Source organism: Gordonia shandongensis DSM 45094, assembly GCF_000423025.1.
In the GTDB taxonomy this organism is placed as follows: Bacteria; Actinomycetota; Actinomycetes; order Mycobacteriales; family Mycobacteriaceae; genus Gordonia; species Gordonia shandongensis.
The window spans coordinates 172,007-287,349 of the sequence record NZ_AUHE01000002.1; the positions used below are offsets into that span (position 1 = coordinate 172,007).

At 69.2% G+C, this 115,343-nt stretch carries 107 protein-coding genes, 7 tRNA genes, 1 pseudogene and 1 riboswitch (2 of these 116 running past the window's edge); of the genes and pseudogenes, 83 read left to right on the plus strand and 32 right to left on the minus strand.

Translation table 11 applies throughout. The features are described from left to right. A protein-coding gene (dxs, locus tag G528_RS16290; RefSeq protein ID WP_035718822.1) for a 1-deoxy-D-xylulose-5-phosphate synthase crosses the window boundary here: on the plus strand, nucleotides 1–862 show its 3' end. The gene continues 1,004 nt to the left of window position 1, outside the view; the window shows 862 of its 1,866 coding nt (coding positions 1,005–1,866); its start codon lies off the left edge, out of view; its stop codon occupies nucleotides 860–862. 21 nt (nucleotides 863–883) lie between these two features. On the opposite strand, the gene G528_RS0103615 is transcribed toward dxs, so the two are convergent. Continuing rightward, nucleotides 884–2,125, minus strand: coding sequence for a ribonuclease D (locus tag G528_RS0103615; RefSeq protein ID WP_026917785.1), 1,242 nt, complete (start codon nucleotides 2,123–2,125; stop codon nucleotides 884–886). Further along, the gene (locus G528_RS0103620; RefSeq protein WP_084638013.1) at nucleotides 2,122–2,763 is read right to left on the minus strand and encodes a DUF3000 domain-containing protein; all 642 of its coding nucleotides are present in this window, start codon (nucleotides 2,761–2,763) and stop codon (nucleotides 2,122–2,124) included. The genes G528_RS0103615 and G528_RS0103620 overlap by 4 nt, the downstream gene beginning before the upstream one ends. A 112-nt stretch (nucleotides 2,764–2,875) precedes the next feature. Between G528_RS0103620 and hemE the strand changes: the two genes are divergently transcribed. The 3 genes from hemE to hemQ are packed head-to-tail and all read left to right on the plus strand — an operon-like array spanning nucleotide 2,876 to nucleotide 6,059. Continuing rightward, nucleotides 2,876–3,937 carry a uroporphyrinogen decarboxylase gene (gene hemE, locus G528_RS0103625; protein ID WP_026917787.1) on the plus strand — a complete coding sequence of 354 codons (1,062 nt, stop codon included), beginning with the start codon at nucleotides 2,876–2,878 and terminating at the stop codon, nucleotides 3,935–3,937. Beyond that, complete coding sequence (hemG, locus tag G528_RS0103630; RefSeq protein ID WP_026917788.1) at nucleotides 3,934–5,325, plus strand: protoporphyrinogen oxidase; 1,392 nt, start codon at nucleotides 3,934–3,936, stop codon at nucleotides 5,323–5,325. The genes hemE and hemG overlap by 4 nt, the downstream gene beginning before the upstream one ends. A 38-nt stretch (nucleotides 5,326–5,363) precedes the next feature. Next, a complete protein-coding gene (gene hemQ, locus G528_RS0103635; protein WP_026917789.1) occupies nucleotides 5,364–6,059 on the plus strand; it encodes a hydrogen peroxide-dependent heme synthase in 696 nt (231 codons plus the stop codon). A gap of 27 nt (nucleotides 6,060–6,086) precedes the next feature. Here the strand turns inward: hemQ and msrB are convergent, their stop codons facing one another. The 4 genes from msrB to G528_RS0103655 are packed head-to-tail and all read right to left on the minus strand — an operon-like array spanning nucleotide 6,087 to nucleotide 10,104. Continuing rightward, nucleotides 6,087–6,506: a peptide-methionine (R)-S-oxide reductase MsrB gene (msrB, locus tag G528_RS0103640; protein ID WP_026917790.1), complete on the minus strand. Its 420-nt coding sequence runs from the start codon at nucleotides 6,504–6,506 to the stop codon at nucleotides 6,087–6,089. Between the two features lie 28 nt (nucleotides 6,507–6,534). Further along, complete coding sequence (locus G528_RS0103645; protein WP_026917791.1) at nucleotides 6,535–7,746, minus strand: glycosyltransferase family 87 protein; 1,212 nt, start codon at nucleotides 7,744–7,746, stop codon at nucleotides 6,535–6,537. A 38-nt stretch (nucleotides 7,747–7,784) separates the two neighbouring features. Continuing rightward, nucleotides 7,785–9,350 (minus strand): alpha/beta fold hydrolase, encoded by a 1,566-nt coding sequence (locus G528_RS0103650; protein ID WP_051198244.1) that lies wholly within the window; start codon nucleotides 9,348–9,350, stop codon nucleotides 7,785–7,787. 10 nt (nucleotides 9,351–9,360) lie between these two features. Continuing rightward, nucleotides 9,361–10,104 (minus strand): dihydrofolate reductase family protein, encoded by a 744-nt coding sequence (locus G528_RS0103655; protein ID WP_245569659.1) that lies wholly within the window; start codon nucleotides 10,102–10,104, stop codon nucleotides 9,361–9,363. 44 nt (nucleotides 10,105–10,148) lie between these two features. Here G528_RS0103655 and zapE point away from each other — a divergent pair, with 44 nt between their 5' ends. Continuing rightward, nucleotides 10,149–11,165 carry a cell division protein ZapE gene (gene zapE / locus G528_RS0103660; RefSeq protein WP_026917794.1) on the plus strand — a complete coding sequence of 339 codons (1,017 nt, stop codon included), beginning with the start codon at nucleotides 10,149–10,151 and terminating at the stop codon, nucleotides 11,163–11,165. Between the two features lie 73 nt (nucleotides 11,166–11,238). Continuing rightward, entirely contained in the window at nucleotides 11,239–11,904 is a 666-nt protein-coding gene (locus G528_RS0103665) for a Type 1 glutamine amidotransferase-like domain-containing protein (protein WP_051198245.1), read from the plus strand. A 3-nt stretch (nucleotides 11,905–11,907) separates the two neighbouring features. On the opposite strand, the gene G528_RS0103670 is transcribed toward G528_RS0103665, so the two are convergent. The 9 genes from G528_RS0103670 to G528_RS0103710 all read right to left on the minus strand — a co-directional run bounded on the left by G528_RS0103670 (nucleotide 11,908) and on the right by G528_RS0103710 (nucleotide 14,620). Continuing rightward, on the minus strand, nucleotides 11,908–12,504 hold the full coding sequence (locus tag G528_RS0103670; protein WP_156890339.1) for a GNAT family N-acetyltransferase: 597 nt from the start codon (nucleotides 12,502–12,504) through the stop codon (nucleotides 11,908–11,910). A gap of 18 nt (nucleotides 12,505–12,522) precedes the next feature. Beyond that, complete coding sequence (locus tag G528_RS0103675; RefSeq protein WP_026917797.1) at nucleotides 12,523–13,389, minus strand: DUF4261 domain-containing protein; 867 nt, start codon at nucleotides 13,387–13,389, stop codon at nucleotides 12,523–12,525. A 13-nt stretch (nucleotides 13,390–13,402) separates the two neighbouring features. After that, the gene (locus G528_RS0103680; protein ID WP_026917798.1) at nucleotides 13,403–13,837 is read right to left on the minus strand and encodes a hypothetical protein; all 435 of its coding nucleotides are present in this window, start codon (nucleotides 13,835–13,837) and stop codon (nucleotides 13,403–13,405) included. Between the two features lie 59 nt (nucleotides 13,838–13,896). Beyond that, nucleotides 13,897–13,968 (minus strand) — tRNA-Val (locus tag G528_RS0103685). Between the two features lie 20 nt (nucleotides 13,969–13,988). Beyond that, nucleotides 13,989–14,062 (minus strand) — tRNA-Cys (locus G528_RS0103690). Nucleotides 14,063–14,083: 21 nt separating this feature from the next. Beyond that, nucleotides 14,084–14,156: transfer RNA gene (locus G528_RS0103695), tRNA-Gly, on the minus strand. 185 nt (nucleotides 14,157–14,341) lie between these two features. Further along, nucleotides 14,342–14,416 (minus strand) — tRNA-Val (locus tag G528_RS0103700). A 16-nt stretch (nucleotides 14,417–14,432) separates the two neighbouring features. Continuing rightward, nucleotides 14,433–14,506, minus strand: a tRNA-Cys gene (locus tag G528_RS0103705). A gap of 41 nt (nucleotides 14,507–14,547) precedes the next feature. Continuing rightward, a tRNA-Gly gene (locus tag G528_RS0103710) sits at nucleotides 14,548–14,620 on the minus strand. A gap of 220 nt (nucleotides 14,621–14,840) precedes the next feature. Between G528_RS0103710 and G528_RS0103715 the strand changes: the two genes are divergently transcribed. Then, a tRNA-Val gene (locus G528_RS0103715) sits at nucleotides 14,841–14,912 on the plus strand. Nucleotides 14,913–14,981: 69 nt separating this feature from the next. On the opposite strand, the gene G528_RS18860 is transcribed toward G528_RS0103715, so the two are convergent. Next, nucleotides 14,982–15,116 (minus strand): hypothetical protein, encoded by a 135-nt coding sequence (locus G528_RS18860; protein ID WP_281170329.1) that lies wholly within the window; start codon nucleotides 15,114–15,116, stop codon nucleotides 14,982–14,984. 159 nt (nucleotides 15,117–15,275) lie between these two features. Here G528_RS18860 and G528_RS0103725 point away from each other — a divergent pair, with 159 nt between their 5' ends. From G528_RS0103725 to G528_RS0103780, 13 genes are all read left to right on the plus strand, one after another. Then, nucleotides 15,276–15,716 (plus strand): SRPBCC family protein, encoded by a 441-nt coding sequence (locus G528_RS0103725; RefSeq protein WP_035718826.1) that lies wholly within the window; start codon nucleotides 15,276–15,278, stop codon nucleotides 15,714–15,716. Nucleotides 15,717–16,301: 585 nt separating this feature from the next. After that, nucleotides 16,302–16,718 (plus strand): hypothetical protein, encoded by a 417-nt coding sequence (locus G528_RS18380; protein ID WP_156890340.1) that lies wholly within the window; start codon nucleotides 16,302–16,304, stop codon nucleotides 16,716–16,718. Nucleotides 16,719–16,858: 140 nt separating this feature from the next. After that, complete coding sequence (locus G528_RS0103730) at nucleotides 16,859–18,187, plus strand: glycosyltransferase 87 family protein (protein ID WP_245569660.1); 1,329 nt, start codon at nucleotides 16,859–16,861, stop codon at nucleotides 18,185–18,187. Nucleotides 18,188–18,217: 30 nt separating this feature from the next. Then, nucleotides 18,218–20,320, plus strand: a complete 2,103-nt coding sequence (gene thrS / locus G528_RS0103735; protein WP_026917801.1) for a threonine--tRNA ligase — start codon at nucleotides 18,218–18,220, stop codon at nucleotides 20,318–20,320. A 17-nt stretch (nucleotides 20,321–20,337) separates the two neighbouring features. Next, a complete protein-coding gene (locus tag G528_RS0103740) occupies nucleotides 20,338–20,865 on the plus strand; it encodes an ATP adenylyltransferase (RefSeq protein WP_026917802.1) in 528 nt (175 codons plus the stop codon). A gap of 10 nt (nucleotides 20,866–20,875) precedes the next feature. Next, nucleotides 20,876–21,598 carry a phosphatidylinositol phosphate synthase gene (gene pgsA, locus G528_RS16295; protein WP_035718828.1) on the plus strand — a complete coding sequence of 241 codons (723 nt, stop codon included), beginning with the start codon at nucleotides 20,876–20,878 and terminating at the stop codon, nucleotides 21,596–21,598. A gap of 4 nt (nucleotides 21,599–21,602) precedes the next feature. Beyond that, nucleotides 21,603–22,547, plus strand: a complete 945-nt coding sequence (locus G528_RS0103750) for a phosphatidylinositol mannoside acyltransferase (RefSeq protein WP_035718949.1) — start codon at nucleotides 21,603–21,605, stop codon at nucleotides 22,545–22,547. Then, complete coding sequence (locus G528_RS0103755; RefSeq protein ID WP_026917804.1) at nucleotides 22,544–23,668, plus strand: glycosyltransferase family 4 protein; 1,125 nt, start codon at nucleotides 22,544–22,546, stop codon at nucleotides 23,666–23,668. Before G528_RS0103750 ends, G528_RS0103755 begins: the two co-directional genes overlap by 4 nt. Before the next feature lie 10 nt (nucleotides 23,669–23,678). After that, on the plus strand, nucleotides 23,679–24,197 hold the full coding sequence (locus G528_RS0103760) for a LemA family protein (protein ID WP_035718829.1): 519 nt from the start codon (nucleotides 23,679–23,681) through the stop codon (nucleotides 24,195–24,197). A gap of 100 nt (nucleotides 24,198–24,297) precedes the next feature. Then, nucleotides 24,298–25,203 (plus strand): pyridoxal 5'-phosphate synthase lyase subunit PdxS, encoded by a 906-nt coding sequence (pdxS, locus tag G528_RS0103765; RefSeq protein ID WP_026917806.1) that lies wholly within the window; start codon nucleotides 24,298–24,300, stop codon nucleotides 25,201–25,203. A 68-nt stretch (nucleotides 25,204–25,271) separates the two neighbouring features. Further along, nucleotides 25,272–26,081 carry a PP2C family protein-serine/threonine phosphatase gene (locus G528_RS0103770; RefSeq protein ID WP_026917807.1) on the plus strand — a complete coding sequence of 270 codons (810 nt, stop codon included), beginning with the start codon at nucleotides 25,272–25,274 and terminating at the stop codon, nucleotides 26,079–26,081. Beyond that, nucleotides 26,081–26,845: a hypothetical protein gene (locus G528_RS0103775; RefSeq protein WP_026917808.1), complete on the plus strand. Its 765-nt coding sequence runs from the start codon at nucleotides 26,081–26,083 to the stop codon at nucleotides 26,843–26,845. Before G528_RS0103770 ends, G528_RS0103775 begins: the two co-directional genes overlap by 1 nt. Nucleotides 26,846–26,949: 104 nt before the next feature. Continuing rightward, a complete protein-coding gene (locus G528_RS0103780) occupies nucleotides 26,950–27,405 on the plus strand; it encodes a helix-turn-helix transcriptional regulator (RefSeq protein WP_026917809.1) in 456 nt (151 codons plus the stop codon). 36 nt (nucleotides 27,406–27,441) lie between these two features. Here the strand turns inward: G528_RS0103780 and G528_RS0103785 are convergent, their stop codons facing one another. Continuing rightward, nucleotides 27,442–29,388 carry an acyl-CoA dehydrogenase family protein gene (locus tag G528_RS0103785; RefSeq protein WP_026917810.1) on the minus strand — a complete coding sequence of 649 codons (1,947 nt, stop codon included), beginning with the start codon at nucleotides 29,386–29,388 and terminating at the stop codon, nucleotides 27,442–27,444. Between the two features lie 55 nt (nucleotides 29,389–29,443). Between G528_RS0103785 and G528_RS16300 the strand changes: the two genes are divergently transcribed. The 12 genes from G528_RS16300 (at nucleotide 29,444) to G528_RS0103845 (ending at nucleotide 41,866) form a co-directional block, all read left to right on the plus strand. Further along, entirely contained in the window at nucleotides 29,444–30,298 is an 855-nt protein-coding gene (locus tag G528_RS16300) for an acyl-CoA thioesterase (protein ID WP_035718831.1), read from the plus strand. Then, the gene (gene pdxT, locus G528_RS0103795) at nucleotides 30,295–30,933 is read left to right on the plus strand and encodes a pyridoxal 5'-phosphate synthase glutaminase subunit PdxT (protein ID WP_026917811.1); all 639 of its coding nucleotides are present in this window, start codon (nucleotides 30,295–30,297) and stop codon (nucleotides 30,931–30,933) included. Before G528_RS16300 ends, pdxT begins: the two co-directional genes overlap by 4 nt. A gap of 102 nt (nucleotides 30,934–31,035) precedes the next feature. Then, entirely contained in the window at nucleotides 31,036–31,791 is a 756-nt protein-coding gene (locus tag G528_RS0103800; RefSeq protein WP_026917812.1) for a YebC/PmpR family DNA-binding transcriptional regulator, read from the plus strand. A gap of 84 nt (nucleotides 31,792–31,875) precedes the next feature. Then, entirely contained in the window at nucleotides 31,876–32,469 is a 594-nt protein-coding gene (gene ruvC / locus G528_RS0103805; RefSeq protein ID WP_026917813.1) for a crossover junction endodeoxyribonuclease RuvC, read from the plus strand. Then, nucleotides 32,466–33,065: a Holliday junction branch migration protein RuvA gene (gene ruvA, locus G528_RS0103810; protein WP_026917814.1), complete on the plus strand. Its 600-nt coding sequence runs from the start codon at nucleotides 32,466–32,468 to the stop codon at nucleotides 33,063–33,065. The genes ruvC and ruvA overlap by 4 nt, the downstream gene beginning before the upstream one ends. Beyond that, the gene (ruvB, locus tag G528_RS0103815) at nucleotides 33,062–34,147 is read left to right on the plus strand and encodes a Holliday junction branch migration DNA helicase RuvB (protein WP_026917815.1); all 1,086 of its coding nucleotides are present in this window, start codon (nucleotides 33,062–33,064) and stop codon (nucleotides 34,145–34,147) included. The genes ruvA and ruvB overlap by 4 nt, the downstream gene beginning before the upstream one ends. Nucleotides 34,148–34,206: 59 nt before the next feature. Beyond that, on the plus strand, nucleotides 34,207–34,575 hold the full coding sequence (gene yajC / locus G528_RS0103820; protein WP_026917816.1) for a preprotein translocase subunit YajC: 369 nt from the start codon (nucleotides 34,207–34,209) through the stop codon (nucleotides 34,573–34,575). A gap of 9 nt (nucleotides 34,576–34,584) precedes the next feature. Then, the gene (gene secD, locus G528_RS0103825; protein ID WP_026917817.1) at nucleotides 34,585–36,210 is read left to right on the plus strand and encodes a protein translocase subunit SecD; all 1,626 of its coding nucleotides are present in this window, start codon (nucleotides 34,585–34,587) and stop codon (nucleotides 36,208–36,210) included. Beyond that, nucleotides 36,207–37,307, plus strand: a complete 1,101-nt coding sequence (secF, locus tag G528_RS0103830; RefSeq protein WP_026917818.1) for a protein translocase subunit SecF — start codon at nucleotides 36,207–36,209, stop codon at nucleotides 37,305–37,307. The genes secD and secF overlap by 4 nt, the downstream gene beginning before the upstream one ends. Then, nucleotides 37,304–38,995 (plus strand): ABC transporter substrate-binding protein, encoded by a 1,692-nt coding sequence (locus G528_RS0103835; protein ID WP_026917819.1) that lies wholly within the window; start codon nucleotides 37,304–37,306, stop codon nucleotides 38,993–38,995. The genes secF and G528_RS0103835 overlap by 4 nt, the downstream gene beginning before the upstream one ends. Further along, nucleotides 38,962–39,555, plus strand: a complete 594-nt coding sequence (locus G528_RS0103840; protein ID WP_035718836.1) for an adenine phosphoribosyltransferase — start codon at nucleotides 38,962–38,964, stop codon at nucleotides 39,553–39,555. Before G528_RS0103835 ends, G528_RS0103840 begins: the two co-directional genes overlap by 34 nt. Nucleotides 39,556–39,568: 13 nt before the next feature. Next, nucleotides 39,569–41,866 carry a RelA/SpoT family protein gene (locus G528_RS0103845; protein WP_026917821.1) on the plus strand — a complete coding sequence of 766 codons (2,298 nt, stop codon included), beginning with the start codon at nucleotides 39,569–39,571 and terminating at the stop codon, nucleotides 41,864–41,866. A gap of 77 nt (nucleotides 41,867–41,943) precedes the next feature. Here G528_RS0103845 and G528_RS0103850 read toward each other — a convergent pair whose 3' ends face one another. Continuing rightward, on the minus strand, nucleotides 41,944–42,882 hold the full coding sequence (locus tag G528_RS0103850; protein WP_026917822.1) for a peptidylprolyl isomerase: 939 nt from the start codon (nucleotides 42,880–42,882) through the stop codon (nucleotides 41,944–41,946). A gap of 150 nt (nucleotides 42,883–43,032) precedes the next feature. Between G528_RS0103850 and G528_RS0103855 the strand changes: the two genes are divergently transcribed. Together G528_RS0103855 and hisS are read left to right on the plus strand one after the other, a co-directional pair. Continuing rightward, nucleotides 43,033–43,716 (plus strand): MBL fold metallo-hydrolase, encoded by a 684-nt coding sequence (locus tag G528_RS0103855; RefSeq protein ID WP_026917823.1) that lies wholly within the window; start codon nucleotides 43,033–43,035, stop codon nucleotides 43,714–43,716. Next, complete coding sequence (gene hisS / locus G528_RS0103860) at nucleotides 43,713–44,981, plus strand: histidine--tRNA ligase (RefSeq protein WP_026917824.1); 1,269 nt, start codon at nucleotides 43,713–43,715, stop codon at nucleotides 44,979–44,981. The genes G528_RS0103855 and hisS overlap by 4 nt, the downstream gene beginning before the upstream one ends. A gap of 13 nt (nucleotides 44,982–44,994) precedes the next feature. Here the strand turns inward: hisS and ypfJ are convergent, their stop codons facing one another. Beyond that, nucleotides 44,995–45,837, minus strand: a complete 843-nt coding sequence (gene ypfJ / locus G528_RS0103865) for a KPN_02809 family neutral zinc metallopeptidase (RefSeq protein ID WP_026917825.1) — start codon at nucleotides 45,835–45,837, stop codon at nucleotides 44,995–44,997. Between the two features lie 151 nt (nucleotides 45,838–45,988). Here ypfJ and aspS point away from each other — a divergent pair, with 151 nt between their 5' ends. The 11 genes from aspS to aroB all read left to right on the plus strand — a co-directional run bounded on the left by aspS (nucleotide 45,989) and on the right by aroB (nucleotide 59,677). Then, nucleotides 45,989–47,773, plus strand: coding sequence for an aspartate--tRNA ligase (aspS, locus tag G528_RS0103870; protein WP_026917826.1), 1,785 nt, complete (start codon nucleotides 45,989–45,991; stop codon nucleotides 47,771–47,773). Nucleotides 47,774–47,780: 7 nt separating this feature from the next. Continuing rightward, a complete protein-coding gene (locus G528_RS0103875; RefSeq protein ID WP_026917827.1) occupies nucleotides 47,781–48,926 on the plus strand; it encodes a hypothetical protein in 1,146 nt (381 codons plus the stop codon). Between the two features lie 3 nt (nucleotides 48,927–48,929). Then, nucleotides 48,930–50,312, plus strand: coding sequence for a replication-associated recombination protein A (locus tag G528_RS0103880; RefSeq protein ID WP_026917828.1), 1,383 nt, complete (start codon nucleotides 48,930–48,932; stop codon nucleotides 50,310–50,312). Nucleotides 50,313–50,404: 92 nt separating this feature from the next. Further along, nucleotides 50,405–53,089, plus strand: a complete 2,685-nt coding sequence (gene alaS / locus G528_RS0103885) for an alanine--tRNA ligase (RefSeq protein ID WP_026917829.1) — start codon at nucleotides 50,405–50,407, stop codon at nucleotides 53,087–53,089. Beyond that, nucleotides 53,086–53,514, plus strand: a complete 429-nt coding sequence (gene ruvX, locus G528_RS0103890) for a Holliday junction resolvase RuvX (protein WP_026917830.1) — start codon at nucleotides 53,086–53,088, stop codon at nucleotides 53,512–53,514. The genes alaS and ruvX overlap by 4 nt, the downstream gene beginning before the upstream one ends. A gap of 98 nt (nucleotides 53,515–53,612) precedes the next feature. Next, complete coding sequence (locus tag G528_RS18865) at nucleotides 53,613–55,430, plus strand: endolytic transglycosylase MltG (protein ID WP_051198307.1); 1,818 nt, start codon at nucleotides 53,613–53,615, stop codon at nucleotides 55,428–55,430. 36 nt (nucleotides 55,431–55,466) lie between these two features. Next, nucleotides 55,467–56,288 (plus strand): shikimate dehydrogenase, encoded by an 822-nt coding sequence (locus G528_RS16315; RefSeq protein WP_035718963.1) that lies wholly within the window; start codon nucleotides 55,467–55,469, stop codon nucleotides 56,286–56,288. Nucleotides 56,289–56,321: 33 nt separating this feature from the next. Continuing rightward, nucleotides 56,322–56,720, plus strand: coding sequence for a prepilin peptidase (locus G528_RS0103905; protein ID WP_156890341.1), 399 nt, complete (start codon nucleotides 56,322–56,324; stop codon nucleotides 56,718–56,720). Nucleotides 56,721–56,755: 35 nt separating this feature from the next. Continuing rightward, nucleotides 56,756–57,970 carry a chorismate synthase gene (gene aroC, locus G528_RS0103910; RefSeq protein WP_026917832.1) on the plus strand — a complete coding sequence of 405 codons (1,215 nt, stop codon included), beginning with the start codon at nucleotides 56,756–56,758 and terminating at the stop codon, nucleotides 57,968–57,970. Continuing rightward, nucleotides 57,970–58,551: a shikimate kinase gene (locus tag G528_RS16320; RefSeq protein WP_084638015.1), complete on the plus strand. Its 582-nt coding sequence runs from the start codon at nucleotides 57,970–57,972 to the stop codon at nucleotides 58,549–58,551. The genes aroC and G528_RS16320 overlap by 1 nt, the downstream gene beginning before the upstream one ends. Before the next feature lie 13 nt (nucleotides 58,552–58,564). Continuing rightward, nucleotides 58,565–59,677: a 3-dehydroquinate synthase gene (gene aroB, locus G528_RS0103920; RefSeq protein ID WP_026917833.1), complete on the plus strand. Its 1,113-nt coding sequence runs from the start codon at nucleotides 58,565–58,567 to the stop codon at nucleotides 59,675–59,677. Nucleotides 59,678–59,794: 117 nt separating this feature from the next. On the opposite strand, the gene G528_RS0103925 is transcribed toward aroB, so the two are convergent. Continuing rightward, complete coding sequence (locus G528_RS0103925; RefSeq protein ID WP_026917834.1) at nucleotides 59,795–60,292, minus strand: B-4DMT family transporter; 498 nt, start codon at nucleotides 60,290–60,292, stop codon at nucleotides 59,795–59,797. A 63-nt stretch (nucleotides 60,293–60,355) separates the two neighbouring features. On the opposite strand from G528_RS0103925, the gene G528_RS0103930 reads away from it, so the two are divergent. From G528_RS0103930 to pyrF, 10 genes are all read left to right on the plus strand, one after another. Continuing rightward, on the plus strand, nucleotides 60,356–61,489 hold the full coding sequence (locus G528_RS0103930) for an aminopeptidase P family protein (RefSeq protein WP_035718837.1): 1,134 nt from the start codon (nucleotides 60,356–60,358) through the stop codon (nucleotides 61,487–61,489). A 39-nt stretch (nucleotides 61,490–61,528) separates the two neighbouring features. Then, on the plus strand, nucleotides 61,529–62,092 hold the full coding sequence (gene efp / locus G528_RS0103935) for an elongation factor P (RefSeq protein ID WP_026917836.1): 564 nt from the start codon (nucleotides 61,529–61,531) through the stop codon (nucleotides 62,090–62,092). 22 nt (nucleotides 62,093–62,114) lie between these two features. Next, complete coding sequence (gene nusB, locus G528_RS0103940; protein WP_026917837.1) at nucleotides 62,115–62,564, plus strand: transcription antitermination factor NusB; 450 nt, start codon at nucleotides 62,115–62,117, stop codon at nucleotides 62,562–62,564. Nucleotides 62,565–62,655: 91 nt separating this feature from the next. Then, nucleotides 62,656–63,219 carry a bifunctional pyr operon transcriptional regulator/uracil phosphoribosyltransferase PyrR gene (gene pyrR / locus G528_RS0103945; protein ID WP_026917838.1) on the plus strand — a complete coding sequence of 188 codons (564 nt, stop codon included), beginning with the start codon at nucleotides 62,656–62,658 and terminating at the stop codon, nucleotides 63,217–63,219. Beyond that, complete coding sequence (locus G528_RS0103950; protein WP_026917839.1) at nucleotides 63,216–64,175, plus strand: aspartate carbamoyltransferase catalytic subunit; 960 nt, start codon at nucleotides 63,216–63,218, stop codon at nucleotides 64,173–64,175. The genes pyrR and G528_RS0103950 overlap by 4 nt, the downstream gene beginning before the upstream one ends. Beyond that, on the plus strand, nucleotides 64,172–65,485 hold the full coding sequence (locus G528_RS0103955) for a dihydroorotase (protein ID WP_026917840.1): 1,314 nt from the start codon (nucleotides 64,172–64,174) through the stop codon (nucleotides 65,483–65,485). The genes G528_RS0103950 and G528_RS0103955 overlap by 4 nt, the downstream gene beginning before the upstream one ends. Next, complete coding sequence (locus G528_RS0103960) at nucleotides 65,482–66,057, plus strand: PH-like domain-containing protein (RefSeq protein WP_035718840.1); 576 nt, start codon at nucleotides 65,482–65,484, stop codon at nucleotides 66,055–66,057. Before G528_RS0103955 ends, G528_RS0103960 begins: the two co-directional genes overlap by 4 nt. Then, entirely contained in the window at nucleotides 66,054–67,232 is a 1,179-nt protein-coding gene (gene carA, locus G528_RS0103965) for a glutamine-hydrolyzing carbamoyl-phosphate synthase small subunit (protein ID WP_026917841.1), read from the plus strand. Before G528_RS0103960 ends, carA begins: the two co-directional genes overlap by 4 nt. Next, nucleotides 67,232–70,561 (plus strand): carbamoyl-phosphate synthase large subunit, encoded by a 3,330-nt coding sequence (carB, locus tag G528_RS0103970; RefSeq protein ID WP_026917842.1) that lies wholly within the window; start codon nucleotides 67,232–67,234, stop codon nucleotides 70,559–70,561. Before carA ends, carB begins: the two co-directional genes overlap by 1 nt. After that, nucleotides 70,558–71,382 carry an orotidine-5'-phosphate decarboxylase gene (gene pyrF, locus G528_RS0103975; RefSeq protein ID WP_026917843.1) on the plus strand — a complete coding sequence of 275 codons (825 nt, stop codon included), beginning with the start codon at nucleotides 70,558–70,560 and terminating at the stop codon, nucleotides 71,380–71,382. The genes carB and pyrF overlap by 4 nt, the downstream gene beginning before the upstream one ends. Here the strand turns inward: pyrF and G528_RS18145 are convergent. Both G528_RS18145 and G528_RS0103985 read right to left on the minus strand, forming a co-directional pair. Continuing rightward, nucleotides 71,379–72,381 (minus strand): annotated as a pseudogene (locus G528_RS18145) (IS481 family transposase). The gene pyrF and the pseudogene G528_RS18145 sit on opposite strands and share 4 nt — an antisense overlap. 124 nt (nucleotides 72,382–72,505) lie before the next feature. Continuing rightward, nucleotides 72,506–73,573 (minus strand): alpha/beta fold hydrolase, encoded by a 1,068-nt coding sequence (locus G528_RS0103985; RefSeq protein ID WP_026917845.1) that lies wholly within the window; start codon nucleotides 73,571–73,573, stop codon nucleotides 72,506–72,508. Between the two features lie 232 nt (nucleotides 73,574–73,805). On the opposite strand from G528_RS0103985, the gene mihF reads away from it, so the two are divergent. The 24 genes from mihF (at nucleotide 73,806) to ppc (ending at nucleotide 100,301) form a co-directional block, all read left to right on the plus strand. Further along, a complete protein-coding gene (gene mihF / locus G528_RS0103990; RefSeq protein WP_006894812.1) occupies nucleotides 73,806–74,120 on the plus strand; it encodes an integration host factor, actinobacterial type in 315 nt (104 codons plus the stop codon). Between the two features lie 2 nt (nucleotides 74,121–74,122). Beyond that, nucleotides 74,123–74,743, plus strand: a complete 621-nt coding sequence (gmk, locus tag G528_RS0103995) for a guanylate kinase (protein WP_026917846.1) — start codon at nucleotides 74,123–74,125, stop codon at nucleotides 74,741–74,743. After that, complete coding sequence (rpoZ, locus tag G528_RS0104000) at nucleotides 74,744–75,040, plus strand: DNA-directed RNA polymerase subunit omega (protein WP_026917847.1); 297 nt, start codon at nucleotides 74,744–74,746, stop codon at nucleotides 75,038–75,040. It begins immediately after the preceding gene. Nucleotides 75,041–75,049: 9 nt separating this feature from the next. After that, nucleotides 75,050–76,306: a bifunctional phosphopantothenoylcysteine decarboxylase/phosphopantothenate--cysteine ligase CoaBC gene (gene coaBC, locus G528_RS0104005; RefSeq protein WP_026917848.1), complete on the plus strand. Its 1,257-nt coding sequence runs from the start codon at nucleotides 75,050–75,052 to the stop codon at nucleotides 76,304–76,306. 90 nt (nucleotides 76,307–76,396) lie between these two features. Beyond that, nucleotides 76,397–77,611 carry a methionine adenosyltransferase gene (metK, locus tag G528_RS0104010; RefSeq protein ID WP_026917849.1) on the plus strand — a complete coding sequence of 405 codons (1,215 nt, stop codon included), beginning with the start codon at nucleotides 76,397–76,399 and terminating at the stop codon, nucleotides 77,609–77,611. Nucleotides 77,612–77,707: 96 nt separating this feature from the next. After that, nucleotides 77,708–79,657: a primosomal protein N' gene (locus G528_RS0104015; RefSeq protein WP_026917850.1), complete on the plus strand. Its 1,950-nt coding sequence runs from the start codon at nucleotides 77,708–77,710 to the stop codon at nucleotides 79,655–79,657. A gap of 1 nt (nucleotide 79,658) precedes the next feature. Beyond that, nucleotides 79,659–80,600 carry a methionyl-tRNA formyltransferase gene (gene fmt / locus G528_RS0104020; protein WP_026917851.1) on the plus strand — a complete coding sequence of 314 codons (942 nt, stop codon included), beginning with the start codon at nucleotides 79,659–79,661 and terminating at the stop codon, nucleotides 80,598–80,600. Then, nucleotides 80,597–82,015, plus strand: coding sequence for an RsmB/NOP family class I SAM-dependent RNA methyltransferase (locus G528_RS0104025; RefSeq protein WP_026917852.1), 1,419 nt, complete (start codon nucleotides 80,597–80,599; stop codon nucleotides 82,013–82,015). Before fmt ends, G528_RS0104025 begins: the two co-directional genes overlap by 4 nt. Before the next feature lie 213 nt (nucleotides 82,016–82,228). Continuing rightward, complete coding sequence (locus G528_RS0104030) at nucleotides 82,229–83,698, plus strand: alanine/glycine:cation symporter family protein (protein ID WP_211220599.1); 1,470 nt, start codon at nucleotides 82,229–82,231, stop codon at nucleotides 83,696–83,698. Between the two features lie 48 nt (nucleotides 83,699–83,746). Next, a complete protein-coding gene (gene rpe, locus G528_RS0104035) occupies nucleotides 83,747–84,451 on the plus strand; it encodes a ribulose-phosphate 3-epimerase (protein WP_026917854.1) in 705 nt (234 codons plus the stop codon). A 17-nt stretch (nucleotides 84,452–84,468) separates the two neighbouring features. Then, nucleotides 84,469–85,470 carry a bifunctional diaminohydroxyphosphoribosylaminopyrimidine deaminase/5-amino-6-(5-phosphoribosylamino)uracil reductase RibD gene (gene ribD, locus G528_RS0104040; RefSeq protein WP_051198251.1) on the plus strand — a complete coding sequence of 334 codons (1,002 nt, stop codon included), beginning with the start codon at nucleotides 84,469–84,471 and terminating at the stop codon, nucleotides 85,468–85,470. Between the two features lie 7 nt (nucleotides 85,471–85,477). Then, nucleotides 85,478–85,630: riboswitch (FMN riboswitch) on the plus strand. Between the two features lie 54 nt (nucleotides 85,631–85,684). After that, nucleotides 85,685–86,317: a riboflavin synthase gene (locus G528_RS0104045; RefSeq protein WP_026917855.1), complete on the plus strand. Its 633-nt coding sequence runs from the start codon at nucleotides 85,685–85,687 to the stop codon at nucleotides 86,315–86,317. 92 nt (nucleotides 86,318–86,409) lie between these two features. Continuing rightward, nucleotides 86,410–87,705 (plus strand): bifunctional 3,4-dihydroxy-2-butanone-4-phosphate synthase/GTP cyclohydrolase II, encoded by a 1,296-nt coding sequence (locus G528_RS0104050; protein ID WP_156890354.1) that lies wholly within the window; start codon nucleotides 86,410–86,412, stop codon nucleotides 87,703–87,705. Further along, entirely contained in the window at nucleotides 87,702–88,169 is a 468-nt protein-coding gene (gene ribH, locus G528_RS0104055; protein WP_026917857.1) for a 6,7-dimethyl-8-ribityllumazine synthase, read from the plus strand. Before G528_RS0104050 ends, ribH begins: the two co-directional genes overlap by 4 nt. Then, complete coding sequence (locus G528_RS0104060; RefSeq protein WP_084638017.1) at nucleotides 88,169–88,690, plus strand: PH domain-containing protein; 522 nt, start codon at nucleotides 88,169–88,171, stop codon at nucleotides 88,688–88,690. Before ribH ends, G528_RS0104060 begins: the two co-directional genes overlap by 1 nt. Nucleotides 88,691–88,700: 10 nt before the next feature. Next, nucleotides 88,701–90,692 (plus strand): excinuclease ABC subunit UvrC, encoded by a 1,992-nt coding sequence (gene uvrC, locus G528_RS16325; RefSeq protein WP_051198253.1) that lies wholly within the window; start codon nucleotides 88,701–88,703, stop codon nucleotides 90,690–90,692. Further along, the gene (gene rapZ / locus G528_RS0104070; protein WP_026917859.1) at nucleotides 90,692–91,594 is read left to right on the plus strand and encodes an RNase adapter RapZ; all 903 of its coding nucleotides are present in this window, start codon (nucleotides 90,692–90,694) and stop codon (nucleotides 91,592–91,594) included. The genes uvrC and rapZ overlap by 1 nt, the downstream gene beginning before the upstream one ends. Further along, a complete protein-coding gene (locus G528_RS0104075; RefSeq protein ID WP_051198255.1) occupies nucleotides 91,591–92,610 on the plus strand; it encodes a gluconeogenesis factor YvcK family protein in 1,020 nt (339 codons plus the stop codon). Before rapZ ends, G528_RS0104075 begins: the two co-directional genes overlap by 4 nt. A gap of 212 nt (nucleotides 92,611–92,822) precedes the next feature. Continuing rightward, on the plus strand, nucleotides 92,823–93,800 hold the full coding sequence (whiA, locus tag G528_RS0104085; protein WP_035718844.1) for a DNA-binding protein WhiA: 978 nt from the start codon (nucleotides 92,823–92,825) through the stop codon (nucleotides 93,798–93,800). 113 nt (nucleotides 93,801–93,913) lie between these two features. Continuing rightward, a complete protein-coding gene (gene gap / locus G528_RS0104090) occupies nucleotides 93,914–94,933 on the plus strand; it encodes a type I glyceraldehyde-3-phosphate dehydrogenase (protein ID WP_026917862.1) in 1,020 nt (339 codons plus the stop codon). Nucleotides 94,934–94,937: 4 nt separating this feature from the next. Beyond that, entirely contained in the window at nucleotides 94,938–96,155 is a 1,218-nt protein-coding gene (locus G528_RS0104095; protein WP_026917863.1) for a phosphoglycerate kinase, read from the plus strand. Next, on the plus strand, nucleotides 96,152–96,955 hold the full coding sequence (gene tpiA, locus G528_RS0104100) for a triose-phosphate isomerase (RefSeq protein ID WP_026917864.1): 804 nt from the start codon (nucleotides 96,152–96,154) through the stop codon (nucleotides 96,953–96,955). Before G528_RS0104095 ends, tpiA begins: the two co-directional genes overlap by 4 nt. Nucleotides 96,956–97,074: 119 nt before the next feature. Then, a complete protein-coding gene (gene secG / locus G528_RS0104105; protein WP_026917865.1) occupies nucleotides 97,075–97,308 on the plus strand; it encodes a preprotein translocase subunit SecG in 234 nt (77 codons plus the stop codon). Between the two features lie 158 nt (nucleotides 97,309–97,466). Beyond that, nucleotides 97,467–100,301: a phosphoenolpyruvate carboxylase gene (ppc, locus tag G528_RS0104110; protein WP_026917866.1), complete on the plus strand. Its 2,835-nt coding sequence runs from the start codon at nucleotides 97,467–97,469 to the stop codon at nucleotides 100,299–100,301. A 66-nt stretch (nucleotides 100,302–100,367) separates the two neighbouring features. Here ppc and pgl read toward each other — a convergent pair whose 3' ends face one another. From pgl to tkt, 5 genes are all read right to left on the minus strand, one after another. Then, nucleotides 100,368–101,093 (minus strand): 6-phosphogluconolactonase, encoded by a 726-nt coding sequence (gene pgl / locus G528_RS0104115; protein WP_026917867.1) that lies wholly within the window; start codon nucleotides 101,091–101,093, stop codon nucleotides 100,368–100,370. 97 nt (nucleotides 101,094–101,190) lie between these two features. Further along, nucleotides 101,191–102,105: a glucose-6-phosphate dehydrogenase assembly protein OpcA gene (locus G528_RS0104120; RefSeq protein ID WP_211220593.1), complete on the minus strand. Its 915-nt coding sequence runs from the start codon at nucleotides 102,103–102,105 to the stop codon at nucleotides 101,191–101,193. Next, entirely contained in the window at nucleotides 102,102–103,643 is a 1,542-nt protein-coding gene (gene zwf, locus G528_RS0104125) for a glucose-6-phosphate dehydrogenase (RefSeq protein ID WP_026917869.1), read from the minus strand. The genes G528_RS0104120 and zwf overlap by 4 nt, the downstream gene beginning before the upstream one ends. Before the next feature lie 16 nt (nucleotides 103,644–103,659). Then, a complete protein-coding gene (tal, locus tag G528_RS0104130) occupies nucleotides 103,660–104,778 on the minus strand; it encodes a transaldolase (protein WP_026917870.1) in 1,119 nt (372 codons plus the stop codon). A gap of 74 nt (nucleotides 104,779–104,852) precedes the next feature. After that, nucleotides 104,853–106,928 carry a transketolase gene (gene tkt / locus G528_RS0104135; protein ID WP_026917871.1) on the minus strand — a complete coding sequence of 692 codons (2,076 nt, stop codon included), beginning with the start codon at nucleotides 106,926–106,928 and terminating at the stop codon, nucleotides 104,853–104,855. A 269-nt stretch (nucleotides 106,929–107,197) separates the two neighbouring features. Here tkt and G528_RS0104140 point away from each other — a divergent pair, with 269 nt between their 5' ends. Then, entirely contained in the window at nucleotides 107,198–108,151 is a 954-nt protein-coding gene (locus G528_RS0104140) for a heme o synthase (RefSeq protein WP_051198256.1), read from the plus strand. Between the two features lie 4 nt (nucleotides 108,152–108,155). Here G528_RS0104140 and G528_RS0104145 read toward each other — a convergent pair whose 3' ends face one another. Beyond that, nucleotides 108,156–109,133: a quinone oxidoreductase family protein gene (locus G528_RS0104145; RefSeq protein ID WP_026917873.1), complete on the minus strand. Its 978-nt coding sequence runs from the start codon at nucleotides 109,131–109,133 to the stop codon at nucleotides 108,156–108,158. A 35-nt stretch (nucleotides 109,134–109,168) separates the two neighbouring features. On the opposite strand from G528_RS0104145, the gene G528_RS0104150 reads away from it, so the two are divergent. Further along, nucleotides 109,169–109,531, plus strand: coding sequence for a hypothetical protein (locus tag G528_RS0104150; protein ID WP_026917874.1), 363 nt, complete (start codon nucleotides 109,169–109,171; stop codon nucleotides 109,529–109,531). 73 nt (nucleotides 109,532–109,604) lie between these two features. On the opposite strand, the gene G528_RS16330 is transcribed toward G528_RS0104150, so the two are convergent. From G528_RS16330 to mptB, 4 genes are all read right to left on the minus strand, one after another. After that, the gene (locus G528_RS16330; RefSeq protein ID WP_035718845.1) at nucleotides 109,605–110,546 is read right to left on the minus strand and encodes a COX15/CtaA family protein; all 942 of its coding nucleotides are present in this window, start codon (nucleotides 110,544–110,546) and stop codon (nucleotides 109,605–109,607) included. Next, nucleotides 110,543–111,343: an ABC transporter permease gene (locus G528_RS0104160; protein WP_026917875.1), complete on the minus strand. Its 801-nt coding sequence runs from the start codon at nucleotides 111,341–111,343 to the stop codon at nucleotides 110,543–110,545. Before G528_RS0104160 ends, G528_RS16330 begins: the two co-directional genes overlap by 4 nt. Further along, nucleotides 111,340–112,308: an ABC transporter ATP-binding protein gene (locus G528_RS16335; protein ID WP_035718847.1), complete on the minus strand. Its 969-nt coding sequence runs from the start codon at nucleotides 112,306–112,308 to the stop codon at nucleotides 111,340–111,342. The genes G528_RS0104160 and G528_RS16335 overlap by 4 nt, the downstream gene beginning before the upstream one ends. Before the next feature lie 85 nt (nucleotides 112,309–112,393). After that, entirely contained in the window at nucleotides 112,394–114,169 is a 1,776-nt protein-coding gene (gene mptB, locus G528_RS0104170; protein ID WP_026917876.1) for a polyprenol phosphomannose-dependent alpha 1,6 mannosyltransferase MptB, read from the minus strand. 127 nt (nucleotides 114,170–114,296) lie between these two features. On the opposite strand from mptB, the gene G528_RS0104175 reads away from it, so the two are divergent. Next, nucleotides 114,297–115,052: a helix-turn-helix transcriptional regulator gene (locus G528_RS0104175; protein WP_026917877.1), complete on the plus strand. Its 756-nt coding sequence runs from the start codon at nucleotides 114,297–114,299 to the stop codon at nucleotides 115,050–115,052. Further along, nucleotides 115,049–115,343, plus strand: partial view of a Fe-S cluster assembly protein SufB gene (sufB, locus tag G528_RS0104180; RefSeq protein ID WP_026917878.1) — the start only. It continues 1,142 nt past the right edge of the window; 295 of the gene's 1,437 nt are visible here — the first part of the coding sequence; its start codon is at nucleotides 115,049–115,051; its stop codon lies off the right edge, out of view. The genes G528_RS0104175 and sufB overlap by 4 nt, the downstream gene beginning before the upstream one ends.

Consider the following 115,343-nt stretch of genomic DNA (forward strand, 5'->3'; position numbering starts at 1 on the left):
CGTGGCGATCACCGCCGCGATGCCGGGACCGACCGGCCTGAGTGCGTTCGGTGAGCAGTTTCCGGCGCGGATGTTCGATGTCGGCATCGCCGAGCAGCACGGCATGGCCTCGTCCGCCGGACTGGCCCTCGGCGGCCTGCATCCGGTGCTCGCCATCTACTCCACATTCCTCAACCGTGCGTTCGACCAGCTGCTCATGGACGTCGCACTGTTGAAGATGCCCGTCACCCTGGTGCTCGATCGGTCGGGCATCACGGGACCGGATGGCCCGAGCCACCACGGGATGTGGGATCTGTCGCTGATGAGCATCGTGCCCGGCCTTCGCGTCGCCGCTCCGCGCGACGCGGTCCGAGTCCGCGAGGAGCTCGCCGAAGCGCTCGACGTCTCGGACGGCCCCACCGCGCTGCGGTTCTCGAAGGGCGCGGTTCCCGATGACATCCCCGCCGTCACCCGGTACGACGACGGGGTCGACGTGCTGGCGGCCCCGACCGAGGACGCGGACGTCCTCCTCGTGGGCATCGGGGCCTTCGCCGCGCTCGCGCTCGAGGTCGCCGATCGGTTGGCTCAGGAGGGGTTCCACGCCACGGTGATCGATCCCCGCTGGGTCCTTCCCGTTCCGGCGTCGGTGACGACGACGGCCGCCGATCATCGGTTGGTCATGACCCTCGAGGACGGTGGAGTGCAGGGCGGCGTCGGGGCCGCCGTGGCGCGAGCGATCGCCGATGACGACATCGGGGTTCCGGTCTTGCAGCGCGGCATTCCGCAGCGTTTCGTGGAGCACGCCTCGCGCGAGTCGCTCCTGGCGCAGTTCGGTCTGACCGCACCCGAACTCGCGGGGGAGATCGTCAAGCGACTGTCGTGACGCCGACCGCGGCGCGCCGGGTCAGCCCAGCGCGTCGGCGACGGGGCCCGCGACGAGTGCTCGCTGCCAGGGACGGACGCCCCGCTCGGCGAGCCACGCGTCGACCGTCGTGTCGGCGGGGAGGCCCTCCCAGCACAGCGTGCGCACGACGTCGGGGGCCAGAAGGTTCTCCTGCGGCAGACCGATCTCGTCGGCGATGCCGGTCACCACGGGGCGTACGGCGGCGGCGCGCGCAGCGGCTTCCGGGTCGCGCTGCTCCCAGCGGTTGTACGGCGGCGGACCCGTTGACGGCGTCTTCTTCGGGGGCAGGTCCTCGTCCGGGAGTTCGCGAGCGGTCAGTACGGCTCGCATCCACCGGTCCGCGCGGCGCCGCTGGCGCGGTCCGCCGAATACGGGGAGTGCGGTGAGGTCTTTCACGGTGGCGGGGTCGGCGGTTGCGGCCGTGATGATCGCGCTGTCCGGCAGGACGCGCCCCGGCGCGACGTCCCGCTCGGCGGCGATCGCCTCGCGGGCCGTCCAGAGCTCACGCACCGTCGCCAACTGCCTGCGGCTGCGGAGCGAGTGGATGTTGGAGGTCCGCCGCCACCGGTCGGGTCGCGGCGGGGCCGGAGGTCGGGCGAGCACGTGCGCGAACTCCTGGCGGGCCCAGTCGAGGCGGCCGGCCTCCTCGAGTCGGTCGGCGACCGCGTCACGCAATTCGATGAGGACTTCGACGTCGAGTGCGGCATAGGTGAGCCAGTCGTCGGGAAGCGGGCGGCGCGACCAGTCCGCCGCACCGTGCCCCTTCGCCAGACCGAGGCCGAGGAATTCGGCGACCATCGCCGCGAGATTGACTTTGGGGAAGTCGAGCAGACGGCCCGCGAGTTCGGTGTCGAAGAGTGATTCCGCGCGGAACCCGAGCTCGCGAAGGCATGGCAGGTCCTGGTCGGCTGCGTGCAGGATCCACTCGGGTCCGTCGAGAGCGTCGACGACGGGGCCGAGCGCATCGGGGTGGGCGATCGGGTCGATGAGGAAGCTCCCGGAACCCTGTCGCCGGATCTGGACGAGGTATGCGCGCTGCGAATAGCGGAACCCGCTCGCTCGTTCGGTGTCGAGGGCGACGGGGCCCTCGCCGCCGTGCAGCGCCGTCGCGATCCGGGCGAACTCGTCGGGGGTCGTCGCGACGGGAGGGACGCCGTCGCGGGGCTCGGTGAGCGGGGTGACCGGCCGTTCGTCGTCGTTCACGCGGGGTTCGTCGTTCACGCGGGGGCGGTCGTCGCTCACGCGGGGTCGACCGGTCCCAGTGCCGTGACGCCGGCGGGCGGGAGCCCGGCCGCCGAGGCGAGGACCTCGCAGAATCCCTCGAGATGGGAGGAGAGGTCTTCGCTGGTCGCCGTCCACGAGGCGCGCAGTTCCAGTTGGTGCGCCTGCGGCGGACCGGCGATGTCGCCGTATCGGACGGAGGTCGTCGAGGTGACGGTCCCGCCGAGGGCACGGACCGCGGGGACGTCCGAGCCGAGGGGCGGTGCGGACTCGGTGGCGTTCTCGGGTACGCCGAGTGCTTCTGCCAGCCAGGTCCACGCCACGTGGGGGAGTAGCGGGTCGGCGGCCAGCGCCGCCTCGACCTCCGCCTGAATGTAGGCGACCAGGCGGAAGGTGCCGTTCCAGGCGTCCTGCCCCGCCGGGTCGTACAGCAGGACGAGACGGCCGAACGCGCTGCCCGCCGAGTCGGCGGGAACCAGCGCGGGGTCGGCGATCTCCGGGGGACTGACCTCCACGCCGAGGGCGTAGCTGTACGGCGCGAGACGCTGCGGTGGACGGATGGACCCGACCTCGATCTCCCGGCGCACGGAGGCGTCGTGGAGCGACGCCACCGCGCTGCGGAATTCGGCGGGCTCGCTCGGGGCTCCAGATGTGGTCACGGCGCCAGGTTAGGCCCCGCGACGCCACGGCCGTCGGAGGCGCGCCGCGTGACCGACGAGACGACCGGCAGCGGAATGGCCGAACACCGGTCGGGGTGGCACAGTTGACGGCATGACTTCAGTTCGAGGCCGACGTGTGCCGACTCGGATGCCGCTGATCGCCGCCGCGACCGGCCAGACCCCGTCCCGCCGACCCGTGTGGTTCATGCGTCAGGCCGGACGGTCCCTACCCGAATACCGTGAGATCAGAGCAGGTCGCGGGATGCTCGAATCCTGCTTCGACGCCGAGCTGGTCTGTGAGATCACCATGCAGCCGGTGCGGCGCCACGACACCGACGCCGCGATCCTGTTCTCGGACATCGTGGTGCCGCTGCGCGCCGCGGGTATCGATCTGGACATCGTCGGCGGGACGGGACCGGTCATCGCGTCGCGGATCCGGACCGACGCGGATGTCGCCCGAGTGCCGCGCCTGGATCCGGCATCGGTCGGTGCCGTGACGACCGCGATCGGGATGCTGCTCGACGAGCTGCCCGAGACGACGGCGCTGATCGGTTTCGCCGGTGCGCCGTTCACGCTGGCGTCGTATCTCATCGAAGGCGGACCGAGTCGCACCTACGAACACACGAAGGCCATGATGCTCGGTGAGCCCGAGCTCTGGCACCGCCTCATGGGAAACATCACCGACATCACGGTGGCGTTCCTCAAGGCGCAGCTCGACGCCGGCGTGGATGCGGTGCAGCTCTTCGACTCCTGGGCCGGGACCCTGTCGAAGGCCTCGTACGACGAGTTCGTGGCCCCGCACTCCGCCCGCGTGATGGCCGAGATCGCCGGCTACGGGGTACCGCGCATCCACTTCGGCGTCGCGACGGGTGAACTGCTCGGTTCGATGACGGACGTCGGCGCCGACGTGATCGGTGTGGACTGGCGGATTCCGCTCGACGACGCCGCGGCGCGGGTGGACCACCGAGTCGCCGTGCAGGGAAATCTCGATCCGACGGTCCTGCTCGCGGGCAACGACGTGATCGACCGCGAGATGGCGGCGGTGGTGGCTGCCGGCGAGCGTGCGGTCCGCGCGGGGGCACCCGGCCACATCGTCAACCTCGGGCACGGCGTGCTTCCCAACACCGACGCCGACGCGATCACTCGCGCCGTGGAACTCGCCCACACGCTGTGAATCGGGCGCCGCGCATCGCCGTCGTCGGCGCCGGCATTACCGGCCTCACGGCGGCGTACCGGCTGCGCTCGACGCTCGGCCCGGCAGCGGAGATCACCGTGCTCGACGCCGCCGACCGTGCAGGCGGGACGCTGCGGACCCGGACGGTCGGCGGCACGTCGGTCGACGTCGGCGCCGAGGCGTTCATCGTTCGGCGCCCCGAAGCCGTCGGGCTGATCGCCGACCTCGGGCTCGCCGCGCAGGTGGTCTCGCCGGGAGAGATGCGGCCGGCCATCTGGTCGGCCGGTCGGCTGCACCGGTTGCCGAGCCCCGCGCTGATGGGGATACCGACGACCCCGGACGCGGCGGCGGCCCTCGTCTCGGCCGCCGATCGTGAACGGATGTCGACCGAGGCGCGCAGGCCGCTGCGATGGGCCGTGGGCGCGGATCCGTCCGTCGGTGACCTGGTCGGCGAGAGGTTCGGCCCGAGCGTCGTCGCGAGGAGTGTCGACCCGATGCTCGGCGGCGTCTATTCGGCGGCGGCCCGCGATCTCGGCGTCCGCGAGGCGATCCCGGCGCTCGCCGCGCGCCTCGATGCCGGCGCCGACTCCCTGACGGCGGCGGCCGCCGCCGTCCTCGATGCCGGCGCGGGCACGACCGGACCGGTCTTCGGCGCGCTGCGTGGCGGCTACCGGGAGCTGGTGGAAGCCCTTGTGGGGGCCGGTGCCGCGGAGCTCCGGCTCGGTTGCGGGGTCACCGGGATCGACCGGCGGGTGACGTCCGGCGGAGACGTGACATTCGACGTCGAGGCCGCCGGGGGCGGGATACGGGTGGATGCGGTGATCGTGGCGGTTCCGCCGTGGGCGGCGGCGCCCCTCGTGGCCGATGCGGCGCCACCCGCGGCGGCGCGACTCGCAGCCGTCGACGCCGCGGGATCGGCGGTCGTGGCGCTCGCGGTCCCCGCGGACGCCCGCCTCCCGGAGCACTCCGGCGTCCTGGTCGCCACAGACGCCGGACTGTCACTCAAAGCCATCACGCTGAGCAGCCAGAAGTGGCCTCATCTGCGCGCCGGTCCGGTCCGGACGCTGCGCACCTCGTTCGGCAGGCTCGGGGCCCCCGTCACGGACACCGATGAGGAACTGGTGGCGCACGCCGCCGACGACCTGGCGACCGTCGCCGACGGCGCCGGGCTGCCGGCCCCCGAGATCGTCGACGCCGTGGTGCAGCGGTGGCCCAACGGGCTGCCGCACTACGCCCCCGGACATCTGTCGCGCATCGGCGAGGTCCGCCGCTCACTGCCGCGCGGACTCGCCGTCGCCGGAGCGGCGTACGGCGGAGTCGGTGTGCCGGCGTGCATCGCGAGCGCCGAGGCCGCAGTGGGTGACATCACCCGCGCCCTCGCCTCCTGACCTACCCCGCGGCGGACTCCGGTGGCACGATGGAGGTCATGAGCCGCCTCGATTACGCCGCATTGAATGCCACGCTTCGCTATCTGATGTTCTCGGTCTTCACCGTCCGCGCCGGGGAGCTCCCCGCGGATCGTGACGAGGTGGCCGCCGATCTGCAGACCTTCCTCGACGAGGTGGAGGCCGACGGCGTCGTGGTGCGCGGTCTCTACGACGTCGCCGGGCTGCGCGGCGACGCCGACTTCATGTTCTGGTGGCATGCCGACACCATCGAGGCGCTGCAGAAGGCGTACTCGACATTCCGTCGGACGACGGTCCTCGGTCGGGCCAGCGACCCGTTCTGGAGTTCGGCGGCACTGCACCGACCCGCGGAGTTCAACAAGAGCCACATTCCGGCATTCCTCGCCGGGGAGGAGCCCGGCGCGTACATCTGCGTGTACCCGTTCGTCCGCTCGTACGACTGGTATCTGCTCGACGACAATGAGCGTCGCACGATGCTCGCCGACCACGGCAAGGCGGCACGATCGTACAAGGACGTGCGCGCCAACACCGTTCCGGCGTTCGCTCTCGGCGACTACGAATGGATTCTCGCCTTCGAGGCGCCGGAACTGGATCGCATCGTCGACCTGATGCGCGACCTGCGCGCCACGGAGGCGCGCCGTCACGTGCGCGTCGAGATCCCGTTCTTCACCGGTCCGCGGGTGACGCCGTCCGCACTGGTCGCCGCACTGCCGTGACCGCGGCGGACCGGTGGTCCGTCGACGTCAGGCGTCGCCGGCGTCGAACGTCATGCTGATCGAGTTGATGCAGTATCGCTGGTCGGTGGGCGTCGGATAGCCCTCACCGGCGAAGACGTGGCCGAGGTGGCTGTCGCACGCCGCGCACAGCACTTCGGTGCGCCGCATGCCGAGCGAATCGTCGGGCCGCTCGATGACGGCGTCTCCGGCCAGGGGAGAGAAGAACGACGGCCAGCCGCAGTGCGACTCGAACTTGGTGGTACTGCGGAACAGCTCGGCACCGCACGCCCGGCAGCGGTACACGCCGACATCCGTCGTGTCGGTGTACTCCCCGGTGAAGGGCGCCTCGGTACCCGCCTTCCGCAGCACGCGGTACTCGTCGGGCGTGAGACGTTCGCGCCACTGGTCGTCGGTGAGGGTGCGGGGGTCGGCGGGCTGATCACTCATGGGTCCAGCGTAGCGCCGGACCACCGGGTCATGCCGCGGCGAGCGTCTCGGTGTCGGTGTCGTCGTTCGTCGAGCGGATGTCCAGATACCGGAACAGCAGGACGCAGAACACCGTGATCATCAGCAGCGACCAGCCGAGCGGGACCTTGTTGTACTCCAGATATCGTCCGAACGGCTCCCACCGGACCGAGCCGAAGACGTCGAAGGTCATACACCCGTACACACCGAGCCACGCCGGCCAGTTCCTGACCGTCGACCCCGGCCGGAACACCGTCATCAACAGCGGGAACAGCAGCATCGAATAGTAGCCCTGGCCGAGCGAACCGACGAGGAAGGTGGTGCCCAGCAGCACACCCGACGACGTGGCCAGCCACAGGAGTTCGTCGGTGGTGCGGTAGTAGCGGTAGAGGAACCACAGCGAGAAGATCGCCATCAGGACGAACGCGATGCGCAGCGTCCAGGTGAGCCAGTCCGCGACGCCGAAGTACGCCGCATTACCGCTGATCGAACTGTTGTAGTAGTCGCGCGTCTCGCCCAGATACGGCACGGTGCGGCGAATGAAGTCCATCGGGTCGCGGACGAGGGGCCAGGCGAGCGCGTTGGCCACGACCGGGATCCCGACCGCCGTGATGAGGGTCCGCCACCGCCGATTGAGCAGCACCAACAGCAGCAGCGGGGCCAGCACCGGCTTCACGCACAGCGTCAGACCGATCGCGACGCCGGCCCACAGGTCGCGACGAGCCAGCATCAGCATCATGAACGCGAGCATGCCGAGGAGGACGAAGGCGTTGAAGTTCGTGAAGATCAGCGTGTGCGCCACGGTCTCGGTGCTGAAGAAGAAGAACAGCACGACGGGGAACACCCACGACCCGCGGTCGAATCCGAACAGTCGGGTGAGCAGGTACGCGCAGAGCACGAGGACCGCGACGCTCACCGCGATGAACGTCCAGCGGGAGTTCTCCGGGTCGAGGATCGCCAGGGGCGCCATCAGCATCGTGCCCGACGGCGGATACAGGTAGTGCGGGTCGACGGTGTTGTAGTTCTCGTTGTAGACCGGCAGGCGGTTCATGAAGTTGAACGCAGCCTGGTACACGGGTGTGAAATCGTCGGTACGGTGCCCGTTCACGCCCAGGATCAACGACCGCTGGACCACCATCATCAGGGTGATCGGCCAGAGGATCATCGGGACGATCCGGGTCCAGTCGACCCGCGGATACAGGTATCGGTCTCGAACGTTCACTCGCGAACCGTACTACACGCGGACACGGGAATGCCCGGTCACGCCGGGCACGATCGTTCGGCGGGACCCGACAGCGGGGTGTCGCCGAGGTAATCGGCGATGGTGTCGGCCGCACAGTCGCTGCGGGCGGCGACGGAGAAGCCGAGTCCGTCCCACCGGACGGTCGTCGGCGCCGTGTCGGCGGCCAGCATCAGTGGAATCACACTCTCGGCGGCCGCGGCCCCGTTGATCGGGTCGTTCTGGCCGATGAGCAGCAGCGGCGTGACCGGGAACGAGTCGGGGGACTCGGGGGCGTCGGTGACACCCCAACCGTCGCACCGCAGCAGATCCAGGGCGGTCGTCGTCGCGGTCAGGGGACTGGCCGCACTCCACTGCTTCGCCAGCGCCGGCACCTCCTGCGATCCGGGTCGACCGCGAAGGTCGTTGCAGGTGGCGAGGATCTGTCCGTCCGACAGCCGCAGCCGGGCGGCGCGGGCCGCGAGATCCCGGAGTGCGGCGACGTCGCCGCGGTCGGCCGACGTCAGGGCCGAGGCGAGTCGTTTGAGACCGGGGCCGTCCAGGTCGCCGGCGGCCAGTTCGGTGGTCACCGCGGAGAGGACCTCGGTGTCCGACAGACCGTCGTCGTCGATTCCGGTCAGCAGTCGGCCCAGGACGGCGGCGCCGTCGGCGCCGAGACCGCAGTTCGCCGCGGCGCAGCGCTCCGCGAAGGTCGTCAGTGCGTTCTGCACTCCGCGGGCGCGCGCCTCGGCGGCCTTCTTGGCGTCCGCGGTGTAGGCGGCGGGGGAGTCCACGATCAACCGGCCGACGTTGTCGGGGTGTTCGGCGGCGTATGCGAAGGTCACCGAGGCGCCGTCGCCGATGCCGAGGAGCGCCAACCGGTCGACGTCCCAACGATCGCGCAACTGCTCGAGATCGGCCGCGGCGTCGGCGGTCGAATAGTTGAGCTGATCGGGGTTGAGGGTGTCGTTGCACTGGTCGGCGGCTTTGCCGGCATCCGCCGAGAGAGCCGCGGCGCGGGCCGCGGTGTCCCGGCCTCGGCCTGCGGCGTTGGTCGTCATGGCGTGGCGCTGGGCGCGGGTCATGCAGTCGATGAGTCCCGATGTTCCGATTCCGCGGTGGTCGACGGCGACGATCGGACGCCGGTCGAGCAGCGCCCGGCCGTCGGAGCCGGCCAGGGTGAGCAGGGTCCGCGAGCTCGGCAGGTCGACCCCGCTGGTGAGGACGATCGGCGCCACGTCCTTCGGCGTCGCCTCGGTCCGGGCCCGGACCACGCCGACGGCGATGGTCGCGCTCGTGGACGACTCCGAGACCGGGACGTCCATGCGGGCGCAGTCGAGCCGGACGCCCGAGGGAACAGTGGTGTCGTACGTGTCGGAGAGCGTCTCGCCGCACGGTTTCCAGTTGAGGTCTCGCTTCGGCGCCGACAGGGCGGGCTGCGAATTGTCAGCGGTGTCGGCGTCGTCGCCGCGGTCTCCGCGGACCACGCCGGGCCCGGTGTCGGGACCCACCGCGCATCCGGCGAGCAGACTCACCGTGACTGCGATGACCCCCGCGGCGGTCGGCCCGGAGCGGACGACCGAACGGTGGCGTCGGGTGAAGCGCATGCCCGCGAGCCTAGCCTGTCCGCCTTTCCCAGAGCTCGTAGCGGAAGTCGGCGGCGTCGCCCAACTCGTGACGCCGAACCATCGGCAACCCGGGATCGCCGTCGATCCGTGGACCGTGGGCGATGCGTGGTGCGTCGCCGCCGACCAGGTGCGGACTGACGGTCAGGGCGAGTTCGTCGAGCCTGCCCGCCGCCGCCAATGCGGTGAGGAACCGGGGGCCGCCTTCGCAGAGCACGCGGTGGAGCCCGCGGCGTGCCAGCTCGTCGACGACGAGCACCGGATCGACGGTCTGGTCGCCGCAGTCGATGATCGTCGCGCCGACCGCGGCGAGGCGGGCACGAGCGTCGGCCGGAGCCGACCGGCACGTCGCGATCACCACGCCCGGTGCGCCGAGCGGGGGATAGTCCGTCGGGATGTCGAGGCTCCGGGAGGTGAGCATCAGCAGCGGCACCTCGCGCTGGCCGTTCTCCGCGCGCAGTGTCGTGTATCTCTCCGGGGTCGACGGCACCCGGTAACCCTCGGTCACGGCGGTGTTCGCGCCGACGAGGATCGCGTCGCAGAGTCCGCGCTGAAGGTGGAAGATCTCTGTGTCGTCGGCGGATGCCAAGCCGGCGGACCGTCCGTCGGCCGTCGCGGCGCCGTCGATGCTGACCACCATGTTCCCGCGGACGACGGGTCGTCCGTCGGCGGCCGACGGTGGGAACCGATACAGATCGATCAACGCCTCGCCTGTGACCTCAGTCGCTTTCTGCATGATGAGCATGAACCCATCATGGGCCACCTCGTTAGGCTTGCCCAATGCTGGCACGACTTTGCGATCGCACCCCGGACCTCGCGCCGGAGCAGATGATCGACGAGATGATCCCGCCGCGGATGTTCGACGAGGTGAGTTTCGACTCGTACATCCCCGATCCGAATCAGCCCAGCCAGGCGGCCGCGGTGACCGCCGCTCGTGATTTCGTCGCCCGGGCGTCGTCGATCCGGTCCGGCGGCAAGCGCGGACTGTTCCGGCGTCGAGCTCAGGCCCAGGGGATCGGTCTGTATCTCGACGGCGGCTTCGGTGTCGGCAAGACACACCTGCTGGCGTCGATCTACCACTCGATGCCGGGGCCGAAGGCGTTCGCGACGTTCGGCGAGGTGACGAATGTGGTCGGCGCGCTCGGCTACATCGACGCGCTGGAGCGCCTGTCGGGGCACAGTGTGCTGTGCATCGACGAGTTCGAGCTCGACGATCCCGGCGACACGATGGTCGTCTCCCGTCTGCTCACCGAACTCACCGTCCGCGGCGTGTCTATCGTGGCGACGTCGAACACTCTTCCGGGCCAGCTGGGCGAGGGACGCTTCGCGGCGCAGGACTTCCTGCGCGAGATCCAGAAGCTGTCGGCGATCTTCGAGACGGTCCGGGTCGACGGACCGGACTACCGGCACCGCGATCTGCCGCCGGCCCCCGAGCCCTCGACGAATGCCGAGCTCGCCGAACTGGCGGAGAACACGCCGGGGGCCACGCTCGACGCCTTCGACGACCTCGTCGACCACCTGGCCACCCTCCACCCGTCGAAGTACAAGGCGCTGGTCGACGGTGTGACGACCGTCTGCATCACCGATGTGCACCCGGCACCGGACCAGGCTGTGGCGTTGCGCCTGGTCGCGCTCGCCGACCGGCTGTACGACACCGAGATCCCCGTCGCGGTCTCGGGCGTGAAGCTCGACGAGATCTTCACCGACGAGATGCTGGCCGGCGGGTACCGCAAGAAGTATCTGCGCGCGACGTCGCGTCTGCTCGCGCTCTCACGATTCGCCCAGACGGCGGGCTGAACGTTAGTGTTCGCCTACTGGCGACTTCAGCCGGACACACTGTAGAGGTCAACCGACGGAAGCAGCGAGAACAATGTCTGACGATGAGAACGGCGCGCCCGACGACCAGCACACGCTGGGCCCCCTGATCCTGTTGTCCCTGGGAGCCGGGGCCCTGCCGGAGGTGCTGCCGCCGTCGCTCGACGGACGTCTGCGGCGCATCGGATACATCGACGAGGGACAGCGCCACCTGTTCGACGAGTTCTCGGGTCCCGAGCGGGAGCGGCTGGTCGCCTTCGGCTACCACGTGGTCGATCTCGACGTGCGGCGCGGCGAGTTCGCCGACGATCTGGCCGGCGTCGACGCCGTCTACCTCGCGGGCGGCGACACGTTCGCCCTCATGACGGGCCTGCGGAAGAACGGTGCCGACGAGGCGATCGTGGAGCGGGTGCGCGCGGGGATGCCGTACATCGGCTTGAGCGCGGGGGCGCTCGTGGCGGGACCGGACATCGAGCCCGCCGCCATGATGGACGATCCGGGTCTGGGGCTCGATCTGCCCGACTTCCGGGGCCTCGGGCTCACCGACACGGTGGTGATCCCGCATGCGGACGGTCAGCTCCCGCCGTACCCGCCGGAGCTGATCGACCGGACCCTCAACGAGTACGGCGACCGGTTCACCCTGTTGCCGCTGTATGACGACCAGGCGCTGGTCGTCGACGCCGAGGGATCACGGGTCGTGCCCTCGGCCGACCCCGAGTGATCGTCAGAGACGCTGCCCGAGCACGAAGTCGTGTTCGACGGCACCGTTCATGTCGAATGATTTGGTCCCGATCTGCGTGAATCCCATCTTCGCGTAGTACCGTTTGGCCCGTTCGTTTCCCGAGTGGACGCCGAGCCACACGATCGTCGACCCGCGGTGCCGTGCCGCGTGAAGTGCGGCCGCCATCAGCTCGTGTGACGGGTTTCCGCTGTGCCGGGCCGCATGATAGTCGGGGAGCACGTACATTTTGGAGATCTCGGTGACCGTCCGCTGCGCGAGGGCGTCAGCGCCGCCCGGCATCGCGGCGACCGCTTCGAACACTTCGGGGATCTCCGGGACGTCGTGGACGAGCAGGGAGTATCCGATGGGTGGCCCGCCCGCGGTCGGTGCCGCGGTGAGGACCTGGTAGCGGGGGTCGCTGAGGTATGCGGCGAACCGTTCCTCCGACAGCACCCCGGCGATGTGGGCGGCGATGTTCTCGGGGGTGGAGTGCGGCGGGCACGCCAACGGGAAGGTCTGCGCCGCGATGCGGGCGAGGTCTGCGGCCGCCGCGACGTCGGTGGTGGTCGCGACCACCACGGGGGAGTGCTGGGTCGTCACGGGACGATTCTGCCAGGCTCAGCGCCGCGAGAACCACCGGCGGCGCGGTTCGTCGGGTTCGGCGGCCATTCCCGGGTAGTCGAGGCGCAGAACGGTCTTGTCCTCGACGGCCGCCGAGGGCGCGTGCCTCGCGATGACGCCGTCGTCGCCGACGGGCTGGCCGTCGGCGATCGTCGGCCCGTTCTCGAGCAAATGGACGGCCGTGGAGACCAGGCGCTCGAACGTCTGCTGAGCGTCGTGTCCGGATGCGGGGATCTCGATGTCCATCAGGCCGAAGGCGGCCATCCCGCGGGTGTGCGCCGTCATCACACCGTCGGGGCGCGGCGCCACATCGAATGCCACCCATGCGGGCAGGATCGGGTCGGGGAGCGTCGCGAGCGCGAGATCCCGGAACACGTCCGGTGCGATGAGGTGGTCGGCGTCGACGATGTAGACGGCGCGTACCGACTCGAGGGCCGCGACGGCGGCGGCCGACACCTCCGAGACGAAGGCGGTGTCGGCGACGTCAGTGATGCGATCGTCCGCAGTGGGGTCGGCCGCAGTGGGTTCGTCCGCAGCGGAGTCGTCCGCGTCGCCTGTGCCTGGGCGGGTGGCGGAGACGATGGTGTGGCCGCCGGCCCCGGTCGGCACGGGACGATCGGCCGGCCAGAGGCGGCTGCGGGCGGCGATCTCCGCGAGATCGGTGTCGAGTCCCGACGGGACGGTCAGGACGGCCACGGTCGACTCGTCCCGGCGCAGGATGAGGGCTTCTCCCGGAGCCGGGTCGGACGTCGCGGCCGGCGGTGCCGGCGAGTCGGGGAAGTCGGCGGACAGCCGACGGACGAGACCGTCGGCGGTCAGCTGTGGATCGGGGTGGTCGTGGATCAGCACGGCGATGCTGGACATGGTGTCGACGGTCCTAACGGTCGGGGAGTCCGAGGCGGATGGCGAGCGGTTCGAGGACGGCACGGTACCCGGCTGCTGCGGCGGCGCCGGCCGGTCCGCACGCATAGTAGGAGCGGTCGACGATGGTCCGGCCGGATACGGTCACGGTGACACTGTAGGTGGATCCGCCGACGCAGCCGTCGGCGCCGTCGGCTTGGGCTGGAAGATCCGCGAGGCGATCGGTCATCGTGTTCCACTCGGTTTCGGACACGATCGTGGATGTGGTGCCCGGTCGAGCGGTTCCGTCGCCCTTGACGGTGCCGTATCCGCCGACTCGAGCTGCGGCGCGGCCGCCGGTGATCTCGACGATGTACTCGGTGTGGGCGTCAGGAGCCGTTGCCGGCCCGATCCAGGAGAACCGGATCAGAGTGTTGTGCGGGGCCGCATCACGCCATCGAGGGTCGGTCACAGGGGTCAGGGTACCGACGCCGGAGGCCCGTCGATGTCCTCGACGGGCCTCCGGTGCTGTGCGCGATACAAGGATTGAACTTGTGACCTCTTCCGTGTCAGGGAAGCGCTCTCCCACTGAGCTAATCGCGCAGGTATTCAGTTTCGTTCTGTGGAGGTGGCGACGGGAATCGAACCCGTGTGCACGGCTTTGCAGGCCGTTGCCTCACCACTCGGCCACACCACCAGGTGCGAGGAACTCGCTCCGAGCGGATGACGGGATTCGAACCCGCGACCCTCACCTTGGCAAGGTGATGCGCTACCAGCTGCGCTACATCCGCGTGTCGGTGAGCATGTCTTGTGGACGATGTCGCTCACCGGCGACACCAAACACTAGCGGGGCGGTCGTCGCAATTGCAAACCGGGTGGCGCGGCGGTGCTTCGAGGTGTCGGTGACGATACGAAAGGCCCGGCGGATGCCGGGCCTTCGCCGTGAGAGTCGGTCGCTCCGCGACGGAGTCTGCGATGGTGCGCGATACAAGGATTGAACTTGTGACCTCTTCCGTGTCAGGGAAGCGCTCTCCCACTGAGCTAATCGCGCGAGAGATTCGGTGCGGTGGAGGTGGCGACGGGAATCGAACCCGTGTGCACGGCTTTGCAGGCCGTTGCCTCACCACTCGGCCACACCACCCGAGACGCGTGGCGCCTCGGCGCGAGCCGGGGCTCGCTCCGAGCGGATGACGGGATTCGAACCCGCGACCCTCACCTTGGCAAGGTGATGCGCTACCAGCTGCGCTACATCCGCACGCTCGTGAGCAGCCTTGTGGGCGTCGCTCACCAGCGAGGAGAACATTAGCGGTGCGGGTGCGTGGAGACAAATCGGCTGGTCAGCGAATCACGTGTGTGTGATTCCGCAGGTCGGACCGGGGAGTGGTGACCCACGATTTGTCGACGGCCGATAGGGGTGTGTACGCTCATCCCTCGTGCGACACCGACCGGCGTCGGCGCCGCACGCAACTCGATAGGGTCCCGTGGCTCAGTGGAAGAGCGTCCCGTTCACACCGGGAAGGTCGCTGGTTCGATCCCAGCCGGGACCACTGCTATTAGGCCAGTTCAGAGGCGCTTTCCGTCGACGCGGAGGGCGCCCTTCCTGTTCCGTGGACTCTCTATGGAAACGGCTTCAATGCCGAGTCCAGGTGTTCGCTCAACCGCGTGGCCACCTGCTCCAGGTCGTCCGGGTCGGCGTCGAGGAGTGCGGATTGTTCCCACCAGTGGGCGTGGGTCTGGTGGGTCCACGTCACCCGAGGCATCGGTGGCCGACTCGATCGGCGCACCGGTCCATGAAACTGTGGGCATCTGACGCTCATCGGTGCGGAGTCGGCGTGAGATTGCGCCAGGCGTCCTGTGCGCATCATGCGCGATGACCGTGATTGTGCCCGTTCGCTGACTACTGTGGCCTTATGTTCGACGCAGACCCGACCGCCGTCGACCTCGGACGGTTCGTGACCTCCGCACCCGAGGCTGTGTGGCGTGCGTTGACCGAGTCCGATCTGGTGGCTCAATGGTTGGCGCGGCCCGTCGGGATGGTTGCCGAGGTCGGCGTTGTTTTCGTTTTCGAGATCCCCTCCGACCCGCCGGGTGAAGCCGCCTGTGAAGTGCTCGTTGTCGAGCCGAAACGGCGATTCGAGCACACCTATACAGACCTGCGCGCCAAACGTCCGGCGCGTTGGGTTATCCGATGGTCGCTGGTGCCGAAGGGGCGCGGCACGCGTGTCGTGTTCCGATTCGATGGCTTCGATGCCAACGACCGGATGCAACGTATGGCGCGCAACGCGCTCGAACGCGGCTACGACCGGACGGTGTTACCCGAACTAGCCGAATTCGTGAGTACGATGCGCTAGAACGTCACCGGCATTCAAGCCGGCAACGGCCAGCCGGGACCACAAGAATAAGACCCTGGCCCCAACGACTGGCCGATCGCCTCGACTTCTCCGAGAGCCTTGTATACCCCCGTTCAAACCATCTCGGTGTCGCCGTGAGGGGCGGACCGCTCGGCAGCGGGAGGCACGGCCATCCTGTCGGACGGAGGGATGGCCGGTATTCGAGTATCGACGATGATCGTCGACGATGCATGGTTGCGTTTATGCAATACTGTATTCTGGTCAGCCGATCCGGTTGAGCCGTGCGGGAGAGTGCGGTCACGCTGTGAAGGGGGAACACACTGTGGGGGAATTTTCGGACTCGCCGATTCGTCGTCGGCGCTCGCGGTACGCCGTGGAGGTGTAGATCGTGGCCTTCGGTGACACGCGGAATAACGCAATGACTGATCAAATGATCGTCCATTACAGGCTGAGTCGGCCGTGCAGCAGCGTTCCGCGGAACAGTCCAACGCCGACCCCAGGTTCTCGCCACCATTCCTGGACTCAGCACGAGGCGATTGCCTCAATGGAAACGCGGTCGATGGAGAAGGTGAACACGGAGACGCGGTGACGGGTGGTTCAAAGGGGTGTGGGGTGGTTCAATTGGTAGGGATACAAGCGGTTTCTGAGCCTGTATCAACTGTCGCTGATTCATCTTCTTGGGTCTTGGGTGCAGTGGGTATTGTTCTGATGATTGTTGGGCTGTTGGTTTCAACTGCTCTGGTGAGTCGGGGTCGATATTGGTGGGCCTTATCTCCTATTTTACCGGCTTCCATACCGTTTTTTGTTGCGTTGACAATTGATTCTGGTTTTCTCGTCGGATTCGTTGGTGTTCTTATGATCGATTGTTATACCTGGGCGTTGGCGTATGGTAATGGAAGTGGGGAAGTGTTCGTCAAGCGAGATTGGGACGATATCAAAGACCTGTTTTCCTGGATACCCAGAAAGCATCGTAGAGAGGACTTTCGCGGACCACGTTTCTGATCGGAGAAGAGCGCCCTCGCGCCCTCCACGACCGTGAGTTCCGGATGCGCCGGTAGGCCGCCGGCCGAGTGCTGATCGGACGTTTCGGACGCTGCGGTGCGTCGTGCGTCGTCGATGCAGCGCAGCAGTATTATCGCGACGTGAGAGCAGAGGGCGCGCACGAGCGTCGGGTGACCTGGCCGATGGTGATCGTGGCGGCTGCGGGAGCCGTCCTGATCATCGCGTGGTGCATCTGGGTGGTACCCATCGATCACCCGGTGTACGGACTGTTCAACATGGGCGTCGACAATCACGTGTACCGAGGAGGCGCCGAAGCCGTCTGGAACGGCACCCCGCTCTACGACGGCCCCGTCTACAAAGTCTGGCAGTTCACCTACCCGCCCTTCGCCGCCCTGATCCTCGTACCCCTGGCCTGGACGGGACTGCACGGCGCACAGGTGCTGTGGAACATCGGCAACGTGGTGTGCCTGCTCGCCGTGGTCGCGATGTCGCTGCGCGCCCTGCACTTCCGATTCGACCGCCGCTTCGTCGCATTCGTGATCGGCTTCAGCATCGCCGTCGTCGGGCTCGAACCGGTTCACACGACGCTGTGGAACGGCCAGATCAACCTGCTGCTGGCGGTCCTGGTGATCGGCGACCTCGCGCGTCGGTCAGGACGCTGGACAGGGATCGGCACCGGCCTGGCCGCCGGCATCAAACTCACGCCGATCTTCTACGCCGCCCACCTGATCACGACCCGCCGATGGCGCGCGGCGATCACGCTGATCATCACCTTCGCGGCCACGATCGCGATCGGGATCGCGGTCCTGGGCTCGCAAGGGGTGGAGTTCTGGACCGTTCGCCTCACCGAGACCGGACGGATCGGCCCCTTGACTCACCCGGCCAACCAGTCGTTGAACGGATTCTTCGCCAGGCTGGGGCCGATGGGCCTCGGGAATCCGCCGAACTGGCTGTGGATTCCCACCGGGGTGCTGGTGGGATGCCTCGGCCTCTGGGCGGCGTGGTCGGCGCACCGCGTCGGCCGCGACCTGCTCGCGATCAGCATCACCGGGATGACGTCAGCGGCGGTGTCCCCGTTCTCCTGGGGCCACCACTGGGTGTGGGTGGTTCCACTGCTGCTGATCGCCCTCGTCGAAGCCGTCGACGCCGTCGACCGCACCCGCGTCCGGACCTGGGTGTGGGCACTCGCGCCGATCGCGGTCGTCGCATCGACCTTCACCTGGTGGCGCCGGTCGACCGTCACGTCGCGCGACGGCGTCGAACACCTGCGCCTGCGATTCGGGATCTTCCGGTTCATCCGATCCCCGCAGGGGCCCGGCTGGGAGATCGCGCTGCGCCTCGCGGGCAGCGGCGCCTACGTCCTGTTGCTGCTGGCGACGATCGCGGTAACGCTGTGGTGGACGCGGCGAGTCGAACCGATACGATTCAAGCCGACCGTGTCCGAAAGCGCGAGCGCGCATTCAGACTGAAGATCCGAGACTGATTCGAGGAGTTGGACCGTGTCCGACAATGCCGCCCCCGCGGAAAGACTGTGCCTGCCCGACTCGTTCCGGGTGCCGGCCGGCACGACCGCGGGCGCCGCGATGCGGGACGTCGAACTCCCCGAGGGCACAGTGCTGCCGAACAAGGGGCCGCAGGCGGTCGTCGTCGTTCGCGAGGCCGACGGCACCCTGCGCGATCTCGCGTGGGCACCCGAGATCGACACCTACGTGGAGCCCGTCACCGCCGACTCCGACGACGGCCGAGCCGTGATCCGTCACTCGTGCGCCCACGTCCTGGCCCAAGCGGTCCAGGAGGCGAATCCCGACGCCCACCTCGGGATCGGACCACCGATCGTCGACGGCTTCTACTACGACTTCCAGGTCGACGACCCGTTCACCCCCGAGGACCTCGCGGCCCTCGAGAAGCGGATGCGCAAGATCATCAAATCGGGTCAGCGTTTCTCGCGGCGCGTCTACGAGTCGAAGGACGCCGCCCGGGCCGAACTGGCGAACGAGCCGTTCAAACTGGAGCTCATCGACGACAAGGGCGCCGCCGACGACGACGAGATCATGGAGGTCGGCGGCGCGGAACTGACGGCCTACGACAACCTCAACCCGCGGACCGGGGAACGGATCTGGGGCGACCTGTGCCGCGGCCCGCACGTGCCGACCACGAAGTACATTCCGGCGTTCACGCTGACCCGCAGCTCGGCCGCCTACTGGCGCGGCGATCAGAGCCTCGCGGGGCTGCAGCGCGTGTACGGGACCGCCTGGGAGTCGACCGAGGCGATGGACGAGTACCTCGACCGCCTGGCCGAGGCCGAGAAGCGCGATCACCGCCGTCTCGGGTCCGAACTCGACCTGTTCAGCTTTCCCGACGAGCTCGGCTCGGGCCTGCCGGTCTTCCATCCCAAGGGCGGCATCATCCGCAAGGAGATGGAGGACTACTCGCGCGAGCAGCACGCGGCCGCCGACTACGAGTTCGTCAACACCCCGCACGTGACGAAGGGGCACCTGTTCGAGGTGTCGAAGCACCTCGACTGGTACGCCGACGGAATGTTCCCGCCGATGCACCTCGACGCCGAGTTCAACGAGGACGGCACGGTTCGCAAACCCGGCCAGGACTACTACGTCAAGCCGATGAACTGCCCGATGCACAACCTGATCTACCGGTCGCGCGGCCGCAGCTACCGCGAACTGCCGCTGCGGTTGTTCGAGTTCGGTTCGGTGTACCGGTACGAGAAGTCCGGCGTCGTGCACGGGTTGACGCGGGCGCGCGGCTTCACCCAGGACGATGCGCACATCTACTGCACGCAGGAGCAGGTGGTCGAGGAGCTGACCACCACGCTGAACTTCGTGCTGCAGTTGCTCAAGGACTACGGCCTCGACGACTTCTACCTCGAGCTCTCGACGAAGGACCCGGAGAAGTACGTCGGCACCGACGAGGTGTGGGACCAGGCCACCGAGACGCTGCGCCAGGTCGGCGAGTCGTCGGGTCTCGAACTCGTGCCGGACCCGGAAGGCGCCGCGTTCTACGGGCCCAAGATCTCCGTGCAGGTCAAGGATGCGCTGGGCCGCACCTGGCAGATGTCGACGCTGCAGCTCGACTTCTTCGAGCCCGAACTGTTCGAGCTGGAGTACACCGCCGGCGACGGCACCAAGAAGCGACCGGTCATGATCCACCGCGCGCTGTTCGGTTCCATCGAGCGCTTCTTCGGCGTGCTGACCGAGCATTACGGGGGCGCCTTCCCGGTCTGGCTCTCGCCGGTCCAGGTGGTCGGCATTCCGGTGGCCGAAGCCTTCGTGCCGCACCTGCAGGCCGTGGTCGGCCGGTTGAAGAACCGTCGGGTCCGCGCGGAGGTCGACTACTCCGACGACCGCATGCAGAAGAAGATCCGCAACCACACCACCGCCAAGGTGCCGTTCATGCTGCTGGCCGGCGAACGCGATGTGGAGGCCGGCGCCGTCAGCTTCCGCTTCCGCGACGGGACCCAGCTGAACGGTGTGCCCGTCGACGAGGCGATCGTCGCGATCGACGAATGGGAGGAGTCGCGTCGCAACGATTCCCCGACCGCGGACACCATGCAGGAGTTCCTCGACGCCGCGCGCAAGCGGCGGTGAGCGGGGGAGCGAGTGCCATGACCGACCCGGATCACCTGCAGCGACTGTGGACGCCGCACCGCATGAGCTACATCACCGCGACGGCTCCCCGCCGAGCCGCCGACGGCGGGGAGCTCACCGGGCACCCGTTCCTCGACATTCCGCGGATGAACGACGAGGACGGGCTCATCGTCGCGCGCGGCGAGACGGTGTATGCGGTGCTGAACCTGTACCCGTACAACCCCGGACACTCGATGGTGGTCCCGTACCGGCAGGTCGCGGACCTGGAGGATCTCACGGCCGCCGAGGCCGACGAGCTGATGGCCTTCACCCAGCGGCTGATCCGCGTGATCAAATCGGTGTCGAGACCCGACGCGTTCAACGTCGGTCTCAACCTCGGCTCGGCGGCGGGCGGCTCGCTGTCGGAACACCTGCACCAGCACGTGGTCCCGCGATGGACCGGCGACGCCAACTTCATCACGGTCGTCGGTGACACCAAGGTGCTGCCGCAACTGTTGGCCCAGACCCGCGCGCTGCTGGCTGAAGCTTGGAACGAGATCGGATGAGGGGGACCGCATGCTGAGCATCCGAGGACGCGCGTCGGTGTCGAAGGTGACCGCTCCGATCGGTCGCGCCCTGATCCGCACCGGACTCACTCCCGATGCGATGACGATCGTCGGCACCATCATCACGGTCGCCGCGTCGATCGCCCTGTTCTCCCAGGGCTATCTGTTCGCCGGTGCCCTGGTGACGTGGGCGTTCGTGATGTTCGACATGCTCGACGGGGCGATGGCGCGCGCTCGGGGCGGGGGGACCCGCTTCGGGTCGGTGCTCGACGCCACCTGCGACCGGATCGCCGACGGCGCGATCTTCGGCGCCCTCGCCTGGTGGGCGGCGATCACCGAGCCGCACGAACTGCTGCTGATCGCGACCATGATCTGCCTGGTGACCTCGCAGGTGATCTCGTATGCCAAGGCCAGAGCGGAGGCGGCCGGGCTCGACGGCGACGGCGGTCTGATCGAGCGTCCGGACCGACTGATCATCGTCCTCGTCGGCGCCGGTTTGACCGATTTCCCGGGCCTGCATTGGACGTGGGCGATTCACGTCGCCATGTGGCTCCTCGCCGTCGCCTCGGTGATCACCGTGGCGCAGCGGATGTGGTCGATCTACATGTCGCCGGGTGCGCGCGATCTGATCCCGACCCCCGCCGCTGCCGCTGACGCCCCCAGTGCGGACGGGGCCGCAGACCACGACGGGGCCGCAGACCACGACGGGGCCGCAGACGAGGACGGGGCCTGACGTGCTGGCGCGACTGTCGGAATTCGCCGCCGATCTCGGCTACCGGACCGGTTGGGCCGCAGTCCGGCACGCCCCGGAGCCGATGGCGCGCGGCCTGTTCGACGCGGTCGGCACCGTCGCGGGCCGGCGCGGCGGCGGACCCGAGCAGCTCCGTCGCAACCTCGCCCGCGTGATCGGCGCCGCACCCGACGAGGTCCCCGGGGAACTCATGGAGCAGGCGATGCGCTCCTACGCGCGATACTGGCGGGAGGCCTTCCGGCTTCCGTCGACCGACCCGGACGACATCGTCGCGTCCGTGCGGATGTCCGATCACGACCGCCGCGTCGTCGACGAGGTCTGCACGTCGGGGCGCGGCGTCGTCATGGCGCTGCCGCACTCGGGGAACTGGGACATCTGCGGGGTGTGGCTGGTGGCCCACCACGGAACGTTCTCGACGGTCGCCGAGCGATTGAAGCCCGAATCGCTGTTCGACCAGTTCGTCGCCTACCGCGAATCGCTCGGCTTCGAGGTGTTCCCGCTGACCGGGGGAGAGCAACCGCCCTTCGCGACCCTGGCCGATCGACTGCGGGCGGGCGGTATCGTCTGCCTCATGGGCGACCGCGATCTGTCGCACCGGGGCGTTCCGGTCGAACTGTTCGGTGAGCGCACCCGGATGCCGGCGGGGCCGGCGAAGCTCGCGATCGAGACCGGCGCACACCTGCTGGCCGTCCACCACAGCTACCCGGACGCCGAGACCTCCCTGATCCGCTGCGGAACGGTGATCGACACCTCCGGTGGGGTCGCGGCCGCCACCCAGGCCCTCGCCGACGCCTTCGCCGAGGGGATCGCCGCCGCCCCCGCCGACTGGCACATGCTGCAACCGCTCTGGGAGGACGACTGGTCGCAGGCCCGCCGGGATCGCCTGGCCGGCCCGCAGGACGACTCTCCGACGCAGGGCGGACGTCGATGAGAATCGGGATGATCTGCCCGTACTCCTTCGATGTACCCGGTGGCGTGCAGGCGCACGTCGTCGAACTCGCCGAGGTGTTCCTGGGCCGCGGCCACGAGGTTCGCGTGCTGGCTCCGGCGGGCCCGGACGTGGAACTGCCGCCGTACGTCGACTCGGCGGGGCCGGCGTTGGGCATCCCGTACAACGGGTCGGTGTCGCGGGTGACGTTCTCGCCGCGGGCGTACCACCGGTTGCGGCGGTGGATCGAGGTGAATCGATTCGACGTCCTGCACGTGCACGAGCCGAACGCCCCCAGCCTGTCGATGCTCTCGCTCATGGTCGCCACCGGGCCGATCGTCACCACGTTCCACACCGCCACCACCAAATCGCTGTGGCTGACGGCGTTCGACTCCATGCTTCGGCAGTACCGGGAGCGGATCAGCGGCAAGATCGCCGTCTCGGAGCTCGCCCGACGCTGGCAGATGGAGTCGCTGGGCAACGATGCCGTGGAGATCCCGAACGGCGTCGACGTTCCCGCATTCGCCGCCGCCGAACCCCTCGAAGGCTATCCACGCCCCGGTCGGACAGTGATGTTCCTCGGGCGATACGACGAACCCCGCAAGGGCATCGACGTCCTGATGCGGGCGTTGCCGCACATCGTCGAGCGGTTCCCCGACGTCACGGTCCTCGTCGTCGGCGGCGGGAACGAGAAGGCCCTGCGTCGACGGGCGCGCAACCTGTCGGGGCATCTGGAGTTCCTCGGCATGGTCGACGATGAGACCAAGGCGCGTGCGCTGAGCAGTGCGGACGTCTACGTCGCGCCGAACCTGGGCGGCGAGAGCTTCGGAATCGTCCTCGTGGAGGCCATGGCGGCCGGCGCCGCGGTGGTGGCGAGCGATCTCGTCGCCTTCTCCCGTGTGCTCGACGGCGGCACCGCGGGCCGACTGGTGGCGACGGGCTCGCCCGGAGAACTGGCCGACGCGGTGATCGACGTCCTCGGTGACGACGCGGCGCGCGCGGACCTGATCGCCCGCGGTCGGGCACGCGCCGACCGTTACGACTGGTCGCAGGTCGCCGACGAGATCTTGCGCGTCTACGAGACCGTGACCCTGGGGGCCGGCCCCGTCGTGGTGTCGGATTGAGGGGCCCGCGGTGACGATCTCGACCGCCGTCGGTGGTGCCCTCGGCGTGGTCGCCGTGATCGCCCTGGTCTGGGTCGGTGTGCTCGCGGCCACCCGGGCGACGAGGCTCGACCGCCTCAACGTCCGTGTCGACCTGGCCGGGGTGGCGCTGTTCGCAGCACTCGAGCGCCGTGCCGTGGTGGGCCGCGCGCTCGCCGCTGCCGACCCGGACGCCGACGGTGCCGGCGAGCTGATCCGCGCGGCCGACGCCGCGGAGACCGCCGACCGCCGTGAGCGAGAGGCGTGCGAGAACCGACTGTCGGTGGCGCTGTCCCGCATCGACACGGGGCAGCTGCCGCCCGCGCTGGTCGCCGAACTCGCCGACGCGCAGGTGCGCATCACGATGGCCCGCCGGTTCTACAACGACGCCGTCCGCGATGCGCGGACCCTGGGGAGCCGTCGCATGGTCCGCTGGCTTCGGCTCGGAGGGCACTCCCGGCTCCCCGAGTACTTCGAGATCACCGAACGTGTGAGCGGTCACCGGCCGTGACGCGGGGCCGGCGGGAACGGACCCCGGCGTTGGTCCGGGCCCGAGCGATCGGGTTTACTTGTGAGGACCGACAGCACGCCACTTCGCAGGAGATTCATCAGTGACCACCGATCCGACCACCGCATCCGAGACCGGCACCGCGCGGGTGAAGCGAGGCATGGCCGAAATGCTCAAGGGCGGCGTCATCATGGACGTGGTCACCCCGGATCAGGCCAAGATCGCCGAGGACGCCGGCGCGGTCGCGGTGATGGCGTTGGAGCGGGTCCCGGCCGACATCCGGGCCCAGGGCGGCGTCTCGCGGATGAGCGACCCCGACATGATCGACGGCATCATCGAAGCGGTGTCGATCCCCGTCATGGCGAAGGCGCGCATCGGGCATTTCGTCGAGGCGCAGATCCTGCAGAGCCTCGGCGTGGACTACATCGACGAGTCGGAGGTCCTCACGCCGGCCGACTACGAGAACCACATCGACAAGTTCGCGTTCACGGTGCCGTTCGTGTGCGGTGCCACCAACCTCGGCGAAGCCCTCCGTCGGATCACCGAGGGCGCGGCGATGATCCGCTCGAAGGGCGAGGCGGGGACCGGCGACGTGTCGAACGCGACCACCCACATGCGGCGCATCCGGCAGGAGATCCGCCGTCTCGGCTCGCTGCCGACCGACGAGCTCTACGTGGCCGCCAAGGAACTCCAGGCGCCCTACGACCTGGTCGCCGAGGTGGCCGCCGCCGGCAGGCTGCCGGTCACCCTGTTCACCGCCGGCGGTATCGCGACTCCGGCCGATGCCGCGATGATGATGCAACTGGGCGCCGAGGGCGTGTTCGTGGGTTCGGGCATCTTCAAGGCGGGCAACCCGGCCGAGCGTGCCGCCGCAATCGTCAAGGCGACGACTTTCCACGACGATCCCGACGTTCTCGCCTCGGTGTCGCGCGGACTGGGGGAGGCGATGGTCGGCATCAACGTCGACGACATCCCGCAGCCGCACCGACTGGCCGAGCGCGGCTGGTAGAAACATCATCAGGCCGTGGCGACGGTGACCGTCGTCGACGGCAGTCCCATCCGATCTCAGGGAGCATCATGGACGACCCGAACATTCTGCGCGATGAGGCCGTGACCGGTCGCGACGAGGTCGGCGGGCTGGTCGTGGACTGGTCGGTCGTCTGTCATGTGGGTCGCGTTCGCGAAGCCAACGAGGATGCGGCGCTCGCACTTCCCGGTCGGTACCTCGTCGCCGACGGGATGGGGGGTCACGACAGCGGTGAACTGGCCAGCGAGGCGGCACTGCAGACGCTCGCGTCGTCGCCCGTCGGCGAATCGGTGGAGGCCACCCAGGACCACGTCGGCGCCCTCCTCCGCGAGGCGCAGGACCGTATCGGCGAATTCGGGACCGAGACGGGTCGACGTGCGGGCACCACGATGACGGGTGTCGTCCTCGCCGATGACGACGGGACGCCGACGTGGCTGGCGTTCAACATCGGGGACTCGCGGACCTACCTGTACTCCCGGGGCGTGCTCTCGCAGGTCAGCGTCGACCACTCGCAGGTGCAGGAGATGGTGGACGCCGGACTGCTCACCCACGAGCAGGCGCGGGTCGATCCGCGCCGCAACGTCATCACCCGTGCACTCGGCGCAGGCATGGCCGAACCGGTCGCGGACTTCTACAGCTTTCCCGCCGCCGACGGAGACGTCATCCTGGTCTGCTCGGACGGACTCGACGGTGAACTCGAGGACGACGAGATCTCGGTGATCCTCGAGGCCTCGCCGGACAACGAGGTCGCCGCCGCAGCCCTGGTGGAGGCGGCACTGGAGTGCGGTGCACACGACAACGTGACGGTGACGGTGCTCTCGGTGACCGGTGCGGCGTCGGGAACGACCACCGAGGTCTGATGACGATGCACCCGGGCGGCGGCGGTCCGGGGCCCGGGGCCCCGGACCTGGGCAGCACCTTCGTCGAGTACTGCGGTGAGCGGTACCCCGTCGTCGCCGGGCATCCGTTCTACATCGGTCGGGAAGCGACACTGACCGTCGACGACAATCCCTATCTCCATCGCCGGTTCCTCGTCCTGCACGAGGAGAACGGGATGTGGTGGCTCACCAATCTCGGCACCCACCTGTCGGCGACCGTGACGGCCTCGGATCTGGGGTTCACCGGCACGCTGGGACCGGGGGCGCGCATGCCGCTGGTCTTCGGCCGGACGAGCATCGTGTTCACCGCCGGTCCGACGACCTACGAGGTCCTCGTGCAGGCCGGCTCGCCGAATGTTCAGGCCCCGACGGTCGAGAGCTTCGTCGGGGGCAACACGACACGGGGCGTGCCGAACTTCACCGAGAGCCAACGCCTCGCGATCCTGGTGCTCGCCGAAGCGATCCTGCGGCGCGACGGGACCGGGGCGAGCGCCATTCCGAGTTCGGCGAAGGCCGCCGCACGGTTGGGGTGGTCGCTGACCAAGTTCAACCGGAAACTCGACAACGTCTGCGACAAGCTCGACATGATCGGGGTGAGCGGCATGCGTGCCGGCGGGGGCAGGCTCGCCACCAACCGGCGCCTCCGGCTGGTGGAGTACGCGCTGTCCACGCGCGTGATCAGCCGAGACGATCTCCCCCTCCTCGACACGGAGTTCGCCCGCAACCAGCCTCCTGACCTGCAGTGATGCCATGGGGAGTTCTCCCCATCGACCGATGGCGGAATCCCCCATAGCGTTCTTTCCAACAGGCCCGGAACAGGGAGTTCCCGGGGTGAAGGAAGGAAACGACAATGACCGTCACCGCAATCTCCACCGAGTCGACCCGCCAGCACGGAACCCGCGCGGCGCGCGGACCCGTCACTCGTCCGACCCGCCCGGGCGCTGCGGTCGAGCGTCGTCGCCGCGAAGCCCTCGCCCGCCTCAGCGCCCGCGTGATGCCCCTGCCGGGGCAGCCGCTCCACGCGGTGCCCGCTCCCGCTCCCGTGCGGACGGTCGAGCCGCCGGTCGCGTCGACGCTGCCCCGTCCGACCCTGACCGACCGCGAGGTCGAAGTGCTGCGGACCTGGCTGATGCTCGACTCGAAGCCGGCCGTCGCCGAGGCTCTCTTCATCTCGTTGGGCACCGTGAACACGCACCTGACACGGATCCGTGCCAAGTACGCCGACCTCGGGCGGCCGGCGTCGACGAAGGCCGCCCTGGTCGCGCGTGCCATCCAGGACGACATCGTCGACATCGACGAGTTGTGAGGTCCCCGGGGTGCCGGACCCGCGGGCCCGTCGGGGTCAGCCGTGCCGCAGCATCGGCACGTCGAGACAGACCGGCGGCACCCCGAAGGCGTCGACCAACGTCTGCGCGTACGGACGCAGGTCACCGCACAGGTCGTTGACCCCTCGGCGGATGGCCTTGGCGCGCTCCACGCTGACATGGCGGTGCATGAGATACCAGCCCAGATCGTCCTCGAGGAGCGAGTAGACGAACAGGTTGCGGATCTTCTTGAGGACGTCCCGCGTCTCGCGGTGGTCGACGCGACCGATGACGTCGACGAAGACCTCCAGCACGACGCGTTCGATGTGCGAGGTGCCGACCTTGATCAGATGGTCCTGGGTGTCGGTGAAGACGGCCTGCACGTCGGCGTCCGGCTCCTGTGCCCGGCGCATCCGCGCGGCGGCGGTGCTGGTGAGGTGTTCCTCGCGGTTGCGAAGCAGGCGCAGCTGGGTGCCCGGGTGGGTGAGGTCGCTGTTCTCCGGGTCCTCGTCGGAGTCGTCGAGGAGCGTCTGCACCACCTGGCGGGCGGCGGTCTTCTCCAGGGCGTAGTTCTTGGCCATGTTGGCCACGAACCGGACCCAGCCGAGGGCGTCGAGCTCACGGACGTCGTCGGCGTAGTAACCGAGCTGCTGCTTGGCGACGAGTTGGGTGAGGATGAGGTTGTCGCCCTCGAAGGTGGTGAACACGTCGATGTCGCCGCGGAGCAGCGGCAGCAGGTTCTCGGACATGTAGCCGGCGCCGCCGCACGCCTCTCGCGCCTCATTGATCGCACGGGCGGCCAGCTCGGTGTGACCGGCCTTGATCGCCGCGGCCTTGGTCTCGAGCTTCCGGACCGTGTCGGGGTCGACGGTGTCGGGGTCGGCCGACTGGATCTCGTGGAGTTCGGCGGTCACCTCGTTCTGGGCGAGAGCGAACGCATAGGCCCGCGCGACCAGGGGGAGCAGGCGCCGCTGATGCGTCCGGTAGTCCATGAGGAGGAGTTCGTCGTCGCCGCCCGCGACCTCGAACTGCCGACGGATGAGGGCGTAGTTGACGGCCAGCGCCAACCCGAATCGGCCAGCGGCGCCCGCCGACGCGCCGACGGTCACGCGGCCGCGGACGAGGGTGCCCAGCATTGTGAAGAAGCGACGGTTGTCGGATTCGATCGGGCTCGAGTAGGTCCCGTCCTCGGCGACGTCCGCGTACCGGTTGAGCAGGTTCTCGCGCGGGATCCGCACCCGGTCGAACATGATCCGGCCGTTGTCGACCCCGGGCAGCCCGCCTTTGTATCCGCAGTCGGAGGTGGTCACGCCGGGCAGGTCGGAGCCGTCGGCGTCACGGAGGGGGACCACGAAACAGTGGACGCCGCGGCCGGTGGGCTCCTCGCCCGGCCCGGCCGTGACGAGCTGCGCGAACACGGCCGCATACCGCGCGTGCTGCGCCGCACCGCCGATGTAGTCCTTGCGGGCGCTCGGCGTCGGCGAGTGGATCTCGAACTCTCCGGTCTCGGGCAGGTACGTCGCGGTGGTCTCGAGTTCCTGCACATTCGAGCCGTGCCCGGTCTCGGTCATCGCGAAGCATCCGAGGACGTCCAGGTCGATCAACCCGCGAACGTACTCGTCATGGTGTCGCCGAGTCCCGAGGTTCTCGATCGCCCCGCCGAACAGGCCCCACTGGACGCCGGCCTTGACCATCAGCGACAGATCGCCGTAGCCGAGCGTCTCGATCGCCGTCACGGCGCCGCCGACGTCGCCGGTTCCGCCGTGCTCGGTGCGGAAGCCCTGGGCGGGGAAGCCGAGGCCGACCATGTCCTTCATCTGTCCCAGGACGCGGGTGCGGTAGTCGTCGAGGGACAGATCCGCCCGCGGGACGAGCTGCTGGTCCTCGATCTGCTTGCGGACGATGTCGCGCGTCGGGGCCCACTGGCCGTCGAGGATCGAACGGAGACGTGCGGTCAGGTCGCTCTGGGTGCTCTCTGCGGTCATGCGTTCGAGACTACCTGCGCCGATCCGGGCCGTCCGGAGGTGAGATAATCGCCGGGTGGCGATGATTCAAGAGGTCCTGGCGGTCGAACGCATCGATGACGACATCTATCGTGGCGGCGCGTTCCCGAGTCAACTGCGTCGGACGTTCGGCGGTCAGGTCGCCGGGCAGTCCCTCGTCGCGGCCACTCGCACGGTGGACGCGAACTACGCCGTCCACTCCCTGCACGGATACTTCCTGCGCCCCGGACGGCCGTCTGAACCGGCGGTGTTCCTGGTCGACCGGGTCCGCGACGGTCGCTCATTCGTCACCCGCAGGGTGAGCGCCGTCCAGGACGGCGAGGTGATCTTCTCCATGTCGGCGTCGTTCCACATCGTGGACGACAAGGGCATCGAACACCAGGACGTGATGCCGCCGGCACCCGACCCGGAGTCGCTCCCGGATCGCCGCGCCGTGGGCTCGGAGAACGAGCGCAAGCTCTTCGCGGAGTGGGACAACTTCGACATCCGGATCGTCGACCAGGAGCACACGGCGCGGTTCCCGGGTCTCGCCGCCCGCCAGCAGGTGTGGTTCCGGTACCGGGAGTCGCTGCCCGACGACCACCTCCTGCACGTGTGCACCCTGGCGTACATGAGCGACATGACGCTGCTCGGGTCATCGAAGGTCGCCCACCCCGGGGTGGCGACCCAGAACGCCTCGCTCGACCATGCGATGTGGTTCCTGCGGAAGTTCCGCACCGACGACTGGCTGTTGTACGACCAGACGTCGCCGTTCGCCGGCGGCGGGCGCGCGCTGACCCAGGGGCGGATCTTCACCCGCGACGGCCAGATGGTCGCGGCGGTGACCCAGGAGGGGCTCACGCGCCTCGGGGTCAACGACACGCTCGTCTCATCGCCGACACGAGAGCAGTGAGTCACCGGATCGGCGTCCTCGCCCTCCAGGGGGACGTCCGCGAGCATCTGGGGGCCCTCGAGCGGTGCGGAGCCCGACCGGTGCCGGTTCGCCGCCCCGCGGAGCTCGACGCCCTCGACGGGCTCGTGATCCCCGGCGGCGAGTCGACGGCCATCGGCCGGCTGCTGCGGGTCTTCGACATGGTCGACCCGCTCCGCGGGCGCCTGCGCGACGGGCTCCCCGCATACGGTTCGTGTGCGGGGATGATCCTGCTGGCCACGACGATCCTCGACACCCGCGCCGATGCGGTGCACCTCGACGCCGTCGATGCATCGGTGCGACGCAATGCGTTCGGTCGTCAGACCCAGTCGTTCGAGGCCGACGTGCCGTTCGCCGGAATCACCGACACGCCCGGGGCCCAACCGATGCGGGCCGTGTTCATTCGGGCGCCGTGGTTCGAGGAGGTCGGACCGGACGTCGAGGTCCTCGCTCGCGTCGAGGACCCGCTCTCCGACCCGCCGGTCTCCGACGGGGCCGGCGGCGGTCGCATCGTGGCGGTTCGGCAGGGCGACGTGCTCGCGACGTCGTTCCATCCCGAGGTCACCGGCGACGTGCGGGTGCATCGGTACTTCGTCGACATGGTCGCGGCAGCGTAGACTTCTTGGCGCTGCCGGACGACCTCTTGCGGGATGCGCCGCCCCTTCCGGGGATCGCGCCCCACCGTTCGGACTCTGACACACAAGGAAGGGATCACCACCATGGCCGGCCACTCCAAATGGGCCACCACGAAGCACAAGAAGGCGGTCATCGACGCCAAGCGCGGCAAGATGTTCGCCAAACTCGTCAAGAACATCGAGGTGGCGGCCCGGACCGGCGGTGGCGACCCGAGCGCGAACCCCACGCTCTTCGACGCGATCCAGAAGGCCAAGAAGAACTCGGTTCCCAACGACAACATCGAGCGGGCCCGCAAACGCGGCGGCGGTGAAGAGGCGGGCGGCGCCGACTGGCAGACCATCATGTACGAGGGATACGGCCCGAACGGTGTGGCCGTCCTGATCGAGTGCCTCACCGACAACCGAAACCGCGCCGCGAGCGAGGTCCGCACCGCGATGACGCGGAACGGGGGCAACATGGCCGACCCGGGGTCGGTGGCGTACCTGTTCACCCGCAAGGGCGTCGTGACCCTGGAGAAGGGCGACCAGAGCGAGGACGACGTCCTCATGGCGGTGCTCGACGCAGGCGCCGAGGAGGTCTCCGATCTCGGCGAGGCGTTCGAGGTGGTCAGCGACCCGGGTGACCTGGTGGCCGTCCGGACGGCCCTGCAGGAGGCGGGGATCGACTACGACTCGGCGGAGCCGGACTTCCGCGCATCGGTGGAGGTGCCGGTGGACGCCGACGGCGCCCGCAAGGTGATGAAGCTGATCGACGCACTCGAGGACTCCGACGACGTGCAGAACGTCTACAGCAACATCGACATCAGCGACGAGGTCCTCGCTGAGCTCGACGCCGACTGATAGGCTCTCGAACAACTGTTCTCATCGGGTCTCGTCTCGTCGGGGCGTCGACGCCGCTGAGGTCGATCGGGAGGTGAATCCCTGGTGCGAGTGATGGGGGTCGATCCGGGGCTCACCCGGTGCGGTATCGCGCTGGTGGAGTCCGGTGCCGGTCGGACCGTGACGGCGCTCGACGTCGACGTGGTCCGGACGCCGTCGACCATGGACCTGGCCGAACGGCTGCTGGTGATCCACCGGGCGGCGGAGCACTGGCTCGACACGCACCGCCCCGAGGTGGTCGCCGTCGAGCGCGTCTTCGCGCAGCGTCAGGTCAGCACCGCGATGGGGACGGCGCAGGCGGCGGGCGTCGTCGCGCTCGCCGCGGCCCAGCGGGGACTGCCGGTGCGATTTCACACGCCCAGCGAGGTCAAGGCGGCGGTGACCGGCTCCGGACGCGCCGACAAGGCTCAGGTGACGGCCATGGTCACCCGCATCCTGGGCATGCAGACGCCGCCGAAGCCTGCCGATGCCGCCGACGCCCTCGCGCTGGCGATCTGTCACTGCTGGCGCGGACCGGTGAACGATCGGATGCAGGAGGCGGCCGCGCGGGCCCGCGAGGCGCAGCAGGCGCACCGCGCTCGGCTGCGCGAGGCCCAGAGGGAGGCCCGGATCGTCGCGGGCGGGAAGGCGGCATTGTGATCGCGTCGGTCTCCGGCGAAGTCATCGACATCGCGCTCGACCACGTCGTGGTGGAGTGCGCGGGCGTGGGGTATCGGGTGCAGGCGACCCCGCCGACGCTCGGCACCCTGAGTCGGGGGGCGACGGCCCGACTGCTGACCACGATGGTCGTCCGCGAAGACGCCATGACGCTGTACGGATTCACCGATCCGGAGGCCCGTGATCTGTTCATCCTGCTGCAGACGGTCACCGGCGTCGGTCCCCGGCTCGCGATGGCCACCCTGGCCGTCCTCGAGCCGCAGAGTCTCCGGCGGGCGTTGGCCGATTCGGACACCAAGGCGCTGACGGCGGTGCCCGGCATCGGCAAACGGGTGGCCGAGCGGTTGGTGGTGGAACTGCGCGACAAGGTTCCCGCCGTCGCCGGTCCCGAGGCGCCGAGCGTGGCGGCCCCCGTCGTCGGAGGCGTCGGAGCGCAGGTCGCCGAGGCGTTGGTGGGGCTCGGTTTCACCGAGTCCGCGGCGCAGAAGGCGGTCACGGCTGTTCTCGCCGACGATCCCGACGCCGATTCGGCAGCGGTGCTCAGGGCGTCGCTCGGGGCACTCGGTCCCCGCCGATGAGCACCGATTGGGAGTCCGGCGTCCCGGACGGTTTCCTCAGTGGAGCGCCGCTCGACGGTGACCGCGATCTCGACGCCGGCCTGCGTCCGGGCAGCCTGGGTGATTTCATCGGTCAGCCGCGGGTGCGCGAACAGTTGGAACTGGTGCTGCACGCCGCCCGGGCGCGCGGGCGCACCCCCGATCACATCCTGCTGTCGGGTCCGCCCGGGCTCGGTAAGACGTCGCTGGCCATGATCATCGCGGCCGAGATGGGGGCGGCCATCCGCATCACCTCGGGCCCGGCGCTCGAACGGGCCGGGGACCTGGCTGCGATGCTGTCGAACCTCGTCGAGGGCGATGTGCTGTTCATCGACGAGATCCACCGGATCGCGCGGCCCGCCGAGGAGATGCTGTACCTGGCGATGGAGGACTTCCGCGTCGACGTCGTCGTCGGCAAGGGCCCCGGGGCCACCTCGATTCCTCTCGACGTCGCGCCGTTCACGCTGGTGGCGGCGACGACGCGGTCGGGCGCGCTCACCGGTCCGCTGCGGGACCGTTTCGGCTTCACCGCCCACATGGAGTTCTACGAGCCCGTCGAACTGGTCCGCGTCCTGCAGCGGTCGGCATCGATCCTCGGCATCCCGATCGACGCGGATGCCGCCGCGGAGGTCGCCGGGCGCTCACGCGGTACGCCGCGAATAGCCAATCGCCTGCTGCGCCGGGTCCGCGACTACGCCGAAGTGCGGGGCGACGGTCGTGTCGACGTCGCCGCCGCACGGTCCGCGCTGGCGGTGTACGACGTCGACGAACTCGGGCTCGATCGCCTCGACCGCGCGGTGCTGGGATCTCTGGTGCGGAGTTTCGGGGGCGGCCCGGTGGGCGTCTCGACGCTCGCGGTGGCGGTCGGGGAGGAGCCGGCGACGGTCGAAGAGGTGTGTGAGCCCTTCCTCGTCCGCGCGGGAATGATCGCGCGCACGCCTCGCGGTCGGATCGCCACGGCGGCGGCCTGGCGCCACCTGGGACTGACGCCCCCGCACGACGCCGTCGCCCAGGGTCACGGGGTGCGAGTCCGTGAGGACGGGCCCGACGCGCTGTTCGATTGAGGGTGACGTGCGGCACCTGGTGACGGGTGTGCACGCCGGCGCCTGGCACACTGGAGCGCATGGGAAATTTGATCCTTCCGCTGATGCTGCTCTTGATGCTCGGGTTCATGCTGTTCAGCGTCCGGAACCAGAAGAAGCGTGCCGCGGCGATGAGCGAGATGCAGAACTCGTTGGAGCCCGGCACCCGCGTCCAGCTGATCGCCGGACTGTTCGGCACGGTGGCCGACGTGTCCGAGGGCGACTCGGTGAAGATCGAGATCGCTCCGGGTGTGATCACCGAGTGGAACCGCCAGGCGATTCGCGAGATCATCTCACCGGACGTCGACGACGCGCCGTTGGGTGCGGATGCTCCCGACATCGAGAGCATCGACGACTCCGAGGCGGATGCCGACCGGCCTTCGCTGAACCCGAACGACGACGAGAAGTAGACGACGCACGTGAGTAGACCCAACCGCAGCGCCGCAGCCCCCGGGCTGCGGCGCGAGGCTCCGCCGTGGCAACCGCTGACCGCGTTCTTCGTGGTCCTGGCAGCGATCTTCGCGCTCGTGTACTTCACCGGCGGCGGAAGCCCGGAACCGAAGCTCGGCATCGACCTGCAGGGCGGCACCCGGGTGGTGCTCACGGCACGGACCGATACGGGGCAGAAACCCGATAAGGCGCAGCTCGATCAGGCACGCCAGATCATCGATCAGCGTGTCAACGGGCTCGGTGTGAGCGGCTCGGAGGTCGTCATCAACGGTGACGACACCCTCGTGATCACGGTGCCCGGTGAGGACGGCAACCAGGCCCGCTCGCTGGCGCAGACCGCGCGCCTGTTCATCCGTCCGGTCGTGGCGACCGAGATGGCGGTCCCGCAGAAGACCGATCCCGACGCCAAGAAGCTGTCGGACATGACGCCTGACGAGCAGAAGGCCGCGATCGAGGCGCAGCGCCAGGTGCGTCAGGCTCCGGCCGACGCCGACGAGGCGGCCCTGGCGAAGCTGCGCGAGGAGATGAGCAAGGTCGACTGCGCGACGAATGCGCCCGACCCGCTCGTCGGCTACGACAAACCCGACGAGTACCTGGTGGCCTGCGGTGACGCCGAGAACGGCGGTCCCGAGGGGCAGGTCTTCCTGCTCGCACCGATGATCATCGACGGCCGTGACGTCGACAAGGCGTCGAGCGGCCAGAACGACATCGGCAAATGGGTCGTCAACCTCGAGTACAAGGGCGAGGGCCGGAAGACGTGGGTCGACTACACCGCAGCCAACATCGGCAAGCAGACGGCCGTCACCCTCGACTCCCGCGTGGTCAGCGCCGCGACGATCAACTCCCGGATCGACGGTCCCACCGAGATCAGCGGTGACTTCACCAAGAAGCAGGCCGAGCAGCTGGCGAACGCCCTCAAATACGGTTCGCTGCCGCTGTCGTTCTCGAACTCCGATGCGCAGACCGTGTCGGCGACCCTCGGACTGCATTCACTTCGGGCCGGTCTCATCGCGGGACTCGTCGGTCTCATCGCAGTCCTGCTGTACTCGCTGCTGTACTACCGCGCGATGGGCTTCCTGTCGGTGCTGTCCCTGATTCTCGCCGGCGCGATGGTCTACGGGATCATCGTGCTGCTCGGCCGGTGGATCGGGTTCACCCTCGACCTGGCAGGCATCGCCGGTCTGATCATCGGCATCGGCATGACGGCGGACTCGTTCGTCGTCTACTTCGAACGCATCAAGGATGAGATGCGCGAGGGCAGAACCGTCAGATCCGCGGTCACCCGCGGCTGGCAGAGTGCGCGGCGAACGGTGTGGACCGGCAACGCGGTGAGCTTCATCTGCGCGGCCATCATCTACCTGCTCGCGGTCGGCGCCGTCCGGGGCTTCGCCTTCACCCTCGGCCTGACCACGCTCATCGACATCGTGATCGTCTTCCTGGTGACCCACCCGATGGTCGTGATGGCGAGCCGCAACGCATTCCTGTCGCGTCCGTCGATCAACGGTCTGGGCGCCGTCTCGGATGTGGCGCGCAAGCGCCGCGCGGCCCAGGCTCAGGCACGAAACGCCGCTCGAACCCAGGGGGAGGCCCAGTGACCGGCAAACGCAGGAACGACGCCGCACAGGATGCGACGCCGACCGACGACTCCGAGAAGCGGACGACCGAATGGTCCGACGCCGACTACGTCGCCGACACCAATCAGGGGTTCTTCGCGCGGCTCTACTCGGGTACGGGAGCCTTCGACGTCGTCGGACGGCACCGCCGCACCTGGTATGCCGTCTCGGCGGTGCTGATGGCGATTGCGATCGTGTCGATCGCCGTGCGGGGCTTCACCTTCGGCATCGACTTCGAGGGCGGCACCCAGGTGTCGATGCCGGTCCGCGACGGCGTCACGACGTCGTCTGTCGAACAGGTCTTCACCGACACGATCGGTGAGGCGCCGCAGTCCGTGCAGACCGCAGGAGCGGGGGCTTCGGCCACCGTTCAGCTGCGCACCGAGACGCTGGACGAGGCGCAGACCGGGAAGCTGATCCACGCGTTCGCGACCGAATTCGGTCCGGCGATCACCCCGGCCGACGTGAACTCGTCGGACGTCAGTTCCACGTGGGGCCAGGAGATCACGCGCAAGATGCTGATCGCGTTGGTGGTGTTCCTCGCCGTCGGGTTCATCTACATCACGATCCGCTTCGACAAGGAGATGTCCATCGCCGCGATGGCATCGCTGATCTTCGACCTCGTGGTGACCGCGGGAATGTATTCGCTCGTCGGTTGGGAGATGACGCCCGCGACGGTGATCGGCCTGCTCACGATCCTCGGCTTCTCCGTCTACGACACCGTGGTGGTGTTCGACAAGGTCGAGGAGAACACCCGGTCGGTTCTGGTGACATCGCGGCGCACGTACGCCGAACAGACGAACCTCGCGGTCAACCAGACGCTGATGAGATCGATCAACACGACGGTGATCTCGGTGCTGCCGATCATCGCGCTCATGGTCGTCGCCGTCTGGATGCTCGGCGTCGGAACGCTCAAGGATCTCGCGCTGATCCAGCTCGTCGGCGTCGTCGTCGGCACGTTCTCGTCGGTGTTCTTCGCGTCGCCGGTCCTGGTGACGCTCAAGGAGCGCAACGAGAAGATCAAACGGCACACCGAGAAGGTTCTCGCGCGCCGCCGACGCGAACAGGCAGCGGTGTGATCGGCCCGCGGCTGCGGAGGGCCGCAGCGTTGCTGGCGGTCACCGCGGCCGCGGGCGCCCTGCTCACCGCGTGCGGCGGCGACGACCGGTCGGACATCGACTACCTGGTCGACGCCGGTGTGCGCACGTACAACGCCAACACCCGGGTCGGGCACGCCGACGGCACCCTGATGGCGCTGACACGGGTGCTCCCGGGGTTCAGCATCGTGGGACCCGACGGTCAGGTCATCGCCGACCGCGACATCGGCACCGTGGCCGTGGAGGACGGCGCCGACCTCACGCTCCGCTACACCTTCGGACCCGACGCCGTGTATTCGGACGGCGTGGCGATGACCTGCGACGATCTCCTGCTGGCGGCGACCGCACTCGGTGGGCGGGTGAAGGGCTTCGATGCGGCGACCGACGCCGGCTACGCCGACATCGCGCGCGTCGACTGCCGACCGGGCGACCGGTCGGCGACCGTGGTCTTCGATCGCGGGCGCGGCTACGGCCAGTGGAACGAGCTGTTCGGAGCCGGCACCCTCCTCCCGGCTCACGTGGTCGCGCGGCTCGCCGGAGTGCCGAACGTCGTCGACCCGATCCGCGACGGCGACAAGAAGGCTCTCGCGAAGATCGCGAAGGCCTGGAACACCGGTTTCTCCCTGACACCCGGGGCCCCCGTCGACGAGAAGGTCTTCCTGTCGTCGGGGCCGTACCGAATCGACGGCTACTCCGACGACGGTGGTCTCACCCTCGTCGCGAACGACAAGTGGTGGGGGACCGCGCCCGCGGTCGACTCGATCACGGTGTGGCCGCGTCAGGCGCGCGGGAAGGCCGACATCGACGGATCGCGCGCACTGGTGGTCGACACCGCGGACCTCACTGCGGCCGATGAGGCGCTGGGCCGCGCCACGGCGACGACCCCGCCGGACCGAACGCGCATGCGGGACGAGCCGCCTCTCGCCGTGACGCAGCTGGTCTTCGCGGCGCGCGGAGTGGGCGGCGACTCCCTGGTTCGGCGCGCACTGGCCTCCTGCATGCCTCGTGATGCGCTCGCCCGGCAGTACGGCGCCAACGGTGTCGTCTGGAATCTGCGCACCGTCTCCCCGGCCGATCCGCTCGGTCCCGCGCTCAACGCGCAGTACGGTCGCCGCTATCCACGCTCGGATGTGGCGCGGGCACGCGGCCTGCTCGCACAACGCGACGATGGTGCCCGCAAACCACGGGTCCGCATCGGTTTCCCGGCGCCGTCCCGCGAGGACGCCGGGATCGTCTCGGCGATCGCCGACGCCTGCGCACCCGCCGGGATCGACGTGGTCGACGCATCGAAGCCGGACATCTCACCGGGATCGCTCGGCGACACCGTCGACGCCCTGCTGATGTCGGACGGCGGGTTCGCCGCCACCAGCACCGCCTCCGGGTTCCCCGAGGCGTTCGCCTTCGCGACGGGGGATCCGCTCAACCTCTCGAAGTTCCGCAATCGGTCGGTCACCGGGGCGATCTCCGAACTGGCTCGCACCACGAGCGACAGCGCCCGCCTGCCGCTGCTGCGCAGGATCGAGACCGCGACGTGGGACCAGCTGCCCACGATCCCGCTGTTCGGGACCGTCAGGGAGCGCGGCTCCTCGGAATCCGTCACGCATGTCGTCCCGGGGCTCGGGGCGTCCGGCACCGGATGGAACATGGACCGCTGGGGAGTGCGGGAGTGACCGTCGAGCACGCGGGTCGGCTGAGCCGTGCGGGCGAGGCCATCGACAGGCTCGCTCGGCTCATCCCCGATTTCCCGGAGCCCGGGATCGCGTTCAAGGACCTGACACCCGTCCTCGCCGACGCCGCGGGATTCGACGCGGTGGTGTCGGCACTCGCCGATGCGTGCCGCGGCGCCGACCTCATCGCGGGCATCGACGCCCGCGGGTTTCTCCTCGGCGGTGCGATCGCCCGTGAGCTGGGCGTCGGCGTCATCGCCGTCCGCAAGGGCGGCAAGCTTCCCCCGCCGGTCGTCGGGGTCGACTACACCCTCGAGTACGGAACGGCGCGATTGGAGGTGCCCGCCGACGGCATCGACGTCGCCGACCGACGCGTCGCGGTCGTCGACGACGTGCTGGCCACCGGCGGGACCGTGGTCGCGGCATGCCGACTCCTGGCGGGGATGGGGGCGCGCATCGATCCGGTGGCGATCGTGATGGAGCTGGCCGGACTCGGCGGCCGGTCGGCGATCGCTGCGGGGGCCGGACCTGCGATTCGGGTGCATAGCCTCTGCGAAGGCTGAGTACCATCGCCGTATGAGCGATCCCGATACCAAGCGTCCGGACGACGGTTCTCCGCTGAGTTCGCGACGGGTTCGCGCACGTCTGGCCCGACGGATGACGGCCGCGCCGCGCAGTGCCGTCGCCCCGGTCCTCGAACCGTTGGTGAGCCTGCACCGCGAGGTCTACCCGAAGGCCGAAGTCGCGGTCCTGCAGCAGGCGTACGACATCGCCGATCGGCACCACACCGGCCAGTTCCGCAAGTCCGGTGACCCGTACATCACGCACCCGCTCGCCGTTGCGACGATCCTCGCCGACCTGGGCATGGACACCACGACCCTCGTCGCGGCGCTCTTGCACGACACCGTCGAGGACACCGGGTACTCGTTGGAGCAGCTCGAGACCGACTTCGGCGCGGAGGTGGCGCACCTCGTCGACGGGGTGACGAAACTCGACAAGGTCGCGCTGGGAAGTGCGGCGGAGGCCGAGACGATCCGCAAGATGATCATCGCGATGGCGCGGGACCCGCGGGTCCTGGTGATCAAGGTGGCCGACCGTCTGCACAACATGCGCACCATGCGCTTCCTGCCGCCGGAGAAGCAGGCGCGCAAGGCTCGCGAGACCCTCGAGGTGATCGCTCCGCTGGCGCACCGCTTGGGAATGGCGACCGTGAAGTGGGAGCTCGAGGACCTGTCGTTCGCGATCCTGCACCCGAAGAAGTACGAGGAGATCGTGCGCCTCGTCGCCGATCGTGCGCCCAGCCGCGACACCTATCTGGCGCGGGTCAGGACCGACCTCAACACCGCGCTCGGGGCCGCGAAGATCACGGCGACCGTCGAGGGACGCCCGAAGCACTACTGGTCGATCTATCAGAAGATGATCGTCCGCGGTAAGGACTTCGACGACATCCACGATCTGGTGGGGATGCGGATCCTGTGCGATGAGGTCCGCGACTGCTACGCCGCGATCGGTGTGGTGCATTCCCTGTGGCAGCCGATGGCGGGCCGTTTCAAGGACTACATCGCCCAGCCCAGCTTCGGTGTCTACCAGTCGCTGCACACCACGGTCATCGGACCGGAGGGCAAGCCGCTGGAGATCCAGATCCGTACCTTCGAGATGCACCGGACCGCGGAGTTCGGCATCGCCGCCCACTGGCGGTACAAGGAGGGACGCAAGGGTCGCGGCCGCAAGCCGACCGACGTCGCCGAGATCGACGACATGGCGTGGATGCGCCAGCTCCTCGACTGGCAGCGGGAGGCGGCGGATCCGGGGGAGTTCCTCGAATCCCTCCGGTACGACCTCGCCGTCCGCGAGATCTTCGTCTTCACCCCCAAGGGCGATGTGATCACCCTGCCCTCCGGGTCGACACCGGTGGACTTCGCCTACGCCGTCCACACCGAGGTGGGCCACCGGTGCATCGGAGCACGGGTGAACGGACGGCTCGTCGCCCTGGAACGGGCGCTGGAGAACGGAGAGGTCGTCGAGGTCTTCACCTCGAAGGCCGAGAGCGCGGGGCCGAGCAAGGACTGGCAGAGCTTCGTCGTCTCGCCGCGAGCCAAGACCAAGATCCGCCAGTGGTTCGCCAAGGAACGGCGTGAGGAGGCCCTCGAACAGGGCAAGGACGCCATCGTCAAGGAGGTCCGCCGCGGCGGCCTCCCGGTGCACCGGCTGGTGTCCGGAGAGTCGATGACGGCGCTGGCCAAGGAGTTCGGGTTCGCCGACGTCGACGCCCTCTACACGGCGGTCGGCGAGAGTCACGTTCCGGCCGGCCGCGTCGTCCACCGGTTGGTCGCGATGCTCGGCGGTGTCGAGGCGGCCGAGGAGGAGATCGCCAACCGCGCGACACCGTCGAGCCCGACGATGCGGCGCAGACAGTCCGGCGACTCCGGCGTCGTCGTGGAGGGCGTCGACAACCTGCTCATCAAATTGGCGAAATGCTGCACACCGGTGCCCGGCGACGAGATCATCGGTTTCGTCACCCGAGGCGGCGGCGTCAGCGTCCATCGTGCGGACTGCACCAACGCCGACGATCTGCGTTCCCAACCCGAACGGTTGCTACCGGTGAACTGGGAACCGAACCCGTCGTCGGTGTTCCTGGTGGCGATTCAGGTCGAGGCTCTCGACCGTCACCGGCTGCTGTCGGACGTGACGCGGGTGCTCGCCGACGAACGCGTCAACATTCTGTCGGCGTCGCTCACGACCAATCGCGATCATGTCGCGGTGAGCAAGTTCACCTTCGAGATGGGCGACCCGAAACACCTCGGACACGTGCTGAACGTGGTCCGCAACGTCGAGGGCGTGTACGACGTCTACCGGGTCACGTCGGCGGCGTAGGTCCGGAGCCGGCTCCGTGCCGACGGTCGGAGCCCGAGATCCGGACCGGATCGGTCCGGATCTCGGGGATGATCCGATCAGTCGTCGGAGACCGAGGTGGACTTGATCTCCAGGCGTTCCTTCGGCAGCCCGTCCTCGGGCGTTCCGATCGGTCCGGGGTCGATGCCGCCGCCGGCGACCTCGTCGATCACCTTCATCCCGGCGTCGTCCACGTGGCCGACGACCGACAGCGTCGGCGGCAGCTCGGTGTCCTTCGTCACGACGAAGAACTGGGCGCTGCCGGTGTCGGTCGTGCCGCTCTCGGGGTTGTTGCTGTTGGCGATCGCGATGGTCCCGCGCGGATAGACGACCGGGGCGGCCATCCCGACCTGGGCGTACTGTTCGGCGTTCTTGCCCGGCGCGAACCCCTCGGGGACGTCGAGCTCGTCGGGGCTGGTCCATCCGGGACTCCCCGCGCCGGTCCCCGTCGGATCGCCGCACTGCAGGACGCGCAGTCGGTCGCTCTGGGCCAGGCGGTGGCACACCGTGCCGTCGTAATAGCCGTCGGACGACAGCGAGATCACGGCGTTGACGTTGCAGGCCGCGTCCGAACGGTCCAGCGTCACCGGGATCTCGCCGCGGTTGGTGGTGAGCGTCCAGTCGACGGTCCCGGTGTTCAACACCCGACTCTCGGGCTTCGGGGCCGTCCGAGCCTTCCCGTCACCGGTGTGCAGGTAGGCCAACTGCTTCTCCGCCTCGGCCTTCTGCTCGGGCGGAGCCGCGTCGACCTGCTGCTTGGCGAGCTCGATCATCTTGTCCCAGTCGCGGTCGGCGTCGGTGTACGTGCACTCGGTGTGCCGCTCGTTGTCCCAGTGGCGGTAGTAGAAGTATCCGCCGAGTGCTCCTGCGGCGAGGACGGCGACACCGCACACCGCGATGAGCGTGATCATCCGTCGGCGTGCGGCCTGGCGTTCCCGCTCAAGCCGCTCCTCGAGCTTTCGACGGGCGGCTTCGCGACGCTCTTCGTTGGTCGACACGCTGGTGGAACCTCCTGTGCGGCGTGTGAAGCATGGATCGGTGCGTACAGCGGGCCCCATGCTATCGCAGGGGACTGGGAGGTCGATGAGACAATGGTCGGCACGTGTCGTCCGGCGGTGAGCCGGAGAGTGCCGAGGAGGAACCCCACCATGCTGATCGCCGGATTTCCTGCCGGGATGTTCCAGACGAACTGCTATCTGGTCGCCCAGGAGCGGGGGAGCGAGGCCGTCATCATCGACCCGGGGCAAGACGCGGCGCCGACCGTGCGCACCGCCCTCGCCGAACACGACCTGACCCCGGTCGCGATCTTTCTGACCCACGGGCACCTCGACCACACGTGGAATTCCACGGAGCTGGCCGACGAATACTCGATCCCGGTCCACATCCACGCGGACGACCGTCCGATGCTCACCGATCCGGGGATGGGCATCGGCAGTGCGCTGTCGGCGATGATCGGGGAGCAGACGTTCACCGAGCCGGAGAAGGTCGTGGAGTTCGTCGACGGCGAGGACGTCGAGGCCGCCGGTTTCCGCTGGCAGGTCGCCCATGCGCCGGGGCATTCACGCGGAAGCGTCCTGCTGACCCCCGGTGCGGGGGAGGTCTGCTTCTCCGGCGACGTACTCTTCAACGGGTCGATCGGTCGGACGGACCTCCCCGGCGGAGACCACCGACAGCTGCTGGAGTCGATCGCGACGACCCTTCTGGTCCGCGACGACGACGTGGTGATCCTGCCCGGTCACGGCCCGCAGACCACGATCGGCGCCGAGCGGACGAGCAATCCGTTCCTCACCGAGGTTCCCGATGCGACGAAGAAAGGACGTTTCGGACTGTGAGCGGAGAATTCGCCGCGCCGAAAGGCATTCCGGACTACTACCCACCGGCTTCGGCCGACTTCCTGGCGGTGCGCGAAGCGCTGACGGAAGCCGCGCACCGCGCCGGGTACGGCCACATCGAACTGCCGATCTTCGAGGACACGGCCCTGTTCGCCCGCGGGGTCGGGGAGTCGACCGACGTGGTGAGCAAGGAGATGTACACCTTCGCCGATCGCGGTGGACGCACCGTGACCCTGCGTCCCGAGGGAACGGCAGGCGTGATGCGCGCCGTGATCCAGCACGGACTGGATCGGGGGCAGCTTCCGGTGAAGCTCTGTTACTCCGGCCCGTTCTTCCGCTACGAGCGGCCCCAGGCCGGCCGCTACCGGCAGCTCCAGCAGGTCGGGATCGAGGCGATCGGCGTCGACGATCCGGCGCTGGACGCCGAGGTGATCGCCGTCGCGGACGAGGGGTATCGGCGACTCGGACTGAGCGGCTACCGCCTCGAGCTGACGTCCCTGGGCGACGACACCTGCCGCCCCCGATACCGGGAGGCGTTGCAGGCCTTCCTGTTCGGGCTCGATCTGGACGAGGCGACGCGCGACCGGGCAGCGATCAACCCGCTGCGGGTGCTCGACGACAAGCGCCCCGAGATCCGCGAGGCCACCGCCGATGCGCCCTTGATGATCGATCATCTCAGCGATTCGGCCCGCGATCACTTCGACGCGGTCCGCGCGCATCTCGACCGGCTCGGTGTCGAATACGTCCTCAACCCTCGTCTGGTGCGCGGGCTGGACTACTACACGAAGACCACCTTCGAATTCGTGCACGACGGCCTCGGCGCACAGTCGGGGATCGGCGGCGGCGGTCGCTACGACGGACTGATGAAGCAGGTCGGCGGCAGACAGGATCTGTCCGGGATCGGCTTCGGGATCGGCGTCGACCGGACCGTTCTCGCACTCGAGGCCGAGGGCGCGTCGGTGGCCGGACGCGGTCGCGTCGACGTGTACGGCGTCCCGATGGGCGGCGCCGCCAAGTCGGAGCTCGTCGCGATGGCCGCGGACCTCCGGGCCGCGGGCGTGAGCGTCGATCTGGCGTATGGGGATCGCGGGCTCAAGGGCGCGATGAAGGCGGCGGACCGATCGGGAGCCCGGGTGGCCCTCGTGCTCGGGGACCGCGAACTCGACGAACGGACCATCGAGGTCAAGGACCTGACGTCGGGAGACCAGCGTCGGGTGTCGCTCGACGGGGCGGTCGCGGCGGTCCGCGAACTGCTCGCCGACTAGGACCGCGGACCGATCACAGGTCGTCGGTGGCGAAGGTGTCGCACCGGCGCGGATCGCCGGTGGAGTACCCCGTCGTCACCCAGCGGACGCGCTGCGCCGCCGAGCCGTGAGTCCAACTCTCCGGGTTCGCGGACGATCCGGTGATCGTGTCGTCTCCGATCGCCTTGGCGGAGGCGATGACCGTCTGGATCTGCTCGTCGGTGATCGGCTCGAGCATCGCGTCGGGCCCCTCGTCGGCCTTCGACATCCAGACGCCGGCCAGGCAGTCGGCCTGCAACTCGATGCGGACCGATCCGTCGTTGCCCATGCGCTGCCCCTTGGCGAGAACCCCCGTGAGGTTCTCGACGTGGTGGCCGTACTCGTGGGCGACCACGTACTCCTGGGCGAGGGGGCCGTCCGAGCCGCCCATCTGCTTGAGCTGAGCGAAGAACGCGGGATCGAAGTAGGCGGTCTTGTCGCCGGGACAGTAGAAGGGCCCCATCGCGGAGGTGCCCGCACCGCATGCGGTGGCGATCGATCCGCTGAAGATCTTCGTGGCCGGCCGCGTGTATCCCGACATCAGCGATCCCCACACACGATCGAGGCTGACGGTGGTGGCGACGATTCGGCAGACGTCGTCGGAGTTGGCCTGCTCGATCGTGCAGTTCGCGATGTGTTCACTGAGGGCCTGGTCGGAGGCGCCCGTCGGGGCCGAGCCGGGGTCGCCGCCCATGATCTGACCCGGGTTGACCCCGAAGAGCAGCGCGACGATGGTCACGATGAGCCCGACGCCGCCGCCGAGCGCCATCCGACCGCCGCCACCGCCGCCGGCCGAGACGTTTCCGCCGCCGAGCGGCCCACTGCCTTGGAAGGTCATGGGCCAACATTAGCCGCGAATGCGACGCGACTGTCGCGGTGTCCGCGGCGATCCGTAGAATCGGGCGCACGAAGATCGCACACTGACGGCACACTGTCGACTCTCTCGGGCCTCTCCCCGGCATTCGTGCTGCGCAGAAGGAAGGAAGCACGTGCTCCGCACTCATCTCGCCGGATCGTTGCGTCGACAGGACGCATCGCAGACCGTGACCGTCGCCGGATGGGTGGCGCGGCGGCGCGACCACGGCGGAGTGGTCTTCATCGACCTTCGCGACTCGTCCGGACTGGTGCAGGTCGTGTTCCGGGACGAGGCGGTCGCGGAGGCCGCGCACCGACTGCGCGCAGAGTTCTGCATCCAGGTGACCGGCGAGGTCGAGATCCGCCCGGAGGGCAGCGAGAACAGTGCGCTCGCCTCGGGCGCGATCGAGATCAACGCCACCGAACTGGTCGTTCTCAACGAGTCGGCCCCGCTGCCCTTCCAACTCGACGAGCAGCCGGGCGAGGAGGCCCGGCTGCGACACCGATACCTCGACCTGCGGCGCGAGGGGCCCGCGCGGGCCATGCGCCTGCGCTCGGAGGTGAACGCGGCCGCCCGCACCGTCCTCGCGAGCCACGACTTCGTGGAGGTCGAGACCCCGACGCTGACCCGATCGACCCCGGAGGGGGCACGCGACTTCCTGGTTCCCGCCCGCCTGCAGCCGGGCAGCTTCTACGCCCTGCCGCAGAGCCCGCAGCTGTTCAAGCAGCTCCTGATGGTGGCGGGGATGGAGCGGTACTACCAGATCGCACGCTGCTACCGCGACGAGGACTTCCGCGCCGACCGTCAGCCCGAGTTCACCCAGCTCGACGTCGAGATGAGCTTCGTCGACGAGGACGACGTGATCGCCCTCGCCGAGGAGATCCTCGCGGCGCTGTGGAAGCTGATCGGCGTCGAGATCAACACGCCGATCCCGCGCATCACCTATGCCGATGCGATGCGCCGGTACGGCAGTGACAAACCCGACCTGCGCTTCGACATCGAACTGGTCGAGTGCACGGAGTTCTTCGCCGACACCCCGTTCCGCGTGTTCAAGGCCCCGTACGTCGGCGCCGTCGTCATGGCGGGCGGCGCGTCACAGCCGCGCCGACAGCTCGACGCCTGGCAGGAGTGGGCCAAGCAGCGGGGCGCCAAGGGACTGGCGTACGTCCTCGTCCAGGAGGACGGCACGTTGACCGGACCGGTCTCGAAGAACATCTCCGAAGCCGAACGCGAGGGCATCGCGGCGCACGTCGGCGCCGAGCCGGGCGACTGCATCTTCTTCGCGGCCGGGGCGACCAAGCCGATGCGGGCACTGCTCGGTGCGGCACGCGATGAGATCGCCGCCAAACTCGGGCTCATCGCCGACGACGCCTGGGCGTTCACCTGGGTCGTGGACGCCCCGATGTTCGAACCCGCCGACGACGCGACGGCCGCCGGCGACGTCGCCGTGGGCTCCGGCGCCTGGACCGCGGTGCACCACGCCTTCACCTCGCCGAAACCGGAATGCCTCGACGCCCTCGAGGCAGACCCGGGAGCGGCGGTCGCCTACGCCTACGACATCGTGTGCAACGGAAACGAGATCGGTGGCGGATCCATCCGTATCCACCGTCGCGACGTGCAGGAACGCGTCTTCGCGATCATGGGGATCGGCGAGGACGAGGCCCGGGAGAAGTTCGGCTTCCTGCTCGACGCCTTCGCCTACGGAGCGCCGCCGCACGGCGGCATCGCCTTCGGCTGGGACCGGATCACATCGCTGTTGGCCGGGGAGCCCTCGATCCGCGAGGTGATCGCGTTCCCGAAGTCCGGCGGGGGTGTCGATCCGCTGACGGATGCACCGGCGCCGATCACGCCGCAGCAGCGCAAGGAGTCGGGGATCGACGCGCGCCCCGCGACACAGGAGAAGGCGTCCGACGCCTGAGGAAGCCATGACCGTACTCGCTGACGACAGGATCACGTCAGTACTCGACGTCGCCGCCGGCGTGCTCGCGAAGCGGGCCGGGACGGCGGTCCACCTCGACGACCCGGAGGACCTCGGCGGCTCGGGGCGCACCGCGGTGCTCCGTGCCCGAGTCATCGACAATCCCGTCTCCCTCGACCGGACCGTCGTGGTCAAGGCGTTCGACGAGGAGACGCCCGCCGCTCAGGTCCTCCGCGAGATCGCCTCGTACCGGTACGCGACGGCCCTGCCGACACAGTCGCGTCCGGGTCCCCAGCTGTTGGCATCCGACCTCGACGCACGCGTCCTGGTCCTCACCGACCTGGGGAACGGGCGGTCGATGGTCGAGGTGCTCGGCTCCGACGACCCCGACGACGTGGAGCGCGGGGTCAGCGCCTGGGGACAGGCGCTGGGACGCATGCACGCCGCGACACTCGGCGGCGACGAGGACTTCGCCACGCTGCTGCGGATCAGCGGCAAGAGCGTGAAGGGATCGGTCCGCAAGGCCGTCGCCGCGGGCGGCGGCGTCCGAGACGAGGCCGCCGCGGCGTTCGCGGCGTTCGACGACGTCACCAGGCAACTCGGCGTCGACCTGCCGACCGATGCCAGGGACCTGCTCGGCGAGGGGCTGGCGCTCTTCGACGACGGCGACTTCCGGGCCTTCAGCCCGGCGGACGTCGGACCGGAGAACATCCTCCTCAACGGTGACGGCATCAAGTTCATGGACTACGAGTGGGGTGAGTTCCGCGACGCCACGCTCGACGTCGCCTACGCGCAGGCCACGTTCCCGGCACGACTGTCGGTCGATGTCGTCGGGCATCGACCGGAGTTGGAGACCGCACTGTCGGATGCGTGGCGTGCCGAGGTGAAGCCGCTGTGGCCGTCGATGACCGACCGCGGCCTCGAGAACCGCATCCTCAAGGCCCGGACGCTGTGGGTGTGGCTGTCCACGTACTGGATGATTCGCGGCGACGCCACCGGTCACGACTGGGCGCTGCACACGACCGACGCCCGAGTCCTGCTGTCGCGGTGGGCCGACCTCGCCGACGCCGGCGAATCCGTGGGCGCCGCCGACGGCTTCGTCGACTGCGCCGACCGCGTGCGGGAGGCACTGCGGGTCTTCTGGTTCGGGTGAGTCGTGACGGGAGACTTGTTCGCGGACACACCCGATGACGACGGATCCGACAGCCACGGATCCGACACCCACGGGCCCGACACCCGCCCCGCGCCGCCGCTGGCGGTGCGGATGCGTCCGAGATCCCTCGACGAGATCGTCGGCCAAGACCACCTCCTCGGTCCGCGGTCGCCGCTACGACGGTTGATCGGCGGATCGGGAGCCGCATCGGTCCTGCTCTACGGTCCGCCCGGCACCGGGAAGACGACGATGGCCTCGATGATCAGCCAGGCGACGGGCGGACGTTTCGAGGCGCTCTCGGCACTCTCCTCGGGTGTCAAAGAGGTTCGGGCGGTCATCGACGGAGCGCGTCGACGGCTGGCGCACGGTCAGCAGACCGTCCTGTTCATCGACGAGGTCCACCGCTTCTCCAAGACTCAGCAGGACGCCCTGCTCGACGCCGTGGAGAACCGCGTCGTGCTTCTCGTCGCCGCGACGACCGAGAATCCGTCGTTCTCGGTCGTCGCTCCGCTGCTGTCCCGGTCGCTGGTGCTGCAACTTCGCTCGCTGTCGGACGCCGACGTCCGCGAGGTCCTCACCCGGGCCGTCGAGGATCCCCGCGGACTGGATGGGGCGGTGAGCCTCACACCGGAGGCGCTCGATCACCTGGTCGCGGTGTCCGGCGGCGACGCCCGTCGTGCGCTGACCGCGCTGGAGGCCAGCGCGGACGCGGCCGACGACGGGGACACCGTCGACGTCGAGGACGTCGAGGCGGCGATCGATCGGGCCGCCGTGCGCTACGACCGCGACGGTGACCAGCACTACGACGTGATCAGCGCGTTCATCAAATCGATCCGCGGCTCCGATGTGGACGCCGCCCTGCATTATCTGGCGCGGATGATCGTCGCGGGGGAGGATCCGCGGTTCATCGCCCGGCGCCTGATGATCCACGCGAGCGAGGACGTGGGGATGGCCGATCCGACGGCGCTCCAGTCGGCGGTCGCCGCCGCGCAGGTCGTCGCCCTCGTCGGCATGCCGGAAGCGCGACTGGCGCTGGCACAGGCCACCATCCACCTGGCGACGGCGCCGAAGTCGGGGGCGGTCATCTCGGCGATCGGCGCCGCGATGGCCGACGTCTCGGCGGGACGCGCCGGTGCGGTGCCCCCGGCCCTGCGCGACGGCCACTACGCCGGCGCCGCCAAGATGGGGCACGGGGTCGGGTATCGATTCCCTCACGACGACCCCGACGGAGTGCTCGCGCAGCAGTATCCGCCCGACGAACTCGTCGGTGTGGACTATTACGCGCCGACCGATCACGGGTACGAGCGGGAGATCGGTCCGCGTGTCGGCCGGCTGCGGTCGATCGTCCGAGGACTCGCCGCCCGGACGCGCTCGCGTCGCGCGTAAACTCGCCGTGACGACTGCTCGCCGAGGACCCCTTCCGGTGAGCGGGCGAGCATCAATGAACCGACCACTTCGAAGACAGGGACATCGCCGCAGTGCAGACGCATGACATCCGGAAGCGCTTCCTGGACCATTTCATCCGGGCCGGGCACACCGAGGTGCCCAGTGCCTCGCTGATTCTGGACGATCCGAATCTCCTGTTCGTCAACGCCGGGATGGTCCCGTTCAAGCCGTACTTCCTCGGCGATCAGACGCCGCCGTACGACCGGGCGACGAGCGTCCAGAAGTGCGTGCGGACCCTCGACATCGACGAGGTCGGCATCACCACCCGCCACAACACGTTCTTCCAGATGGCGGGCAACTTCTCGTTCGGCGACTACTTCAAACGCGAGGCGATCTCACTGGCGTGGTCGCTGCTCACCGGTCCGGTCGCCGAGGGCGGCTACGGCATCGACCCGGATCGGCTGTGGCCGACGGTGTACGTCGACGACGACGAGGCCGAGGCCATCTGGCGGGAGGAGATCGGTGTGCCCGCCGAGCGGATCCAGCGTCGCGGGAAGAAGGACAACTACTGGTCGATGGGTGTTCCGGGACCCTGCGGACCGTGTTCGGAGATCTTCTACGACCGGGGGCCGGACTACGGCGTCGAGGGCGGACCGGAGGCCGACGAGGACCGCTACATCGAGATCTGGAATCTCGTGTTCATGGAGAACGAGCGCGGTGAGGGACTGACGAAGGACGACTACGAGATCCTCGGACCGCTCCCGAAGAAGAACATCGACACCGGTATGGGCGTGGAACGCGTCGCATGCCTGCTCCAGGGTGTCGACAACGTCTACGAGACCGACCTGTGCAAGCCGATCATCGATCTGGCCAGCGAGATCACCGGTCGCCGCTACGGCGCCGGCGACCAGGACGACGACGTCCGGTTCCGGGTGGTCGCCGACCACGCGCGGACGGCGGCCATGCTCATCGGCGACGGCGTGGTTCCGTCCAACGACGGTCGCGGTTACGTCCTGCGGCGACTCCTGCGCCGCGTGATCCGCTCGATGCGTCTGCTGAGCGCGCACGGTGACCGGGACTCGACCGCGCCGTCGATGGAACGCATCATCACCGCCGTCATCGATCTGATGGCGCCCTCGTACCCGGAGCTCGAAGAGCAGCGGGAGCACATCGTGTCGGTGGCCGCGGCCGAGGAGAACACGTTCGGACGGACGTTGGCGGCGGGGTCTCGGCTCTTCTCGGAGGCGGCCGAGGCGACCCGCTCGGCGGGACGCGCCGCGATCAGCGGATCGGACGCCTTCGCCCTCCACGACACCTACGGCTTCCCGATCGACCTGACCCTGGAGATGGCGGCCGAGGCCGGCCTCGAGGTCGACCGCGACGGCTTCTCCGAGCTCATGGCGCAGCAGCGCCGGCGGGCGAAGGACGATGCGAACGCTCGCAAGTCGTCGCACGCGGACCATTCGGTGTACCGCGAGTTCCTGGACCGCGGGCCGACGGTGTTCACCGGATTCGACGAACTGGTCTCGGAGGCACGGGTGCTGGGACTCGTATCCGCCGGTGAGCGCGTCCGGTCGGCGTCGCCGGGAACAGAACTCGAGGTGATCCTCGACCGGAGCCCGCTGTACGCGGAGTCCGGCGGCCAGATGGCCGACCAGGGGAGCATCACCACCGGCGACGGCGTGCGGCTCGCGGTCAAGGACGTGCAGAAGGTCGGTAAGAAGCTCTGGCTCCACAGGGTGGTCGTCGACGCCGGCGAGATCGTCGAAGGCGACGAGGTGCTGGCGTCGGTCGACGCCGGCTGGCGTCACGGCGCCACCCAGGGGCATTCGGGCACCCATCTGGTGCACGCTGCGCTCCGCCAGGTGCTCGGTCCGACCGCGACGCAGGCGGGGTCCCTCAACCGTCCCGGGTACCTGCGGTTCGACTTCCATGCCGGCGCCGGACTCACGGAGTCCCAGCGCGAGGAGATCGAGCAGATCGCCAACGGCGCCGTCGAGGCCGATTACGCGGTCAACACCTTCGAGACGGATCTGGCGAAGGCGAAGGCGATGGGCGCGATGGCGCTCTTCGGCGAGAACTACGGGGATCGTGTGCGCGTCGTCGAGATCGGCGGCCCGTTCTCGATGGAGCTGTGCGGCGGGACCCATGTGGGAAGCTCCGCGCAGATCGGACCGATCACCGTGATCGGGGAGTCGTCGGTCGGGTCGGGAACTCGTCGCGTCGAGGCCTATGTGGGAATGGACTCCTTCCGGTACCTCTCACGCGAGCGGGCGCTCATGGCCGGTCTGGCGGCGTCGTTGAAGGTGCCGTCCGACCAGGTGCCCGACCGTGTGGAGCAGCTGGTCCTCAAACTCAAGGAGGCGGAGAAGACCGTCGAGGCGCTGCGCGCCGAACAGGCGAGGGCCGACGTGGCCGGACTCATCGACTCCGCGGTGAGTGCCGGTGACACTCTCGTGGTCGCCGGCCGTGTCGGTGACGGCGTCGACGCCAACGGCCTGCGGGGCCTGGTCGCCGACCTGCGCGGTCGGGTCGCCGACCGCAACGCGGTGGTCGCGCTCTTCTCGACGGCCGGGGACAAGGTGCCGTTCGCGATCGGGACCACCGAGGCGGCCCGCGACGCCGGCCTCAAGGCCGGTGACCTGGTCCGCGAGGTGGCTCCGCTGGTCGCCGGTCGGGGTGGCGGAAAGCCGGACCTCGCTCAGGGGTCGGGGTCGGACGCCTCGGGTATCGACGCGGCGTTGTCCCGGGTGCGAGACGTGATCGGCACCCGGTGATCGAGCCGCGCGGTCGCCGGATCGCCATCGACGTCGGCAGCGTCCGAATCGGCGTCGCGGTATGCGACCCGGACGGAATCCTGGCCACCCCGGTGGAGACGGTGCGCCGCGCGAAGGACGGCTCCGACGTCGCCCGCATCGTGTCGATCGTCACGGAGTACGAGGCCGTCGGCATCGTGATCGGACTTCCCCGCACGCTGCGCGGTGAAGAGGGGGCCGCGGTCACCGAGGCCCGCCGATTCGGAAAGCAGCTGTCAACTGCGCTGACGGATGTTCCGATCGAGTTCTCGGACGAACGTTTGACGACCGTGACCGCGACGACGGCGTTACGCGCGTCAGGAGTGAAAGCGCGTGATGCGCGTGCCGTCGTGGATCAGGCGGCCGCGGTCGCTATCCTTCAAGGATGGCTTGACGGTCACCGATAGGTGTTCGCCGATGAGAAGGATGATCTCTAGTGTCTGAACAGGACCACCCGACCGACGCCGGTCGTCCCGCCTCGGGGGAGCCCGGGACCGGGGGAACCATGCCTCCGACACCTGCGTCGCGCGGGCGCTACGCGCCGACGGGCGGAGGGCAGTCGGGAAACCGGCATCGACGTCGACGGACCCCCGGCGATCCGACGACGACGGGGAGCATCCCGATCGTCCGCGTCGGCGAGTCGCTGCCCGACCCCACCATCGAGTACCGGACACCGCCGCCGCCGTCGGGTGAGCCGTCACCGTATTTCGAAGTGCGGTATCAGACCTCGGAGGTCCAGGGCCTCTCGTTCACCGAGCCGGCCGTGCCTCCCGCACCCCCCGGACCGCCGCCGTCGAACTCCCCGGTGCCCCCGACCCCCGCGAGCCGACCGGCGCCCGTGAGCCCGCCGTCGGCCGCTGCTTCGGCCCCTCCGGTGCCGCGGTCCGAGACGGCGCCGCCCATGCACCCGACATCCCCCACGCACACGGGAACCCCCCCGCACGCCGGGTCCGCCGAGGCGATGGGAACGGGTCCGGCGGCCGGGGCGGGATTCGACATCCTCGACGACAGCCGCCACGCGCAGCCCGAGGGGGATGAGGAGGTGACCGGCCCGCAGCGGCCGGTGACGGCCGTCCCCGCGCATCCCGACCCTGCGGTACCGGACTCTGCGGTACTGGACTCTGCGGTACTGGACTCTGCGGGTGCCGACGACGAGGACGGAGTCGTCGAACGTCCGATGCCGGCGCGGCGACGCAACCGGCGGGTCCTCTGGGCCGTCCTCGCGCTGCTGCTCGTCATCGTCCTGGTCCTGGCCGGATTCGCGCTCAAGGCGTTCGGAGTCTTCGAATCCGACAAGGACTACGACAGCACGGTCGGACAGGGCGCGGCCCTCGTCGAGGTCGAGAGCGACTCCTCCATCCGCGACATCGGCACCACCCTCGCCGACGCCGGTGTCGTCGGCAGCCGCAAGGCGTTCGTGAACGCCGTCGGCGACCGGACCGTCGACATGGGCTTCTACCGACTGCCCAAGGAGATCTCCGCCGCCGCCGCCGTCGCGAAGATGCAGGGCGCCCAGAACCGCGTGGGACGCATGGTGATCCCGGAGGGCCGACAGCTCGACTCCAAGAAGGGCGCCGACGACCAGGTGATCCCCGGGGTGTTCGACGAGATCGCCCAGGCCACCCACGTCGAAACCGACGACGAGACCTACGGCGTGACCGCCAAGGAACTGTCGGAGACCGCAGCCTCGGCCACCGCCGACGATCTCGGCGTCCCCGGCTGGGCCCGCGCAGCCTTCGACGAACTCCACGGTGATCACCGTCGGATCGAGGGGCTCATCGCCTCGGGGGCCTGGGAGACGCTCAATCCGCGCGACGACGCGAAGACCCTGCTCCGCCACCTCGTGACCGAGTCCTCCAAGCGGTACACCGCGTGGGGGCTCGAATCGGCGGGCGAGACCCAGATGACCCCCTATCAGACCCTCACGATCGCCTCGATCGTCGAAGCCGAGGTTCGCGACGACGCCGACTACCCCAAGGTCGCGCGGGTGATCTTCAACCGGCTCGGCGCCGACCAGCGGTTGGAGATGGACTCCACCGCCAACTACACGGCCGCCATCGCGAACATCGACCTGTCGACCGAGGCGTACGCCGACAAGAACGCGTGGAACACCTACCATCACAAGGGGTTGTCGGTCACCCCCATCGGCGCCGTCGGGGAGAAGGCGATCGACGCCACGCTCCACCCGGCGCCGGGCAACTGGATGTACTTCGTCACCGTCGACAAGGCGGGTAAGACCCTGTTCTCGAAGACCTTCGAGAAGCACAAGCAGAACCGCAAGCTCGCCTGCCGGAACAAACTCCTTGCGACCGGCTGTGAGTGACCCCCGGTCCGGACTCACGCGGTCGCGGACGTGCCGATGAGCGCGGGTCGGGCCGCGGTGCTCGGCTCGCCCGTGGCCCACTCGAAGTCGCCGGACCTCCATCGGGCAGCCTATCGGGCGCTCGGCCTGCACGACTGGACGTACGAGGCGATCGACACGACGGCCGAACAGTTGGCGGGCAGGGTGCACGATGCCGGACCCGAATGGGTCGGGTTCTCGGTGACGATGCCCGGGAAGCTCGAGGCACTCCGGATCGCCGATGAGCGCACCGAACGCGCCGAGCTGATCGGATCGGCGAACACCCTGGTGCGCACCGAACGCGGATGGCGTGCCGACTGCACCGACGTCGACGGCATGAGCGGCGCGTTGACCGAGGTCGGGTACACCGGCGGCGACGCCGTCCTCATCGGGGCCGGCGGCACGTCGTTGCCGACGGTCGCGGCCCTGGCCGACGCCGGCGCCGACCGGGTGTCGGTCGTCGCGCGCAGCCCCCAGCGTGCGCAGAGCACCGTGGAACTGGCGCGCAGGCTCGGCCTGCGCGCCCGGGTCGTCGACTTCGCGGACTCCGGCGCGCTGACCGAGGCATGTGCCGCGTCCGCGGTCACGGTGTCGACGGTGCCGGCGTCGGCGGCGGCGACGGTCGCGCACCCCGTGGCGTCGTCGCCGCGATTCGTCGATGCGATCTACGATCCGTGGCCGACACCGGCGGCGAGCGCTGTTCGGGCCGCCGGCGGCGTGGTCGTCGGCGGTCTCGTGATGCTGGTGAACCAGGCCTTCAGCCAGGTCGAACAGTTCACCGGCCGCCCCGCGCCCCGTGCCGAGATGGCGGCCGCGATCGGCCTGTGGACCGACGCCTAGCGTCTCGACCCGATCGACGGCGACGATCGGAGCATGGATCCGATGCCCGCGCCGCTGCTCTGGACGCTGCTCGCCTGGTTGCTGGCGGTCGCCGAGACCGATCGACGGACCGGCCGGATCCCCAATGCGCTGGTGCTTCCGGGCGCGGCGGCGACACTCGCCTGTGCGGCCGTCGAACCGACCGTCGGATACGCCGCGGTCGCGGCCGTCGCGCCGTACCTCGTCGCCTACCGCGCTCGCGCGTGCGGCGGCGGTGACGTGAAGTTCGCCGTGCCGTGCGGCGGACTCGCCGGCGACCCCGTCGGCGCCCTGGTGATGGTGGTTCTCGCCGCACTCGGGACCCTCGTGGCGGCCTGCGTGACGCGGCGACGGCAGCTGCCGCACGGACCGGCGATGGCGGTGGCCGCGGCGACGGTGATGATCCTCCGCTGAACCCGGCATCCTGACTGTGCTCGCCCGCGGTGCTTCTGGAACAATCGGTACTCGTGTTGCGCTGGATTACTGCCGGAGAGTCCCACGGGCCCGCCCTCGTCGCCATCGTCGAGGGCATGGTCGCCGGTGTGGAGGTCACATCGTCCGACATCGCCGAACAGCTCGCCCGCCGGCGTCTCGGCTACGGTCGTGGCGCGCGGATGAAGTTCGAGGCCGACGAGGTGACCGTGATCGGTGGCGTCCGCCACGGCCTCACCATGGGCGGTCCGGTGGCTGTCGAGATCGGCAACACCGAGTGGCCCAAGTGGAAGCAGGTGATGTCGGCCGACCCCGTGGATCCGGAGGAACTCGAGGGCAGCGCCCGCAACGCACCGTTGACCAGACCGCGCCCCGGGCATGCCGACTACTCGGGCATGCTCAAGTACGGCTTCGACGATGCGCGCCCGGTGCTCGAACGCGCCAGCGCCCGAGAGACCGCGGCTCGGGTGACCGCCGGCACGGTGGCACGGAACTTTCTGCGGCAAGTCTTCGGAATCAAGATCGTCTCGCACGTGATCTCCATCGGCGCGAGCGAACCCTACGTGGGCCCGGCTCCCGCCGCCGATGACCTCGCCGCCATCGACGCGAGCCCCGTGCGTGCCTTCGACAGTGCCGCCGAGGAATCCATGATCACCGAGATCGAGGCGGCCAAACGCGACGGAGACACCCTCGGCGGTGTCGTCGAAGTGGTCGCGACCGGCGTCCCGATCGGTCTGGGCTCCCACGTCAGCGGCGAGGCGCGACTCGATGCGCGACTCGCGGGCGCCCTCATGGGCATCCAGGCGATCAAGGGAGTCGAGGTCGGCGACGGTTTCCGCACGGCACGGCGCCGGGGGAGCGCCGCCCACGACGAGATGGTGCCCGGCCCCGACGGAGTCCTGCGGTCCACGAACCGTGCGGGCGGCCTCGAGGGCGGGATGACCAACGGCGAACAACTCCGCGTCCGTGCGGCGATGAAGCCGATCTCGACGGTCCCTCGCGCTCTCGCGACGGTCGACATGAGCACAGGAGAAGCGGCCAGCGCGATCCACCAGCGCAGCGACGTCTGCGCGGTGCCGGCGGCCGGTGTGGTCGCCGAGGCGATGGTGGCGCTCGTCGTGGCGCAGGCGGCGTTGGAGAAGTTCGGCGGCGACTCCGCGGCGGAGACGCACGCCAACCTCACCGCCTACCTCGCGACCGTCGACGCGCGTTCCGGCCACCGGGAGGCGTGATGCCGCCGGCCGCCGTCCTCGTCGGACCGATGGGGGCGGGCAAGTCGACGGTCGGCCGGCTGCTTGCCGAAATCCTCGGCGTCCCCTTCTGCGACTCCGACGTGGAGATCGAGCATCGCAGCGGGCGAACGATCGCCGAGATCTTCGCCGAAGACGGTGAACCGGCGTTCCGGGACCTCGAAGCCGCGGTGATCACCGACCTGCTGGCGGCCGCCGACGGGGTGCTCGCCCTCGGCGGGGGCGCGGTGATGACCGAGGCCACCGCCGACGCACTCGCCGGACATCCGGTGGTCTACCTCGAGGTGACGGCCGCGGCGGGATTCGCACGCGTGGCGGCCGCGGGGGACAGACCGCTGCTGGCGACCGATGATCCGGCAGCGCGGTACGCGGAACTGCTGGCCTCCCGTCATGCGACATACCGATCCGTGGCGCGCGTGATCGTCGACGCCGAGCGCCCGCCGCGCGAGGTGGCCGCAGACGTCCGCGACGCCCTGACGCCCGCGACGGGCGCCGGGGATGACGGCACCGACGAATCGCCCGGGACCCACGCGCGTCCCGGGACACAGCAGAATCGGCAGTGAGGAGAGAGGCGACATGAACGAACCCGTGACCGTTCCGGTCCGTGCGGCGAGTCCGTACGACGTGACGATCGGACGAGGACTCCTGGGTGATCTCGCAGCGGCGGCGGCCGGTGCCGATCGCGTCACCGTGATCTATCAGCCCACGCTCAAGCAGACCGCCGAGCAGATCCGCGAATTCCTGGCCGACCGCGGCTTCGACGCTCATCGGGTGGAGATCCCGGACGCCGAGGACGGCAAGGACCTGTCGGTGGCGGCATTCTGCTGGGAGGTGTTCGGCCGTATCGGCATGGCCCGCAACGACAAGGTCGTGAGCCTGGGCGGAGGTGCCGCGACCGACCTGGCCGGCTTCGCGGCCGCGACGTGGATGCGGGGCATCGGCGTCATCCACGTGCCGACCACGCTCCTGGCGATGGTCGACGCCGCCGTCGGCGGCAAGACCGGCATCAACACCGATGCGGGCAAGAACCTCGTGGGGTCGTTCCACGAGCCCGACGCCGTCCTGATCGATCTGGCCACGCTCGAGACCGTCCCGCACAACGAGATCGTCGCGGGCCTGGCAGAGGTCGTCAAGACCGGATTCATCGCGGACCCGGAGATCCTGACGCTCATCGAAGCGGACCCCGAGGCCGCAGTGGACCCGACCGGGCGCCTCCTGCCGGAGCTGATCAGGCGTTCGGTGCAGGTGAAGGCCGATGTGGTGTCGGCCGACCTCAAGGAGTCCGCACTGCGGGAGATCTTGAACTACGGGCACACGCTCGGCCATGCGATCGAGCGTCGCGAACGGTACAAGTGGCGTCACGGCGCGGCCATCTCGGTCGGGATGGTGTTCGCCGCCGAGCTGGGGCGTCTGGCGGGTCGGCTCGACGATGCGACCGCCGATCGGCACCGATCGATTCTGGAACTCATCGGGCTGCCGACGAGCTACGACGCCGATGCGCTCCCGGATCTGCTGACGACGATGTCGGGCGACAAGAAGAACCGTTCCGGCATGCTGCGGTTCGTCGTCCTCGACGGGTTGGCGACACCCGGTCGGCTGGAGGCACCGGACCCGACATTGATCGCGGCGGCGTATTCGGCGGTCGCGGCAGCGGGCGGCGGCGGCACGAGCGCACCGATCATGCTGTGATCGTCGGTCTGTCCCGGGCCGCGGGACAGACCGACGATAGCCGCCGGGTGGGCGGTGAAATTCAGACGGTGATAATCAGACGGTGATAATCAGACGGTGATAGTCAGACGGTGATAGTCAGACAGGGGCGATCTGCTGGGTCGCGGCCTCGTCGGCCTCACCCTGCTGCTCGGCCTTGCGCTGCTCGCGGCGAATGAGGAACCGGCCGAACGTGACGCCGAAGAACGCCGGAACGTAGACGACCAGCGTGATGAACGAGCCGCCGGCGAGGATCTCGATGAGGAAGTCGGCCTGCCCGATGCCGTTGAGCCAGCTGACCGGGCTCCACACGCCGAGGATCCACGAGACCAGGCAGGAGATCAGTCCGGCCATCACGCCGACCTTCAGCCACCGGACCGTGAGGTCGGCGTAGTCGTCGGGATCGGCGTTCTCGCGGGCGTCCTTGATGCCGTCGACGCCGCCCCAGATCATCGCGACGAGGACCACCGCGATGATCGCCAGCCAACGCCAGATCGGCGACGACAGCGGCGCGGTGACGACCGCGATACTGAGAATGATGCGTGCAGCGATGTGCACGATGGACATCACGGTGCCACGCAGTAGCCACGAACTCATGGGGACACCGTACCGGGATGGAACATGTTCAACAACGCCGACATGCAGTTGAGGAGTACACAGATGACTGATCAGAGCCCCCGCGGCGGCGTCCACGAACGCCGGCGCGGAGCCCTCGCGGCGTCTGCCGAAGGGCGGCCCGAAACCTCCGACGTCGACGCATTCCTGGTGACGTCCCAGGTCAACGTGCGGTATCTCACGGGCTTCACCGGAAGTAACGGCGCTCTCATCGTCGGTGCGGGCGACCGTCCGCGGAGCGGCGACCGGATCGGAACCGACGGCCGCTACACCGGTCAGGTGGCCGCGCAGGCCGGCGACCTCGAGGCCGTCATCGACCGCGCGACCGCGTCGGCGCTGATCGCTCACGCGACCGCGAACGGCCTGCGCCGCATCGCCGTCGAGGGCGACGACCTGACGGTGTCGGCGTTCGGGCGGCTGCGGGACGCCGCCGAATCGGCGGGCGCCGAACTGGTCCCGCTCGACGGCTGTGTGGCCCGACTGCGGATCACCAAGGACGCCGACGAGGTGGCCGCCATCGCGGCGGCCTGCCGCATCGGCGACGAGGCGCTCGGCGCGCTGATCGACCGGGGTGCGATCGCGCCCGGCCGGACGGAGCGGGCGGTGGCCCGCGACCTGGAGTGGGAGATGTTCGGCCTCGGCGCCGACGCGATCGCGTTCGAGACGATCGTGGCGGCGGGGGCGCACTCCGCGATCCCGCACCATCGTCCGACCGACGCCGTGTTGACCGTCGGCGACCTGGTGAAGATCGACTTCGGCGCCGTCGTGGACGGGTACCACTCGGACATGACGCGCACCGTGGTGCTCGGCGAGCCCAGCGCATGGCAGCGCGAGATCCACGCCGTGGTGGAGCGGGCCCAGCAGGCGGGCCGCGACGCGCTCGCCGTCGGCGCCGACCTCCGGACCATCGACGCCGCAGCACGCACCGTGATCGCCGACGCCGGGTACGGCGAGTACTACGTGCACGGGCTCGGGCACGGGGTGGGTCTCGAGATCCACGAAGCGCCGGGGATCGGGGCGGCGGCGAGCGGTACACTGCCTGACGGCGCAACGGTCACCGTCGAACCGGGGGTGTACCTCCCGGGGCGCGGCGGCGTACGGATCGAGGACACCCTGGTGGTTGCCGAATCCGGGCCCCGATTGCTGACGACCACACCCAGGACGCTCCGCGTCCTGTGAACGAACCGCTCGAACCCGACCGATAGGGAGAACACGCATATGGCGTCGACCGCCGACTTCAAGAACGGCCTCGTGCTCAAGATGGAGGGCCAGCTCTGGCAGATCCTCGAATTCCAGCACGTCAAGCCCGGCAAGGGACCCGCCTTCGTTCGCACCAAGATCAAGAACGTGCTGTCGGGCAAGATCGTCGACAAGACCTTCAACGCCGGCGTCAAGGTCGAGACGGCGACGGTCGACCGCCGCGACATGACCTACCTCTACAACGACGGCACCGACTACGTGTTCATGGACTCGGAGACCTACGACCAGGTCGCGATCGCACCGGAGACCGTCGGCGACGGCGCACGGTTCCTCCTGGAGAGCATGACCGTGCAGGTCTCCACGCACAACGACGTTCCGCTCAGCGTGGAACTGCCGGTCACCGTCGAGCTCGAGGTCACCCATACCGATCCGGGACTGCAGGGGGACCGCTCCACCGGCGGGACCAAGCCCGCGACGCTCGAGACCGGTGCCGAGGTTCAGGTCCCGCTGTTCATCAACACCGGCGACCGGCTGAAGATCGACTCGCGCGACGGCGGCTACCTCGGCCGCGTCAACCACTGATCAGACGGGCAGTTCGACTCACGTGAAGAAATCCGGTACCCGCCACAAAGCACGTAAGCGTGCGGTGGACCTCCTGTTCGAGGCCGAAGCGAAGGACGCGCCGGCGACCGACCTGATCGCTCAGCGCCGCGAGATCTATCCCAGTGACGACAGCGTCGGGATGATGTACGACTACACCGTCCGCGTCGTCGAGGGCGTCGTCGCCGACCGCACCCAGGTGGATGCGGTCATCGAATCGCATCTGGAGAACTGGAGGCTGCACCGGCTGCCCGCCGTCGACCGGGCGATTCTACGGCTGGCGGTCTGGGAACTGCTGTACGCCACCGACGTCGACATCGACGTGGTGCTCGACGAGGCGGTGAAGCTGGCCCAGGAGCTCTCGACGGACGAGTCGCCGTCGTTCGTCAACGGCGTCCTGGGAAGAGTCGCGGAATTGGCCCCACAGGTGAGGGCCGCGGCGAGCGCGGAGTAGACTCCGACGCGGGGCGAGCGCCCGGGAGCGAGCTCTCGCCCGACACGATTCCTTTAACGATCCGTCCAGTGAGGCGGAGAAGGAGGTCGACGTGGCTCCGCCAGTCGATGGTGCGCGCCCACAGCGCGTCCTGCTCGATGCGTCCGATGTCGGTCGCACCGTGGCCCGCATGGCCCACCAGATCATCGAGAAGACCGCCGTGGACGGACCCGATGCGCGGCCGGTGGTCCTCATCGGCATCCCGACGCGCGGGACCTCCCTGGCGATGCGCCTGGCCGACCGGATCGCGGAGTTCTCCGGGGTGAGCGTGCCGACGGGCTATCTGGACATCACGCTGTACCGCGACGACCTCCGCGACAAACCCCACCGGCCCCTCGAGCGGACCCTGGTCCCCGAGGGCGGCGTCGACGGCGCCCTGGTGATCCTCGTCGACGACGTCCTCTTCTCGGGACGGACGGTTCGCGCCGCCCTCGACGCGCTGCGCGATCTGGGCCGACCGGCGGCCGTACAACTGGCGGTCCTCGTCGACCGCGGGCACCGCGAACTGCCGCTGCGCGCCGATTACGTGGGCAAGAACGTCCCGACCTCGCGCGACGAAGACGTGCAGGTCCACCTCCACGAACACGACGGCGCCGACGAGGTGGTCCTGCGATGAGGCACTTGCTCGCGGCCGCCGACCTCACCCGCGACGAAGCGGTCGACCTCCTCGACGAGGCGGAACGCTTCGAACAGGCGTTGACCGGTCGAGAGATCCGCAAACTCCCCACCCTCCGCGGCCGCACCGTGATGACGGTCTTCTACGAGAACTCCACCCGAACCAGGGTGTCGTTCGAAGTCGCGGGGAAGTGGATGAGCGCCGACGTCATCAACGTCAGCGCGTCGAGTTCGTCGGTCAACAAGGGAGAATCACTTCGCGACACGGCCAAGACGTTGTGCGCGGCCGGCGCCGACACCCTGATCGTCCGCCATCCCGCCTCGGGCGCGGCCGCGCAGATCGCCGGGTGGACCGAGGGACCCGCGGTGATCAACGCGGGCGACGGGATGCACGAACATCCCACCCAGGCGCTCCTGGACGCGCTGACGCTCCGCCAGCGACTCGGCTCCCTGACCGGACGTCGCATCGGCATCGTCGGGGACATCCTGCACTCGCGCGTCGCGCGGTCGAACGCCCACCTGCTCGCCACGCTCGGCGCCGAAGTGGTCCTCATCGCCCCGCCGACACTGCTCCCGACGGGCGTCGACACCTGGCCGGTCCGGGTCGCGACGTCGATCGACGCCGAACTCGCGGCACTCGACGCGGTGATGATGCTGCGCGTCCAGGCCGAGCGGATGAACGGCGGCTTCTTCCCCAGCGCCCGGGAGTACGCCGTGCGGTACGGCCTCAACGACACCCGACTGGCGTTGCTCCGCGACGATGCGGTCGTCCTGCATCCGGGGCCGATGCTTCGCGGCATGGAGATCGGTTTCGGCGTCGCCGACGCCCCCCAGTCGACGGTGCTGGAGCAGGTCCGCAACGGCGTGCACGTCCGCATGGCCGTCCTGTTCCGGCTCTTGGCCGGGGCCGACGAGAACCCGGTCCACCACACCCCCGCAGGAGGAGAGCAGCAGTGACCGTCACCGGTTCGGTACTGATCAGGAATGTCCGTCCCTACGGTGAAGGCGAGCCGCTCGACGTCGCGGTGACCGACGGCGTGATCGCCGCGGTCGGCGCGGTTCCCGACACGCACGTCGCAGACGACGAGATCGACGGGCGCGGCGGAGTGCTGCTGCCGGGCCTCGTCGATCTGCACACTCACCTGCGCGAACCGGGACGTGAGGACACCGAGACCGTCGAGTCCGGATCGCGTGCGGCAGCACGCGGCGGCTTCACCGCGGTGTTCGCGATGGCCAACACGGCGCCGGTCGCCGACAACGCGACGATCACCGACCACGTGTGGCGCCTCGGTCGGGAGGTCGGTCTCGTCGACGTGCACCCGGTGGGCGCGGTCACCGTGGGCCTGGCCGGTGAACAACTCGCGGAGATGGGCATGATGGCCGACGGCGCCGCCGGAGTCCGATTGTTCAGCGACGACGGCAAATGCGTTCACGACCCGGTGATCATGAAACGGGCCCTCGAGTATGCGACGGGACTGGGCGTGCTGATCTCCCAACACTCCGAGGACCCGCGGCTCACGCAGGGAGCGGTCGCCCACGACGGGCCGACCGCGGCCCGTCTGGGACTGGCCGGTTGGCCCCGCGCCGCCGAGGAGTCGATCGTCGCGCGGGACGCCCTCCTCGCCCGCGATGCGGGCGCCCGGATCCACGTGGCCCACGCGTCGACCGCCGGCACCGTGGAGCTGATCCGCTGGGCGCGCGGTCAGGGGATCGACATCACCGCCGAGGTGACGCCCCACCATCTGCTGCTGGACGACTCCCGGCTGGCGACCTACGACGGAGTGAACCGGGTGAACCCGCCGCTGCGTGAGGAGAGCGACACCCGTGCACTGCGGGCCGCTCTCGCCGAAGGGGTGGTCGACTGCGTCGCCACCGACCACGCACCGCATGCGGCACAGGAGAAGTGCTGCGAATTCTCGCAAGCGCGACCGGGGATGCTCGGTCTGGAGACGGCGCTGTCCGTGGTCGCCGAGACGATGGTGACCGCAGGGCTCCTCGACTGGCGCGGCGTGGCCCGCGTGATGAGCGAGCGGCCCGCACAGATCGTCGGGCTCGACGATCAGGGGCGGCCGCTCACGGCGGGGGAGCCGGCCAACCTCACGATCGTCGATCCGGACGCCACCTGGACGGTGCGGGACGACGCGCTGGCGAGCCGGTCGCAGAACACCCCGTACCGGGAGATGACGCTGCCCGCCCTGGTGACCGCCACCGTCCTGCGCGGCAGGGTGACCGCGCGGCGCGCCGCGAACGGCGGTGCCTGGCAGTGAGCACCGGCCTGTACTACACGCTGCTCGTCCTCGGCGCCGTCGCCCTGTGGGGCGTTCTGGTGAGCCTCGCGTTGTGGGGTTGGCGGAATCGGGGTCGCAGGCAGCTCGAGGCGGTCGGTACCCCGCCGACCGCGCCCGCCGACCTCGGCGAACCGATCCGCGGTCCGCACACGGGCCTGTACCTGGGCAGCACCCTTGCGCCGAGTTGGCAGGACCGGGTCGCCGTCGGCGACCTCGGCGACCGAGCGGACTCCCTGCTCAGCGAGTATTCCGACGGCCTGCTGATCGCCCGGAAGGGGGCATCGCAGATCTGGATCCCCCGCGCATCGATCGTGGCGGTCAGGACGGAGCGGGGACTCGCGGGCAAGGCGATGACCCGCGACGGCGTTCTGGTCATCCGGTGGGAGCTGACGACCGGCACGCAGATCGACTCGGGGCTGCGCGCCGACGACAAGACGGTGTATCCGGAATGGGTCGAGGCGTTCGCGGAGGTCACCGAGAAGGCTTACCGGGCCCAAGAGCGCCTGGATGAGAGTGAATCTGGCACCACGAGGAAGAAGGACGAGAGATGAGCAAAGCGGTAATGGTGCTGGAGAACGGCCGGGTCTTCACCGGCGAGTCGTTCGGCGCGGTCGGCCGCACCCTCGGCGAAGCGGTGTTCTGCACGGCGATGACCGGTTACCAGGAGACGCTGACCGATCCGAGCTACCACCGGCAGATCCTGGTGGCCACGGCCCCGCAGATCGGTAACACGGGGTGGAACACCGAAGACAGTGAGAGCCTGCTGGGCCGTCGATCCGAGGTCAGCTGGTCGGCGGACTTCATCGACCACGGTGACCCCGGGCGGATCTGGGTCGCCGGTTACGCGGTGCGGAACCCGACCCGCCGCGTCTCGAACTGGCGTGCCGGCTCCTCGCTGGAAGACGAGCTGGCCGCGCAGGGCGTGGTCGGCATCGCCGGAATCGACACCCGCGCGGTGGTGCGCGTCCTGCGGGACAGCGGTGCGATGCGCGCCGGGATCTTCTCCGGCGACGCCCTCGGCCCGGTCGACGAGATGGTCGAGGCGGTGCGGTCGCAACCGGCGATGGCCGGTGCCGACCTCGCGAGTGCGGTGAGCACCGCCGAACCGTATCTGGTGCGCGCGGCGGGCGGCAGCGGCAGGCTGACCGTCGCGGCGCTCGACCTGGGGATCAAGGCGAACACGCCCCGCATGCTCGCCGCCCGCGGTGTCGACGTGCACATCCTGCCGTCGAACGCCACCCTGGCCGACGTGACGGCGGTGAAACCGGACGGATTCTTCCTGTCGAACGGGCCCGGCGATCCCGCCACCGCCGATGCGGCGGTCGACCTGACACGGGAGGTCATCGACGCCGGTCTGCCGACGTTCGGAATCTGCTTCGGCAACCAGATCATCGGCCGCGCGTTCGGGCGCGAGACCTACAAGCTCCGGTTCGGACATCGCGGCATCAACATCCCGGTCAAAGATCTGACGACCGGGCGCGTCGCCATCACCTCGCAGAACCACGGATTCGCGATCGAAGGCGAGGCCGGGGAGGAGTTCGACACGGACTTCGGACCCGCCCGCGTCTCGCACGTCTGCGCCAACGACGGCGTGGTGGAGGGCGTGGAACTCCAGACGGGGCGCGTCTTCTCGGTGCAATACCACCCCGAGGCCGCGTCCGGTCCGCACGACGCCGCCAACCTCTTCGACAAGTTCGTCTCCGTGATGGAAGGAACCCACTCCTGATGCCCCGTCGTACAGACATCTCCCACGTCCTGGTCATCGGCTCGGGTCCGATCGTCATCGGCCAGGCCTGCGAGTTCGACTACTCCGGCACCCAGGCGTGCCGCGTGTTGAAGGCCGAGGGCCTCCGCGTGTCGCTGGTCAACTCCAACCCGGCGACGATCATGACCGACCCGGAGTTCGCGGACGCCACCTACATCGAACCGATCAGCCCCGACTACATCGAGAAGGTCATCGAGACCGAGGCCGCGCAGGGTCACCCGATCGATGCGGTGCTGGCGACCCTCGGCGGCCAGACGGCGCTCAACGCCGCCGTCGGCCTGCATGAGCAGGGCATCCTCGCCAAGCACGGCATCGAGCTGATCGGCGCCGACTTCGACGCGATCCAGCGCGGTGAGGACCGTCAGATGTTCAAGGACATCGTCACGGAGGTCGGCGGCGAGAGTGCGCGGTCGCGTGTCTGCCACACGATGGACGAGGTCCGCGAGACGGTCGCCGACCTCGGCTTCCCCGTCGTCGTCCGGCCGTCGTTCACCATGGGCGGACTCGGCTCCGGCCTGGCCTACGACGACGACGATCTGGATCGGATCGCCGGCGGCGGACTGGCGGCGTCGCCGACGGCGAACGTGCTCATCGAGGAGTCGATCCTCGGGTGGAAGGAGTTCGAACTCGAACTGATGCGCGACAACCGCGACAACGTCGTGGTGATCTGCTCCATCGAGAACGTCGATCCGGTCGGCGTCCACACGGGCGACTCGATCACGGTCGCCCCGGCGATGACGCTCACCGACCGCGAATACCAGCAGATGCGCGACCTGTCGATCGCGATCATCCGCAAGGTCGGGGTCGACACCGGCGGCTGCAACATCCAGTTCGCCCAGGACCCGCGCGACGGCCGCATGGTCGTCATCGAGATGAACCCGCGTGTCTCGCGGTCCTCGGCGCTGGCGTCGAAGGCCACGGGATACCCGATCGCCAAGATGGCGGCCAAGCTGGCCATCGGTTACTCGCTCGACGAGATCATGAACGACATCACCGAGGTCACCCCCGCGTGCTTCGAGCCGGCACTCGACTACGTGGTGGTGAAGGCGCCGCGTTTCGCGTTCGAGAAGTTCCCGGGCGCCGACGACACCCTCACCACCACGATGAAGTCGGTCGGTGAGGCGATGAGCCTCGGCCGCAGCTTCGCCGAGGCGTTCGGCAAGGTGATGCGGTCCCTGGAGACCAAGTCGGCGGGATTCTGGACCGAGGCCGACCGCCCGGACCCGGCGGACGTCGACGTCGAGGGCCTGCTCGCCGAGATCGCGGTGCCCAAGGACGGGCGGATGTACGCCATCATGCTCCTGCTGGAGGCCGGCGCGTCCATCGAACAGATCTACGCGGCGACCGGGATCGACCCCTGGTTCCTCGCCGAGATCGCCGCGGTCGGAGAGATCGGCGGCGAGGTCCGCGATGCCGCAGAACTCGATGAGCACCTGCTGCGGGTCGCGAAGAGCAACGGCCTCTCGGACCGGCAGATCGCCGCGTTGCGCGGTGACGACGAGGATGCGATCCGCGAACTGCGCACCGGGCTGGGCGTGCGGCCGGTCTACAAGACGGTCGACACCTGTGCGGCCGAGTTCGAGGCGCGCACCCCGTACCACTACAGCTCCTACGAGCTCGATCCCGCAGCGACCAGCGAGGTGACGCCGCAGACCGACCGCCCCAAGGTGATGATCCTGGGGTCGGGTCCCAACCGCATCGGCCAGGGCATCGAGTTCGACTACTCGTGCGTGCACGCCGCGCTGACCCTGTCGGAGGCCGGGTACGAGACGGTCATGGTCAACTGCAACCCCGAGACGGTCTCCACCGACTACGACACCGCCGATCGGCTGTACTTCGAGCCGCTCACCTTCGAGGACGTCCTCGAGGTGTACCGGGCCGAGTGCGAGTCCGGGACCGTCGCCGGCGTGATCGTGCAGCTCGGCGGTCAGACGCCGCTGGGCCTGGCCGCGCGACTGGAGGAGGCGGGTGTGCCGATCGTCGGCACCAGTCCGGCGGCGATCGACCTCGCCGAGGACCGCGGCGAGTTCGGCGACGTGCTGACCGCCGCGAACCTGCCCGCGCCGCAGTTCGGAACCGCGACCACGTTCGCCGGCGCCCGCGACATCGCGGCCGACATCGGGTACCCGGTCCTCGTGCGCCCCTCGTACGTGCTGGGCGGCCGCGGCATGCAGATCGTCTACGACGAAGACGCCCTCGCCTCGTACATCGAGAACGCCACTGAGATCTCCGACGACCGGCCCGTCCTCGTCGATCGATTCCTCGAGGGCGCCGTGGAGATCGACGTCGATGCGCTGTGCGACGGTGACGAGGTCTACATCGGCGGGATCATGGAGCACATCGAGGAGGCGGGCATCCACTCGGGCGACTCGGCGTGCGCCCTGCCGCCGATCACGCTCGGAGCCGACGTGGTGGAGCGGGTGCGCACCTCGACGGCGGCGCTCGCCGAGGGACTGGGGGTGCGCGGCCTGATGAACGTGCAGTACGCCCTCGCCGACAACGTCCTCTACGTCCTCGAGGCGAACCCGCGAGCGAGCCGGACCGTGCCCTTCGTCTCCAAGGCGACGGCCGTCCCGCTGGCCAAGGCGTGCGCCCGCGTGATGATGGGCATGTCGATCGCCGAGCTCCGCGAACAGCAGATCCTGCCGGAGACGGGCGACGGATCGGTGACGCCGGCGTCGGCGCCCGTCGCGGTCAAGGAGGCGGTCCTTCCCTTCAACCGGTTCCGTCGCAAGGACGGGACCGGCGTCGACACCCTGCTCAGCCCGGAGATGAAGTCGACCGGCGAGGTGATGGGCCTCGACGCCGAGTTCGGCCGAGCATTCGCGAAGTCGCAGCAGGCGGCCGGTGGCGCACTGCCGGTCTCGGGCACGGTCTTCGTGTCGGTGGCCGACCGCGACAAGGCGTCGATCATCTTCCCGATGAAGCGGCTGGCCGATCTCGGGTTCACGGTGCTCGCGACAGGAGGGACGGCAGACGTCTTGCGCCGCAACGGCATCGAGGTGGAGACCGTGCGCAAGGCCTATGAGGCCACGGAGGGGGAGCGGACGGTGATCGACGCGATCGCGGCCCGCGAGGTCGACCTCATCATCAACACCCCGTACGGAACCGCGGGTCCCCGCGTCGACGGCTACGAGATCCGGGCCGCCGCGATCGCGGCGACGGTGCCGTTCATCACCACGGTGCAGGGGGCCGGAGCCGCCGTCCAGGGCGTCGAGGCGACGATCAGCTCCGGGATGGGCGTCATGTCGCTGCAGCGGCGGCACTCTCTGATGCAGGCCGGGAGGTGACCGGCGAGGGCTTCGGCGGCCGCTATCGCGCCGCCGTCGCCGGGCGGGGACGGCTCTGCGCCGGTATCGATCCGCACCCGAGCCTCCTCGAACAGTGGGGACTCCCGGTCACCGCCGACGGCCTCGCCGCATTCGCCGATGCGTGCGTCGCCGGCATCGCCCCGGTGGCCGCGGTGATCAAACCCCAGGTCGCCTTCTTCGAGATGTTCGGGGCAGCGGGTTTCGCAGTGCTCGAGCGAGTCATCTCCGGTTGCCGGGAGGCCGGGGCCCTGGTGGTGGCCGATGCCAAACGGGGTGACATCGGTTCCACGATGGCCGCATACAGCACCGCATGGCTCGATGAGGCGTCACCGCTCTGCTCGGACGCCGTGACGGTGTCGCCGTATCTCGGGTTCGGGTCGCTCGCGCCCGCCGTGGAGCAGGCGGCGGCCACCGGGCGCGCCGTCTTCGCGCTGGCCCGCACGTCGAATCCGGAAGGCGCGCGAGTGCAGACCGCCGACAGTGCGGGACGCAGTGTGGCCCAGTCGATCGTCGACGACGCCGCACGCGTGAACACGGCCGGTTCGGGCACGGTCGGCGTCGTCGTCGGCGCGACCCGAGACCACGGACTGGACCTGTCGACCCTCTCCGGTCCGGTGCTCGCGCCCGGCCTCGGAGCACAGGGAGCCACGGCCGCCGACCTGGCCCGGATCTTCGTCGACTGCGATCCGACCTGGATTCTGCCGGCAGCGAGCCGGAGCATTCTGCGTGCCGGACCGGATCCGGCCGCGCTGGCCGCTGCCGTCGCGGTGACGCGCGACGAGATCGAGGCCGCCCTCTAGGTGTATTGCCCCGTGAGGTTGTGAACGCGGTCTGAGGGAGCTTGGCCGCCGATGCCGGGTGGGGTCGGTGGTGATTGTAGTGGTGGAGCCATGCGGTGTAGGCGGCTTCTTGTTCGGCTTCGTTGGCATTGGGTTTCGCGTAGGCCCATTCGGCGGCCAGGGTCTGGTTGAAGCGTTCGACGTTTCCGTTCGTCTGGGGCCGGTAGGGCTTGGTCGTCTTGTGCTTGATCCCGGTCTCGGCGAGGGCTTCGGCGAACATCGCCGAGCGGTAGTAGGAGCCGTTGTCAGTCATCACTGCGGTCACCGGCACGCCGCGTTCGGTGAAGAATGTGTTGGCGCGGCGCCAGAACCCGGCCGCGGTTTCGTTGCGTTGGTCGTCGAGGATCTCCGAGTACGCCACCCGGGAGTGGTCGTCGACGGCGTGATGCAGGTAGCGGTAGCCACGCGAGCCCGGTGCGCCCGAACGGGCAGCCCGGTCGCGGGCCATGCTGGCGGTTCGGTCGGCGGCCGATCCGCGATCATGCACGCGCCAGCCTCCATCGTCGGGGACTCGGCCCTGCTTGTTGATGTCGACGTGCACGAGTCGTCCGGGCCGGTCGACCTCGTAGCGTTTCGGTTGCGGTCTGCGTACCGGTAGTCCGGTGGCCTGGTCGATGTTGTCCAGCCGCGGCATCTGGTAGCGATCGAGGACCCGGCCGACAGTTGAACGCGGAATACCCAGGTGATAGGCGATCCGGTGCGGCCCCCACCGGCGGGTGCAGCGCAGTTTGATGATCCGGCGCTCGGTGCGGCGGGGCAGCCGGGCCGGTGAATGTGCGGGCCGGGAACTACGGTCGGTCAGCACCTGGCCGGCACGGTAGCGGTCGGCCCACCGTTTCGCCGTGGCCGGTGAACACTGGAACCGCTCGGCGGCACGCCGCAAGGACCACCCCCGTCCACGACCAGGCAAGCGAGGCGTCGACGCCCCTCGGGTGTCAAAGGTGCGTTAGCGTGAGTCACGAAGACCTCCGTGGCTAGATCGTGAGTGTGGTAACCCACATCCTGCCCGGAGGTCTTCGTCCTACCTCAGATGTTCACAACGTGTCGGGGAAGTACACCTAGAAGAGGATGGGTCGCGGACCCGTCAGCCGCGGCCGATCCGCTCGCGGAACGCCGCGATCGCCGGCCAGGTGGCCTGCTCGGCATCGGCGCCCGTGAGCAGCCCGAGGTGGCTCGACTCGACGGTGTGGAACTCCACGTGCACCGACGAGGTGAACAGGGTCCGACCGTGCTCGGCCGCCGCGTGGCTGACGATGGCGTCGCGGTGCGAGCCGACCATGAACACCGGCGCCGTGACGGCCGTCAGGTCGACGTCGACATCGCCGAACCGGAGTCGGCCGCGGGCGATCTCGTCGCGGACGATGAGGTTGACCAGCATCTGTTCGCTCACCCGGCCCGGGTAGCCGGGCAGCGACCCCTGGAAGCGGTCGATCACCTGCATGCGGACCAGCGCGTCGACGTCGTCGAGGTTCTGCAGAATGTACTTGGGCTTCTTGACCTCGCGTTCCCAGGCGGTGGCCCGGTAGGCCAACCGAACCAGCGGTGAGGGGATCCCGCCGAGGGCACGGAGCGCATAGGTGACGGGCCGACCGTCCGTCGGCGCCAGGAGCGCCCGAACCAGCGGGTAGGGAGCGATGCGCTGATAGTTCAACGGTGTACCGACGGTGATCACCGACCGGATCGGCAGATCGCGGCGTGCACCCGCCGTCAACAGGGAGAGCGTGCCGCCCAGACTCCACCCCATGAGGTCGACGGCGTCGGCTCCCGACCGGAAGTCGTCGACGACCTCGGCGACCGCTCGGGGAATGATTCCGTCGATGTAGTCCTCGAACCCGAGGCGGCGGTCGGCCCACGACACGCCGCCGAAGTCGACGACGTAGGGGACCGTGCCCGTCGACAGCAGGAACTCGACCACCGAGTTCGCCGGGGACGCGTTCGGCGCGAGGTCGTAGCAGGCGGCGGGCACCGCCAGCGGCGGGACGAGCAGGATCGGGACCGCGCCGCGTGCGCGAGCGGATTCGAGCTGGTCGGGGGAGCCGTAACGGATCAGGCGGGCATTCGGTCGCTCGGAGATCGAGACGGACTCGGTGGCGGTCCGCGGTGCGAGGTCATCGGTCAGCACGCGCGCGAGGGTCCGCAGGTCACTCAGCATGGAGCGCACCGTACCCGGTGGGGTGAACTTTCGGCGCGCCCGGGGCGGTTGCCACACGATCGGGGGCCTCGGGGGTACCGTTTGTGCTGGTCCGATTGCATCGTCGCCGACGCACCGCGTTAGGCTGGACCCAATTCGCTCGTAGGGCGCAGCCCGAGGCGGACGAATCGCGAGGCGTTGGTATAGCGTCGCGTGGACAAACCGAACTGTAGAAACGAAAGACGGAGGAACCGTGGCTCTTCCCCAGTTGACCGATGAGCAGCGCGCTGCAGCCCTTGAGAAGGCAGCAGCCGCTCGTCGCGTGCGTGCCGAACTGAAGAACCGTCTCAAGAGCGGTGGCACCAACCTTCAGCAGGTGCTGGCCGACGCCGAGAACGATGAGATTCTGGGCAAGATGAAGGTTTCGGCGCTGCTCGAAGCCCTGCCCAAGGTCGGCAAGGTCAAGGCGCAGGAGATCATGACCGAGCTGGAGATCGCTCCGACCCGTCGCGTCCGCGGCCTCGGCGACCGCCAGCGCAAGGCGCTGCTCGAGAAGTTCAGCTCCTGAGCGTGACTCGGGATCACACCCGATCGAGGGGCCGACTGGTGGTACTGGTCGGCCCCTCGGCCGTCGGGAAGTCGACAGTCGTGCGCCGACTGCGCGAGCTGGTCCCGAATCTGTGGTTCTCGGTGTCGGCGACGACGCGAGATCCCCGCCCGGGGGAGGTCGACGGACACGACTACCATTTCGTCAGCCGGGATCGGTTCGACGAGATGATCGCCGCGGACCAGCTGCTCGAATGGGCGGAGATCCACGGCGGGCTGCAGCGGTCGGGGACCCCGTCGGCGCCCGTGCGCGAGGCGCTGGACGCCGGCGCGCCGGTGCTGCTGGAGGTCGACGTCCAGGGCGCGCGCGCAGTGGCGGCGGCGATGCCCGAGGCCAGGACCGTTTTTCTGGCGCCGCCGAGCTGGGACGCACTCGTGTCGCGGCTGACCGGTCGGGGCACCGAGACGGCCGAGGTGATCGAGCGTCGGTTGGCGACCGCGCGCTCGGAGATGGCCGCCCGGGGGGAGTTCGACGTCGTCGTCGTCAACGACGATGTCGACGAAGCCGCACGACAATTGGTAAACTTGCTGGTTGGGCCGTCGTCGCATGACGCGGACCGAACCAAGACTTCGCAGGAGAATTGAGTGAGCACTCAGATCGAGACCGAGACAACCGTCGTCGACGACACCGTCTACGACACCCCGCTGGGTATCACGAACCCGCCGATCGATGAGCTCCTCGAGCGCACCTCGTCGAAGTACGCGCTGGTCATCTACGCCGCCAAGCGTGCGCGACAGATCAACGACTACTACAACCAGCTCGCCGAGGGCATCCTCGAATTCGTCGGCCCGCTGGTGGAGCCCGGCGTGCACGAGAAGCCGCTGTCCATCGCCATGCGCGAGATCCACTCGGACCTGCTCGAGCACACCGAAGGCGAGTAGGCCGCGCCCGTGACCAGAGCTCACGTCATCATCGGGGTGGGCGGTGGCATCGCTGCCTACAAGGTCTGCTCGGTCATCCGGCACTACACCGAGGCCGGGCACGACGTCCGCGTGATGCCGACCCGCGCCGCACTCAACTTCGTCGGCCGGGCGACCTTCGAGGCGCTGTCGGGCAACCCGGTGAGCACCGAGGTCTTCGATGACGTCGACGAGGTGGCACACGTCGCGCTCGGTCGACAGGCCGACCTGGTGATCATCGCGCCGGCCACCGCGGACCTCATGGCGCGCGCCGTCGCCGGACGTGCCGACGATCTGCTCACGGCCTCGCTGCTCACGGCGCGCTGCCCGGTGCTGTTCGTCCCCGCCATGCACACCGAGATGTGGGAACACCCGGCCACCGTCGCAAACGTCGAGACGCTCCGAGGCCGCGGTGCCGTGGTGATGACCCCCGCCAGCGGCCGACTGACCGGCAGCGACACCGGCGCCGGGCGGATGCCCGAGCCGAGCGAGATCGCCGCGCTCGGCGATCTCCTCCTCGATCGGGCGGACGCGCTGCCGTACGACCTCGACGGCGTTCGGATGGTGATCAGCGCGGGCGGCACCCGAGAAGCACTCGATCCGGTTCGCTACCTCGGCAACCACAGCTCGGGGAAGCAGGGCTACGCGCTGGCGCGTGCCGCCGCGCAACGCGGAGCAGCCGTGACCCTCGTCTCCGGCGCGACGTCCGATCCCGGTGATCCCGCCGCCGTGACCGTCGTGACCGTCGACTCGGCGCGAGAACTCCAGGAACAGATGAGCCTGCTGGCGCGGGAGGCCGACGTCGTCATCATGTCGGCAGCGGTCGCCGACTTCCGCCCCGTCGCGGTCGCCGATGCGAAGATCAAGAAGACCGCGGGCGGCGAACCCGCGCCCATCGAGCTGGCGACCAACCCCGACATCCTGGCCGGACTGGTCACCGATCGCGGGGAGGGACGCATCCCGACCGAGAGCGTCATCGTCGGCTTCGCCGCCGAGACCGGTGACGCCGACGGCGGTGTCCTCGACCACGGTCGCGCCAAACTCCGACGCAAGGGCTGCGACCTGTTGGTCGTCAACGCGGTCGGGGAGGGCAAGGCGTTCGGCACCGACGACAACACCGGGTGGCTCCTGGCCTCCGACGGAACCGAGACCGTGCTGCCTTTCGGCTCAAAAACTTTGATGGCGAGCAGAATCCTTGACGTAGTGGCTTCGCTCGTGCCTCATGGACAGGTGCCTTCGAGCACCTGACACCGCGCCTGCGGGCACCGACACCGCCCACCGGCACCGACACCGCCTACGGGCACGTCACCCATTGACGACTATCTCTGAGAGGAACCGATGAGCGCCTCAGCGTCCCGTCTATTCACGAGCGAATCCGTCACGGAGGGGCACCCGGACAAGATCTGTGACGCGATCAGCGACTCGATCCTGGACGCGATGCTGGCCGACGACCCGACCGCGAAGGTGGCCGTCGAGACGCTGGTCACGACGGGCCAGGTCCACGTCGCCGGTGAAGTCAACACCAGCGCGTACGTCGACATCCCGACGATCGTCCGCGACAAGATCCTCGAGATCGGCTACGACTCGTCGACCAAGGGCTTCGACGGCGCGTCGTGCGGTGTCAACATCGCCATCGGAGCCCAGTCTCCGGAGATCGCCCAGGGCCTCACCTCGTCACACGAATCCCGGTACGGCCTCACCGACGACGAGATCGATCGCCAGGGGGCCGGTGACCAGGGCCTCATGTTCGGTTACGCGGCCGACGAGACCCCCGAGCTGATGCCGCTGCCGATCGCGCTCGCGCACCGGCTCTCGCGGCGCCTCACCGAGGTCCGCAAGACGGGCGTGCTTCCCTACCTGCGTCCCGACGGCAAGACCCAGGTCACCGTCGAGTACAACGGCGACACCCCGGTCCGACTGGACACGGTGGTGGTCTCCACCCAGCACGCCGCCGACATCGACCTCGACGGCATGCTCGCCCCCGACATCCGGACGCATGTGCTCCGGCCGGTGCTCGACGAACTCCGGCTCCCGTCCGCACTCGACACCTCCGACCCGCGGCTGCTGGTGAATCCGACGGGGAGCTTCGTCCTCGGCGGGCCGATGGGCGATGCGGGACTCACCGGGCGCAAGATCATCGTCGACACCTACGGCGGAATGGCGCGTCATGGCGGGGGTGCCTTCTCCGGCAAGGACCCGTCCAAGGTCGATCGCAGTGCGGCGTACGCGATGCGCTGGGTCGCGAAGAACGCCGTCGCCGCGGGACTGGCCAAGCGGATCGAGGTCCAGGTCGCCTACGCGATCGGCAAGGCCGCCCCGGTCGGCCTGTTCGTGGAGACCTTCGGTACCGAGAACGTCGATCCCGGACTGATCCAGAAGGCCATCTCGCAGGTCTTCGACCTGCGGCCGGGCGCGATCGTCCGCGACCTCGACCTGCTGGCGCCCATCTACGGACCGACCGCGGCGTACGGTCATTTCGGCCGTACCGATGTGGATCTGCCGTGGGAGCGGACCGATCGCGTCGACGAGCTGCGCGCGGCCGCCGGACTCTGACGCCGGGTGACACCCGCGCGGGGAGAACCGGTGTCGGGACCGGCACGCAACCAACGGGTCGCCGCACAGCGGCGACCCGTTGCTCGCGTTCTGCCGATGCTCGGTCTGGCCCACCTGGACCGCCCGTTCGACTACCTGGTCGACGAACGCTCCGACGCCGATGCGCAGCCCGGCGTGCGCGTTCGAGTCCGGTTCGCCGGTCGGCTCGTCGACGGGTTCCTCCTCGAACGGGTCGACCGCAGCGATCATGACGGGCGACTCGCGTGGCTCGACCGCGTCGTATCGCCCGAACAGGTGTTGACCCCCGAACTGGCGGTCCTGTGCCGCGGTGTCGCCGATCGGTATGCGGGGACCATGGCAGACGTTCTGCGGTTGGCGATTCCGCCTCGACACGCCCGGGTCGAGAAGGAGACGTCGAAGACGACCGACGAGCCGCCGACCGCGCCTGAGCCGCCGGCCCCCGACGCGACCGGATGGAGCCGCTACGACGGGGGACCGGAGTTCATCGCCGCGGCCGTCGCCGGCGACCGCCCGCGCATCTGCTGGCAGGCGCTTCCCGGCGAGGATGTGGCCGAACGCCTCGCCGAGCTGGCTGCCGCGGTGTCCGCGGCCTCCCTCGGCGTGGTGATCGTGGTGCCCGATCAACGGGACCTGGACCGGCTCGAGGCGGCGTGCACGCCGCTGCTCGGCGAACAGTGCGTGACGCTGGCGGCCGGCCTCGGGCCGACCGCGCGGTACCGGCGGTGGCTGTCGGTCCTCCGCGGTCACGCGCGGGTGGTGATCGGCACGCGCAGCGCCGTCTTCGCGCCGGTGACCCGCTTGGGGCTGATCGTGGTGTTCGACGACGGCGACGACAGCCTGGACGAGCCGAGGTCGCCCTACCCGCACCCGCGGGAGGTCGCGGTGCTGCGGGCGCACGCGACGGGCGCGGCGCTCGCCGTCGGCGGGCACGCTCGGACCGCCGAGGCACAGGCCCTCGTCGAGTCCGGATGGGCGCACGACGTGACGGCACCGCGTGCGGTGGTGCGCGCGCAGATGCCCCGCATCCGGGGCATCTCCGACGACGACCGGCGGGTGGCGGGTGACCCGCTCGCCCGATCGGCGCGGATCCCGGGGATCGCCTTCGACGCCGCGCGCCGCGCCCTGGCCGACGGTCACCCCGTCCTGTTCAGCGTTCCCCGACGCGGGTATCTGCCGTCGGTGGCGTGTGCGCGGTGTCGGGCGCATGCGCGCTGCCGAGCCTGTCACGGGCCGCTCCAGATGAACGACCGGGGTGCGCTCGCATGCCGGTGGTGCGGACGTGCCGAGAATCGGTTCGTCTGCCCGACCTGCGGGGCCAGGGCGGTTCGAGCGCTGACGGTCGGGGACCGGCGGACCGCTGAGGAACTCGGGCGGGCCTTTCCCGGCATCCCGGTCGTGACATCCGGCGGCGACCGGATCGTCGACGAACTTCCCGAGGGCCCACGCGTGGTGGTCGCGACACCGGGGGCGGCGCCGCGCGCCCCGCGGGGCTACGGTGCGGCCGTGGTCCTCGACACCTGGGCCCAACTCGACCGCGAGGATCTGCGGGCTGCCGAGCACGCCGTGCACGCGTGGATGGCCGTTGGAACGCTCGTGCGATCGGCAGCCGAGGGCGGCGCGATGGTCGTCGTCGCGGACGCGTCCGACCGCGCCGTCCAGGCACTGATCCGGTGGGACCCGGTCGGCTTCGCGACGGTGGAGTTGGGCAACCGGAGCGAACTCGGATTTCCGCCCGCGGTGACCATGGCCTCCGTCGACGGGCCCGAACAGGCGGTCTCGGCGTTTCTGGATCTCATCGACATGCCGCCCAGCGCTCAGACGCTCGGACCGGTACCGCTTCCCGCCGGTGTCCGCCGGCCCGCCGGGCTCGACGACGGGCCGGTGGAACGGATGCTGGTGCGGACGCCGCGAGCGCACGGTCGAGAGCTGGCTGCGGCGCTGCGCGCCGCGCAGGCGCTCCGCAATGCCCGCCACGAGGACACCGCGGGCATCAGGGTCCAGGTCGATCCCCCTACGATTGGTTGACATGAGGCTGGTCTTCGCCGGTACGCCCGAAGTGGCGGTCCCGACTCTGCAGATGCTGCTCGACTCGTCCGACCACGACGTCGTCGGTGTCGTCACGCGCCCCGACACGACGGCGGGCCGGGGACGGCGCACCGTGCGATCCGAGGTCGGTGCGCTGGCCGACGCACACGGCCTGGAGGTCATCACGCCCCGGTCGATGCGCGACCCCGAGGTCGCCGACGCGCTGGGACGCTGGGACGTCGATCTCGGTGTGGTGGTCGCTTACGGGGGCCTGATCCCTCCGGAGATCCTCGACACTCCGTCGCGCGGGTGGATCAACCTGCACTTCTCGATCCTTCCCGCCTGGCGCGGAGCGGCGCCGGTGCAGGCCGCGATCGCCGCCGGCGACGAGATCACCGGGGCGAGCGTCTTCGCCCTCGAGGCGGGACTCGACACCGGGCCCGTGTACGGCACTCTCACCGAACCCGTCGGCGTCGCGGACACCGCGGGGGATCTGCTCGGGCGGCTGGCCCGGGCGGGAGCCGGCCTGGTCGGCGCGGTCGTCGACGGCATCGCGTCCGACGAACTGCGACCGGTCCCGCAGGACGTCGAGGGCGTCTCGCATGCGGCGAAGATCAGCGTCGAGGACGCCCGTGTGCGCTGGGACCTCCCCGCCCATCTCATCGATCGCTCGGTGCGCGCGCACACACCGTCCCCGGGTGCGTGGACGATGCTGGGTGACGACCGGATCAAACTCGGTCCGGTGACCCCGGTCGACGCCGCCGACGCCGCTCCGAGCGGGCTCGCCGCGGGCGCCCTCGCGGCCACCAGACGCGCGGTGTTCGTGGGGACCGCGTCGGGCACCGTGCGATTGAGCACCGTGCAGGCGCCGGGCAAGAAGGCGATGGCCGCCATCGACTGGGCTCGGGGCAGCAGACTGGACGGAACGGAGAAGTTCACGTGAACACCCACGGCGCCTCCCCACGGCGAGACGGCGGTTCCGGCGACGGCAAGTATCGGACGAAGTCCCTCGATCCGGCCCGTGTCGCCGCCCGAGACGTCCTGCGCGCGGTTCGTGAGCGCGAGGCCTATGCCAACCTGTTGTTGCCCGGCGTCCTGCGGGAACGACGCATCACCGGGCGCGACGCCGCCCTCGCCACCGAACTGACATACGGGACGGCACGGACGACCGGTCTGCTCGACGCGGTGATCACGGCCGCTGCGGGTCGGCCGGTCGCCGAGATCGACGGTCCGCTCGTCGACATCCTCCGACTGGGTGCGTACCAGCTGCTGCGCACCCGGATCGGCTCCCACGCCGCGGTCTCGACATCCGTCGACCTCGCGCGCAGCGAGAGCGGCATGGGGCCGTCGGGATTCGTCAACGCCGTGCTCCGGAAGATCAGCCAGCGCGACGAGCACCTCTGGGTGGAGGAACTGGCGCCGCCGATGGCCGAGGACCGGGTCGGGTACCTGTCGTTCGTCTACGCGCATCCGCGGTGGATCGGAGAGGTCTTCAACGAGGCGCTGGGCGGCTCGCTCGGCGAGCTCCAGGCCGCGCTCGCCGCGGACGACGAGCGGCCGATCGTCCACCTGGTCGCGCGACCCGGCCAGATCACCGCCGAGGAACTGTCGCTGATCACCGGGGGAGAGCAAGGACGGTACTCGCCCTACTGCGTCTATCTTCCCGACGGCGATCCGGGCGACATCGACGCGGTCCGCGAGGGATTCGCCGGCGTCCAGGACGAGGGCAGCCAGCTCGTGGCCGTGGCGGTGGGCCGCGCGGATGTCCCCGACGACACGGGCCGGTGGCTCGACCTGTGCGCCGGTCCCGGCGGCAAGGCCGCCCTGCTGGGGTCGCTCGCAGAGGTCTCCGGTGCGCACCTCGACGCGGTCGAGGTGTCGCCGCACCGCGCGGAGCTGATCGAGAAGGTCGTCGACGGACTCCCGGTGACGGTCCACGTCGCCGACGGACGTTCCTCGGGTCTCGCCGGAGGCTACGACCGCATCCTGGTCGACGCACCGTGCTCCGGTCTCGGCTCGCTGCGCAGGCGCCCCGAGGCGCGATGGCGTCGCCGCCCCGAGGACGTCGCAGACCTCGTGACACTGCAGATCGAACTCCTCACCGAGGCGGTGCGTCTCCTGCGTCCCGGCGGCGTGGTCGTCTACTCCACCTGCTCACCCCACCCGGCGGAGACGGTCGAGGTGCTGGCGGCCGTGACCGGGACCGACGCGTCGGTGAGCGTGATCGACGCCCGACCGCTGGTGGCCGGCGACGTCTTCGACCCCGCGACGCTCGGTCCGGGTCCACACGTGCAGCTGTGGCCGCACCGCCAGGACACCGACGCGATGTTCGTCTCCGCCCTGCGGAAGGACGTCTGAGCCGCACCGAGCAGAACGCGAGAGGCCCGTGCGGGGGACTTCGGGACGCGACGTCTGAGATTCTCGGTCCTCGACCGAATCGGCGCGGTTATGCTGTCCCGGCGGATCGATCGTCCGTCGCGTCATCAGACGCTCGCCGGAACAGCTTCGGCGAGAAGCCAACCCCAGGACGAAAGGGTCCCCCGCATGGTCTCTGCCGAATCCTCCTCGACGATCACCACGATCGAGGAGACGCTCGCTTCGATCGGGTCGGTCATCTGGGGGCCGTGGCTCCTCATTCCGCTGCTGCTCGGCACGGGCCTGTACTTGACGATCCGGTTGGGCGGGATTCAGTTCGTCCGGTTGATCGCGGCACTCCGACTGGGCATCCTCCGCCGTCGAGATCCGGACGCCGACGGTGACATCTCCCAGTTCCAGGCGTTGACGACGGCACTCGCGGCGACCGTCGGCACCGGCAACATCGTCGGCGTCGCGACGGCGATCGGTGTCGGCGGGCCGGGCTCTCTGTTCTGGATGTGGATCACCGGCCTGGTCGGCATGGCTTCGAAGTACTCGGAGGCCTACCTGGGTGTTCGATTCCGCACCACGGACTCCGCCGGCGAACGTAACGGCGGACCCCAGCAGTACCTGGAGCGCGGGATCCGCGGTCCGCTGGGCAAGCTCCTCGCCGGGTTGTTCACGGTCTTCACGATCTTCGCCTGCTTCGGCATCGGCAATATGACGCAGGGGAACTCGGTGGCCGTCAACGTGCGCGAGAGCACGTCGATCCCGACGTGGGTGACCGGACTGGTCCTCACGGTCATCGCACTGGCCGTCCTCGTCGGCGGGATCAAGTCGATCGGTCGCGTGACCGCCGGACTGGTTCCGGTGATGATCCTGTTCTATGTGCTGGCGGCGCTGTTCATCCTCGTCGCCAACATCGGTGAGCTGCCGCACGCCGTGGCCACGATCGTCACCGACGCCTTCACCGGGACGGCCGCCGCGGGCGGCTTCGCCGGGTCGGTGATCATCGTCGCCGTCCAGATGGGTGTGGCGCGCGGCATCTTCTCCAACGAATCCGGCATGGGGTCGGCGGCGATCGCGGCCTCGGCCGCGCAGACCTCGCATCCCGTCCGGCAGGGTCTGGTGTCGATGACCCAGACCTTCATCGACACGATCATCGTGGTGTCGATGACCGGTCTGGTCATCATCGTGACCGATGCCTACACGTTCGTCGGCGACGACGGTGACCAGATGTCTGCGGCGCTGATGACGAGCGAGGCCTTCACCGACGGCCTTCCGGGATCCTGGGGCCACTGGATCGTGACCATCGGCATCTCCCTGTTCGCGTTCTCCACGCTCCTGGGGTGGTCGTACTACGGCGAGCGGAACATGGAGAAGGTCTTCGGTCGGGCCTCGGTGATCCCGTTCCGCATCGTGTTCTCCCTGATCGTCTACGTCGGGTGTGTCACCGAGCTGACCGTCGTGTGGAACTTCTCGGACGTGATGAACGGACTGATGGCGCTTCCGAACCTCATCGGCCTGCTGATCCTGTCGGGTCTGGTCGCACGAGAGACCCGGGCCTACCTCCGGCACGACCCGAAGCTCGTCGCGACCACCGCCGAGGTCGAGGCGTTCATGGCCGACGATCCGGGTTATCGCGAATGGCGGCGAACGGAGGTCCCCGCGGCTGCGGAGAAGTGACGGGGATGCACGGCGGGTGACGCCGGTCAGCCCGTTAGACTGCCAGGCATGTGTACCGCCGGTCGCCCCGATCCGATGATCGCACCCTCCATCCTCTCCGCGGATTTCGCGAACCTGGCCGCGGAGGTCGCCGCCGTCGGCCCCTCGGCTGTCGACCCCGGCGTCGACTGGGTTCACGTCGACGTCATGGACAACCACTTCGTTCCCAACCTGACACTCGGCATGCCGGTGGTCGAGAGCCTCCTGAAGGCGACCGACATACCGTTGGACTGCCACCTGATGATCGAGAACCCGGGACGGTGGGCGCCGCCGTACGCGGAGGCCGGCGCCCACAACGTGACCTTTCACGCAGAGGCGTCGGACGATCCGGTCGCAGTGGCGCGGGACATCCGCGCGGCCGGCGGGAAGGCCGGGCTCGCGATCAAACCGGGCACCCCCTTGGAGCCGTATCTGGAGATCCTCGACGGATTCGACACACTTCTGGTGATGAGCGTGGAACCGGGATTCGGCGGTCAGAAGTTCATGCCCGAAGTCCTCGACAAGGTCCGCACGATCCGCGCGAAGATCGACGCCGGGGACCTGCGGCTCCTCGTCGAGATCGACGGTGGGATCAGCGCGTCGACGATCGAGCAGGCCGCCGAAGCCGGTGTCGACTGCTTCGTCGCCGGATCGGCCGTGTACGGCGGCGACGACCCGGCGGCGCGGGTCGCCGACCTGCGCCGACTCGCCACGCGCGCTCGCGAGGAGGCCTGATCGACACCGCCGCCGCGATGAGGCGTGCCCTCGACGAATCGCGGCGCGCACTCGGCGTCAGCTCCCCGAATCCCGCCGTCGGCGCGGTGATCCTCTCCTCGACCGAGGAACTCGTCGGGGTCGGCCGCACCGGACCTCCCGGCGGTCCGCACGCGGAGGTCGCCGCACTGCACGAGGCGGGTGCGGCCGCGCGCGGCGGCCGCGCCGTCGTCACCCTCGAGCCCTGCGACCACAAGGGTCGCACCGGACCGTGCACGGCGGCCCTCATCGACGCCGGGGTGACCCGCGTCGACTACGCGCTCGCCGACCCGAATCCGGAGGCCGGCGGCGGGGCGCGAACACTCCGCGCCGCCGGAGTCGCCGTCACCGCGGGGACACTGGCCGACGAGGTGTCGGCGGGGCCGCTGCGGTACTGGTTCCACCGGCAGCGCACCGGGCGCCCCTTCGTCACCGTCAAGACCGCGAGCACCCTCGACGGCCGGATCGCGGCGCCCGACGGGACGAGCCGATGGATCACCGGCCCCGCTGCCCGTGACCACGCGCACGACGTGCGCGGCGGTCTGGACGCCATCGTGGTCGGCACCGGCACCGTGATCGCCGACGACCCGTCGTTGACCGCACGCCACCGGGACGGCACACTGCGCGATCATCAACCGACACGGGTGATCGTCGGGCTCAGAGACGTGCCTTCCGGCGCCCGCGTCCGCGACGACGTCGCGCCGACCGTCCACGTTCCCAGTCGGGATCCCGCGGCGGTGCTCGAGGCGCTGCCCGAAGCCCTCCACGTCGTCGTCGAGGGCGGTCCGGCGATCATCGGGGCCTTTCTCGCGGCTGGGCTCGTCGACGAGATCCACTCCTATCTGGCGCCGACGGTGCTCGGTGCCGGACGCACCGCGGTCGACGACCCGACGGTGACGACTCTCGCCGCAGCCCACCGCTTCGTCCGGCGGCGGGTGGAGCCCCTCGGGGACGACCTGCTGGTGGTCCTGGACGCGGCCCCTTCCGCCGAGTCGTGCTAACTTCGTAAGTAGTTCTCGGGGCGGGGTGAAAGTCCCCACCGGCGGTGATGCCTCCCTGGCAGGGGCGAGCCCGCGAGCGCCTGCACCACGGTGCGGGGACGAGCAGACTTCGGTGAGAATCCGAGGCCGACGGTCACAGTCCGGATACGAGAGAACAACAGCGTGGTCGTGCCGTGTCTGTTTGTCCCGAGCGCAGGTGTGCGAAGGAGAGACGGTGTTCACGGGAATAGTGGAGGAACGCGGCCGGATCACGGCCCGCGAGGACCTCGACGAGGCGGCGCGGTTACGCATTCACGGTCCACGGGTGACCAGCGACGCAGCCTACGGCGACTCGATCGCCGTCAACGGAGTCTGCCTGACGGTCGTCGAGATCATCGACGGCGAGTTCACCGTCGACGTCATGGCCGAAACCCTCGACCGCAGCTCTCTGGTCGACCTCGCACCCGGGTCGCCGGTCAACCTGGAACGGGCGATGGCGGCGGACGGGCGGTTCGGCGGGCACATCGTGCAGGGCCACGTCGACGGAGTCGGCGACATCGTCCGGGTGACTCCGAGCGAGAACTGGACCGTGGTGCGCATCCAGCTCCCCGACACGCTGTCCCGCTATGTGGTGGAGAAGGGGTCGATCACGGTCGACGGCGTCTCCCTGACCGTGTCGGCCGTCGGCCGCGACGGACGAGGGGAGTGGCTCGAGGTCTCGCTGATCCCCACCACCCTCGCCGAGACCACCCTCGGCGCCGCGGGGCCCGGGGCCTCGGTGAACCTGGAAGTCGATGTGATCGCGAAATACGTCGAGCGTCTGACCGGCGCCCGTCCCGTCCGCGTGGAAGGCAGTGAAGAGCAGTGAGCGACCAGACCGGGAGTCAGCAGATCGGGGCGACGGATCCCGAATCGACGGCGGCGGAGTCGACGGCCACGGACTTGGCGGCCACGGAGTCGATGGCCACGGAGTCGAGGGCCACGGCGCCGCCCGTCGCCTTCGACACGGTCGAGCGGGCGATCGCCGACATCGCGGCGGGCCGCGCCGTGGTGGTCGTCGACGACGAGGACCGCGAGAACGAGGGCGATCTGATCTTCGCCGCCGAGAAGGCGACGCCGGAGCTCGTCGCGTTCATGGTCCGGTACACCTCCGGATACCTGTGCGTGCCGCTCGCCGGAGACGATTGCGACCGCCTCGGACTGCCGCCGATGTACGCGGTGAACCAGGACAAGCACGGCACGGCCTACACGGTGACCGTCGACGCTCGGGAGGGCGTCGGGACGGGGATCAGTGCCGCCGACCGTGCGACGACCATGCAGCGGCTCGCCGATCCGACGTCGACGGCGGGCGACTTCACCCGCCCCGGACACGTGGTGCCGCTGCGTGCGAAGGAGGGCGGGGTCCTGCGTCGCCCCGGACACACCGAGGCGGCGGTGGATCTGGCCTCCGCGGCCGGTCTGGCGCCGGCCGGCGTGATCTGCGAGATCGTCAGCCAGAAGGACCCGGGCTCGATGGCGCGCACCGACGAACTCCGAGTCTTCGCCGACGAGCACGAACTGGCCCTGATCTCGATCGCCGACCTCATCTCGTGGCGCCGACACAACGAGAAACACGTCCAGAAGGTCGCCGACGCCCGGATCCCGACGGAGTTCGGGACCTTCCGCGCCGTCGGATACGAGAGCGTCTACGACGATGTGGAGCACGTGGCGCTCGTGATGGGGGACATCACCGCAGACGACGGCCGGGACGTGCTGGTCCGCGTGCATTCCGAATGCCTGACCGGCGACGTCTTCGGCTCCCTTCGCTGCGATTGCGGGCCGCAGCTCCACGCGGCCATGGAGATGGTCGCCGCGGAGGGGCGCGGCGTGGTCCTCTACATGCGCGGCCACGAGGGCCGCGGCATCGGGCTGATGCACAAGCTGCAGGCCTACCAGCTTCAGGACGACGGGTCGGACACCGTCGACGCGAACCTCGAACTCGGCCTGCCCGCCGACGCGCGGGACTACGGCCTGGGCGCCCAGATCCTCGTCGACCTCGGCGTCCGGTCGATGCGACTGTTGACGAACAATCCGGCCAAGCGCGTCGGGCTGGACGGCTACGGTCTGCAGATCGTGGAGCGCGTGCCGATGCCGGTCCGGGCGAACGCCGAGAACCTGCGATACCTGCGGACCAAGCGCGACAGGATGGGCCACGTCCTCGACGGCCTCGACGACGTCGAGGTGGGTCCCTTCGACGGGAAGGGGGCCGGCGCATGAGCGGCAGCGGCGAGCCGACGCTGGAACTGGCCTCCGCCGGCGACCTGAGGGTGGCCGTCGCCGCATCGCAGTGGCATGACGTGATCTGCACGGCGCTGCTCGACGGAGCCGTCCGGGCCGCGGCCTCACACGGCGTGACCGATCCGACGGTGATCCGGGTGGCCGGCGCCATCGAACTCCCGGTGATCGTGCAGGCGCTCGCACGCACGCACGACGCCGTCGTGGCACTCGGCGTGGTCATTCGCGGGGAGACTCCGCACTTCGACTACGTGTGCGACGCCGTGACCGCGGGTCTCACCCGGGTCTCCCTCGACGAGTCGACGCCGGTCGGAAACGGCGTGCTCACGACACTCGACGAGGCGCAGGCTCTGGCGCGAGCCGGGTTGCCCGACTCATCGGAGGACAAGGGCGCACAGGCCATGACCGCGGCGCTCTCGTCGGCCCTGATCCTGAGGAGCCTGTGATGGCTCGGTCGTTCGCGACGCGGGACTTCGGTGAGGGGTCGATCCCCGCGGGGACCGAACTGACGTGGGACTACGAGTATCGACCGCGGTGGATGAACCGCGCGGTCGCCGTCGCCTGCGCGATCGTGATGATCATCCACATCACCTTCGGGCTGCTCCTGGACGTCTCGTACACGGGCGTCAACGTGCGGTGGGTCGACAAGGCCGCGCTCATCTGCGTCGGAATCCTCATCTGCGCCGTCCTGGTGTATCTGAGCCGGTCGCGGCTGCGGGTGGGCCCCGCGGGCGTCGGGGTTCGCAACATGGTCGGCGAGCGGATCTTCGGCTGGGATCAGGTGATCGGGATGGCCTACCCGGAGAAGGGGTTCTGCGCCCGGCTGCTGTTCCCGGGCGATGAGCACGTGCCCGTCATGGCCGTCCAGGCGCGGGACGCCGACCTGGCCGTCGAGGCGATGGGGCGATTCCGGGACCTGTACGAGCAGTACGCACCGGATCGGGGCGAATCCGGCGGCAGCGACTAGCCTGGGCGCCGTGGCTGATCCGACGTCCTACCGCCCGGCACCGGGCACCATCCCGGTCGATCCCGGGGTCTACAAGTTCCGAGATCAGCATCGCCGCGTCATCTACGTGGGTAAGGCCAAGAACCTCCGGCAACGGCTCACCTCGTATTTCGCGGATCTGACGACCCTGCACCCGCGAACGCGGCAGATGGTCACGACGGCGGCGTCCCTGGAATGGACCGTCGTCGGCACCGAGGTCGAGGCGCTTCAGCTCGAATACAACTGGATCAAGGAGTTCGACCCGCGGTTCAACGTCCGCTACCGCGACGACAAGAGCTATCCGATGCTCGCGGTGACTCTCAACGAGGAGTACCCGCGGGTGTTCGTCTATCGCGGCGCCCGCAAACCGGGAGTCCGATACTTCGGGCCCTACTCGCACGCCTGGGCGATCCGTGAGACGGTCGACCTGCTCACCCGGGTGTTCGGGGTGCGAACCTGCTCCAAAGGGGTCTTCCGGCGCAGCGAACAGATGGGACGCCCCTGTCTGCTGGGCTATATCGACAAGTGCTCGGCACCGTGCGTGGGACGCGTCAGCGCGCAGGAGCACCGGCAGATCGTCGATGACTTCTGTGACTTCCTGGCCGGTCGCACCGATGGTCTGATCCGCCGTCTCGAACGCGAGATGCTGCAGGCGTCAGAAGAACTCGACTTCGAGCGCGCGGCCCGGTTGCGCGATGACGTCTCGGCGCTGCGGCGGGCGATGGAGAAGCAGGCGGTGGTGCTCGGCAACGGCACCGATGCCGACGTGATCGCACTCGTCGGCGACGAACTGGAATCGTCGGTCGCCGTCTTCCACGTCCGCGACGGTCGAGTCCGCGGTGAGCGCGGATGGGTCGTCGAGGTACAGGAGAACGCATCGACCGCCGACCAGGTCGGCACGTTCCTCACCCAGTTCTACGGGGAGCAGACCGACATGAGTTCGGGGATTCCGCGCGAGGTGCTCGTTCCGGTGCTGCCCGACGACGTCGGACAGCGGGAGGCGTGGCTGTCCGAGCGGCGGGGAGCCGCCGTGCGGGTCCGTGTCCCGCAGCGCGGTGACAAGCGCACGCTGCTGCAGACGGTGGAGCGCAACGCCTCCGATGCGTTGGCCCGCCACAAACTGCAGCGGGCCGGAGATCTGACGTCCCGGTCGGCGGCGCTCACCGATCTGCAGGAGGCGCTCGGACTCGACGACGCTCCGCTGCGGATCGAATGCATCGACATCTCCCACGTGCAGGGCACCGACGTGGTGGCGTCGCTGGTGGTGTTCGAGGACGGGCTGGCCAAGAAGGCCGACTACCGTCACTATTCGATCCGCGAGGCGGCCGGCGACGGCCATTCCGACGACGTCGCATCGATTGCGGAGGTCACGCGGCGACGATTCAACAGGCACCGTCCCGGACAGGCCGCGGCACCACCCGTCGACGGTGAGACCGATGCGGACGATCCGGAGACCTCGCGGCGGGTGCGACGGTTCGCGTACCCGCCGAACCTGTTCGTCGTCGACGGCGGGGCCCCGCAGGTGCACGCCGCCGCCACGGTGCTCGATGAACTCGGCATCAGTGACGTCGCCGTCATCGGTCTGGCGAAACGACTCGAAGAGATCTGGATTCCGGGTGATGATGAACCGGTGATCCTCCCGCGCAACAGCGAGGCGCTGTTCCTGTTGCAGCGGGTGCGCGACGAGGCCCACCGTTTCGCGATCACCTTCCACCGAAGCAAGCGGAGCCGGCGGATGACGGCGTCGGCGCTCGACGGGATCGCCGGCCTCGGTGCCACGAGGCGTACGGCACTGGTGACCCACTTCGGCTCGGTCGCGAACCTGAAGAAGGCCGACGTCGGGGAGATCGCACAGGTCAAGGGGATCGGTCCGGCGACGGCGCAGACCGTGTACGAGGCGCTTCGCCCGGACACGGGCGGCCCGGTCGGTGCAGGCGACGATACGCACGGCGAGAAAGGCGACGAGATGAAGGACGCTGACTGATGTCGAACAATGACGCGGCGAACGGGACGACGGTGCTGTTCGTGACGGGGATGTCCGGCGCAGGTCGGACGTCGGTGGCCAATGTGCTCGAGGACGACGGCTGGTATGTCAGCGACAACGTTCCGGTGTCGCTGATCGCGCAGCTCGTCGAGATGGTGCGGACCAGCGAGGTCGGTGCGCAGCGCATCGCCATGGTGGTGCGGGCCGGCGACGTCGGCTTCAGCGACCGGGTCGCGGAGTTGCGGCGCGATCTGGAGGACGGCGGCGCCGACACCTCGATGATCTTCGTGGACGCCTCCGACGATGTTCTCGTGCGCCGTTTCGAGCAGGTGCGCCGCCGACATCCGCTCCAGGGTTCGGGCACCCTCGGCGAGGGCATCGCGGCAGAACGCGAGATCCTGCAGCCCGTGGCCGCTGTCGCCGACAAGGTCATCGACACGTCCAACCTCAGTGCGACCCGACTGCGGTCGATCGTCGAGAACGTCTTCCCGAGCGCCGCCGGTCGCCGCCTGACGATCGCCGTCCAGTCGTTCGGATTCAAGTACGGGCTGCCGATCGACTGCGATCTGGTCGCCGACGTCCGCTTCCTGCCGAACCCGTACTGGATCCCGGAACTGCGGGAGCACAACGGACGTGACGCCGCGGTGCGCGACTACGTCCTCGGTCAGGCCGACGCCGAGGAGTTCCTCGACCGCTATGTCGACCTGGTCGGCATCGTGGCGCGCGGGTACCTCCGCGAGGGCAAGGGATACATGACCCTCGGCGTGGGCTGCACCGGTGGCAAACACCGGAGTGTGGCCATGTCGGAGGCGTTGGCGCGACGCCTCCGCGAACAGATCGACTCGGGTGGTTCACCGGTGTACGACGTCGAGGTGACCCATCGGGACCTGGGGCGCGAATGACGGCCCCGGTCCACAGTGACGCCGTGACCGGCGAGGGCGCACTCCGGGCGGTGGCGCTCGGCGGTGGGCACGGCCTGTTCAACACCCTCACCGCGTTGCGCTATCTGACACCGGACGTCACGGCGGTGGTCACGGTCGCCGACGACGGCGGATCGTCGGGCCGATTGCGTTCGGAACTCGGTCTGATTCCCCCCGGGGACCTCCGGATGGCGTTGGCCGCGCTGATGGCGGCGCCGGCCGCGATCGCCGACCGGGAGGCGGTCGATCCGGTCTCGGCGCAACGGCACAGGGTGTGGGCAGACCTGCTGCAGCACCGGCTCGGCGGTTACGGCGCGTTGGCCGGCCACCCGGTCGGGAATCTGCTCCTCTCGGGAGTCAACGAAGTCACCGGAGACGTGGTCGCGGCGCTCGACGCCCTCGTCGACCTGTTCGACGTCGACGGCCGGGTGCTGCCGATGGCCGAGGTGCCGTTGGTGATCGAGGCCGACGTCTCGGGACTGGAATCCGATCCTCGGGTGAGCCGGGTGATCCGCGGTCAGGTCGCCGTCGCGACGACCCCGGGGAAACCGCGCCGTGTGCGACTGATCCCGGAGTCCCCGGCCGGGTGCGCGGCCGCCGCCGACGCGATCCGGAACGCCGATGTGGTGACCCTCGGGCCGGGATCGTGGTTCTCGAGTGTGATTCCGCACGTGCTGGTGCCCGACCAGCTGGCCGCGTTGAACGACACCGATGCGCGGAAGCTGCTGCTGGTGAACCTCGCCGCGGAACCGGGGGAGACCACCGGATTCTCGGTCGAACGCCACCTGCACGTTCTGCACGCTCATGCCTCGACGCTCCAGGTCGACGACGTGATCGTCGACGAGGCCTCGGTGCCCGCGGGACTCGAGCGCACGCATCTGGAACGTGCGGCGGGGCGGTTCGGTGCTCGTCTGCGCGTGGCCGATCTGGCCATTGCGGGGACATCCGTGCACGACCCGGCGAAGACTGCGGCTACGGTGAGGGCCATGCTCGGATGACGGGGCCGGTCGCGTTCGACGACCTGTTTCGGACGGCGGCGAGAGTCGTCGGCGACAGCGTCGGGACGATCTCGCTGTAGGCCGCATCCGACGGTCGGTAGAATCCGACAGCACATGCACAACCATCCCGAAGGCATATCCGCACCGTGCCTGGCGGGCGTTCCGCCGCGGGGGCCGGGACACGAGGGGACAGGAGGGCGCGGATCGTGGCGATGACCGGGGCAGTGAAGGATGAGTTGAGCCGACTGGCGGTGACTCAGATCAGCTGCCGGAAGGCCGAGGTGTCCGCACTGCTCAGGTTCGCCGGCGGACTCCACATCGTCGGCGGTCGCGTGGTGGTGGAGGCCGAAGTCGATCTCGGCAACGTCGCGCGCCGCCTGCGGCACGAGATCCACGCGCTGTTCGGTTACAGCGCCGACGTGCACGTGCTGCGCTCCGGCGGGGTGCGCAAGAGCGCCCGCTACATCGTTCGCGTCACCGACGACGGTGAGGCGCTCGCGCGGCAGACGGGACTCCTCGATCTCCGCGGCCGTCCCGTGCGCGGGCTGCCGGCCCAGGTGGTCGGGGGCAGTGTGGGCGACGCCGAAGCCGCCTGGCGGGGCGCCTTCCTGGCCCACGGTTCGCTGACCGAGCCGGGACGCTCGTCGTCGATGGAGGTCAGCTGCCCCGGACCGGAGGCCGCGCTCGCACTGGTGGGCGCGGCACGCCGACTCGGCATCACGGCGAAGGCCCGCGAGGTCCGCGGCACCGATCGGGTGGTGATCCGCGACGGCGAGGCCATCGGAGCATTGCTGACCCGCATGGGGGCCCACGAGACACGGCTGGTCTGGGAGGAGCGGCGCATGCGCCGTGAAGTCCGGGCCACGGCGAACCGACTCGCGAACTTCGACGACGCGACCCTCCGCCGATCGGCTCGAGCGGCGGTCGCGGCGGCCGCCCGTGTGGAGCGCGCGCTGGAGATACTCGGCGACGACGTGCCCGATCACCTCGTCTCGGCCGGGCGTCTGCGGGTGGAGCACCGTCAGGCCTCCCTCGAGGAACTGGGCCAGCTCGCGGATCCGCCGATGACGAAGGACGCCGTCGCCGGCCGGATACGTCGACTCCTGTCGATGGCCGACAAGCGGGCGCGGACCGAGGGCATTCCGGACACGGAGTCGGCGGTCACCGCCGACCTGCTGGATGACGCCTGACACCGTTTCGTGCGACCTTCCGCTGACCCCGCGGACTGCGACCATTAGGCTGGTGGCAACGGGCCGGATATTGCAGACGACCGGCTCTTCACTCACCGCTTAAGGAGCAACTTGTGACTGTTCGGGTAGGCGTCAACGGATTCGGCCGGATCGGCCGCAACTTCTTCCGTGCCGTCGAGGCGCAGAAGGCGCTCGGAACCACCGACATCGAGATCGTGGCCGTCAATGACCTGACGGACAATGCGACGCTCGCTCACCTGCTGAAGTTCGACAGCATCCTCGGCCGCCTGCCCCAGGACGTTCACCTCGAAGGCGACGACACGATCGTCGTCGGCGACGTGAAGATCAAGGCGCTGGAGGTCAAGGAGGGTCCTGCGGCCCTCCCGTGGGGCGACCTGGGCGTCGACGTCGTCGTCGAGTCGACCGGCATCTTCACCGCTCGCGCCAAGGCTCAGGGTCACCTGGACGCGGGCGCCAAGAAGGTCATCATCTCGGCCCCGGCCTCCGATGAGGACATCACGATCGTGATGGGCGTCAACGACGACAAGTACGACGGCAGCCAGAACATCATCTCGAACGCCTCCTGCACCACGAACTGCCTCGGACCGATGGCCAAGGTGCTCAACGACGAGTTCGGCATCGAGAAGGGTCTGATGACCACGATCCACGCCTACACGCAGGATCAGAACCTGCAGGACGGACCGCACAAGGACCTGCGTCGCGCTCGTGCGGCCGCGGTGAACATCGTGCCCACCGGCACCGGTGCCGCCAAGGCCATCGGCCTGGTGCTGCCCGAACTGCTCGGCAAGCTGGACGGCTACGCGCTGCGGGTTCCGATCCCCACCGGTTCGGTCACCGACCTCACCTCGGAGCTCAGGACGTCGGCCAGCGCGGAGGACATCAACGCCGCGTTCAAGGCCGCAGCCGAGGGGCCCCTCAAGAACATCATGAAGTACTACGACGCGCCCATCGTGTCGAGCGACATCGTCACCGATCCGCACTCCTCGCTGATCGACGCCGGGCTGACCAAGGTCATCGGGAATCAGGCCAAGACCGTCTCGTGGTACGACAACGAGTGGGGCTACTCCAACCGGCTCGTCGATCTCATCGGCCTCGTCGGGAAGTCGCTGTAGTCACATGGCAGTTCGTACTCTGGAAGACCTTCTGGCCGAAGGAGTGTCGGGCCGGGGCGTGCTGGTGCGCTCGGATCTCAACGTTCCGCTCGACGGCGGGACCATCACCGATCCGGGGCGCATCGCCGCGTCGGTGCCGACGATCGCCGCACTCGTCGACGCCGGCGCCAAGGTCATCGTCACCGCCCACCTCGGTCGTCCCACGGGCGAACCCGACCCGGCGCTCTCCCTCGCTCCGGTCGCCGCCCGACTGGCCGAGGAGTTGGGACGCAACGTTCAGCTCGCCGGCGACGTCGTCGGCTCGGACGCACTGGCGCGCGCGGAGGGACTCACCGACGGCGACGTCCTCCTGCTCGAGAACATCCGTTTCGATGCCCGCGAGACCAGCAAGGACGATGCCGAGCGCCGTGCGCTGGCGCGAGCGCTCGTCGAACTCGTCGGTGAGGACGGGGCCTTCGTGTCCGACGGTTTCGGCGTCGTGCACCGCAAGCAGGCGTCGGTCTACGACGTGGCGACCCTGTTGCCGGCATACGCCGGCGGACTCGTCGCCGCCGAAGTGGCGGTGCTGCGCAAGCTGACCTCGGAGGTCGAGCGTCCGTACGCGGTCGTTCTCGGCGGATCGAAGGTGTCCGACAAACTGGGCGTCATCGAGGCTCTCGCACCGAAGGTCGACACCCTGGTGATCGGCGGCGGGATGGCGTTCACGTTCATCAAGGCGCAGGGCAGCCCGGTGGGCGACTCGCTGATGCAGGACGACATGATTCCGACGTGCACCGACCTCCTCGACAAGTACGGCGACGTGATCCACCTGCCGCACGACATCGTCGTGGCCGACCGGTTCGCGGCGGACGCCGACACGAGCATCGCGATGACCCGGGACGGCTTCACCGAGGGGATGGGCCTGGACATCGGTCCGGGAACCGTCGATCGATTCGCGACCGTGTTGCGCGAGGCCAAGACCATCTTCTGGAACGGGCCGTCGGGCGTCTTCGAGTTCGAGAAGTTCGCCGAGGGCACCCGCGGGGTGGCCGAGGCGATCGTGGAGGCGACCCGCAACGGTGCGTACAGCGTGGTCGGCGGCGGCGACTCGGCCGCGGCCGTCCGTGCCCTCGGCATCCCGGACGAGGCGTTCTCGCACATCTCGACCGGTGGCGGTGCATCCCTGGAGTACCTCGAGGGCAAGGAGCTCCCGGGGCTGTCTGTTCTGGAGGTCAAAGCGTGAGCACGGAATCGCACGGCGGGCGAAAGCCGCTGATCGCGGGCAACTGGAAGTGCAATCTGAATCACTTCGAGGCGATCGCGTTGGTGCAGAAGATCTCGTTCGCGCTGCCGGAGAAGTACTTCGAGAAGGTCGACGTGACGGTGATCCCGCCGTTCACGGACATCCGGAGCGTTCAGACGATCGTCGACGGCGACAAGCTGCTGCTGAGCTACGGAGCCCAGGATCTGTCCGAGCACGACTCGGGCGCCTACACCGGCGAGATCAGCGGTGCGTTCCTGTCGAAGCTCGGCTGCAGCTACGTGATCGTCGGGCACTCCGAGCGGCGCAGTCTGCACGCAGAGTCCGATGACGTCGTCCTCGCGAAGACCAAGGCCGCACTTCGGCACGGACTCACACCGATCGTCTGCATCGGCGAGGGCCTCGAGGTGCGGGAGGCCGGCGATCACGTCGCGTACAACGTCGAGCAGATCACCGCATCGCTGGCCGGGCTCTCGGCCGAGGAGATCTCGAAGGTCGTCGTCGCCTACGAACCGGTCTGGGCCATCGGCACGGGTCGGGTCGCGAGCGCCGACGACGCACAGGAGGTGTGCGGGGCCGTGCGCGGCGCAATCGCCGAGCTGAGCGACGCCGGCACCGCCGCCGGCGTCCGGATCCTGTACGGCGGATCGGTCAACGCCAAGAACGTCGGCGAGATCGTCGGCCGGACCGACGTCGACGGCGCTCTGGTGGGCGGTGCATCGCTCAAGGCCGACGAGTTCGCGCAACTCTCGGCGATCGCCGCGGGCGGCCCGCTGCTGTAGGGCCCCGAACCCATCGCGTAGACTGTGGCAGGTCGTCTCCGACGGAGGCGACCTGCCTCGGTCGTCGCGCCGAGGCCGACCCGCTTCACCGACGCTACGACGAACAGGACCAACACCTCGTGACTATCGCGCTGAACACCGGTTTGTTCATCACCAGCGTGCTGCTGATCGTTCTGGTCCTGCTGCATCGCGCCAAGGGCGGCGGCCTGTCGTCGCTGTTCGGTGGTGGCGTCCAGTCCAGCCTGTCCGGCTCCTCGGTCGTCGAGAAGAACCTCGACCGGCTGACGGTGGTCGTGGGTCTCATCTGGTTCATTCTCATCGTCGCGGTCGGTCTCGACATCAAGTTCTCCTGACGTCGCGTTCTGCCGACGTCGAGTCCGCCTGACGGGGGCGTTCACCCGAAGTCGCGGGTCGCGCGGCTCGACGAACGCTCCGAGCACGGCTAGGCCCGGTGCCGTCCGACGGCTGCAGACGAGACCCGCGTCGCGGCTCGCGGACGTACGTTGGAGACATGACTGAACACGACCCGATCACCGACGCCGTCGCTCGCGCTGTCGCCACGCCGATGGTCGACCGCATCCGGGTCGATGACACCGGCCGAGCGCTCACCGAGCCGCTGCGCGACGACATCCGATTCCTGGGCGGCGTGCTCGGAGAGGTGATCCGAGAGCACGCCGGCGACGACATCTTCGCGCTCGTCGAGGACTCGCGACGCGACGCGTTCGGGATCCGGTACGCGCAGGTCGAGCGCGATGACCTGGCCGCACGGTACACCGGCCGCCCGGTCGAAGACCTCCTTCCCGTGATCAGGGCGTTCACGAACTTCGCCCTCCTGGCCAATCTCGCCGAGGACCTGCATCGCGAGCGCCGCCGCCGCATCCACCTGCGGGCCGGCGATCCACCGCAGGCCTCGTCCCTCGCCGCGACGTTCGGCGCCCTTGCGAGAGCTGGGCTCCGCGACGATCAGGTCGGTCGCGCTCTCGCCGAGGCCGACGTGGTGCCGGTGATCACCGCGCACCCCACCGAGACCCGACGTCGGAGCGTCTTCGACGCACAGAACCGGATCACCGAGCTCATGCGGGTGCGGGCACGCACCGAGCTCACGCCGGAGGAGGAGTCCGGTCTGCGGGCCGACATCGCGCGGCAGATCCAACTCCTGTGGCAGACAGCGCTCATCAGGATGCGTCGACTGACGATCTCCGATGAGATCACCACCGGGCTGCGGTATTACGGGGCCTCGTTCTTCGACGTGGTTCCGGCCCTGAACAACGACGTCCGCGACGCGTTGACCGCGGCGTACCCCGATGCGGGTCTGGACGGTGTGTCGATGATCTCCATGGGCTCGTGGATCGGCGGCGACCGCGACGGCAACCCGTTCGTGACCGGCGACGTGGTTCGGGAGGCGACGTCGAGTGCCGCCGCCACCGTGATGCGGCACCATCTCGACGAGTTGGCGGCGCTGCACCGGGAGTTGAGCCTCTCGGCGCGGCTGTTCGCCCCGGTCACCGAGGAGCTGACGGCGCTGGGGGCCGGGCAGTCGCCGGACGGCGGACCCGACGAGCCCGACGACGAGCCGTTCCGTTCGGCGATCACGGCGGTTCGCGGTCGCGTCCTCGCGCGTGCCCGGATAACGGTGGGGGAGGATGCCGTCGCACCCGGCGACCGCGACCTGGCCGCCGCGTCTCACCCGTACGCCGACGCCGCCGAGTTCCTCGCCGACCTCGACGTGATCGATCGAGCACTGCGGGCGGCGTCCGACGCCGCCGTCGCCGACGACCGTCTGCGCGCCCTGCGAGAGTCCGTGCGGACATTCGGATTCCACCTCGCGGGCCTCGACATGCGGCAGAACTCGGAGACCCATGAGGAGGTCGTCGGGGAGCTTCTGCAGTGGGCGGGCGCGTGCACCGACTACACCGCCCTCGCCGAGTCGGATCGGGTGGCGCTGCTGGTCGCGGAGCTGACCTCGCGGCGACCCCTGGCGACCCCGGACGCCGACCTCAGCGAGCTCGCCGATCGCGAGCTCGGTGTGCTCCGCGCGGCGGCCGACGCGGTCGGCACCTTCGGGCCCGCGACGGTCCCGACCTACGTCATCAGCATGTGCACGTCCGTCTCGGACATGCTCGAGGCCCTGGTGCTCCTCAAAGAGGTCGGGCTCTACCGGTCCGGTCGGTGTTCGGTGCGCATCGTTCCGTTGTTCGAGACGATCGAGGATCTCCGCGACGGCGCGCGGACCCTCTCCGCGGCTCTCGCGCTGGGCTTCTATCGGGAGCTGGTCGCGAGCCAGGACGACACACAGGAGGTGATGCTCGGGTACTCCGACTCCAACAAGGACGGCGGGTACCTGGCGGCCAACTGGGCGCTGTACCGGGCCGAACTGGATCTCGTGGAGGCGGCGCGCGCGGCCGACGTGCGCCTACGACTGTTCCACGGCCGGGGCGGGACCGTCGGACGCGGCGGCGGACCGAGCTACGAGGCGATCTTGGCGCAGCCGCCGGGAGCGGTGCGGGGCTCCTTGCGGCTCACCGAACAGGGCGAGATCATCGCCGCGAAGTACGCCGAACCGGTGAGTGCCCGGCGCAACCTCGAATCGCTGCTGGCCGCGACGATCGAATCGTCGTTGCTCGACGTGGAGGGGCTGGGAGATCGATCGGAGGTCGCGTACTCCGACTTCGACGAATTGGCGGATCTGGCGCGCGACGCCTACCGCGAACTGGTGCATCAGACCCCCGGCTTCGTCGAGTACTTCACGGCGTCGACGCCGCTGTCGGAGATCGGGGCGCTCAACATCGGCAGTCGACCGACCGCACGGAAGCAGACCACCGAGATCGCCGATCTGCGGGCGATCCCGTGGGTCCTCTCGTGGACGCAGTGCCGGGTGATGCTGCCCGGGTGGTACGGCGTCGGGACGGCGTTCGAGAAGTGGATCGGCGATGATCCCGATCGGCTGGCGACCCTCACCGAGTACTACCGCGACTGGCCCTTCTTCACCTCGGTGATGTCGAATATGGCGCAGGTCCTCGCGAAATCGGATATGGGGTTGGCTCATCGGTATGCGCAGCTCGTGCCCGACACCGACCTCCGCGATCGGGTCTTCGGGAAGATCGTGGACGAGCACGAACGGACTCTGGCGATGTACGCCGCGATCACCGGCAGCACCGACCTCCTGGCCGACAACGATGCGCTGAAGCGGTCCGTCTACAACCGGTTCCCCTACCTGGAGCCGCTCAATCTGCTGCAGGTCGAGTTGCTCCGACGATTCCGGTCGGGTGAGGACAGTCCACGCATCAGGCGCGCCATCCAGCTCACGATGAACGGATTGGCGACGGCCCTGCGCAACAGCGGCTGACCGGGATTCGAGATTCGGGCGGACCGCCGCTTCCGAAGGACCGACGGGTCGGAGCGTGCGGTCCGCTCAGCGCAGTCCGGCCGCCGCGGCACGATCGAGGAACCACACGGTGTTGTCCGTGCCGTGAGCGCCGGCGCACGGCCAGTCGTCGCGGGAGGCGCCACGCGCCGCCGCAGCCACTGCGTCGGCCTTCTCGGCCCCCGAGACGAGCAGCCACACCTCACGCGACCGGTTGACGACGGGGAAGGTGAGGCTGATGCGACGCGGCGGCGGTTTGGGGGAGTCGGTGACCGCGACGACCGGCCGCCGATCCTCGGCGGTGGCCTCCGTGTGCGGGAACAGCGAGTTGACGTGGCCCTCTCCGCCCATCCCGAGCAGGTGGACGTCGAAGACGAGGTCGTCGCCGATGAGACGTGCGTAGTCGGCGGTGGCGGCCGCGATGTCGTCGCCGAACTCACCGTCGGAGGGCGCGATGCAGTGGACCCTGGCCGGATCGACGGGCACGTGGTCGAGCAGCGCGGCGGCGGCCTGTCCCGCGTTGCGTTCGGGGTCGTCGGCGGGAAGGAAACGTTCGTCGCCCCAGTACAGCGCCACGCGCTGCCAGCTGATGTCGCCGCTGTCGTGCGCGAGACGCCGCAGCAGCGCGATCCCGTTCGTGCCGCCGGTGAGCGCCACGTGCGCCAGCCCGCGTGCCTCCTGGGCCGCGCTGACCGTCGCGATGAAACGTTCGGCGGCCGTGTCGATCAGTTCGTCGGACGTATCGAACACCAGATGCTCGACGGGGCGGGTCATCACTGCTCCTCGCGGATCACCGGCCGGGAAACATCGCCGGCCGCAAACCTGTCCGGCCGGGAGCCATCGCCGGCCGCAAATCTGTCTCACCACCAACCTAGCCGGTCACGAACCTGACGGCCGACAGACCCCGCAGCGCCACCTCGTACACCTCGTCGGCGTCCAGGCGGCGCAACTCTTCGGCCAGACACTCAGCGGTACTCCGTCGGGCGAACGCCGCGCGGCCGTCGGGATGCCCGGTGCTGCGCAGTACGCCGACCCCGGAATCTCCGACGCTCATCAGCAGTTCGGCCCCGCCGCGGTCCAGTCGAACCGACATCTCCTCGGACGTCCCCCGGTCGACGGGAATGCCGAGTTCACCGGCGAGCCAGCCGGCGAACAGGTCCAGACCGGCGATATGGCGCGGACCGCTCACGCGCGCCCCCGTCACGGCGGTGTGCGGCGGTCGATCGAGCGCCGAGACCAGCATGGCCCGCCACGGCGTGATCGCAGCCCACGCCAGATCGGTGTCGCCGGGACGGTACCCGGCGGCCCGGTCGGCGAGGAACGTCGCCGGATCGGTCACCGTGCGGCCATCGGTGATCCGTCGCGACGCCAGTCGACCGAGCCGGTTGTCGGCGGGATTCGCGGGCGCTCGGCCCGGCCACCACGTCACGACCGGAGTGTCCGGCAGCAGGAACGGCGTCACGACGGCGTGCGGATGCGCGGCGAGCGGTCCGATGAGGTCGAGGACGACGACCTCGGACGCGCCGGCGTCGCCGCCCACCCGGATCTGCGCGTTGAGGGTGGCCTCGCCGCGGGAGTCGCGGCGGTCGACGACGATGACGCGGCACGGATGCTCCCGGCTGGCCGCGTTGGACGCCTCGATCGCCGCCTCGGCATCGGTGTCGTCGTCGATGTCGATGATCAACGTCAGCACGCGTCCCAGCGTCACCGCGCCGCCGGTCCGGCGCACCGAGACCAGCTTCTTGCTGATCTCGATCGTCGACGTGTCGGGAAGATCAACGATCACGGCCGCCTCCACAGTCGTCCGGTCCGGCTCAGCATCTCATCGGCGCACGCCGGTCCCCAGGAGCCGGACTCATACTCCTCGGGCGCACCGCTCTGAGCCCACTGCTCGAGGACGGGATCGAGGATCTGCCAACTGAGCTCGACCTCCTCGTCGACCGGGAACAGGGACGGCTCGCCGAGCAGGACGTCCAGGAGGAGCCGCTCGTAGGCCTCCGGCGACGAGACGGTGAAGGCCTCGCCGTACGAGAAGTCCATGTTGACGTCGCGAACCTCCATGCTGCTGCCGGGCACCTTGGAACCGAAGCGCAGGGTCACCCCCTCGTCGGGCTGAACGCGGATCACCAGGGCGTTCTGTCCGAGTTCCGCCGTCATCGTGTCGTCGAACGGGAGGTGGGGCGCCCGTTTGAACACCAGGGCGATCTCCGTGACCCGGCGGCCCAGTCGCTTACCGGTCCGCAGGTAGAAGGGCACGCCCGCCCACCGGCGAGTGTCGACCTCCAGCGCGATCGCCGCGAACGTCTCGGTCGTCGAATCGGGGGAGAAACCCTCCTCGTCCTTGAGTCCGACGACCGGTTCCGAACCCTGCCACCCGGGACCGTACTGACCGCGGGCAGAGTTCTCGGCGATCGGCAGGATGTTCCGCGTGGAGGAGAGGACCTTGATCTTCTCGGTCTGCAGATGCCGCGGCGAGAACGACACCGGCTCCTCCATCGCGACGAGCGCGAGAAGCTGGAGGAGATGGTTCTGGATCACGTCGCGGGCCGCACCGATTCCGTCGTAGTAGCCGGCGCGCCCGCCGAGCCCGATGTCCTCGGCCATCGTGATCTGAACGTGGTCGACGTAGTGTGCGCTCCACAGCGGGTCGAAGAGCTGGTTCGCGAATCGCAGCGCGAGGATGTTCTGGACGGTCTCCTTGCCGAGGTAGTGGTCGATCCGGAAGACCGAGTCCTCCGGGAACACGCTGCCGACGAGGGCGTTGAGCTCCCGCGCGCTCGCCAGATCGTGCCCGAAGGGCTTCTCGACCACGACGCGACGCCAGTTGTCGCCGTTCTGCTCGGTCATGCCGGTACGTCGCAGTTGACTCAGCACCGTCGGAAAGGCCTTCGGCGGGATCGACAGGTAGTAGGCGTGGTTCCCGTCGGTGCCGCGTTCCCTGTCGAGTTCGGCGAGCGTGTGCTGCAGGGTCGCGAAGGCGTCGTCGTCCTCGAAGGTGCCGGAGACGAAACGGATGCCCTCGGACAGGCGTTCCCAGACCTCGGCGCGGAACCCCGTCCGGCAGTGCGCCTCCACCGCATCGCGGACCACCTGTGCGAAATCCTCATGCGCCCAGTCCCGTCGCGCGAATCCGACCAGTGCGAAGCTCGGCGGAAGCAGACCGCGATTCGCCAGGTCGTAGATCGCCGGCATCAGCTTGCGGCGCGCCAGGTCGCCGGTCACCCCGAAGATGACGAGTGCCGACGGCCCGGCGATCCGCGGCAGGCGCGTGTCGTGCGGGTCCCGGAGTGGATTGGTCCAGGTCGCCGTGCTGCCACCGTTCACCGCATGCACCTTCCGATCAGGATCGGGACGCGTCGAGTTGATTCTGCGTGGCGTCGAGGAGCTCGGCCCACGCCTCCTCGAACTTGGCGACCCCCTCGGTCTCCAGCAGATCGAAGACATCGGCGAGGTCGACGCCGGCGGCGCTCAGCGCGTCGAATACCTCGCGCGACTCGGCTTCCCGGCCGACGATCGACTCGGTGTCGACCCAGCCGTGATCGGCGAAGGCTTCGAGCGTCGCGACCGGCACGGTGTTCACGGTGTTCGGTGCGACGAGCTCGCTGACGTAGAGGGTGTCCGGGTAGTCCGGGTTCTTCGTGCCGGTGGACGCCCAGAGCGGACGCTGGGGGAGGGCGCCGTGGCCTTGCAGGTCGGGGAACCTCGTCTCGGTCTCGAAGACCTCCCGGTACGCGGCGTAGGCGAGTCGGGCGTTCGCCAGCCCCGCCTTCCCCCGCAGATCGAGCGCTTCGGGGGTGCCGACGGCGTCGAGACGCTTGTCGATCTCGCTGTCGACGCGGGAGACGAAGAACGAGGCGACCGACGCGATGGAGGCGACATCGTGCCCGTTGCGCAGGGCCTGGTCGAGACCGTCCAGGTAGGCGTCCATCACCTCGCGGTACCGCTCGACCGAGAAGATGAGCGTGACGTTGACGCTGATGCCCTCGGCGATCACGCGCGCGATCGCGGGGACCCCGGCCGCGGTGGCCGGGATCTTGATGTAGAGGTTGGGCCGGTCGACGAGCTTCCACAGCTCGATCGCCTGAGCCACGGTCTCGTCGGTCCTGGTCGCGAGTCGGGGATCGACCTCGATGGACACACGGCCGTCGAGGCCGTCGGTCGCCGCGAAGACCGGGGCGAGGACATCACAGGCGGCACGGACGTCGTCGGTGGTCAGCGCGGTGATCGCGGCGTCCACGGATGCGCCGCCGGCCGCGAGTCGGCCGATCTGCTCGGCATAGGCGTCCGATGAGGTGATCGACTTCTGGAAGATCGACGGGTTGGTCGTCACCCCGACGATCGAACGGGTGTCGATGGCCTCCCGGAGCCCACCGGAGTCGATGAGATCCCGGGAGAGGTCGTCGAGCCAGATCGAGACACCGGCGGCCGAGAGGTCGGCGAGCCTGGAATTCTGAGACATGAGCGGACTCCTATCCGTCGAGGGGTTCAGCGGCCCCGTAGTTCAGCGGCCCCGGGGTTCAGCGGCCCAGAGATTCAGCGGCCCAGGGCGCGGTTCGCGGCGGCGACGACGGCGTCGGCGGTGATGCCGAACTCCTCGTACAGCTTCGCGTACGGCGCCGATGCGCCGTAGTGCTCGAGCGACACGATCTCGCCGCCGGCGACGACCGCGTGCCACGGCATCGCGATACCCGCCTCGACGGCCACGCGCGGAACACCGGTCGGGAGGACGGACTCGCGGTAGTCGGCGTCCTGTTCGGCGAACCACTCCAGCGACGGCATCGACACCACGCGGGCCCGGACGCCGTCGGCAGCCAGCCGGTCCGCGGCCTCCACCGCGAGGGCCACCTCGGATCCGGTTCCGATCAGGACGACGTCGAACGATCCGTCCGCGTCCGACAGGACGTATCCGCCACGGGCCACGCCCTGCGCGTCGGTGCCGGAGAGGACCGGGACGTTCTGACGGGTGAGTGCCAGACCGACGGGCCTGTTCCGGCGGGTCAGCAGATGCGCCCATGCGTACGCGGTCTCGTTGGCGTCGGCGGGGCGGACCACGTCGAGGTTCGGGATGGCGCGGAGAGCGGCGAGGTGCTCCACGGGCTGATGTGTCGGACCGTCCTCGCCGAGACCGATCGAGTCGTGCGTCCACACGTAGATCGGGTCGATCTCCATGAGCGCCGCGAGTCGGACCGCCGGGCGCATGTAGTCGGCGAACTGCAGGAACGTGCCCCCATAGGCACGGGTGGGTCCGTGCAGAACGATGCCGGAGAGGATCGCGGCCATCGCATGCTCGCGAATGCCGAAGTGCAGGGTGCGGCCGTAGGGGTCGGCCGACCACGTCTCGGTGGAGATGGTCGTCGGTCCGAACGAGGTCGCACCGTCCATCGTCGTGTTGTTGGATCCGGCGAGATCGGCCGAACCGCCCCACAGCTCCGGGAGGATCGGCGCCAACGCGGAGAGGACCTTGCCGGACGCCGATCGCGTTGCGACAGCCTTGTCCCCGGCCTCCCAGCGGGGCAGGGCGTCAGCCCAGCCGTCGGGCAGCTCGTGGTTCGTCAGCCTGTCGAAGAGGGACTTGCGGTCGGCGTTGTCGCGCGCCCAGGCGTCGAATGCCGCCTGCCAGTCGGCGCGGGCCGCGGCCGCGCGCTCGGTGAGGGACCGCGTGTGCGCCAGGACGGCGTCGTCCACGGCGAAATCGACCGCCGGGTCGAAGCCGAGGATCTCCTTGGTGGCTGCGACCTCGTCGGCACCGAGCGCCGCACCGTGCGAGGCGCCCGTGTTCATCTTGGTCGGCGCCGGCCACCCGATGACGGTGCGCAGGCAGATGATCGACGGCTTGTCGGTGACGGCCTTCGCCGCGTCGATCGCCGCCTCGATCGCCGCGACGTCCTCACCGCCGGTCACGGTCTGAACGTGCCAGCCGTACGCCTCGTAACGTTTGGCGACGTCCTCGCTGAGAGCGATGGCGGTGTCGTCCTCGATGGAGATCTCGTTCTGGTCGTACACGACCACCAGGTTGCCGAGCTGCTGGGTGCCCGCCAGGGAACTCGCCTCGGACGTGACACCCTCCTCGATGTCGCCGTCCGACGCGATGACGTAGACGAAGTGGTCGAACGGGCTCGTTCCCGCGGGGGCGTCGGGGTCGAACAGGCCGCGCTCACGACGGGAGGCCATCGCCATTCCGACGGCGGAGGCCAGTCCCTGCCCGAGGGGCCCGGTGGTGATCTCCACGCCCGCGGTGTGTCGGTACTCGGGGTGCCCGGGCGTCAGCGAGCCCCACGTGCGCAGCGCTCGCAGGTCGTCGAGTTCGAGCCCGAAGCCGCCGAGGTAGAGCTGGATGTACTGGGTGAGGCTCGAATGCCCGCATGAGAGCACGAACCGGTCGCGCCCCACCCACCCCGGGTCGGTCGGATCGTGACGCATCACACGCTGGTACAGCGTGTAGGCCAGGGGCGCGAGGCTCATCGCGGTACCGGGGTGGCCGCTGCCGCAGTTCTGCACGGCGTCGGCCGCCAGGAGGCGCGCCGTATCGACCGCCTTGGTGTCCAGATCGGTCCAGTCACTGGGGTGGACCTGCTCGGTCAGCGCGCGGATCTCGTCGGTAATGGCCACGGTGGCGGACTCTCCTGTGCCTCGTATCGGGTGCTCGGACGCATGAGCGATTCCAGCCTAGCGGCACCGGCGCGGATCTCGCGCGCGTGCCCGCACGTTCGGAGCATCTGTGATCTGGACCGGCCGGATTCTCTCCTGCGGCGTCACCCGGTCTACCATCGTTTGTAGTAGCCCGTCGGTGGTCTTCACGCCGGCCTGACCGATGCCTATTGTGAGGAGCATCTGTGAGTATTGGGGAAAGCGCGGACACCGACGCCTCCTCGACCGCGATGTCCACCGATACTCCGGTGGCGGAGCGGAACATCCCGCATCGCATCTGGGACACCGTCCGCGCCTACGTCGCACTGACGAAGCCCCGCGTGATCGAACTGCTGCTGGTCTCGACGATTCCGGTGATGCTCCAGGCCGAACGCGGCCGTATCGACATCGCGTTGATCCTCATCACGGTGGTCGGCGGGTGGCTGGGTGCGGCCAGCGCGCACACCCTCAACATGGTCGCCGACGCCGACATCGACCGGAAGATGAAGAGGACCGCACGCCGCCCGCTCGCCCGCGAGGCCGTGCCGATCCGGAACGTGCTGATCTTCGGCGTCGTCCTCGCCGCCGCGTCGTTCGCGGTCCTGTACTTCGGGACCGCGCGCGACGGCGAACGCTCCTTCCTGCCGTCGGCGCTGGTGATGTTCACCATCTTCTTCTACGCCGTGGTCTACACGCTGATACTCAAGCGGCGGACCTGGCAGAACGTGATCTGGGGCGGCATCGCCGGCTGCATGCCCGCCCTGGTCGGCTGGGCCGCGGTGACCCACTCGTTGGGCTGGGAGCCGTTCGTGATGTTCCTGGTGGTGTTCTTCTGGACGCCGCCGCACACGTGGGCACTCGCGATGCGCTATCGCGAGGACTACCGGGCCGCCGGGGTGCCGATGTTCCCGGTCATCGCGAGCGACGAGCGGGTGACCGCTCACATGCTCGTCTACACGTGGGCGACGGTGGTGACCTCGTTCGCCCTCATCCCGGTCACCAGCTGGATCTACCTGGGCGTCGCGGTCCTGTCCGGCGGGTGGTTCATCTACAAGGTGACCATGCTCTACAGCCAGACCCGTCGAGGCGCGGAGGTGAAACCGTTGAAGATCTTCCTGATCTCCAACGAGTACCTCGCGTTGCTGTTCTGCGGTCTCGCCGTCGACGCGGTGGTGCACCTGCCGACCATCGCGAGCTACGTCTGACGCATCACCGCGATCGACCCACCGCCAGTCCGGTCGTCCCGGCGGTGGCCCTCGACTCGAGCGCCCGGTGCGCATCACGCGCGGCGTCGAGCGGGAAACGCCGACCGACCTTGACATCGAGCACGCCGTCGACGAGGGCGCGGAAGAACTCGTCCGCGCGCCAGGCGAACTCCGCCGGGTCGGCGATGAAGTGCGCCAGTGTGGGCCGGGTGACCGACAGGGACCCCGCCGTGTTGAGGCGTTGCAGGTCCACCGGCGGAACAGGGCCGCTCGCGGCGCCGAACAGGACGACGGTGCCGCGCACGGCGGTCGCGGCGAGCGATTGATCGAACGTCGCCGCGCCGACCCCGTCGTAGACCGTCGACACCCCGACGCCGTCGGTGAGGTCGCGGACCCGTTCGACGAGGTCGTCGCCGTACCGCACGACCTCCGCGGCGCCGGCTCGACGCGACAGCGCCTCCTTCTCCGCGGATGAGACGGTCGTGATGACACGGATCCCGCGTCGGGCCGCCCACCGGGTGAGGATCGATCCGACCCCGCCGGCGCCCGCATGGATCAGCACGGTGTCGCCGCGTGTGGGGTGAGCGCTGCCGTCGAGGAGATAGTGCGCGGTCAGGCCGCGCAGCAACGACGAGCCGGCGGTCGACAGGTCGACCTCGGCGGGCACCGGCAGCAGACGCTCGGCCCGGACCGTCACGAGTTCGGCGTAGCTCGCGTCGGCGTCGCACCACGCGACTCGATCACCGACCCGCAGGTCTGTCACGCCGTCGCCCAGCTCGACGACCTCGCCGGCGCCCTCGACGCCGGGGACGTACGGCGGCGACGAGGGATAGATTCCCGCCCGCCGATAGGTGTCGATGAAGTTCACACCCGCCGTGTCGACGGCGACGAGGACCTGGCCCGGCGCGGGCCGCGGATCGGGCAGATCGACGAGGTCGAGGACTTCTGGGCCACCGTGGGCCGACACGTGGATCGCGCGCATGGACCCATGGTGGCACGTCGGTATACTCAGCAGTCATGAGTGAACAGACCGCTGCACCGACCGCACCCGCGACCGCACCCGGGGCCGTGGTCGGCTCGATCCGCAAGTTCGTCGCCGCCGAGGGCGGGACCGCGAAGGCCGTCCTGCAGCCGATCGGAGCTGCGGGAGTCCGCATCACCCTCGTCGGGGAGAACGGACTGATGGGTGACCGCGTCGTCGACGACCTCGACACGGCCCGCGCGGTCGTCGACGCCGTCGACGGCCTCGAGACGGCCGAGTGGGACCGCGACCTCACGTCCGCGGCGAACGTCAAACCCTCCCACTGGCGCACGATGGCCGGCTGGGTGGCTCGTCAGAAGCATTTCCCGAAGGCGAGAAACCGCAAGATCCTCGACTGACGACGCATCCCCGAGCGAGCGCAGCCGGCAACCGAGCACAGGCAGCGACCGGAGAGGCTTCCCGGCGCGGGGCCTACTCGGTGCGCCGGCTGCCCTCGGTTCGAGTGGTGGCCAGGACGAGTTGCGTCGCGCCGATCATCAGAATCGCGGCTCCGAACATGTGCAGGATCACCAGTCCGCCGGGCACGTGGAGGACGTACTGCAGGTACCCGATGAAGCCCTGAAGCAGCACGATGCCCCCGAACACCAGGGCCGACCGCTTCAATGACGACCCGGCGGCCACGGTCAGCACGATGAGGGCGACGGACAGTCCGACGAGCGTCCAGACCGCATCGGCATGCAAGACGGCCATCTGGTCGAAGCGCAACCCGTTGCGCATCGCGATGTCATCGCCGGAATGCGGACCCGATCCGGTGACCACGGTGCCGAAATACACGGCGATCCACGTCGTCGCATACATGAGCCACGCGACGATCATGCCGACACGGCGCAACGCCGGAGCGGACTCGGCGCCGTCGACGATCGACGGAGCGGTCGCCTCCCGCGGTTTGACGTGGATCGCGAGCCACGTCGCGATCGAGATGATGATCATGGTCGCGACGAAGTGCAGCGAGACGACCCACGGGTTCAAGTTCGTGAGCACCGTGATGCCGCCGATGACGCCCTGCAGCGGCACGCCGAGCGCCACGATCAACGCGAGACGGCGGGCGAGCGGATCGGCCGGGCGGCGGCGTACCGCGGCGACGAAGGTTGCGACGGCGACGGCGACCAGCACCCAGGTGAGCAGTCGATTCCCGAACTCGATCGCGCTGTGGATGCCCATCTCATTGCCGCGGACCGGGGCGATGTTGCCCGAGGTGCACTGCGGCCACGTGGGGCAGCCGAGCCCCGACCCGGTGACGCGCACTCCGCCTCCGGTGACGACCAGCAGCACGTTCGCCGCGACGTTGGCGATCGCCCAGGCGTGCAGGAACCGGGCCGTCGGCCTTTTGAAACCGAACCACGTGTCGATCATTGGAACCGGAACCACCTAACTGCCAGAGCGCCGCCGACGATCGCCCACACGATCAGGACGCTGATGCCGAGGACGTCGGCCGAGGAGGCCAAAGCCCGGGAGAGTGTCTCGGTGAGGGCGCCCGACGGCGTGAGTCGCGCGATCGTGTGCAGCACCGGATTCACGTGGTCGTCGAAGACGACCAGACCGGCCACACCGAGGAGGACGAACCAGATGAGGTTGCCGAGGGCCAGCACGACCTCGGCTTTGAGGGTGCCGCCGAGGAGCAGCCCGAGCGCGGCGAACGTCGCCGTTCCGAGAGCGACGATCAGTGCGCCGAAGAGCACGCCGAGGAGTGTCGGGCGCCATCCGAACGCCACGCCGATGCCGCCGATGACGACCGCCTGCAGAACGACCACGATCGCGACGGCGAGGGACTTGCCCGCGATGATGCCCCACCGTGGAATCGGTGTGGCGCCGAGCCGCTTGAGGGCCCCGTAACGCCGATCGAATCCGACCGCGATCGCCTGACCGGTGAACGCGGTCGACATGATCGCCACGGCCAGGACCGCCGGGACGAATGTGGCGGCCCGTGCGGCGGTGCCCTCACCGCCCTCGGTGGCCAAGGGCATGAGGCACAGCCCGACCAGGATGGTGATCGGGATGAACATCGTCAGCAGGAGCTGCTCACCGTTGCGGAGCAGCAGTGTCAACTCCATGCGGGTCTGGGCCGCGAGCATGCGCGACAGTCGCGCCGAGTGGGGCGCCGGGACGAAGGTCCCGGCGGGGAAACGGTTGGTGGTCGCGGTCTGTGTCATGCTCGCACCTCTCGCCCGGTCAGGGTCAGGAAGACGTCCTGGAGGCTGTTGGTCGCCACCGACATCGAGGAGATCAGAACGCCGCGGCTCGCGCAGAACTGCGCGACTGCGGCGACGAGTTCGGGCGTCACGTCGCCGGTGACGACGTGGTCGCCGGACGGGGTCACCGCGGCGTGAGCGCCGTCGGGCAGCGCGTTCTGCAGATCGGCGGTCACGACGTCGTCCGCGGTGAAACGCAGTTGTCCCTCGGCGTCCCGGCGGACGAGGTCGTCGGGCGCGCCGGCGGCGACGGCGCGGCCCTCATCGATGATGACGATCTGGTCGGCGAGCTCTTCGGCCTCGTCGAGCAGATGGGTGGTCAGCAGGATCGACACACCGTCGCTGCGGAGTCGACTGATGAGCTCCCACACCATGATGCGGGCGTGCGCATCCAGCCCGGCGGTCGGTTCGTCGAGGAACACCAGCTCGGGGCGTCCGACGAGGGCGCAGGCCAGCGACAGCCGCTGTTGTTGGCCGCCGGACAGGCGACGGAAGCTGGTCCCGGCGACCTCGGCCAGTCCGAGCGCGGACATCAGCCAGTCCGGGTCGAGGGGATTCTCGCTGTACGCGGCACACAGGCGGAGCATCTCGTGCGCCTTGGCGCCGGGATACGCCCCGCCACCCTGCAGCATCACGCCGATCCTGGCGCGCAGTCGATCGTTGTCGGCGACGGGATCGAGTCCCAGGACCGAGACGGTACCGGCGTCGGGGGCGAGGAATCCCTCGCAGATCTCGACGGTGGTCGTCTTTCCGGCCCCGTTGGGGCCCAGTAGCGCCAGGAGTTCGCCACGCCGCAGATGCAGGTCGAGACCGTCGACGGCCGTCGTGTCCCCGAAGGTCTTGACCAGTCCGGTCACCCGGAGGGCCGCGTCACGGCCGTCGTCTCGGCGATCGGGCCCGCCGGGGCTCTTCGAGGATTGGTCCACACCGTTCAGGGTAGGTCAGTCGTCGGTCGGATCCCGCCTCGGGGCGGGTGACGGCGACCACTCGGTACACCGCCGTCCGCGTCGGTCAACGAGCCGCTGCGCTGCGGCGTCGCCGCAGCCAACTGCGGACCGGACTGTCGATGAAGAACACCATCCCGGCGACGGCGACGATCGCGATTCCGGTGGCGAGTCCCTGCGCGACCACCAGGGGGCTGGTGTCCGAGCTCGTCGGCATGACGACGATCGCGATGATGCCGGAGATGAGCACGGTGCCGACGCGGAACCAGGCGGTCGTCGCCCACGCGGCCAGGGGGATCACGGCCCACAGGAGGTACCACGCCTGAACGAAGGGGAAGAACAGGACGAACGTGGCCATCGCGATGCCGAGTGCGCCGATCGGTTGGATGCGTCCGGCGAGGGTGGCCAGGAGCCACCGCACCACGAACACTCCGGCGATGAGCTGCCCGATCGGGCGCGCGGTGTCGAGGATCGCCTGGGTCTGTTCACCCATGCCGAGCCACAGGCCGATGCGGCCGGACACCACCGACAGCAGGGTCGGCATCGACATCCACGATCGGACGATCCCGCCGGTGCTCAGCGTTCCGGTCCAGCCGAAGCCCAGCCCGGTGCCGAGACAGATCGCGAGGATCACCATGACGGCGATCACGCCGGTCGTCGCAGCGGCCGCGCTGACCGCGGCGAGGGGTTGTCTGATCCGCGACCACCATTCGCGCAGCGGGGCGTGCCGCAGCGCGGGCAGGTCGGCGCGCCATCGTCGCGCCAGTGCGATGCCGACGAAACCGAGCGCCATGAGCGAGGTGACCTTGATCATCGACGAGGCCGCGATCATCGCGGCGCCGGCCGCCAGCAGCCATCCTGCACTCGAGGGCAGCCAGGGGCGGTCATGTCGAAGAAGGTCGGCGGCGCCGTAGATCGCGGCGAAGCACCACTCCATGCCGACCAGCATCATGCCGATCATCAGCGATTCGTTGTGGATTCCGCCGACCAGGTGCAGGATCAGCAGCGGGTTGAGTGCGCCGAGCCAGAGCGCGGCCACGGCCGACACGCCGCAGCGTCGGGCGAGTCGGGGGAGCGCCCACACGATCATCAGGACGCCGCAGATCGCCACCAGCCGGTGCAGGAGGACCGCCGCGGCGATGTTGTCGCCGGTGATCGCCGTGATGTGTTCGCCGATCCAGAGGAACAGCGGACCGTACGGCGCGGGTGTGTCCTTCCAGAGGTTCGGCACCGACAGCGTCAGCGGGTGATCGACACCGAGTCCGCGCATCGGGCTGTAGGTGTACGGGTCCATGCCCCGGTACGCGATGGCGCTCTGTGCCAGATAGGAGTAGACGTCCTTGCTGAGCAGGGGCGGGGCGATGACGAGTGGGGCGACCCACATGAGGAGGGTCCGGTCGGTCTGACCGCGCGTCATCCGGCGCGCCGGGCTTCGGCCCTCGGCGACCTCGACTCGCAGGCGGCCGACCGCGAAACGGCCGAGCAGCATCCAGGCGACCACGAGCATGACCGCCCCGCTGATGGAGATGGTCAGCGCGGTCGAATACATCCGGGACGGCAGGGAGAGCACACGCGTGCCGACGATCGGGTTCTGCAGGACCGGGACCATTCCGGTGCCGAGGGATCCGACGAGCACGAGCAGCGACGCGGTGGTGCCGAACAGCCGGATGCGTCGCATCTGCAGGGTCTCGAGGCGGTTGAGCGGGCCCACCTCGGTCTCGGCTCCGTGCATGCGGGCGACTGCGGTTCCGTAGTCGCCCGTCCGGTCGGCGTCGTGCGGCAGGGAGGGCTTCGACAGTCCCACGTAGTCGACGGTCCTACGCAGCAGGCGGAGTTCTGGCACATCGATGACTCTAACCGGTGGGACCGGACGCCATGTGCGGTCATCGCGGGCCGGCATCGCCGACCGGTAAGGGAACCCTTCCTAGCCGCGAGGGAATTAATTAAGTAACAATATTGTTGTGAAAAGCATGAGTGGAGACCATCGACTGCTGTCACAGCAGCATGCAGACGGAGCTGTGCCCGACGGCCAGACCCGGGCTGCCGTGGTGTCTCTGCTGGTGGACGAGGGGCCGATGCGGGCGCGTGACATCGCCGAACGGCTCGGAATCAGCACTGCGGGCGTCCGCAGGCATCTCGAGATCCTCTCCGCCGACGGAGACATCGAGGCGGCTCCGGCAGGCTTTCACCGGGGCGGCCGAGGCCGCCCGGCGAAGTGGTTCCAACTGACGCCGGCCGGGCGCGGCAAACTGCGTCACGCCTACGACGACCTGGCGGGCGCCGTGCTGCGGAAACTCCGAACCGTCGCGGGGCAGGACGCCGTCGACGAGTTCGCCCGCGACCGGATCACCGAACTGGTGGCCGATGTGCAGCCCGTCGCCGCCACGGGCTCGGTCATCGCGACGGTGGACCAGATCACCGACGCTCTCACCGCCGGCGGATACGCTGCCGACACCCGCGAAGTCGGTGCCGGCGTCCAGATCTGCCAGCACCACTGCCCGGTCTCCCACGTCGCCGCCGAGTTCCCCGAACTCTGCGAGGCGGAGACCGCGAAGTTCACCGAACTGCTCGGCACCCATGTGCAGCGCCTGGCGACGATCGCCAACGGCGACTGCGTGTGCACGACGCACGTACCCGTCCACACCGAGACGCCCGTGCACCCCGAAACACCGCAGACCGCTCAGCCCGCGGTCGCGGACACCCACGAAGGAAAGGTTCCCCGATGACGGTCACCGATCCCGCCGGCACCCAGTTGACGCAGGAAGAGACCATTGCTTCCTTCGATCGCTACGGGTACGGCTGGTCCGACAACGACGAGGCAGGCGCCTCGGCGAAGCGAGGCCTCTCGGAGGCGGTCGTGCGCGACATCTCCGCGAAGAAGGATGAGCCGGAGTGGATGCTCCAGCAGCGGGTCAAGGCGCTGAACATCTTCGACCGCAAGCCGATGCCCAACTGGGGCGCGAGCCTCGACGGCATCGACTTCGACAACATCAAGTACTTCGTTCGGTCCACCGAGA

Excerpts from the sequence above, each read along its gene's own strand:
- hemE (WP_026917787.1), top strand. The coding sequence starts at position 2,876 with ATGACTTCAGTTCGAGGCCGACGTGTGCCGACTCGGATGCCGCTGATC.
- hemQ (WP_026917789.1), top strand. The coding sequence starts at position 5,364 with ATGAGCCGCCTCGATTACGCCGCATTGAATGCCACGCTTCGCTATCTG.
- msrB (WP_026917790.1), bottom strand. The coding sequence starts at position 6,506 with ATGAGTGATCAGCCCGCCGACCCCCGCACCCTCACCGACGACCAGTGG.
- G528_RS0103650 (WP_051198244.1), bottom strand. The coding sequence starts at position 9,350 with ATGCGCTTCACCCGACGCCACCGTTCGGTCGTCCGCTCCGGGCCGACC.
- G528_RS0103655 (WP_245569659.1), bottom strand. The coding sequence starts at position 10,104 with ATGCAGAAAGCGACTGAGGTCACAGGCGAGGCGTTGATCGATCTGTAT.
- zapE (WP_026917794.1), top strand. The coding sequence starts at position 10,149 with ATGCTGGCACGACTTTGCGATCGCACCCCGGACCTCGCGCCGGAGCAG.
- G528_RS0103665 (WP_051198245.1), top strand. The coding sequence starts at position 11,239 with ATGTCTGACGATGAGAACGGCGCGCCCGACGACCAGCACACGCTGGGC.
- G528_RS0103675 (WP_026917797.1), bottom strand. The coding sequence starts at position 13,389 with ATGTCCAGCATCGCCGTGCTGATCCACGACCACCCCGATCCACAGCTG.
- G528_RS0103725 (WP_035718826.1), top strand. The coding sequence starts at position 15,276 with ATGTTCGACGCAGACCCGACCGCCGTCGACCTCGGACGGTTCGTGACC.
- G528_RS0103740 (WP_026917802.1), top strand. The coding sequence starts at position 20,338 with ATGACCGACCCGGATCACCTGCAGCGACTGTGGACGCCGCACCGCATG.
- pgsA (WP_035718828.1), top strand. The coding sequence starts at position 20,876 with ATGCTGAGCATCCGAGGACGCGCGTCGGTGTCGAAGGTGACCGCTCCG.
- G528_RS0103755 (WP_026917804.1), top strand. The coding sequence starts at position 22,544 with ATGAGAATCGGGATGATCTGCCCGTACTCCTTCGATGTACCCGGTGGC.
- G528_RS0103770 (WP_026917807.1), top strand. The coding sequence starts at position 25,272 with ATGGACGACCCGAACATTCTGCGCGATGAGGCCGTGACCGGTCGCGAC.
- G528_RS0103775 (WP_026917808.1), top strand. The coding sequence starts at position 26,081 with ATGACGATGCACCCGGGCGGCGGCGGTCCGGGGCCCGGGGCCCCGGAC.
- G528_RS0103780 (WP_026917809.1), top strand. The coding sequence starts at position 26,950 with ATGACCGTCACCGCAATCTCCACCGAGTCGACCCGCCAGCACGGAACC.
- G528_RS0103785 (WP_026917810.1), bottom strand. The coding sequence starts at position 29,388 with ATGACCGCAGAGAGCACCCAGAGCGACCTGACCGCACGTCTCCGTTCG.
- G528_RS0103800 (WP_026917812.1), top strand. The coding sequence starts at position 31,036 with ATGGCCGGCCACTCCAAATGGGCCACCACGAAGCACAAGAAGGCGGTC.
- ruvB (WP_026917815.1), top strand. The coding sequence starts at position 33,062 with ATGAGCACCGATTGGGAGTCCGGCGTCCCGGACGGTTTCCTCAGTGGA.
- yajC (WP_026917816.1), top strand. The coding sequence starts at position 34,207 with ATGGGAAATTTGATCCTTCCGCTGATGCTGCTCTTGATGCTCGGGTTC.
- G528_RS0103840 (WP_035718836.1), top strand. The coding sequence starts at position 38,962 with ATGGAACATGGACCGCTGGGGAGTGCGGGAGTGACCGTCGAGCACGCG.
- G528_RS0103845 (WP_026917821.1), top strand. The coding sequence starts at position 39,569 with ATGAGCGATCCCGATACCAAGCGTCCGGACGACGGTTCTCCGCTGAGT.
- G528_RS0103855 (WP_026917823.1), top strand. The coding sequence starts at position 43,033 with ATGCTGATCGCCGGATTTCCTGCCGGGATGTTCCAGACGAACTGCTAT.
- ypfJ (WP_026917825.1), bottom strand. The coding sequence starts at position 45,837 with ATGACCTTCCAAGGCAGTGGGCCGCTCGGCGGCGGAAACGTCTCGGCC.
- G528_RS0103875 (WP_026917827.1), top strand. The coding sequence starts at position 47,781 with ATGACCGTACTCGCTGACGACAGGATCACGTCAGTACTCGACGTCGCC.
- G528_RS18865 (WP_051198307.1), top strand. The coding sequence starts at position 53,613 with ATGCCTCCGACACCTGCGTCGCGCGGGCGCTACGCGCCGACGGGCGGA.
- G528_RS16315 (WP_035718963.1), top strand. The coding sequence starts at position 55,467 with ATGAGCGCGGGTCGGGCCGCGGTGCTCGGCTCGCCCGTGGCCCACTCG.
- G528_RS0103905 (WP_156890341.1), top strand. The coding sequence starts at position 56,322 with ATGGATCCGATGCCCGCGCCGCTGCTCTGGACGCTGCTCGCCTGGTTG.
- G528_RS16320 (WP_084638015.1), top strand. The coding sequence starts at position 57,970 with ATGCCGCCGGCCGCCGTCCTCGTCGGACCGATGGGGGCGGGCAAGTCG.
- aroB (WP_026917833.1), top strand. The coding sequence starts at position 58,565 with ATGAACGAACCCGTGACCGTTCCGGTCCGTGCGGCGAGTCCGTACGAC.
- G528_RS0103925 (WP_026917834.1), bottom strand. The coding sequence starts at position 60,292 with ATGAGTTCGTGGCTACTGCGTGGCACCGTGATGTCCATCGTGCACATC.
- G528_RS0103930 (WP_035718837.1), top strand. The coding sequence starts at position 60,356 with ATGACTGATCAGAGCCCCCGCGGCGGCGTCCACGAACGCCGGCGCGGA.
- efp (WP_026917836.1), top strand. The coding sequence starts at position 61,529 with ATGGCGTCGACCGCCGACTTCAAGAACGGCCTCGTGCTCAAGATGGAG.
- G528_RS0103950 (WP_026917839.1), top strand. The coding sequence starts at position 63,216 with ATGAGGCACTTGCTCGCGGCCGCCGACCTCACCCGCGACGAAGCGGTC.
- carA (WP_026917841.1), top strand. The coding sequence starts at position 66,054 with ATGAGCAAAGCGGTAATGGTGCTGGAGAACGGCCGGGTCTTCACCGGC.
- carB (WP_026917842.1), top strand. The coding sequence starts at position 67,232 with ATGCCCCGTCGTACAGACATCTCCCACGTCCTGGTCATCGGCTCGGGT.
- G528_RS0103985 (WP_026917845.1), bottom strand. The coding sequence starts at position 73,573 with ATGCTGAGTGACCTGCGGACCCTCGCGCGCGTGCTGACCGATGACCTC.
- metK (WP_026917849.1), top strand. The coding sequence starts at position 76,397 with ATGAGCGCCTCAGCGTCCCGTCTATTCACGAGCGAATCCGTCACGGAG.
- G528_RS0104015 (WP_026917850.1), top strand. The coding sequence starts at position 77,708 with ATGCTCGGTCTGGCCCACCTGGACCGCCCGTTCGACTACCTGGTCGAC.
- fmt (WP_026917851.1), top strand. The coding sequence starts at position 79,659 with ATGAGGCTGGTCTTCGCCGGTACGCCCGAAGTGGCGGTCCCGACTCTG.
- rpe (WP_026917854.1), top strand. The coding sequence starts at position 83,747 with ATGTGTACCGCCGGTCGCCCCGATCCGATGATCGCACCCTCCATCCTC.
- ribD (WP_051198251.1), top strand. The coding sequence starts at position 84,469 with ATGAGGCGTGCCCTCGACGAATCGCGGCGCGCACTCGGCGTCAGCTCC.
- G528_RS0104050 (WP_156890354.1), top strand. The coding sequence starts at position 86,410 with ATGGCCACGGAGTCGAGGGCCACGGCGCCGCCCGTCGCCTTCGACACG.
- ribH (WP_026917857.1), top strand. The coding sequence starts at position 87,702 with ATGAGCGGCAGCGGCGAGCCGACGCTGGAACTGGCCTCCGCCGGCGAC.
- G528_RS0104060 (WP_084638017.1), top strand. The coding sequence starts at position 88,169 with ATGGCTCGGTCGTTCGCGACGCGGGACTTCGGTGAGGGGTCGATCCCC.
- rapZ (WP_026917859.1), top strand. The coding sequence starts at position 90,692 with ATGTCGAACAATGACGCGGCGAACGGGACGACGGTGCTGTTCGTGACG.
- G528_RS0104075 (WP_051198255.1), top strand. The coding sequence starts at position 91,591 with ATGACGGCCCCGGTCCACAGTGACGCCGTGACCGGCGAGGGCGCACTC.
- whiA (WP_035718844.1), top strand. The coding sequence starts at position 92,823 with ATGACCGGGGCAGTGAAGGATGAGTTGAGCCGACTGGCGGTGACTCAG.
- G528_RS0104095 (WP_026917863.1), top strand. The coding sequence starts at position 94,938 with ATGGCAGTTCGTACTCTGGAAGACCTTCTGGCCGAAGGAGTGTCGGGC.
- ppc (WP_026917866.1), top strand. The coding sequence starts at position 97,467 with ATGACTGAACACGACCCGATCACCGACGCCGTCGCTCGCGCTGTCGCC.
- pgl (WP_026917867.1), bottom strand. The coding sequence starts at position 101,093 with ATGACCCGCCCCGTCGAGCATCTGGTGTTCGATACGTCCGACGAACTG.
- tal (WP_026917870.1), bottom strand. The coding sequence starts at position 104,778 with ATGTCTCAGAATTCCAGGCTCGCCGACCTCTCGGCCGCCGGTGTCTCG.
- G528_RS0104140 (WP_051198256.1), top strand. The coding sequence starts at position 107,198 with ATGTCCACCGATACTCCGGTGGCGGAGCGGAACATCCCGCATCGCATC.
- G528_RS0104145 (WP_026917873.1), bottom strand. The coding sequence starts at position 109,133 with ATGCGCGCGATCCACGTGTCGGCCCACGGTGGCCCAGAAGTCCTCGAC.
- G528_RS0104150 (WP_026917874.1), top strand. The coding sequence starts at position 109,169 with ATGAGTGAACAGACCGCTGCACCGACCGCACCCGCGACCGCACCCGGG.
- G528_RS16330 (WP_035718845.1), bottom strand. The coding sequence starts at position 110,546 with ATGATCGACACGTGGTTCGGTTTCAAAAGGCCGACGGCCCGGTTCCTG.
- G528_RS0104160 (WP_026917875.1), bottom strand. The coding sequence starts at position 111,343 with ATGACACAGACCGCGACCACCAACCGTTTCCCCGCCGGGACCTTCGTC.
- G528_RS0104175 (WP_026917877.1), top strand. The coding sequence starts at position 114,297 with ATGAGTGGAGACCATCGACTGCTGTCACAGCAGCATGCAGACGGAGCT.